Origin of the sequence: Nonomuraea angiospora, from assembly GCF_014873145.1 — a bacterium.
In the GTDB taxonomy this organism is placed as follows: domain Bacteria; phylum Actinomycetota; class Actinomycetes; order Streptosporangiales; family Streptosporangiaceae; genus Nonomuraea; species Nonomuraea angiospora.
The window spans coordinates 9963953-10078496 of record NZ_JADBEK010000001.1; the positions used below are offsets into that span (position 1 = coordinate 9963953).

Below are 114544 nucleotides of genomic sequence, written 5' to 3' on the forward strand. Positions count from 1 at the left end.
ACACGAAGATGACGATCATGAAAACGGGCTGGAAGAGCAGGCCGAAGAGCTGGCCTGGCTGGTTCTTCAGGGGGATCAGGCTGCGCCAGGCCAGCGTGAGGCCCTGGGAGAGCGCGGTGGTCATCGGGGGTCTCCGGTCAGGGTGAGGAAGACGTCGTCGAGGGAGGGCAGGCGCAGGGCGTGCTCGGCGAGCACGATGCCCGCGTCGTCCAGGTCCCTGAGCAGCACGGGCGGCACCTTGAGGTCGTGCACCGGCACGCTGACGACGCCGTCGGCGGCCTTCGCGCCGAGGATGGTCTCGGCCTTCTCCAGGTCGGCGGCGCGCAGCGGCCGCACGTCGAGCCGGTGGCCGCCCGCCAGCGCCTTGAGCTCCGCGGGCGTGCCGGACGCGGCGACCCGCCCCCGGTCGATGACCAGCAGGTCGTCGGCGAGCTGGTCGGCCTCCTCCAGATACTGCGTGGTCAGCAGCACGGTCACGCCGTCGGCGGTCAGCTCCCTGACCACGTCCCACAGCTCGCCGCGGGCATGGGGGTCCAGGCCGGTGGTCGGCTCGTCGAGGAACAGGATCCGCGGGCGGCTGACCAGGCTGACGGCCAGGTCGAGGCGGCGGCGCATGCCGCCCGAGTAGCCGCTCGCCGCGCGCCCGGCCGCCTCCTCCAGGCCGAAGCGGGCCAGCAGCTCGCTGGCCCTGGCCCTGGCCGCCGGCCGTGACAGGCCGAGCAGGCGGCCCACCAGCAGCAGGTTCTGGGTGCCGGTGAGCTTCTCGTCCACCGAGGCGTACTGGCCGGTCAGGCCGATCAGCTCGCGGACCTTCGCGGCCTGGCGGGTGACGTCGTACCCGCCGACCAGGGCGCGGCCGGCGTCGGGGCGGGCCAGGGTGGCCAGGACGCGTACCGCCGTGGTCTTGCCCGCGCCGTTCGGGCCCAGGACGCCGAGCACGGAGCCGGTCCGCGCCGCCAGGTCGACGCCGTCGAGCGCGCTCTTGTCGCCGTACCTCTTGACGAGCCCTTCGGCTTCGATCGCGTACTTCATGTCTCGGAGGATGTCCGGGCCCGCTGGCATCCTCCTGGCATCGACCTGTCAGGGGGATGGTGCATGTCCGTAACTTTGGGCCTTTCCTCCGTCAGGCAACGTCTTCACTCTCGGGTCAGGCGCCGGACACCATCCGATCCCCAGCGCCCGAGGAGGACGAGGTGCGACACCGATTACTCATCCTGCTGGCAGCCCTCAGCCTGATCAGCCTGACCGGCATGACAGGGGCGGGCGCCGCGGCGGAACCCCCTGCGAACAAGCAGTACCGCGTGCAGGGCCCGGCGGACTCGCGGCAGCGCAGCGCCGTCGCGGCCACCGGAGCGGCCATCGAGGAGGTGGCCAAGGACTCGGTCCTGGTCACGGCCACGGAAGCCGAGGTCTCCGCCATCAGGCGGCTCGGCTACCGGGTGGCGGAGGTGCCGCGCCCGACATCCCCGTCCGGCGTCGGGACGCTTGACTTCCCGCCGGCGGACTCCGGCTACCACAACTACGCGGAGATGAACGCGGACATCAACGCCCTGGTCGCGGCCCATCCGAACATCGTCAGCCAGTCGAGCTTCGGCACCTCGTACGAGGGCCGGGCGCTGCCCCTGATCAAGATCAGCGACAACGTGGGCACGGACGAGAACGAGCCCGAGGTGCTCTTCACCGCCCACCAGCACGCCCGCGAGCACCTGACGGTCGAGATGGCGCTGTACATCATGCACCTGCTGGCCGACAACTACGGCACCGACGCCCGGATCACCAACCTGGTCAACACCAGAGAGATCTGGATCATGCCGGACCTCAACCCGGACGGCGGCGAGTACGACATCGCCACCGGCTCCTACCGCTCCTGGCGCAAGAACCGGCAGCCGAACTCCGGCTCGTCGGCCGTCGGCACCGACCTGAACCGCAACTGGGCCTACCAGTGGGGCTGCTGCGGCGGCTCGTCGGGTTCGACGTCGAGTGAGACGTACCGGGGCGCGAGCGCCGAATCGGCCCCCGAGATCAAGGCGGCGGCCAACTGGGTGCGCAGCCGGGTCGTCGGCGGCGTGCAGCAGATCAAGACCAACCTCGACTGGCACACCTACAGCGAGCTGGTCCTGTGGCCCTACGGCTACACCCTCAGCGACACCGCGCCCGGCCTGACCCAGGACGACCGGGACGCGCACGCCACGCTCGGCCAGAACCTGGCCTCCACCAACGGTTACACGCCGGAGCAGGCCAGCGACCTCTACATCACGGACGGGACCATCGACGACTGGATGTGGGGCGCCTACAAGATCTTCAGCTTCACGTTCGAGATGTACCCGACCGGCGCGAACCCCGGCTTCTACCCGCCGGACGAGCAGATCGTCCCGCAGACCACCCGCAACCGGGAGGCCGTGCTCCGCTTCCTCGAATACTCCGACTGCGTCTACCGGATCATCGGCAAGGAGTCCCAGTACTGCGGCACCGGCAACCCGCCGCTGACCGTCTACTCCGACACCTTCGAGACCGCCACGGGCTGGACGGCCAACCCGGCGGGCACCGACACCGCGACCCTGGGCCAGTGGGAGCGCGGCGACCCCGAGGCCACCAGCTCCAGCGGCGCCAAGCAGCTCGGCACCACGGTCAGCGGCACGAACGACCTGGTCACGGGCCGCCTGGCGGGCTCGGCGGCCGGTGACCAGGACATCGACGGCGGCGTCACCTCGATCCAGTCGCCGCCCATCACGCTGCCGTCCACGGGCGCGCTGAACCTGTCGTTCTCGTGGTACCTGGCGCACGGCTCGAACGCCTCCAGCGCCGACTACTTCCGGGTCCGCGTGGTGGGCAACACCACCACGACGGTCCTGAACCAGGCGGGCGCGGCGTCCAACCGCAACGGCGCCTGGGCAACCGCGACGGCCGGCCTGAACGCGTTCGCGGGCCAGACGGTCCGCATCCTCATCGACGCCGCCGACGCCTCGGGCGCCTCCCTGGTGGAGGCCGGCGTGGACGACGTCAGGATCACCCAGCAGCCGTAGACCGCAGCACCGCTCCGCCGTACAAGATCCCCTGTCTTGTACGGCGGAGTCTTGTTTGGGTCTTGTAAGCATCCGGTGTCAAGGCTACGATCGCGCCAAATACTTAGGAAAGTTTCCTATAAGTAATCGGATCCGAGTCAGCACCTCCTTGCCCGTGCCGTACGGCTTGCGCTCTCACCCCCCGGTGCAAGCCGTACGGCACGCCACCCCCGAAGGAAGAACTCGTGAGACCTCGCGCGATCCTCCTGGCACTCTCCACCCTCGCACTGACCCTGTACGCCCTCCCGGCCCAAGCCGCCCCTCTCGCCCCCGGAGCCACCGCGACCTTCGTCAAGGTCTCCGACTGGGGCTCCGGATTCGAGGGCAAGGTCACCGTCACCAACGGCACCACCACGGCCATGAACGGCTGGAACGTCCAGTTCGACGTCCCGGCCGGCTACTCGATCCCCTCCGCGTGGGACGCGGTCATGTCCCGCAGCGGGCAGCACTACACCTTCACCAACCCGAGCTGGGCCTCCCCCCTCGCGCCCGGGGCCAGCGCGAGCTTCGGCTTCAACGGCAGCCCCGGCAACTTCCCCGGCATCACCGGCTGCACGCTGAACGGAGCCTCGTGCGGCGGCTCGACGGCCGGGGCCCCGGGCCGGCCGGGCGCCGCCTCGGCCACCGCGACCGGCAGCGCCATCTCCCTCACCTGGGGGGCGTCCTCGGGCACGGTGACCGGCTACCGCGTCTACGAGGGCGCCGCAGTCAAGGCCACGGTCACGGGCACCTCGGCCACGATCGGCGGGCTCGGCTCCTGCGAGACCCACACCTACACCGTCAAGGCGTACAACTCCGTCGGGGAGTCGGACGCCGGCGACCCGGTCACCGCCACCACCAGCGGCTGCACCGGGGGCGGCGGGACGCTGCCCAAGCACTTCCTCACCGGCTACTGGCACAACTTCGCCAACGCCGCGGCCGAGCTCAAGCTGTCGGCCGTGCCCGGCGAGTACGACCTGATCGCCATCGCGTTCGGCGAGGCCACCGCCACCGCGGGCGAGGTCACGTTCGGGATCGACCCCGGGCTGGCCTCGGCGGTCGGCGGCTACACCGACGCCCAGTTCAAGACCGACGTGCAGGCCCTGCACCAGCGGGGCAAGAAGGTCATCCTGTCCGTGGGCGGTGAGGCCGGGCGCGTGCAGGTGGCGAGCGCCGCCGCCGCGACGAAGTTCGCCGACTCGGTGTACGCGCTGATGCAGTCCTACGGCTTCGACGGCGTGGACATCGACCTGGAGAACGGCCTCAACGCCACCTACATGGCCCAGGCGCTGCGGGCGCTGCGCGCGAAGGCGGGCTCCGGGCTGATCATCACGATGGCCCCGCAGACCATCGACATGCAGTCCACCGGGGCGGAGTACTTCAAGCTCGCCCTGAGCATCAAGGACATCCTCACGGTCGTCCACACGCAGTACTACAACTCCGGGTCCATGCTCGGCTGCGACCAGGCGCAGGCGTACGGGCAGGGCTCGGTGAACTTCATGACCGCCCTCGCCTGCATCCAGCTCGAGAACGGCCTGCGCCCCGACCAGGTGGCGCTGGGCCTGCCGGCCGGGCCGGGCGCGGCGGGCGGCGGCGTCGTCTCTCCCTCCCTCGTCAACCAGGCGCTCGACTGCCTGGCCAAGCGCACCGGCTGCGGGACCTTCGTGCCACCGCGCGCCTACCCGGACATCAGGGGCGCGATGACCTGGTCCATCAACTGGGACGCGAGCAACAACTGGTCCTTCTCCAAGACCGTCAAGCCCCACCTCCAGGGAATGCCATGAAATTTCGCAGCAAACTCATCGCATTACTCGCCGGGATCGCCCTCGCGCTGACCGGCGCCGGATTCACGACCGCCGCGCCCGCCGCGTACGGGGCCGTGCAGCAGCAGTTGGCCGCCGCCTGGGCCCCGTGGACCTCGTACGCCATCGGCGCGGTCGTCACCTACAACGGCGTCGACTACGTGTGCATCCAGGCCCACACCTCGCAGCCCGGCTGGGAGCCGCCCAACGTGCCGGCCCTCTGGAAGGTCGGCTCGGGCGGCGGCAACCCCGGCGCCCCCGGGCAGCCCGGCGCGGTCAACACGTCCGTGACGAACTCCAGCATCTCGCTGAGCTGGGGCGCCTCGTCCGGCACCGTGACCGGCTACCGCGTGTACGAGGGCTCGACGCAGCGGGCCCAGGTCACCGGCACCAGCGCGACCGTCTCCGGGCTCGGCACGTGCACGACGCACACCTACACGGTGAAGGCGTACAACTCGGCGGGAGAGTCGGCCGGCCGTGACGCGACCGCCACCACCAGCGGCTGCACCGGCGGCGGCGGGACGAAGATGCCCGGCGCCCCCTACCTCTACATGGGCTGGGGCGACCCGCCGAACCCCGGCACCGTGATGGACGCGACCGGCGTCAAGTCGTTCACGATGGCGTTCATCCTGTCCAGCGGCGGCTGCACTCCGGCGTGGGACGGCAACCGCCCGCTGACCGGCGGCGCCGACCAGCAGGCCATCAACACGATCAAGTCGAAGGGCGGCAGCGTCCAGATCTCCTTCGGCGGCTGGCAGGGCAACAAGCTCGGTCCCAACTGCTCCACGCCGCAGGCGTTCGCGAACGCGGTGCAGCAGGTCATCAACGCCGTCGGCCCCGCCGTCGTGGACTTCGACATCGAGAACACCGACGAGTTCGAGAACTACACCGTCCAGGACCGCATCCTGAACGGGATCAAGATCATCAAGCAGAACAACCCGAACGTCAAGGCCGTGGTCACCTTCGGCACCTCCAAGACCGGCCCCACCGCGCCCGGCGTTCGGCTCATCAACCAGGCCAAGGCGCTCGGCGTGCCGATCGACAACTACACGATCATGCCGTTCGACTTCGGCGGCTCGAACATGTACCAGGACACCGTCAACGCCTCCGAGGGCCTGAAGAACGCGCTGAAGAGCGCGTTCGGGTGGAGCGACGCCCAGGCGTACGCGCACATGGGCATCTCGGGCATGAACGGCCTGTCCGACCAGCAGGAGACGACCTCCCCGTCCACGTGGACGCAGATCCGCGACTGGGCCAAGTCCCATGGCCTGACCAGGCTCGCCTACTGGGCCGTCAACCGTGACCGCCCCTGCCCGGGCGGCGGCGTGGTCTCCAACTGCAGCGGCATCTCCCAGTCCAACTGGGAGTTCACCCGCATCACCGCCGGATTCTGACCCGCCGAGCGGCCCGCCCCCCGCGCCGGGGCGGGCCGCGCGTGGAGGTATCGCATGAATCTCCGAGGACCGGTCGCGCTCGCCCTGGCTCTCGTCGCGCTGCACGCCACCCCCGCCTACGCCGCGAACATCCTGGCCAACCCCGGATTCGAGTCCGGGCTGAGCGGCTGGACGTGCGGCACCACGTCCGGCGCGCAGGCCGTGTCGTCGCCCGTGCACGGCGGGACCCGCGCGCTCCAGGCCACCCCGCAGGGCAGCGACTACGCCCGCTGCCAGCAGACCGTCACCGTCAAGCCGAACACCGCCTACCAGCTCTCGGCCTGGGTCCAGGGCAACTACGTCTTCCTCGGCGCCACCGGCACCGGCGGCACCGACCCGCAGACGTGGGGCGCGCCGGGCGCGGCGTGGAGCCAGCTCAAGACCTCCTTCACCACCGGCGCCTCGACCACGTCCGTGACGGTGTACGTCAACGGCTGGTACGGCCAGGGCGCCTATCTGGCCGACGACGTGGTGCTCGACGGCCCCGGCGGCACCCCGGACACCCAGGCGCCGACGGTCCCCGGCACCGTGTCCGTCGGCGGCGCCACGAGCTCCAGCCTCACCGTGAGCTGGGGAGCGTCCACGGACAACGTCGGGGTGGCCCGCTACGAGGTCTCCCGCGACGGCGGGGCGCCGGTCGCCGTCACCGGGACGAGCCACCAGGCCACCGGGCTCGCCGCGGCCACCACGTACCGCTTCAAGGTCCGGGCCTGCGACGCCGCGGGCAACTGCTCGGCCTACACCCCCGAGGCGAGCGGCACCACGACGAGCGGCGGCGGGGGCGGCGGGCTGCCCAAACGGGTCATGGTGGGCTACCTGCACGCCTCATTCGCCAACGGATCCGGATATATCCGGATGAGTGAGGTGCCGAACGAGTGGGACATCATCAACCTCGCCTTCGGCGAGCCCACCTCGGTCACCTCGGGCGACATCAGGTTCCGGCAGTGCCCGGCGGCCGAGTGCCCCAACGTCGAGCCCGAGGCCGACTTCGTCGCCGCCATCAGGGCCAAGCAGGCACAGGGCAAGAAGGTGCTGATCTCGATCGGCGGCCAGAACGGCCAGGTCCAGCTCACGACCGCGGCGGCCCGCGACAAGTTCGTGGAGTCGGTGTCCGCGATCATCGACAGGTACGGCCTGGACGGCCTGGACATCGACTTCGAGGGCCACTCGCTCTACCTCAACCCCGGCGACACGAACCTCGCCGGCCCGACCACCCCGGTCGTCGTCAACCTGATCTCGGCGCTGAGGTCGCTCAAGAGCCGGTACGGAGCCAAGTTCGTGCTGACCATGGCGCCGGAGACGTTCTTCGTCCAGCTCGGCCACCAGTTCTACGGCCCGGGGCCGAACGGCGCGGCCGACAGCAGGAGCGCCTCCTACCTGCCCGTCATCCACGCCCTGCGCAACGACCTGACCCTCCTCCACGTGCAGGACTACAACTCGGGCCCGATCATGGGCCTCGACGGCCAGTACCACACGATGGGCGGGCACGACTTCCACGTGGCCATGACGGACATGCTGCTGGCCGGCTTCCCGATCATGGGCAACGCGGGCAACGTGTTCCCGCCGCTGCGCCAGGACCAGGTGGCCATCGGGCTGCCCGCATCACCGAACGCCGGCAACGGGTTCACCACCGTGGCGGAGGTGCAGAAGGCGTTCGACTGCCTCGCCAAAGGCACGAACTGCGGCACCTACCGGCCGCGCGGCGTCTACCCGAACCTGCGCGGCCTCATGACCTGGTCGATCAACTGGGACAGGTACAACGGCTTCGAGTTCTCCCGGAGCCACCGGGCGTACCTGAACGCCCTCACCTGACGAGCTGCGTGGGCTTGAGCGGGATGCCGAGGCCGGGCGGCCGGTAGGTGGGCAGCGCCTCGCCGTACTCGTGCATCCAGGCGTGGTCCACCAGCAGCCGCATCCGCCCGCCGCCGGGCGGGCCGCCCTCCCGCACCGGGGCGGCCCGCCCGGCCAGGCGCGCGACCGCCTCCGCGACCAGCCCGGCGTCGGGCGGCGACAGGTCGCAGTGCTCGTCCGGCCCGATGATCAGGTCCACGTCGGGCGGCAGCGGGTAGATCGGCCGCGGCAGGGCCAGCACGCGCGGCGGCGGCGCCATCGGCCAGCCGTCGGCCACCGCCTCCAGCAGCACCGAGCGCGCGGTCCGGCGCGCGAACAGCCCCTCGGCCAGCGCCCAGCTCAGCGCGCCCACGTCCGCGCGGTCCTCGCCGCAGGCGTGCAGGCACAGGTACGGCACCAGCGGGATCCCGGCCCCGCTCGCCTGCGCCCACCCCGTGCCACATCCGGTCAGCACCAGCAGCGCCAGCATCGCCCGGTAGGCGGTGTCGGCGTGCGGGGTCTCGAGCCGCCCCGGCACGAGCAGGCAGCGCCCGCCGGTCTTCTCCGCCGTCACGCCCAGCTCCCGCGCGATCTTCAACGTCCGCGACGCGGCCACCCCCGTGCACGCCTCCTGCCAGGCAGGCGTGTACGGCTCACCCGGGTCCGCGTACCCGGACGGCCACACGCCGGGCAACCCGGGCCGGCTCACCCCGTAGACGGCCAGCAGCAGGTCGAACACCGTCGTCACCAGCTCGTCGCCGTCCCGCAGCACCGGCACGCCCCGCCGCAGCACGCCCGGCCCGTCGTCGAAACGCGGCAGCAGCACCTCCACCGCCTCGCCGCCGTACACGCTCAGCCGGTCGCTCCCGCGCCCCACCAGCCCGCCCGGCACGTAGGCGTCCTCGCGCGCCCGCAGCCCCACCAGCGACGGCAGGTCCGTGCGCTCCATGGCGTGCTCGGCGAACGGCGTCCGGTCCAGGAAGAACTCCTTGAGCAGCACGTGCCCCATGGCCATCGCGAGCGCCCCGTCCGTGCCGGGGCGCACGACCAGCGTCTCGTCGGACAGCCGCGTCGGATGCGTGCCGATCGCCACCACCTTCTGGCCCTTGTACCGCCCGGCGATCACCCAGGGGGTGTCCGGCGTGCGTACCAGCCGGTTGTTCTCCCCCCACAGCAGCACGTACGCGGCCCGCGCCCAGTCGTCGGCCGCCGGGCCCGCGAACCGCGGCCCCAGCACCTGCTCCGGCGCGCACGGATGCTCGGTCAGCACCGCGCCGCCGAGGGCGGCGATCAGCCCCGCCAGCGGCGAGGTGGACAGCGCCGCCACCCGGTCGGGCCCGTGGCACGCGGCGGTGTGCACCATCGCCGCCGCCGTCAGCTCCGCCGCAGAGGCGTCGTCGAGCGGCACCCGCCGCTCTCCTCTGAACGGCCGATATTGCTGAGAATTCGCTGTGAGTTTCGCCCAGGCGGCAACCGGGTCACGAACCCCGTCCCGCATCTCGAAATAGAGCCTGACCAGTGCCTGGTTGACCTGCGATCCCCCCATGGAAAAAGTTCAACACAGACAGTGACGCTCTATCGCCATACGTATCGGCATGTCGGGGATAAGAATTGGAAGCCCTGGTGGCAACCACTGCCGGTGTTGCGGCAGGCTAGAGGCCGCCATGGATTACGCAGTTCTCACGGGGATAGTCCTCGTCGCCGGTGTCGTACTCGCTCTAGTCGCCCAATGGCGGGATTGGCGTCCACCGCTCGTCGTCGCCATCGTCGTCGGCGTGGCCGTGCGCCTGCTGATCATGTACACGTCGGCCATCGATTCGTGGCAACCCGTCGACTTCATGGAGAGCTTCAAGCCGGCCGGCGAGGCCGTGCTGCGCGGCCAGGACCCGGTGCTGGCCAGCGAGGGCGGCTGGCACTTCCTGCCGACCATCCCCTACGTCTACGGCATCCTGCTGTGGCTCGGCATCCCGTGGGAGTACGCCGGGCGCCTGGTCACCGTGGTCGCCGACATCGCGCTCATCCCGCTGGTGGCCAAGCTGGCCGGCGGCCCCAAGGCGTCGCTGCGGGCGCTCCAGTACGCGCTCAACCCCCTCGCCCTGATGATCGCCGCCATCCATGGCCAGGTCGAGCCGGTCGCGCTCGTGTTCGGCGTGGCGGCGTTCGTGGTCGCCCGCGGCCCCGGCGCCCTGGAGCGTCCCGGCATCACCACGGACGTGGTCGCCCGGGTGCGCGCCGGCGTGGCCGCCTACGGCGTGCGCTCCTCGATCCCGCGCGTGGTCGGCCGGGGCGGCCTGCTGCACCGCGCCCTGCTGCCGGGCCCCGACGACAGGGCCGACCTCAAGCGGGGCGCGCTGGCTGGCGTGCTGATGGGCCTGGCGCTGTGCGCCAAGAGCTGGCCGATCTGGCTGATCCCCGGCATGCTGCTGCTCCTGCCCAACCTGCGCTCCCGGGTCGCCGCGCTGTTCACCACCGGGATCGTGCCGCTGTTCTTCCTGGTCACGCTGCCGGTCTTCGCGGGCACGTCCCTCAACCAGATCCCCGCCGTCATCAACACCATCCGCGACATCCGCCCCATCGTCGGCGAGTGGGGCTGGACCCCCTGGTTCACCGGCGGCGACTGGGCGCTGCGGCCCGAACTGGCCTCGTTCGGCACGAACCTGATCTACCTGTGCGTCGTCGGGGCCGTGCTCTACTGGCGGCGCGCCGACCCGATCGACATGACGACGGCCATCCTGCTCGTCTTCATGGTCGTGACGCCCCGGCTCGGGGCCCAGTACCTGCTGTGGTTCATGCCGTTCCTGGTCGCCAGGCCCACCAGGTTCGCCTGGCCGGCCATCGTGGGCGTGTCGCTCTGGTCCGGATACGGCTACCTCTACATGACGCAGTTCGACGTCAACACCTGGTGGTACCTGCACCAGGACTGGTCGCGGGCCTCGATCGTGCTGCTGCCCATCCTGGCGCTGGCCATGCCCTGGGGCCGCCGCGTCGCCACCACGGCCCCAGGACTGGCTCTCGTCGGCGGCCCGTCTCAGCAGGCCAAGGTCAGGTCACCCGCATAGGCGCCCCCACAGGATGATCCACTGGTCGGGGTGGACGTGGGCCACGACGGTGTCGCGGGCGACGCCCGCCGCCTCCAGCGCGGCGTCCACCCCCTCGTAACGGGTCTTCAGCGAGGCGCGCACCGAGCCGCCGAGGCCGCCGAAGCCCAGCTCGACCAGCTCCTGGTACGAGCGGCGCGCGGCGACGAGCGGTTCGGGCCTGCGCTGGAGGCGCAGGATCGCCGAGTCGACGGACGGGACGGGGCGGAAGCTCTCCCTGCCGATCGTGTCGCCGAGCCGCCAGTGGAACCACGGCCACGACTCCACCGTGACCAGGCTCCAGCGGCCGTAGTCGCCCGACCGCTTGCGGGCGTACTCCCGCTGGGTGAGCAGCGTCGCCGAGGTCAGGGCCGGCGCCCGCAGGCACCAGTCCACGATCTTCGACGTGATCGAGTACGGGATGTTGCCCACGACCGCGAACGGCTCACGCGGCGCCCGCACGGCCGTGAAGTCGCCCCTGACCACGTCGATCCGGGGATCGCTGCGCGTACGGGCGGCCAGCCGCCCGGCGAGCAGCGGATCGATCTCGTAGCCGACGACCCGCGCGCCCGCCTCGGCGAGCGCCAGGGTGAGCACGCCCTCCCCGGCGCCGGGCTCCAGCACGAGCCCTTCGGGAGCGGCGGCCTTCACCATCAGATCGACGGCATGCCGGTCGGCCAGGAAATTCTGCGAGAGCGTGCGCCGCGCCCGGTCTCTGGGCGTGCGGCCGCCACCGCCATTCCTGGCTTTACGCTGAGTATGCGAATAGTTTCCGTGCGCGAAATTCTGCGCCACAGCACTTGCCCTTTCGGGTCCTCGAGATTGACAGGTCTCGAAGGGCCCTGGGCGCGCGTGCGGACGCTACAGCCTCAGGTTGTGCGCGTCCGTCAGCGGGCCAGAGCCCGGCCGTGGCGGATGCGAATGAAAACCGGGCAGGAGAACATGCATGTCATGCCGGTCACAGTAGGCAGCGTTCCGCCGTCCGGGCAACGGAATTAAATCTGCGGCGTCGGGGGCGCTTTGAGCCCGCATTGAAGTGGCTCGGGTAGACCTTTACCCATGGACCGACCGGCCAGGGTGCTCGTCGTGGACGACGAGCCGAACATCCGCGCCCTGCTCTCCCAGACGTTGCGGCTGGTGTCGTTCGAGGTCAGGACCGCTGAGACGGGAGCGGAGGCGGTGACGGCCGCCAGGGAGTTCGATCCCGACATCGTGGTGCTCGACGTGATGCTGGAGGACTTCGACGGGTTCGAGGTCGCCAGGCGGCTCGGCGAGCGCGTCCCCGTGCTGTTCCTGACCGCCCGCGACGGGGTCGAGGACCGCGTCCAGGGCCTCACGCTGGGCGCCGACGACTACGTGGCCAAGCCGTTCAGCCTGGAGGAGGTGGTGCTGCGCATCCGCGCCATCCTGCGCCGCAGCCGCGCGACGCCCCGCAACGACGTGCTGCGCTACGCCGACCTGGAGCTGGACCCCGCGGCCCACCAGGTCTCCCGGGCCGGAGTGCCGGTGGACCTGTCGCCCACCGAGTTCAACCTCCTCGAATACCTCCTCACCAACGCCGGCAGGGTGGTGAGCAAGGCGCAGATCCTCGACAGCGTCTGGCACTACGACTTCGACGGCGACTCCAGCATCGTCGAGTCGTACGTCTACTACCTGCGCAAGAAGATCGACAAATGGGAGCCGCAGCTCATCCACACCGTGCGCGGCGTCGGCTACACGCTGAGGACCCCGCGGTGAGACCCGCCGCCTGGACCCTGCGCACCCGCCTGGTCATGGCCGTGCTCGGGGTCGCCACGCTCGGGCTGGTGCTCTCCACCGTGGCGGGCGTCGCGCTGCTGCGCGGCAACCTGATGGGCCGGGTGGACCAGCAGCTCGAACAGCTCAGCAGGGTCGTCATGGTCAAGGGGGGCGACCTCTTCTCGCGGGCGCGGGCGCTCCAGCCGCTCCCGGTGGACGACCTCGTCTCCGAGGTGCTCACGAAGCGGGTCGCCGCCGTCCAGCAGGTCATGGTGTACGACACCGGCGGCGCGCTGCAGTTCAAGTTCGGCGCCCCGGACGAGCCCGGCCCCGTCATCGACCGGGGCAGGATCGGCGAGAACTACACCGCGCCGGGCACCTCGGGCCCCTCATGGCGGGTCCGCGCCACGAAGGCGTCCAACGGCGACACCGTGGTGTTCGCCCAGTCGCTCCGCGAGGTCGAGCAGACCCAGACCTCCGCCGTCGCCATCTTCGTCGCGGTGGGCGTGTTCGTGCTGCTCCTGCTCGGCGTGGCCGCCGACGCCCTCGTACGCCTCGGCCTGCGCCCGCTGACCAGGATGGAGGCCACGGCCGGCCACATCGCCCGCGGCGACTTCGACCGCCGGGTGCCCGCCCACGACCCGCACACCGAGCCGGGCCGCCTGGCCCGCGCCATGAACGTCATGCTCGACCGCCTCCAGTCCGAGATCGCCGCCAGGACCGACTCCGAGATCCGCATGCGCCGCTTCCTCGCCGACGCCTCCCACGAGCTGCGCACCCCGCTCACCTCCGTGCGCGGCTTCGCCGAGCTGCACCGCAGGGGCGGCGACGCCGGCGAGGCGATGCGCAGGATCGAGGACGAGGCCGCCAGGATGGGCGTGCTGGTCAACGACCTGCTCACGCTGGCCCAGCTCGACGAGGAGCGCCCGATCGAGCGGCGGCCCGTGGACCTGCTGGAGGTGGCCGCCGACACGATCCGCGACGCCCGCGTACGCGTGCCGGACCGGCAGGTCAGGCTCGCCGGGCTGGACGGCCCGCTCGCACCCGTGACGATCACGGGAGACGACGCCCGCCTGCGCCAGGTGGCCGCCAACCTCGTCGGCAACGCCCTCGGCCACACGCCCCCCGACGCGTCCGTCACCGTCAGGGTCGGCAGATCGCACGACCTGGCCGTAATAGAGGTGTCGGACACCGGGCCGGGCGTGCCGACCGAGCACGTGCCGCGCCTGTTCGACCGCCTCTACCGCGTCGGCCAGGGCAGATCCAGGGCCGACGGCGGCGCCGGGCTCGGCCTGGCCATCGTCTCCGCCATCGTCCGCGCCCACGGCGGCCGCGTCGAGGTGGACACCGCGCCCGGCGAGGGGGCGACGTTCCGCGTCCTCCTACCTGGCTCCGAGGCGGCTCCCAGCCCGCTTTGAACCGCGCTCGGCACATTCGGAGGCATGACCAGGACACTAATCGCGCCCCCGCTGCTGATCGCGCTGCTGGCCGCGTTCGCCGCCGGCTGCGGCGGCCAGGAGGGCGGCGCCGGAGTCGCCTCCGTGGCCGTGGCCTCCTCCGCCAAGCCCGCCGCGAGCGCGAGCCCGACGGGCACGGCGGACCCGCAGGAGCAGGGCAGGAAGTTCGCGCAGTGCATGCGCGACCACGGGATCCCCATGGAGGACCCCGACCCGGACGGGGGCGGCGGCCTCCAGGCCATCGGCGAGAACGCCGACAAGAAGAAGGTCACGGACGCCATCAAGGCCTGCCAGGCCTACGCCCCGTTCAAGGACCGCAAGAACCTCGACCCGGAGCAGGTCGACCAGCTCCGCGAGCTGGCCAGGTGCATGCGCGAGAACGGCGTCGACTGGCCCGACCCCAACCCCGACGGCACCTTCACCAGCGACACCCCGCTGAAGCTGGACCGGAACGACCCCACGTTCAAGAAGGCCTTCGAGGCCTGCGGCAAGAAGTTCCCGAGGACGGGGCAGCGGAAGTGACGCAGGTCAAGGAGCCCTCCCCGGCCACCCGCGCCTTACCGCCCCGCCGTCGCCTGCGGGCCCTGGCGTGGACGGGCGGCGCCGCGCTGCTCGCCGCCGCCGTCGCGGCCGCCGCCATCGGCTTCGGCGGGGGATCCACCGGTACGGCCGCCGCCACCCGTACGCCCCCCGCCACCGCCAAGGTGACCCGCACGACCCTCACCGAGACCAGGACCGTGGACGGCACCCTCGGCTACGGCGACCCCCTGACCGTCACCGGCAAATCCCCGGGCACGATCACCTGGCTCCCCGGCGAGGGCGCCACGATCACCCGGGGCCACGGCGTCTACAGCGTGGACGCCGACCGCCGCCCCCTCCTGTACGGGACCATGCCCCTCTACCGCACCCTGAAGGACGGCGTCGAAGGCAAGGACGTGGAGCTGCTCGAACGCAACCTGAGCAAGCTCGGCTACACCGGCTTCGACGCGGACGACGCCTTCACCTGGGCCACCAGGGAGGCGGTCGAGGACTGGCAGGAGGACCTCGGGCTCGACGTCACCGGCGAGGTCCGGCCGGGCGACGTCGTGGTCGCCGGCGGCCCCATCCGGGTCGCCGACCTGAAGAAGGCGCTCGGCGACAGTGCCAACGGCCCCGTGCTGACCGCCACCGGCACCACCCGCCAGGTGCTCGTCAACCTCGACGTGGCCGACGAGCACCTGGTCAGGAAGGGCATGAAGGCCACTGTCGAGCTGCCCGACGGCACCGAGGTGAACGGCCGGATCACCGGCGTGGGCAAGGTCGCCACCGAGACCGGCACCGGCAACGACCCGGCCACCACCGTGGAGGTCACGGTGTCGGTGAGCGGGCTGAAGAAGTCGTACGACGCCGCCCCCGTGAAGGTCACGATCGTCTCCGGCCGGCGCGAGGACGTCCTGGCCGTGCCCGTCGGCGCGCTGTTCGCCCTGGCCGAGGGCGGCTACGGCGTACAGGTCGTCGAGGGCCGGGCGACCCGCTACGCCGCGGTCGAGACCGGCATGTTCGCCGACGGCCGGGTCGAGGTCACCGGCGTCCAGGAGGGCACGACCGTGGCGGTGCCCAAGTGATCGCCGAACTGCGCGACGTGAGCAAGGACTACGGCGACGTGGCCGCGCTGCGCGGCGTCTCCCTCGGCATCGGGCACGGCGAGCTCGTCGGCATCGTCGGCCCCTCCGGCTCGGGCAAGTCGACCATGCTCAACATGATCGGCACCCTCGACCGCCCGTCCGGCGGCCAGGTCCGCATCGCCGGGCACGACGTGGGCTCGCTCACCGACAAGCAGCTCTCCGCGCTGCGCGCGAACGTCATCGGCTTCGTCTTCCAGCAGTTCCACCTGGCCGCCGGGGTCAGCGCGCTGGACAACGTGGCCGACGGCCTCCTGTACGCGGGCCCGTCCCTGCGGGAGCGGCGGCTGCGCGCGTACGACGCCCTCGAACGCGTCGGCCTCGGGCACCGGCTCGGCCACCGCCCGCACGAGCTGTCCGGCGGCGAGCGCCAGCGCGTGGCCATCGCCCGCGCCGTGGCCGGCGAGCCGCGGCTGCTGCTGGCCGACGAGCCCACCGGCAACCTCGACTCCCGCGCGGGAGCGGGCGTGATGGAGCTGCTGCGCGAGCTGAACGCGGGCGGCACCACCGTGGTCGTCATCACCCACGACCGCGACATCGCGTCCTCGCTGCCCCGGCAGGTCGAGATGCTGGACGGCCGGGTCGTGGACGGGGTTCGGACATGACCACTCCTCTGGTGGCGGCCCGGATGCGGCCGCGCGACGTGATCAGGGTGGGCGGGGCGGGCCTGCGGGCCAGGCCGCTGCGGGTGTTCCTGTCGGCGCTCGGCATCGCCATCGGCATCGCGGCCATGCTCGGCGTCGTCGGCATCTCCGCCTCCAGCCAGGAGGACCTCAACCGGCAGCTCGAAGCGCTCGGCACGAACCTGCTCACTGTCTCGCCCGGCCAGACCCTCTTCGGCGAGGCGTCCCACCTGCCCGCCGAGTCGGAGGGCATGATCGGCCAGATCGGCCCGGTCACCGCGGTCACCGCCACCGGCACGACCGCGGCCAAGGTCTACCGCAACGACCACATCCCCGAGGCCCAGACCGGCAGCGTCTCCGTCACCGCCGCCCGGCTCGACCTCGTCGAGGACGTCGGCGCCACCGTTCTCAGCGGCGCCTGGCTGAACGAGGCCACCCACCGCTACCCGGCCACCGTGCTCGGCGCCAAGGCGGCCGACCGGCTCGGCGTCGTCCAGGCCGGTCCCGACCAGCGGGTGTGGCTGGGCGGGCAGTGGTTCACCGTCGTGGGCGTGCTCGCGCCCGCGCCCCTGGCCCCCGAGCTCGACACGGCCGCGCTGGTCGGCTGGCCGGTCGCGGAGGAGCGGCTCGGCTTCGACGGGTACGCGACCACGATCTACACCAGGGCGCGGGAGCAGGACGTCACCGCCGTCCGTGACGTCCTGGCCGCCACCGCGAACCCGGAGAAGCCCAACGAGGTCGAGGTGTCGAGGCCGTCCGACGTGCTGGCCGCCAAACAGGCCACCGATGCCACGCTGAACGCGCTCCTGCTCGGCCTCGGCGGCGTCGCCCTGCTGGTCGGCGGGGTGGGCGTGGCCAACACGATGGTCATCTCGGTGCTGGAGCGGCGCGCCGAGATCGGCCTGCGCCGCTCCCTCGGGGCCACGCGCGGACAGATCCGGGTGCAGTTCCTCGCCGAGTCGCTGCTGCTGTCGGCCATCGGCGGCGTGGGCGGCGTGCTGCTCGGCATCGGCGTCACGGCGGCGTACGCGAGCCTGCAGAGCTGGCCCGCGATCGTGCCGGTCTGGGCCATGCTCGGCGGCGTCCTCGCCACGCTGGTCATCGGCGGCATCGCGGGCTTCTACCCGGCCGTACGGGCCGCGCGGATGTCGCCGACGGAGGCCCTGGCCACTCCGTGAGCGTGTCCGATTTCGACAAGAGAACGGCCCAGGGGAAGGAGTAGCTTCGCCGTCATGGACGTGATCGACCGTGCGGAGAGATACCTGCAGCTCCACGGCCGCCTGATCGACAGGTTGCGGTTCGCGGCGCTGTTCCGCGACGGGCCCCCCGAACGGGTGCTCGACGTGCTGCGCTGCTACCAGAACGCCGACGGCGGCTTCGGCAACGCGCTCGAACCCGACCTGCGCGGCGCCGGCAGCCAGCCGGAGCCGGTCGAGGTGGCGTTCTGGATCCTGGACGAGCTGGACGCGTTCGACTCGCCGATGGTGGCCGCCGCCTGCGACTACCTGGCCGGGGTCGGCACGCCGGACGGCGGCGTGCCGTTCGTGCTGCCGTCCGTGCGCGACACGCCCCGAGCCCCGTGGTGGGAGACCCCCGACGACCCGCCGGGGAACCTCGTCCCCACCGCGTCGATCGCGGGGCTGCTGCACAAGCACGGCAGCACGCATCCCTGGCTCGCCGCCGCGACCGACTTCTGCTGGTCGCGGATCGCCGCCCTCACCGAGACCAGCCCGTACGAGGCCCGTGCCGTCGTGACGTTCCTGGACCTGGTGCCGGATCGCCCTCGTGCGGAGGCGGAGTTCGCGCGGTTGCGTGACGCGCTGCTCGCGACCGTCTCCTTCGACCCCGACGCACCCGGGGACGCGCACTTCCCCCTGGACTTCGCGCCGTCGCCGCTGCGGCTGCCGATGTTCACGGACGAGGTCCTGGAGGCCCACCTCGACGCCCTGCTCCGCGCGCAGTCCGACGACGGGGGCTGGAGCGGCAACTGGCTGATGTGGACGCCGCTGGTGGAGCACGAGTGGGGTGGCTACCTCACCGTGCACCGGCTCAGGACGCTGCGGGCGTACGGGAGGCTGCCGGGGTTCTGTCAGTGAGGCAGAGTACGTTGGAGGCATGTATGCGGAACGGCCTCCGACCGCCGACCTCGCGGGCCGTCTTGCCTGCGTGTGGCACCAGGTCAGCGAGGCCGACGCCACGCAGCTCGTGGTGCCCGACGCCTGCGTCGACCTGATCTGGGGGCCGGAGGGGCTGTTCGTGGCCGGTCCGGACACCGGCCCCATGCCGACCCCCATGACCTCCGGCGACACCTTCGTCGGCATCCGCTTCAGGCCTGGGGCGGTGGGCGCCTTCTTCGGCGTCCCGCTCCAGGAGCTGCGCGACCAGCGCGTCCGGCTGTCCGACCTCCCGCCCTTGAGCGATGAGCGCCTCGGGGTCTTCGACCTCCCGTCCCCGCGCGATGAGCGCGTCGGGGTGGCCGATCTTCGGGCCCTGAGCGATGAGCGCGTCGGGGTGGCCGATCTTCGGGCCCTGAGCGATGAGCGCGTCGGGGTGGCCGATCTTCGGGCCCTGAGCGATGAGCGCCTCGGGGCGCCCGGCTTTCCGCCCTTCCACGATCAGCCCGACTTTTCTTCCCTCCACGATCAGCGCGTCCGGGGGCCCGACCTTCCTTCCCTGCGCGACGCAGGGGCCGGGCCCCGCACGCGACTCGACGCGATGCTCGCGGCGGTCAGGGGTCGCCTGGCCCACGGGGTTCCCGCCGATCCCGCCGGCACCGCCATCGCCGGCGCGCTCAGGACGGGCCGCACGGTCGGCGAGGTGGCGTGGGACCTGGGGTTCAGCGAGCGCCAGCTGCACCGCCGCACCCTGGCCGCGTTCGGCTACGCGCCCAAGATCCTCCAGCGCGTCGTCCGCTTCCAGCGCGCGCTGACCCTGGCCCGCGCGGGCGTCCCGCTGGCGGAGGTGGCGGTCACGGCGGGCTACGCCGACCAGGCGCACCTGTCACACGACGTCAAGCGGCTGAGCGGGGTGTCCATGCGCCACCTGGTCTCACCCACGGGGTAGCTTGCCCGACACCAGCGCCTGCGCCCATCCGGCGGCCGGGTCGCTGTCGATGAACAACGCCCGCGCCAGCAGGCTGAGCGGAATGGCGAGAATGGCGCCCAGCGGGCCCAACACGAAAGTCCACACGATCAGCGAAAGAAATGTCATCGTCGTCGACAGCCCCACGGCGTCCCCCAGGAATTTGGGGAGAATGAACGACTGCGTGACGACATTGGTCACGGTGTACGCGGCGACGACGAGCAACATCTTCTGCACCCCGCCCTCCAGCAGCGCGAGCATGGCGGGCGGCAGCAGGCCGATGATGAAACCGATGTTGGGGATGTAGTTGGCGATGAGCGCGAGCACGCCCCACAGCAGCGGGAGCGGTACGTCCAGCAGCGTCAGGGCGATCACGTCGAGCACCGCGTAAATCATCCCGAAGACGGTCGAGACAATCAGGTAGCGCCGAGTTTTGTGCGCGAACGTGGCCAGCGCGGGGACGAGCCGCGCCCCGTTGCCCGTGCCGGAGGTGAGCATTTTCGCGGTCACCGGCGCGTCCAGACACATCGCCAGCAACAACACGACGATGAGAAACATCGACGACAGAATGGCGATCACACTGCCCAGCAGAGCCTGCGCGAATTCCACGATCTTGCCGGGGTCGAACGCCGTCAGTCCCTTGTTGAGCACGTCGTTGCTGACGCCGTGCGTGATGGCCCAGTGCTGGGCGTCGGAGAGCAGATGCTGGAACTGGGCGGTGTACGAGGGCAGGAGCGAGGCGAGCTGCGTGGCCGAGATGACCAGGATGCCGACCATGCCGAGCAGCACGAGCACGACGATGAGGAACGGCACGGCGACCTGGAGCCAGGTGGGCGCGTGCCAGGCGGCGAGCCTGTGGCGCACGGGGGAGACGGCGATGACGAGCACCAGCGCCAGCACGATGGGGCCGGCGATCGACGCGACCTCACGGATTCCGTAGAGCACGATGACGGCGGCCGCTATGCCCACCAGGATGATGAGCGCCCTTGGCGCCGGTTGGTCTCGCACGGCCGGTACGTACCCCTCGCAGGCGTGCGTACCGTCGATTTGACGGTTCCCGGAGGCGTACATAGAGTTCACCAGTCCCGCGAGGGCGGCGCTTGATCGTCGATCTCACTCGGGGGCAACCTCCCTTCCACTTCGGTGCGAGACGTGCGCGTCTGGTTCTGCGGGCTGGTAAGTTAGAGGGGTTGTCCCGGAAGCGGGGCAGGTCTTAATTCCAGCAAGTCGAGCGAGTCGGGTCAATTTGACAGGGACTTGAACGGCTGAAAGAATAAAGACACAACGAAATGAACGCCTCCGAGCGAAAGACCGGAACGGTTTTGAGCAAGGAAGTACGCGTCCGTTTCTTGAGAACTCAACAGTGTGTTAAAAGCCAGTGCATGAGATACATGCATATCCCCGTCATTATTGACGGAAATTGCTTGGATTCACAATCCAAACGAAAGACATTGTTTGGAGAGTTTGATCCTGGCTCAGGACGAACGCTGGCGGCGTGCTTAACACATGCAAGTCGAGCGGAAAGGCCCTTCGGGGTACTCGAGCGGCGAACGGGTGAGTAACACGTGAGCAACCTGCCCCTGACTCTGGGATAAGCCCGGGAAACTGGGTCTAATACCGGATACGACCGCCCCCGGCATCGGGTGGTGGTGGAAAGTTTTTCGGTTGGGGATGGGCTCGCGGCCTATCAGCTTGTTGGTGGGGTAGTGGCCTACCAAGGCGACGACGGGTAGCCGGCCTGAGAGGGCGACCGGCCACACTGGGACTGAGACACGGCCCAGACTCCTACGGGAGGCAGCAGTGGGGAATATTGCGCAATGGGCGGAAGCCTGACGCAGCGACGCCGCGTGGGGGATGACGGCCTTCGGGTTGTAAACCTCTTTCAGCAGGGACGAAGTTGACGTGTACCTGCAGAAGAAGCGCCGGCTAACTACGTGCCAGCAGCCGCGGTAATACGTAGGGCGCAAGCGTTGTCCGGAATTATTGGGCGTAAAGAGCTCGTAGGTGGCTGGTCGCGTCTGCCGTGAAAGCCCGCAGCTTAACTGCGGGTCTGCGGTGGATACGGGCCGGCTAGAGGTAGGTAGGGGCAAGTGGAATTCCTGGTGTAGCGGTGAAATGCGCAGATATCAGGAGGAACACCGGTGGCGAAGGCGGCTTGCTGGGCCTTACCTGACGCTGAGGAGCGAAAGCGTGGGGAGCGAACAGGATTAGATACCCTGGTAGTCCACGCTGTAAACGTTGGGCGCTAGGTGTGGGGATCTTCCACGATCTCCGTGCCGGAGCTAACGCATTAAGCGCCCCGCCTGGGGAGTACGGCCGCAAGGCTAAAACTCAAAGGAATTGACGGGGGCCCGCACAAGCGGCGGAGCATGTTGCTTAATTCGACGCAACGCGAAGAACCTTACCAAGGTTTGACATCACCCGGAAACGCCTGGAGACAGGCGCCTCTTCGGACTGGGTGACAGGTGGTGCATGGCTGTCGTCAGCTCGTGTCGTGAGATGTTGGGTTAAGTCCCGCAACGAGCGCAACCCTTGCTCCATGTTGCCAGCACGCCCTTCGGGGTGGTGGGGACTCATGGGGGACTGCCGGGGTCAACTCGGAGGAAGGTGGGGATGACGTCAAGTCATCATGCCCCTTATGTCTTGGGCTGCAAACATGCTACAATGGCCGGTACAGAGGGTTGCGATACCGTGAGGTGGAGCGAATCCCTAAAAGCCGGTCTCAGTTCGGATTGGGGTCTGCAACTCGACCCCATGAAGTCGGAGTCGCTAGTAATCGCAGATCAGCAATGCTGCGGTGAATACGTTCCCGGGCCTTGTACACACCGCCCGTCACGTCACGAAAGTCGGCAACACCCGAAGCCCGTGGCCCAACCAGCTTGCTGGGGGGAGCGGTCGAAGGTGGGGCTGGCGATTGGGACGAAGTCGTAACAAGGTAGCCGTACCGGAAGGTGCGGCTGGATCACCTCCTTTCTAAGGAGCATCTTCACCCTTCACCACCGAATGTGTGGTGGGGTGACAGCTCACTAGTGGAGCACTGGCTACTCAACCAGGTCTGGTTGTCTGCGGGTTAGTACCGCCCTCTCTTGGGAGGGAGTGGGAAGGGCCGTGAGGGAGCTGGGACTGGTTGGACACACTGTTGGGTCCTGAGGAAACGGGCATGCGTGTCTGGTTCTTCTGGAGTACAGGGCCGCTGAAGGGTTCGGGGTTTCCCGGGCTTGGATGCGGTTGCTGTTTGTTGTTTGAGATTTGCATAGTGGACGCGAGCATCTTTGTGGCCAAGTTTTTTAGGGCACACGGTGGATGCCTTGGCATCAGGAGCCGATGAAGGACGTGGGAGGCTGCGTTAAGCCTCGGGGAGTCGCCAACCAGACGTTGATCCGGGGATGTCCGAATGGGGAAACCTAGCACCAGTCATGTGGTGTTGCCTCCGCCTGAATGTATAGGGCGGTTGGTGGTAACGCGGGGAAGTGAAACATCTCAGTACCCGTAGGAAGAGAAAACAACAGTGATTCCGTGAGTAGTGGTGAGCGAAAGCGGATGAGGCTAAACCGGGCGTGTGTGATAGCCGGCAGGCGTTGCATGTCCGGGGTCGTGGGACCCTCTTGGTCGATCTGCCGATCGGCCGGACAGTAAGAAATCGATGGGGTAGTTGAAAGCTCTGGGAAGGGCTGCCGTAGACCGTGAGAGCCGGGTAGGCGAAACCTTGTCGACTGTTTGAGGGGATCCCAAGTAGCACGGGGCTCGAGAAATCCTGTGTGAATCTGCCAGGACCACCTGGTAAGCCTAAATACTCCCTGATGACCGATAGTGCACGAGTACCGTGAGGGAAAGGTGAAAAGTGCCCCGGTGAGGGGTCGTGAAATAGTACCTGAAACCGTGTGCCTACAAGCCGTAGGAGCTTACAGAAGCTTGCTTCTGTGTGATGTGACTGCGTGCCTTTTGAAGAATGAGCCTGCGAGTTATGGTGTGTGGCGAGGTTAACCCGTGTGGGGGAGCCGTAGCGAAAGCGAGTCTGAATAGGGCGTTGAGTCGCATGCTGTAGACCCGAAGCGGAGTGATCTACGCATGGGCAGGTTGAAGCTCAGGTAAGACTGGGTGGAGGACCGAACCCACCAGGGTTGAAAACCTGGGGGATGATCTGTGTGTAGGGGTGAAAGGCCAATCAAACTCCGTGATAGCTGGTTCTCCCCGAAATGCATTTAGGTGCAGCGTCGCGTGTTTCTTGCCGGAGGTAGAGCACTGGATGGCTAATGGGCCCGACAAGGTTACTGACGTCAGCCAAACTCCGAATGCCGGTAAGTGAGAGCGTGGCAGTGAGACTGCGGGCGATAAGGTTCGTAGTCGAGAGGGAAACAGCCCAGATCACCGACTAAGGCCCCTAAGCGTGTGCTAAGTGGGAAAGGATGTGGAGTCGCAGAGACAACCAGGAGGTTGGCTTAGAAGCAGCCACCCTTGAAAGAGTGCGTAATAGCTCACTGGTCAAGTGATTCTGCGCCGACAATGTAGCGGGGCTCAAGTACACCGCCGAAGTCGTGGCATTGACACACATGTTGTGTTGATGGGTAGGGGAGCGTCGTGCAGCCGGCGAAGCAGCAGAGTGATCTAGTTGTGGAGGCTGTGCGAGTGAGAATGCAGGCATGAGTAGCGAATCGAGGGTGAGAAACCCTCGCGCCGGATGACCAAGGGTTCCTGGGGCAGGCTAATCCGCCCAGGGTAAGTCGGGACCTAAGGCGAGGCCGACAGGCGTAGTCGATGGACAACGGGTTGATATTCCCGTACCCGCTTTAACGCGCCCATACTGAACCCCTTGATACTAAGAGTCCTTAAGTCAGCTGGTCCTTCGGGACTGGTGTTAGACCGAACGCTCGGCCTGATTGGGTAGTAGGTAAGCGATGGGGTGACGCAGGAAGGTAGTCCAGCCCAGGCGATGGTTGTCCTGGGGTAAGCATGTAGGGCGGAACGTAGGCAAATCCGCGTTCCTTAAGCCTGAGATGTGATGCCGAGCCGATTGTGGTGAAGTGGATGATCCTATGCTGCCGAGAAAAGCCTCTAGCGAGTGTTGTGGCGGCCCGTACCCTAAACCGACTCAGGTGGTCAGGTAGAGAATACTAAGGCGATCGGGTGAACTGTGGTTAAGGAACTCGGCAAATTGCCCCCGTAACTTCGGGAGAAGGGGGACCTCTGCTGGTGATGAGTCTTGCACTCGGAGCTGGTGGGGGTCGCAGTGGCCAGGGGGAAGCGACTGTTTACTAAAAACACAGGTCCGTGCGAAGTCGTAAGACGATGTATACGGACTGACGCCTGCCCGGTGCCGGAACGTTAAGGGGACCGCTTAGTCCAGCTTGCTGGGCGAAGGTGAGAACTTAAGCGCCGGTAAACGGCGGTGGTAACTATAACCATCCTAAGGTAGCGAAATTCCTTGTCGGGTAAGTTCCGACCTGCACGAATGGCGTAACGACTTCCCCGCTGTCTCAACCGCAGACCCGGTGAAATTGCAGTACGAGTAAAGATGCTCGTTTCGCGCAGCAGGACGGAAAGACCCCGGGACCTTCACTACAGCTTGACATTGGTGTTTGGAACGGCTTGTGTAGGATAGGTGGGAGACTGGGAAGCTCGGACGCTAGTTCGGGTGGAGTCATTGGTGAAATACCACTCTGGTCGTTTTGGATGTCTAACTCTGGTCCGTGATCCGGATCGGGGACAGTGTCTGGTGGGTAGTTTAACTGGGGCGGTTGCCTCCCAAAGGGTAACGGAGGCGCCCAAAGGTTCCCTCAGCCTGGTTGGCAATCAGGTGTTGAGTGTAAGTGCACAAGGGAGCTTGACTGTGAGACTGACGGGTCGAGCAGGAGCGAAAGCTGGGACTAGTGATCCGGCATCGGCGTGTGGAAGCGGTGTCGCTCAACGGCTAAAAGGTACCCCGGGGATAACAGGCTGATCTTCCCCAAGAGTCCATATCGACGGGATGGTTTGGCACCTCGATGTCGGCTCGTCGCATCCTGGGGCTGGAGTAGGTCCCAAGGGTTGGGCTGTTCGCCCATTAAAGCGGTACGCGAGCTGGGTTTAGAACGTCGCGAGACAGTTCGGTCCCTATCCGCTGCGCGCGCAGGAGACTTGAAAGGGGCTGTCCCTAGTACGAGAGGACCGGGACGGACGAACCTCTGGTGTGCCAGTTGTACCGCCAGGTGCACGGCTGGTTGGCTACGTTCGGGAGGGATAACCGCTGAAAGCATCTAAGCGGGAAGCTTGCCTTGAGATGAGGTCTCCCACCACGAGAGTGGGTAAGGCTCCCGGTAGACGACCGGGTTGATAGGCCGGAGGTGGAAGCACGGTAACGTGTGGAGCTGACCGGTACTAATAGGCCGAGGACTTGACCACAAAGCTTCTTGCTCGCGTCCACTAGGCAATTCTGAAACAACAAGCGGTTTGTGCTTGATAGTTTCATAGGGTTACGGCGGTTATGGCGGGAAGGAAACACCCGGTTACATTCCGAACCCGGAAGTTAAGCTTCTCTGCGCCGATGGTACTGCACTCGGGAGGGTGTGGGAGAGTAGGTCGCCGCCGGACAATCTTTGAGGGGGTTCGACGCCTTGGGCGTCGGACCCCCTTTTTTTTGTGTTCAATGGGTGCCGAGCGTGGCGGCCGCGACCACCAGGAGCATTGTGCCGGAGACGGCCGAGATCCGGCGGGCGGCCTTCGGGGTCCGGGTCAGGGCGTGGCTCGCCCGTGCCGTCGCCAGGGCGAGCAGGCCGTACAGGACGGCGCAGTTCGCGACGTGGAGCAGGCCGAGGGCGGCGAGCTGGAAACCCAGAGGGATGCCCGTCTCCGTGGAGATGAACTGGGGCATCAGTGACAGGTAGAGCAGCACGCCCTTCGGGTTGAGCAGGGCCGTGAGCATGCTCTGGCGTAACACCCTGCCCGCGGGCTGCGGGGTCGCGCCCGGGATGGGGGTGGCGGGGCTCCTGAGCGACGCCAGCGTCTTGATCGCCAGGAAGACCAGATACGCGGCGCCGGCGTACCGCATCGCGGGCAATGCGGCGGGGACCGCGCGAAGTGCGGCGGCGAGGCCGGCGGCGGCCAGGATCGTGTGCACGGTGTAGCCAGAGCAGATCCCCGCCACCGCCGTGAGGCCGGTGCGGCGGCCCTGGCCGAGCGAGCGAGCCATGACGTAGAGCATGTCGGGGCCCGGCGTGCAGATCAGCAGCAGGTCCATGCCCAGGAAGAGCACCAGCAGCCCGGTGTCCAAGTGAACCACCTCCTTGCGCGACGGTAGTAAAGGAGGGCTGGCATGCGATGGCCTGTTCGTGCTGGTCTGGGTGGGTGAGTGGCAGAATATTGCGCTGTGGACAGGATTGACCGCAGGATCATCCAGGAGCTGCAGCGGGACGGGCGGCTGAGCAACACCGAGCTGGCCGACCGGGTCGGGCTCACGCCGTCGCCGTGCCTGCGCCGGGTGCGGCAGTTGGAGGAGTCCGGCGTCATTCGCGGCTATCGTGCGCTGGTCGACGGGGACGCGGTGGGACGGGGATTCCAGGCGTTCGTCACCGTGGTGATGAGGTATGAGGATCACGACACGGTGGCGGAGTTCGAGCGGATGGTGGCGGGGATGCCGGAGGTGGTGGAGGCGCACCGGCTGTTCGGTGATCCGGACTTTCTGCTGCGGGTGGCTGTGGCGGATCTGGCGGCGTACGAGCGGTTCTACTCCGAGACCCTCTCGGGGCTGCCGGGGGTGGCGCAGGTGACGTCGCACCTCGCGATGAAGGCCGTGAAACCGGACATGGGTCTGCCGCTGGACGCTTGAGGCCCAACGCCCGCGGTGCGCGTCGGCTCCCATATAACGCATGTCGGCTCCCGCACGTTGCGCGTCGGCTCCCGTATGGGCGTATGTCGGTTACCGCGTGGCGTGGATCGGTTCCCGTGCGGAGCGTCGGCGTCCGCATCATGCATGTCGCGTCCGCGCGATGCGGATCGGCGTCCGCATGGCGCATGTGGGCTCCCGCGTGGCGTGTGTTGGCGTCTGCGTGGCGGGTGTCGGCGCGCATCGGTGATGCGTACGTTGCCATGGCTGTCGTGCGGTTGGTGCGCGTCCGTCTGGAGCGACGGCCAGGGCAGCGTCCGTAAGGCGCATGTCGCGTCCGCGCGATGCGGATCGGCGTCCGCATGGCGCATGTGGGCTCCCGCGTGGCGCGTGGCGGGTGTCGGCGTCCGCGGGGCGTGTGTTGATGTCCGTATGGTACATATCGGCGCTCGCGCTGTGCGTGTCGGCGTGCGTCGGTGACGCGTACGTCGGCATCGCCGTTGGGCGGGTGGCGCGGGTCTCGGGCGGCGGTCAGTGCGTCGCGTCCGACTCCGTTTGAGGTGCCAGAGCGCGTTGGCGTTGTGTCTGATTCCCGCTTTAGGCGTCAGAGCGCGTCGGTGTAGGCCTTGGCCAGGCGTTCCATGACGCTCGGGCCGTCCCGTTCCGGCGGTGGGGCGCCGAGGTGGATGGTCCGCAGTTCGGCCATGAACTCGCTCCACAGCTCCGGCCCGCCGGCCGCGAGCAGCTCCGCTCGTACCCGCAGCCGCTTGGTGGTGGGGCGGTGGCGCAGCCCCCACTCGCCGAGCTGCGCGAAGATCGGCACGAGCTGGATCGACGCCTCGGTCAGGCTGTAGGCGGCCCGCCGTCCGGGGCCGGCGTCCTCGCGGGTCAGCAGGCCCGCGTTCACCAGGCGCTTCAGCCGGTCGGCCAGGATGTTGGAGGCGATCCCTTCCTCGGAGCCGGCGAGCAGCTCCCTGAAGTAGCGCCGGCTCCCGAACATCACGTCCCGCAGCACGAGCAGGCTCCAGCTGTCACCGAACGCCTCGACCGCGGCATTGATCGGGCAACCCGAACGCGCCGACTCCGCCAACTCCCACCTCACCTCCGAACCGGTTGCAATCTACCATCGGGTGGCCTAGCGTGAGCCTACCGATTGCAGATCGCAAGCAGATGTGGGAGGCACGAATGAGCGACACCGAGCCGCAGACCGCGGGCGGAAAGGTGCTCTGGCACTTCACGATGTCGCTGGACGGATTCGTGGCAGGGCCGGACCACGAGATGGACTGGATGGTCGGGGCCTCGTTCCGGCCGGGCCTGGTCGATGAGTACGCCGAGACCACGGGCGCCGTGCTGGGCGGTCGAGACGGTTGGGACCGCTACCCGGATCCCAGCGGGATCTACGGTGGCGCCTGGAAGGGGCCGCTCTTCGTGCTCACCCACCACCCCGAGGACGCGACGCCCACCGAAGGCGTCACGTTCTTGAGCTGCGACCCGGCCGAGGCGGTGCGGATCGGTCTGGAGGCGGCCGGGGGCAAGAACCTCGAGGTGTTCTCGCCGACCATCGGCCGTCAGTTGCTCGAACTGGGGCTGATCGACGAGATCGACCTGCACATCGCGCCGGTCCTGCTGGGTGAGGGCATCCGGCTGTACGACAACCCCGGCGGTGAGCCGATCCGCCTCCACCGGCTCGGCGAGGGTGATCCCGCGTCGGTCGTGAACGTGCGTTACCGGCCTGCCACAACGGTGAAGGTTCCGGAGTAGGCGCATTCGTGCCCCGTCGGCGCAGGTAACCCCCGTGTCGGCCGTGAATGTCCACTGACGGCCACAACGGCGAAGGTCCCGGATGGGGTGGGTGGGGCCGTGTCTCGGCGGCGAAGGTGGCCTCGTGCCGGGCGGTCGTGAACATGCGCTGGCGGCCTGCCGCAACGGCGAAGGTGGCCTCGTGTCGGGCGGTCGTGAATGTCGGCTGGCGGCCCGCCGCAACGGTGAAGGTGGCCTCGTGCCGGGCGGTCGTGAACGTGCGCTGGCGGCCTGCCGCAACGGCGATGGTTCACGGGTGGGGCGCAGCCGTGCCCCGCTGGCTGGTGGCACGGCTGCGGTTCTCGCCTGTGGGTGTTACTTGGGCAGGACCAGGAGGGCGTCGCCGACGCCGCGCTCCACGCCGTCCGAGGGGCGGTTGATCAGCTTGTTGCCGACCACCATGGCCGTCGAGCCGCCCCCGTCCAGGTTGATGGCCTGCGTGGCCCCCAGCCACCGCATGAACTGGGCCGCCTCGAGGAAGTTCGCCCCGACCGTCACCCCGGGGTTGCGGCCGTCGATGGTGGCGATGATGAGGCTGCCGTTCCTCGTGGTGCCGAGGAGGGTGCGGGGGTGGCGGCGCAGGATCATGTTGACGGAGTCGTGGCCGTCCTGCTTGGCGGTGATCTTCACCTTGCCGTTCCGCACGAGGCCGACGCTGCCCGCGATCACGTTGAGGTCCGGGGTCAGCGCGAGCGCCTTGCCGGTACGCAGGTCCACGACCTTGGTGTCGACCTTGACCGTCCAGTCCTGGAAGGCGTGCTCGTTGAGCCAGTCGGCGGCCAGGCCGTTGCCGTGCAGCACCCGCGTCCCGGCGGCCACCGCGGCGCCCGACTCGCGCACGCCGACGACCTTGCCGTTGGCGTCGAGGACGGCGTCGGTCCCGCCGGTGGGCGTCTTGGCGCCCCACTCCTCGGTGTAGAGCACCAGCTCGTCCGTCGTGACGGCCCGGTTGACGCCGTTGACCTCGGTCTTCTGGCCGTCCTGGGAGGTGGCGGTGACGGTGGTCTTCAGCTCGGTGATCTTGGCCGTACGGCCCTTGAGTACGACGGCCGAGCGGCCGGGGACGGCCTCGCTGAGCAGCCTGCCCTTGACCACGGACGCGCCGACGGGCTCGCCGCGCAGGGCCTTGTCGGTGTGGATGTTGAAGAAGCCGCCGTTGACGCCGACCACCGCGTTCTGGGCCTTGGCCATCGACGAGACGGTCTCCCGCTTGGCCACGCTGGTGCCGAGCGAGGCCGCGAACGAGCCGCCGAACGCCCCGGCGTCGATCATCACGACCTTGACGTCCCAGGGACCGGTGGTCTTGAGCCCGTCGTCGCCGAGGTAGTCGACCTTGACCTTCAGCCCCGCTTCCTTGAGCTTCTTGGCGGTCTCCTCGGCCTTCTTCTTGTCGTCGAGGGACCAGAGGCCGACCCGGACCATGTACACGGTCTGGGAGGCGGCGTCGGCGACGCTGGGCCGTACCACCTTCTGCACGCTGGGGGTCTCCCCGGCGGCCTCCACCTCGGCGGCCTTGGCCTCGGCGGTCGTCTGCATTCCGTAGTCGCGGCCGCTCGGCATCAACACGGTCACCGTGTAGCCGTCGGTCGCCGAGCCGGCCTTCACGTCGTACAGGTCGATGCCCTGCGCGACGGCGGTCATCGTCTTGGTCGGCACGGGCCTGCTGCCCAGCGGGAACTTGGCCGACGGGAACCGCACCGACGCCTGCTCCGCCGCGGCGGGCAGGGTGGTGAGGGTGAGCGCGGCGGCTATGGCCAGGCCGCCGGCGAGGGTGCGTCGAGACATGAATTCTCCAGAGGGCGGAAAAGGGACCGCACCATACTGGCGAGATCATGGTCGCCGGGGCAGGCGAACACGCCAAACGGTAAAAGAGGTTACGAGATTGACACCGCAAACGGATACACTTCGCCTATGACACGTATCTGCATGTGGTGGCGGCCGACAGACGGCCGCTGATTTCCTCATGCAAGGGCCGTCTTCGAGACGGCCCTCCAAGCGTGCGGTCCTCTCCGAGACGGCGTTAACCCGAAGAGAGAGACCGAAATGAACGACGTCGTACTCACCGGTGACCGTCCGACCGGACCGCTGCACCTGGGCCACTACTTCGGCTCATTGGCCAACCGCGTCACGTTGCAGGACAAGTTCCCGATGTACGTGCTGATCGCCGACTACCAGGTGATCACCGACCGCGATCTGCCGGGCGCGATCCAACGCAACATCACCGAGCTGCTGCTCGACTATCTGGCGGTGGGCATCGACCCGGCCAAGGTGACGATCTTCCAGCACAGCGCCGTCCCCGAGCTGAACCAGCTGCTGCTGCCCTTCCTGAGCCTGGTGTCGGTCTCCGAGCTGCACCGCAACCCCACGGTCAAGGACGAGATCGCGCACAGCTCGCAGCAGGCGGTCAGCGGGCTGATGTTCACCTATCCAGTGCACCAGGCGGCCGACATCCTGTTCTGCAAGGGCACGCTGGTGCCCGTGGGCAAGGACCAGCTCCCGCACGTGGAGGTCACGCGGCTGGTGGCGCGCCGCTTCAACGAGCGGTACGGCGAGGTGTTCCCGGAGCCCGAGGCCATGATGGGCGAACGGCCGCTGCTGCAGGGGCTCGACGGCGGCAAGATGAGCAAGAGCCGCGGCAACGCGATCGCCCTGTCGGCCACCGAGGACGAGACGGCCGCCCTCATCCGCAAGGCCCGCACCGACTCCGAGCGGCTGATCACCTTCGACGAGACGCACCGGCCCGAGGTGGCGAACCTCCTCACCCTGGCCGGCCTCTGCCTCGGCCGCTCGCCGCAGGACGTCGCCGAGGAGATCGGGGACGGGGGAGCGTCCGCGCTCAAGAAGCTGACCACCGAGGCGGTCAACGAGTTCCTGCGGCCGATCAGGCGGCGCCGCGCCGAGCACACCGAGGAGGAGGTGCGGCGGATCCTGGCCGCGGGGAACGCGGCGGCGCGCGAGCGGGCGATCATGACGCTGGACGAGGTACGGGCGGCGATGGGCTTCTAGCGGTGCTCGCGGCGGCGGGCGCACACCGCGGCGGCGGCGGCACATCGCGGCGGCGGGCGCTTTATCCCGGCCGGTGGGTGGGGAGCGAGGCCAGGGCCAGCTCGGTGGGGACGGAGCGGAGGGGGCGGCGGTGCCGGGGCGCGCGGAAGCCCGCCCCCCGGAGCAGCTCCGACACCTCCCGGAAGCCTCGCACCCGGCCGCCGGCCGTGACCAGGTAGTTCAGGTCCAGCAGGCGCAGCAGGGCGCGGCTGGCCCGGCCGGGCATGACGCTGTCGCCGAACTGGTCGCCCACCACGACCGTCCCGCCCGGGTTGAGTGCCGCCGCCACCCGCCCCAGGAGGGTGGCGGCCTGCGCGTCGTCCAGCCCGTGCACGACGTTGAACACCAGCGCGATGTCGTACCCGCCACCCAGGTCGCCGTCCAGGAACGACCCGGCACGCACGCTCAGCCGGGGATGGGCGGCGGTGGCCTTCAGCGCCTGCGGCAGGTCCAGCACGGTGGCCCGGAGCCGGGGGTGCCGCCGCAGCAGCTCCAGGCTGAACCGGCCGTGGCCGCCGCCCACGTCCAGCACCCGCCGGGCGCCGCGCGGCACGGGCACGGCCCTGGCCATCGCCGGGGCCTGACGCCTGGCCAGCGCCGCCGTCCACGCCTGGAACGACCGGGACAGCTCGGGATCGGCCTCCAGCAGCTCGTAGAAGGGCGTGGCGGGCGCCCCGTCGCGCACCGCCTGCTCCAGCCGGGGCCAGATCACACACGCCGTACGTTCCCAGAACTCCAGCCCCGCCACCAGGGACTGCGGCGAGTCCGTCGTGAACCACAGCCGCGAGGCGCGGGTCAGGCGGTAGCGGCCGCCGCGGACCCGCAGGTAGCCGAGCCCGGCCAGGGAGCGTAACAGCAGGTCCGAGGAGCGGGCGTCCAGGCCGAGTCTGGCGGCGAGCTCGGCACCGGTGGACGGGCGCTCGCGCAGGGCGTCGAAGACGCCCGTCCTGGCCGCCGCGACGAGCGCGTGCAGGCCCAGGACGCCGAAGTAGTCGAGCATCGGAGGCAGGATCGACAGCCGGTGAGCCGCGGCCTCCAGGGCGTTGTAGAAGAGGGGCACGAATGCGACGCTAGGCGCCCGGGGCGGTCAGCGGGGTTCGCGGCGGAAGGACTCCAGGGCCAGGAGCGCGACGTGGAGTGACATGCAGGACTCGACGTCGTCGAGGTCGGTGTCGAGGACGCGTTCGAGGCGGCGCAGGCGGTCGTAGAAGGCGGGCCTGGACAGGTGGGCCTTCTGCGCGGCGACCGCTTTGTTGCGCCCCGCGTCGAGGTAGATGCGCAGGATCCGGGTCAGGTCGCCGCCCCGCTGGGCGTCGTGCGCCAGCAGCGGCCCCAGCTCCCGCTCCGCGAACGTCTGCAGCCGGGCGTCGTCGCGCAGCAGGTGCAGCAGCCCCCGCAGGCGCAGGTCGGGCAGCCGGTAGAAGGCGCGCCCGTCCGGCTGGCGGACGGCCACGTCGGCCACCTGCTCGGCCTCCAGGAAGCTGCGCCGTACGTCCCTGATGGACTCCACGACCGAGCCCGCCGCCAGCACGAACGCGAGCCCGCCCGGCCGCCACAGCACGCGCAGCCGCTCGGCGAGCGCGGTCAGCGCGGGCTCGGCCTGGGTGCGGGGCGGGAGGGGCAGCAGGACCCCGACGCGCTCCTGGTCGAGGGCGCCGACGAGGGCGGGCAGGCGGGCGTCGCGGCAGGCGGCGGCGGTGGCCTCGGCCAGCTCGCCGAGCTGGGCCTGGCCGTCGAGCGCCTGGTCGGCCGGCTCGGTGGGCCTGATGACCACGCTGATCAGCTTGCGCCCGGTGAGCGGCACGCCGACGGCCCTGGCGCGGGCGGCGGCCTCGTCGGGGTCGGCGTAGGCGTGGGTCAGGATGCCGGTGATGATCGTGCCGTGGGCCTGGCGTTCGAGGGACTCCTGGTGGCGTTCGAGCAGGCGGCCCAGGGCGAGCGTGGTGGCGGCGCGCTCGGCCAGCACCATGTCGCGCGGCGTCGGCGCCGAGTCGCAGATCAGGATCAGCCGGCCCCAGTCCTGCCCGCGCGCGCCCACCGTGGTGACCACCCATCCGGAGGCGGGGTCGTACGCGGTCCGCTCGGCCGGGGCCACCCCCCTGGACCTGGCCTCCCAGCCGGCCAGCAGCGCGCCCGCGTCGCGGCCGGCGGACTCGCAGGCCAGCACCTGGTGGGCGAGGTTCTCCAGCAGCACGGGCCGGTTGGACAGCCTGGCCACCTGCGCCAGCACCTCGGCGGGCGAGGCGCCCTCGACCGACAGCTCGGTGAAGACCTCGTGGAGCTGCTCGGAGGCGCGCAGCTCCTCCAGCTGGATGTCGATGATCCGCGCGTGCACGGACTCGGTGATCTGCACGAACGGCGTCTCGCGGGCCAGCACGATGAGCGGCAGCCCGTGCTCCTCGGCCCTCTTGACCACGGTGGGCGGCAGCTCCTTGACGAACCTGCGGCCCAGCTCGACGATCAGCCCCGAGGCGCCCACGGAGGCGAGGTCGCCGATGTAGTCGGCGAGCTTCTCCGGGTCTTCCGGCAGCGCCACGCCCGTGGTGAGCACCAGCTCCCCGCCGCGCAGCAGGTGGGCGAGGTCGGCGATCTCGCCGACGTGCACCCACCGGACCCTGGTGTCGAGCCGGTCGGCGCCCGCGACCACGCGCGGGCTGCCCCGGCGTACGGTCTCCAGGGCGAGGACATCGGCGATGGTGGGCAACACGGGGCAGAGCCTAGCCGATCGTTCTGTAAGAACGGCCATGCTCCCATTTACGCTTTGTCACGAGCTGAGGTCCTCCTCCCGGTACTCCTGCCGAGGTTCGCGCACCCGTAGCTCGACCCGGCGGATCTTGCCGGAGATCGTCTTGGGCAGCTCGGCGAACTCCAGCCGCCGCACCCGCTTGTAGGGGGCCAGCTCTCTGCGGCAGTGCTCGAAGATCGAGCGTGCGGTCGCCTCGTCCGGCTCGAACCCGGGCGCGAGCGTCACATAGGCCTTCGGTACGGCCAGGCGTACCGGGTCGGGGGCGGGCACCACGGCGGCCTCGGCCACGGCGGCGTGCTCCAGCAGCACGCTCTCCAGCTCGAACGGCGAGATGCGGTAGTCGGAGGCCTTGAAGACGTCGTCGGTCCTGCCGACGTAGGTGATGTAGCCGTCCTCGTCGCGGGTGGCGACGTCGCCGGTGTGGTAGAAACCGCCCCGCATCGCATCACTCGATCCACCGATATATCCGGACATGAGGCCTATGGGGCGGCGGGCGTCCAGCGGCAGGCAGATCTCACCGTCGTCGCCGGGCCTGCCGCTGACGGGGTCGATCAGCACGACGTCGTAGCCGGGCAGCGGACGCCCCATCGATCCAGGCTTGACCGGCTCGTCCGGCGCGTTCCCGATCTGCGCGGTGGTCTCGGTCTGGCCGTAGCCGTCCCGGATCGTGATGCCCCACGCCTTGGCGACCTGGTCGATGATCTCCGGGTTGAGCGGTTCGCCGGCGGCCACGGCCGTGCGCAGCGGCACCTGCGAGTCATGGTCGCGCTCACTTGGCCCTCGCTGGTCACGCGAGCTACCGCTCTCGGGCCCGAACGTTCGCCGCTTCCACGTCCCGAGGTCCTCCTGGATGAGCATCCGCCACACCGTCGGCGGCGCGCAGAACGTGGTGACCCGCTCGTCCCGCAGCACCTCCAGCAGCGCGGGCGCGGAGAAGCGCCGGTAGTCGTGGATCAGCACGGTGGCGCCCGCGTTCCAGGGGGCGAAGACGTTGCTCCAGGCGTGCTTGGCCCAGCCGGGCGAGGACACGTTGAGGTGCACGTCGCCGGGCCCCAGCCCGATCCAGAACATCGTCGACAGGTGCCCGGCCGGATAGGAGGCGTGCGTGTGCTCGACCAGCTTCGGCTGCGAGGTCGTGCCGGAGGTGAAGTAGAGCAGCAGCGTGTCGTCCGCCCGCGTCGGCGCGTCGGGGACGAAGAGCGGGTCCTCCTCGTACGCCTCGTGGTACGGCAGCCAGTTGTAGGCGTCGCCGACGGCGATCCTCGTGTATTCGCCGGCTCCGAACTTGCCCGCGTCGGCGGCGTCGGCGATCACGTGGGCGACGCCGCCCCTGACGACGCGCTCCGAGATGTCCTTGGCGGTCAGCAGCGTCGTGGCCGGGATGACGACCGCGCCCAGCTTCATCGCGGCCAGCAGCGACTCCCACAGCTCGGCCCGGTTGCCCAGCATGAGCAGGATCCGGTCGCCCCTGCGCACGCCCTGGCGGTGCAGCCAGTTGGCGACCTGGCTGGAGCGGGCGGACAGCTCGGCGAAGGTGTAGCGGGCACTGCTCGCCCCCACGATCTTGAGAGCGACGGCGTCGGGGGTCTCGGCGGCCAGCACCCCGTCGAACCAGTCGAGCGCCCAGTTGAACTCCGCGAGCTCCGGCCAGCGGAAGTCGCGCCGGGCGGTGGCGGCGTCGGCGTGGAGGAGGAAATCGCGGGCGGCACGGAAACCGGTCATGCGACCGCCTTCGTCGGCCGCATGACCGGTGAACCAGCTGTGTTCGACTGGTCGCTCGCTTCGCTCGCTCATGCGGGAATCCTGCTACGCCGCCAGCCGCCGCTCAAGGCCGTCGAGCACCGACATCAGCCCGAAGTCGAAGGCGATCCGGCGGGCGGTCTGCGGATCGTCGTAGGCGCTCATGTCGATACGTTCAAGCATGTCGGGAAAGTCCTTGACCGCCCTGGCGACCATCGCCCGCATCTCGTCGGGGTCGTACTCTTGCTCGCCCATGGTGGAGTTCCAGGCGACCTCGGGGATGGTCATGCCGTAGATGTAGGCGGTGAGCGTGCTGCCGGCGTAGTCGACGTCCATCCCCTCGAACCCGGCCAGCTTGAACATCCGGCGCATCCGGTCGGCGACCTGGATGGCGTTGGGGCCGAGCGCGGGCATGCGGCCGAGGAGGTCGGCCGACCACGGGTGGCGCAGGATCACGGATCTCATGCTGTAGGCCAGGACCGAGGCCGCGTCGCGCCAGCCGACGTCCTCCGGCTCGGGCATGCTCATCTCGCCCCACACCTGGTCGTAGACCAGCTCCAGCAGCTCGTCCTTGTGGGCGACGTACCAGTAGAGGCTGGTGGCGCCCGCGCTCAGCTTGGCGCCCAGCTTGCGCATGCTGAGCCCGCCGAGGCCCTCCGCGTCGAGGATCTCGACCGCGGCGCGAACGATCTCGTCACGGCTGCGCCCCGGGCTCGCGGTCTTGCGCGGCTCGCGAAGCCAGACGGAGGCGAACTGCTTGCCGGTCATCCTCCAAGGATAAAACCACTCGCACGCTGTACGAGAGTTATCGTACGCTGTGCGAGTGGACTCGAACACTGTACGAGACCCCCGCCGCTGGTGGATTCTCGTCGTACTCTGCTTGGCGCTTCTGGTGCTTGTCGTCGACAACACCGTTCTCAACCTCGCCATCCCCTCGCTGAACGAGGAAATGGGCGCGACGCCGTCGGACATCCAATGGATCATCGACGCGTACGTGCTGGCCTACGCCGGTCTGCTGCTCACCTCGGGCAGCCTGTCCGACAAGTACGGCCGCCGCCTGTTCCTGATCGTCGGCCTCGCCTTCTTCGGCGGGGCGTCGCTGCTGGCCGTGCTCGTCACCGAGCCCTGGCAGCTCATCGCCGCCCGCGCGCTGATGGGCATCGGCGGATCGCTGGTCATGCCCTCGACGCTGTCGATCCTGATGACCGTCTTCGACGAGACGGAGCGGCGCAAGGCGATGGCCTCCTGGAGCGCGGTGGCCCTGGTCGGCATGGTGTCGGGCCCCACCCTGGGCGGCCTCATGCTGCAGCACTACTGGTGGGGCTCGGTCTTCCTGGTGAACATCCCCATCGCGGCGATCGCCATCGTGGCCGCCGTCGTGCTCATGCCCGAGAGCCGCAGCAGTGGGCGGAAGATCGACCCGGTGGGCGTGGTGCTGTCGACCGTCGGCCTGACGGCGGCCGTGTACGTCATCATCGAGCGCGAGTGGAACGTGATCGGCATCGCGATCGCGGTCCTCGCCCTCGGCGGCTTCGTGATCTGGGAGCGCAGGCAGGCCGAGCCGATGCTGCCCCTGCACCTGTTCGCCAACCGCGCCTTCAGCGGCGCGTCGTTCTCGATCCTGCTCATGGCCTTCGGCGCGGGCGCCGTGATGCTCATGCTGACCCAGTACCTGCAGTTCGTGCTGGGCTACAAGGAGATGCAGGCCGGTCTGGCCATGCTCCCCTACGGCGTGGCCGCCGCGATCTTCAACGGCGTGGGCGCCGGCCTGGGCAAGAAGCTCAGCAACCGGGTGCTGATCGGGGCCGGCCTGCTGGTGATGGCCTGCGGGTTCGTCGTCATGGCCACGACCACCGGATACCTCCCGCTCCTGACGGGCCTGGTGATCATGGGCATCGGGGGCGGGCTGACCGGGCCGTCCGCGTACTCCTCGCTGATGGGCGCCATCCCCATGGAGCACGCCGGCGTCGGGTCGGCGCTCAATGACACCGTCCAGCAGGTCGGCATGGCGATGAGCATCGCGGTCCTGGGCAGCGTGCTGGCCGGGCAGTACACCTCCCAGATGCCGGCCGACCTGCCCGCCGCCGCCAGGGAGTCGATCGGCGGCGCGCATCTGTCGGGCTTCGCCGAGGCCGGCAACCAGGCGTTCACCTCGGCCATGCACCTGGGCTCGTGGGTCGGGGCCGCGTTCTGCGTGGCCGCCGCGCTGCTCGCGGTGGCCGTGCTGCGGCCGGCCACAGCGGCTCAGGAACCTGTGAAGGTCTAGCGGACACGGGGCTCCCGCATGCTCTCCAGGCTGTCGAGCTTGTGGGTGCGCTCGTCGTGGCCGATCTGCCGGAGCAGGTCGGCCACCGAGCGGTAGCGGCCGTACTCGGCGGCGTACGTGCCGGGGTCGGGCACGAAGTCCAGCTCCGGGTTCTCGGCCACGAACGTCATGTACTCGTGCTCGGCGTGGTCCTCGAACTCCGCGTTCAGCCGGTAGCTCCAATCCGGCCTGACCAGGAACAGCACCCAGGACACGTGGTAGTAGAAGAACGCGATCAGCCAGGGCGCGGCCCGGTGCAGCAGCCAGGTCTGCCGCTGCCCGGTGCGCTGCACCAGGTCCTGCAGGATCAGCAGGTGCCACTGCTCGTTGTCCTGGTCGGCGCGGGCCTCCACGATCCGCTCGAAGATCCGTCTGGCCAGCGCCGAGCGGCCCCGATGATGGTGCACGGCCCAGTAGCCCATCCGCTCCCACGCCTGGTACGGCACGCGGGCGATGATCTCCAGCATGGCGAACTTCGTGTACGAGCCCTCCTTGCCGTACATGAGGTCCACGGGTTTGAACATCATCTTGGCCAGCAGGCTGTACTTCATGCGCGGGGTGTCGAGCGTGTCCTGCTGGGCCCGGCGGAGCTGGTCGCGGTCGAGCTTGGGCGGGCCCGCGGGCGCTTCGGGGCGGTGGTCGACGGTGACGGTCATCTCGATCTCTCCTTCGTTCCGGATGATCCGATGGTGGCCGACCGCCACGGCCCCGGTCGTCGCCCGCCAGTGGTCATTCGCGGTGCCTCCGGCGGCGTAGTGGCCGCGCGCCGCGTACATCGCCAGGCGGACGGGACATCCCCTAGGGGACGTCGAACGCCTCGCCCAGGCGGTCCTGCAGGGCGGCGTGGCGGAACTGGTAGAGGCGGCCCGCCTGGCGCAGCAGGCCGAGGCGGTGCATGTCCGCGAGGAACGCCGCCAACCGCCACGGCAGGAGGCCGGCGAGCGCGAGCTGGACCCTGGCGACGACGAAGGCGGGCCAGGCGACGAGCGTGAGGACGAGGTAACCGCAGACGATCACGGCGATGGGCAGGCCGCCCGTGGCGCCGCCCGCCAGAGCGGAGCCCATCCCGTCCAGGTCCCCGAGGACGAGTCGCTCCGCCAGCCAGCCCTCGGCCGCGCAGCAGGCCAGGAGCGGCCCGGCGCACGCCAGCGTCAGCGTCCGCTGCCACCGCGTGGACGCCAGCGGATGCAGCGGCACCCGCGCGTGCCGTAGCCAGGCGACGGTCGCCGTCCCCAGCAGGGCCGCGACGAGCAGCGGCAGGCCGAAGGCGAGGGCGCGGGCCAGCCCCTCGGCCAGGTCTGGCGGCGGCGCCTCGGCGCCCCACCACCGCCCGAGCAGGCCCGCTGCCCAGATGCCGCAGCCGCCGACGGTCCCGATCCCGGCCCACAGGGCCACGGCGGCCGTGAAGCCGGGCAGGACGAACCTGCGCAGGGTGCCGGCTTCCGGGGCGACGGGCGCGTCGTCGTCGAGCAGGTCCCTGGCGTCCTCCAGCGAGACGTCCCCCAGCTCGGCCCTGAGCATGAGGCCGATCGAGGTGCCCACCAGCAGCCCCAGACCGGCGCCGGCCGCGAGCGCGGATCCCGGCCCGCCGCCCGCGGCCCACCAGCCCGCGCCGCCCGCCACCGCCGCCGTCAGGCCGGAGACCAGCCCCAGACCGGCCGTGATCCGTGGGCGGCCGAGCAGGTCGTGCAGGTCCCACCAGGCGAGATCGCGGGTGCCGCAGGCGCTCAGGTAGCCGGCGAGCAGGGCCAGCCACCGCTGAACCCGGCGCGCCGGCCAGGCCCGCCGGGAGCGGAACGGGCCGCGCGCGGGTTCGGCGGTGGTCACCGCGGGCACCACGTGGTCGAGCAGGTGCAGGCGGGCCGACTCGGCGTCGGCGGCCGCCAGGAGCGGAGCCGGATCGAGGCCGCGATCGATGTAGACGGCGCGGATCAGCCACACCATCAGCGCCGTGTCCAGCGTGCGGTGCAGGACGTCATGCGGGTCGCGCAGGCGGCGCAGCAGCTCCGGCCAGCTCCCGCCGGGCCTGGGCGGCAGGCAGGCCGTGACGTACGCCGTCACTTTCCTGGCGCTGAGCTCCTCCGGCTCGATGACCGCCGCCGCGCTCAGCACGTGGGCGCCGTTCTCCTTCACGGTCTCGCGGAACTCGGAGGTGCGGCAGGTCAGCACGAAGCCGTCCCGGTCGGTCAGCAGGGAGTTGAGCGCGACCACCACCCGGTCGCGCTGCTGGACGGGCAGCTCGTCCAGACCGTCGAGGATGGGCAGCACGTGGCCGCCCTCCACCAGGTCCTTGACGGCCGTGGGGCCGAACTCGTCGGCGTGCAGCTCCGGGTAGTCCTGCGCCAGCCGGCGGGTCAGCCAGGCCCGGAAAGCCTCGGCCTGGCGGTCCCAGCCCGACAGGGTGAGCAGGACGGGCACCGGCTCGGCCGGCTCGCGATCGAGCAGGAGGCGGCGAAGGAGCAGCAGCGCCAGCGTGGTCTTGCCGGTGCCGGCCTCGCCGAGGACGACCAGGCGCGAGCGGCGCAGCTCGCGCAGCACCGCCACCATGGCGCCGACCTGGTCGGTGGCGCCGTCGAAGCGCAGCTGCCCCTTGGCCGTGATGTGCCGGGCGTGGTCCATGAGGTCGCGTCCGCTCAGCCGCCACCGCACCGACAGCGGGTCGGGAGAGAAGAGTCCGCGGATCCTCGCCTCCTCCTCCCACTGCCGCAGCACCCGATCGGCCAGCAGCTGCCGGGCCGCGTCCAGCTGCTCCCGGGTGGACACGGGGAGCGTGGGCGGGCGGCGGGCCCAGCCGACGATCGCCGCCACGGTCGCGGCGGCGCCGATGACCGCCGCCACCCAGCTCGCCGCTTCCAGCCCGTCGGGAGACAGCCAGGCCAGGGCGATGGCCGCGGCGATCGCCGCGATCGCCGCGCCTGCGAGGAGTTTCCGAACCACGCCGACGATCTTGGCCTGTCGCCTGGTCCTTTGGGAAGTCCGGGTAGTTTGCAGGGTGTAAGTGGATTTTTGGCTCCTCCGACAGGTTGTAGTGGGGGCCTGAGAGGAAGAAAAGGGATACTCGGTAACATGTCGGAGCTACTCGCGCGCCACCGGGCAGTCATGCCGAACTGGTTGGCCCTCAACTACAACGACCCCATCGAGATCGTCAGCGGCAAGGGCAACCGTGTCATCGACGCGGACGGCAAGAGCTACCTGGACTTCTTCGCCGGAATCCTGACCAACATGATCGGCTACGACGTGCCCGAGGTGCGCGAGGCCGTCGAGCGCCAGATCGCCACCGGGGTGGTGCACACCAGCACCGTCTACCTGCTGCGCGGCCAGATCGAGCTGGCCGAGAAGATCGCGCGGATCTCCGGCATCCCCGACGCCAAGGTCTTCTTCACCAACTCCGGCACCGAGGCCAACGAGACCGCCCTGCTCCTGGCCACGTACGCGCGCAAGAGCGACCAGGTGCTCGCCATGCGGCAGAGCTACCACGGCCGCAGCTTCGGCACGATCGGCGTCACCTCCAACCGCTCCTGGAAGAACAACTCGCTCTCCCCGCTCAACGTGACCTTCCTGCACGGCGCCGACCGGCATCTCGCGCAGTTCAAGGGCATGTCGGACGCCGAGTACATCCAGGCGTGCGTGGACGACCTGCGCCACGTGCTGGCCACCGCGGTCTCCAACGACGTGGCGGCGCTGATCGCCGAGCCGATCCAGGGCGTGGGCGGGTTCACGATGGCCCCCGACGGGCTGTTCGCCGCGTACAAGGAGGTCCTGGACGAGCAGGGCATCCTGTTCATCTCGGACGAGGTGCAGACCGGCTGGGGCCGTACGGGCAGCTCGTTCTTCGGCATCGGCAACCACGGCGTGACCCCCGACATGATGACCTTCGCCAAGGGGCTGGGCAACGGCTTCGCCGTCGGCGGCGTCGTGGCGCGCGGCGACCTGATGGACGCCCCGCACGCCGTGGGCCTGGCCACGTTCGGCGGCAACCCGATCTCCATGGCCGCCGCCAACGCCACCCTCGACTACGTGCTCGACCACGACCTGCAGGCCAACGCCGCACGCACGGGCGAGATCATCATCAGCGGCCTCAAGGAGGCCGCCAAGCGCCTGCCCGTGGTCAGGAGCGTGCGCGGCAAGGGCCTGATGTTCGCCGTCGAGCTGGAGAGCCCCGCCCAGGCCGCCCGCTTCATGGAGGAGACCAAGAAGGCGGGCCTGCTGGCGGGCAAGGGCGGCCTGTACGGGACCGCCATCCGCATGGCCCCGCCCCTGACCCTCACGGTGGACGAGGCCGTCGAGGGTCTCGGCATCATCGTGACCGCTCTGGAAACCATCAACGCAGAGGCAGCAGCTCAGTGAAGTCCGTCAAGCACTGGATCAACGGAGCGCTCGCGGACGGGGACTCCCGCGCCGCCGAGCTCTTCAACCCCGCGACCGGCGAGGTCAGCGGCCACGTGGCGCTGGCCGCCGCGGCCGACGTGGACGCGGCCGTGGCCGCCGCCGTCGCGGCCTGGCCCGCCTGGCGGGACGCGTCGCTGGTCAAGCGGGCGCAGGTGCTGTTCCGCTTCCGCGAGCTCATGTACGCCCACCGCGACGAGCTGGCCGCGCTGATCTCCGCCGAGCACGGCAAGGTCCACTCCGACGCGCTCGGCGAGGTGGCCCGCGGCCTGGAGGTCGTGGAGTTCGCCTGCGGGATCCCCCACCTGCTCAAGGGCGGCTTCTCCGAGGGCGTCTCGACCAGGGTCGACTCCTACTCGATCCGCCAGCCGCTGGGCGTCGTGGCCGGCATCACGCCGTTCAACTTCCCGGCCATGGTGCCGATGTGGATGTACCCGGTCGCGATCGCGTGCGGGAACGCCTTCGTGCTCAAGCCGTCGGAGAAGGACCCGTCGGCCTCGCTGCTCATGGCGCGGCTCTGGAAGGAGGCCGGGCTGCCCGACGGCGTCTTCAACGTCGTGCAGGGCGACAAGGTCGCCGTGGACCGGCTGCTGGAGCACCCCGACGTGCGCGCCGTGTCGTTCGTCGGCTCCACCCCGATCGCCAGGTACGTCTACGAGACCGGCACCGCGCACGGCAAGCGCGTGCAGGCCCTCGGCGGCGCCAAGAACCACATGCTCGTGCTCCCGGACGCCGACCTCGACCTGGTGGCGGACTCGGCGGTGTCGGCGGGGTTCGGCTCGGCGGGGGAGCGGTGCATGGCGATCTCCGTCGTGCTGGCCGTGGACCCGATCGGCGACGAGCTCGTCGAGAAGATCGTCGAGCGGGTGGACAAGCTGGTGATCGGCCCCGGCGACGACCCGAAGTCCCAGATGGGGCCGCTCGTCACCGAGGCGCACCGCGACAAGGTCGCCTCCTATCTCGACCTCGGCGTCGAGGAGGGCGCGAAGCTGGTCGTGGACGGCCGCGAGTCGGCCGTGCTCGGCGGCGGCAGGGCCGCGCAGACGCCCGGCTTCTGGCTCGGCCCGACCGTGCTGGACCACGTCCGGCCGGGCTCGCAGACGCACACGGACGAGATCTTCGGGCCGGTCCTGTCGATCGTGCGGGTGTCCTCGTACGAGGAGGGCCTGGAGATCATCAACGGCGGCCTGTACGGCAACGGCACCGCGATCTTCACCAACGACGGCGGCGCGGCCCGGCGCTTCCAGAACGAGGTCGAGGTCGGCATGGTCGGCATCAACGTGCCCATCCCGGTGCCGATGGCCTTCTACAGCTTCGGCGGCTGGAAGTCCTCGCTCTTCGGCGACACGCACGTGCACGGCACCGAGGGCGTGCACTTCTACACCCGCGGCAAGGTCGTCACCTCGCGCTGGCTCGACCCCTCGCACGGCGGCGTGAACCTCGGCTTCCCCACGAACAAGTAGGCGTGCCACGCCCGGGGCGGGCGGGACGTGCGTCCCTCCCGCCCCGCTCCCCGGTAAGCTCCAGCACACGGACAAGGGGGGACATCGTGAATCGTCGTCGTGGTTATGCCCTGGCGCTCGCCGCGTCGGCGCTGATCGCCGGCATGGGCGCGGCCCGTCCCACCCCCACGCCTACGCGCACTCCGAGCCCCACCCCCACGCCGAGCGCGACGCAGAGCGACGGCACGCTCCGCATCCTCACCTACCGCGGTTACGCCGAGTACGGCGGCACCAGCCCCAAGGTCAACTGGGTGGGCACGTTCGAGAAGGAGACCGGCTGCCGGATCGCCAAGCTCGACGCCGTGCAGAGCGCGAAGGAGATGGAGGACATGGCCGCGTCCTACGACATCGTCTCCGCCGGGCCCGTGCTCGCCGCCAAGCTGATCGAGGCCAAGCAGGCGCAGCCCATCGACCCGGCCAAGGTGAGCGGCTACGACGACATCGACAAGCGGTTCCGCGACATGTCCACCGTGTCCGGCAAGGTGTACGGGGTGCCCTACCTGTGGGGCTATCACGAGTTCATCTACGACTCGACCAAGGTCAAGGGCGATCTCAAGCAGGCGTTCGCCTCCGACCGGGTGGCGCTCAAGGACAGCCCGCTGACGATCGCCGACGCCGCGCTGGCCGACGGCTCGGCGAAGGATCCGTACGAGCTGACCCAGGGCCAGCTCGACGGCGCGGTGGCGCTGCTCGAGCAGAGCAAGGGGCGCACGTACTGGCGCAGCCCGATCGACCTGGTGCAGGGGTTCGCGACCGGGTCGCTCGACTACGCCCAGGCCACCCCGTACTACCGCCTGCTCCTGCAGAAGGCCGGAAAGCCGGTCAAGGCGCTCCAGACGCCGAAGGCGACCGGGTGGGTGGACTCCTGGATGCTCGGCGCCGGCATCCCCGACACCACCTGCGCCTACCGGTGGCTCAACTGGGTGACCGCGGCCAACGCGCAGCGCGACGCCGCCGCGTGGGTGGGGCTGGCCCCGGCCAACGCCAAGGCGTGCAAGGGGCGGGCCAAGCCGATGTGCGACCTGTACGGGCGGGGCAAGAAACTCGACCGGGTCGCCTTCGCCGTACAGCCTCCGGGGGATTGCCGGGCGGATAGCGGGGAATGCACTGATTACGCCACTTGGGGCAAAAGGTGGACAGCGCTGCTCGCCAAGTGAGCGAGACCGGCGATCGCCGCCTATGACAGTGCCGCGGGCGCGCCCGTTCCCCCTGGGCGCCGCCCGTAAGGGACGCCCCGGGCCTTCCCCCCCGTCCCGGGGCGTCTCGTCAGAGCGTGCCCGCTCAGCGGGACGGGAAGGCCACCACCGTCGACTTGGACGTGGGCAGCAGGGCCTCGGCGCAGTCACCGCAGGCGAGGACCGCCGAGTCGTCGGGCAGGCGCCCCACGCGCACGCGGGGTCGCGGCCATCTCTTGTGACAGACGACGCAGGCGTCGCCCTCGCGCTGGGCCCAGGTCAGGCCTTCAGGGTCGAACGTCAACATACTCCGCGCCGTTCTGGTCGGGCTCCAGCTCATCATGCTTCCCGCAGTCATCGCCCATCCGTATACCGGAACCGTTATAACCCTGACCGTGGCCGTGAGTGTCCTGCTGAGCGTCAAGTCAGGGTGAATTCTCTACCCGAACGATGCCGCTTACACCACAAAATCGGACATCCAGCCTCAAGCCGGATGCCCGATTCATGGGGTTTGTTCTAGAGTTCGGCGATCGCCTTCTCCAGGATGCCGAGGCCCTCCTCAAGCAGGTGCTCGGGGATGACGAGCGGGGGCAGGAAGCGCAGGACGTTTCCGTACGTGCCCGCGGTCAGGACCAGCAGGCCCTCGGCGTGGCAGCGCTTGACGACCTCCTGGACGGCGGTGGGGTTCGGCTCCTTGGTGCCCGGCTCGACCAGCTCGATCGCGATCATCGCGCCCCGGCCGCGGACGTCGCCGATCACGTTGACGCGCTCCTGGAGGGCCTTGAGACGGGGGAGCATGATCTCGCCGATCCGGCGGGCCTTCGCGACGAGGTCCTCCTCCTCGATGGTCTCCAGCACGCCGAGCGCGGCCTCGCAGGCCAGGGGGTTGCCGCCGTACGTGCCGCCGAGGCCGCCGACGTGGACCTTGTCCATGATCTCCGCGCGCCCGGTCACGGCGGCCAGCGGCAGGCCGCCCGCGATGCCCTTGGCCGTGGTGATGATGTCGGGGACGACGCCCTCGTCCTCGCAGGCGAACAGGTCGCCCGTCCTGGCGAAGCCGGTCTGCACCTCGTCGGCCACGAACACGATGCCGTTGGCCTTGCAGAACTCCGCGATGCGCGGCAGGAAGCCCCTGGCCGGCTCGATGAACCCGCCCTCGCCCGCGATCGGCTCGATCACCACGGCGGCCACGTTGCCCGGGCCGATCTGCTTGGTGATCATGTCGATGGCCTGCGCCGCGGCCTCCTCGGCGCAGTTCTCGGGGCCGGAGGGCCAGCGGTACGGGTAGGCCAGCGGCACCCGGTACACCTCCGGCGCGAACGGGCCGAAGCCGTGCTTGTACGGCATGTTCTTGGCCGTCAGCGTCATCGTGAGCAGCGTGCGGCCGTGGTAGCCGTGGTCGAACACGACGACGGCCTGCCTGCCGGTGGCGTGCCTGGCGATCTTGACCGCGTTCTCCACGGCCTCGGCGCCCGAGTTCACCAGGAACGTGCGCTTCTCGTGCTCGCCCGGGGTCAGCTCGTTGAGCTTCTCGCACACCCGGACGTACGACTCGTACGGGGTCACCATGAAACAGGTGTGGGTGAAGTCGGCGACCTGCTTCTGGACGCGTTCGACGACCTTGGGCGCGGCGTTGCCCACGTTGGTCACGGCGATGCCGGAGCCGAAGTCGATCAGCGAGTTCCCGTCGGCGTCCTGCACCACGCCGCCGCCGGCGCGGGTGACGAAGACCGGCAGCGTGGTGCCGATGCCGGGCGGGACGGCGGCCTGCTTGCGGGCCAGCAATTCCTGCGACTTGGGGCCTGGGATCGCGGTCACGACGCGCCGCTCCTGGGGAATGCTCATGGATTCGACGCTACGGCGGGCTCCCACCTGCGCCGATACGTCGATATGTCACACTGAAGGGGGTCGTCTTTGCCGGAATGGACAAATTTCGTATGCCGCCTACGCTCCGGACCGTCGTTCGCCGCATGAGGCTCCGGCCGGTGGCCGGAATCCCCGGCCACGGGGCCCGTGGCGTGCTGGACGCCGCGGTGCGCTGGGTGGCGGTCAGCGAGCTCGCGGACCCGACGCCGTACCTGGAGGGCGGGGAACTCCTCCTCACCACCGGCATGCGGATGGAAGGCGACCAGTCCCAGTATGTCGCCCGCCTCGTGGCCCGCGGCGTCGCCGGGCTGGGCTTCGGGGTCGGCGTCTCGCACGAGGAGGTGCCCCCCGCCCTGGTGACCGCCGCCGAGGAGGCGGGGCTGCCGCTGTTCGAGGTGCCGCGGGAGACCCCGTTCATCGAGATCGGCAAGGGGGTCAGCGAGCTGCTGGCGGCCGAGCAGTACGACGAGATCAGCCGCGCCTTCGCCGCCCAGGGCCGCCTGACGCGGGCTGCGCTGCGGCCGGAGGGCATGCACGCGGTGATCGACCGGCTCGCCAAGGAGGTCGGAGGGTGGGCCGCGCTGCTGGACGAGGCGGGCGAGGTGCGCCACGCCACGCGCGGGGCCGACACGGACGCCGTCGTCTCCGAGCTCTCCCGCCTCCGCCCCGCCCCCCGCCTCCCTGAGCCCCGCCTTCTGGAGCCCGGCCGTCCGGAGCCGGACGCTGTTGAGGAGGGGGGCGTCGGTCACGGCAACGGGCGCGGTGGCGCCCGTAGCGGCGAGCACGGTGGCAGTGGGGTGCGTGGCGGCGGTGGGGCGCTGCCGGCGAGCCTGGCGTTGTCGGGGCCGGGGCAGCACATCGTGGTGCAGCCGCTGGGCGGCGGCGCGCGGCCGCGCGGCTTCTTCGCCGTCGGGGCCGGGCAGCCCTTCTCACCCGTCACCCACACGGTGATCAACGCCGCGGGATCCCTGCTCACCCTGGCGCTGGAGCAGGGCAGGACCCAGCGGGAGGCCGCGCGGCGGGCCCGCTCCGCCGTGCTGGAGCTGCTGCTGTCGGGCGCGCGGGAGCAGGCGGGGGCGGTGCTGGGGCCGCTCGGCGGGCGGCTCCCGGAGGAGCCGCTGGCGGTGCTGGCGGCGGGTGCCGACGCCCTGGAGGCTCTGGAGCCGCTCGCGTTCGCGGCGCTGCTCGCCTCCTCAGGGACCTCCTCGGGGGAGCGGCCGCTGGCCGTCGCCCTCGTGCCCGACACCGTGGCGGAGAAGGTGGCGCTGGAGGCGGACGCGCCGGTGGGCGTGAGCCTGCCGTGCGGTTACGCCCCCGAGGGCCTGAACGGCGCGCTGGACCAGGCGAGGCGCGCCCTGGCGGCGGCACCCGGGAGCGGCCAAGGGCAGGGGAAGGGGCGCGGCCGGGTGGTGACGTTCGGGGAGCTGGCCGGGCAGGGGCTGCTCGGGCTGCTGGACCGGGCCGCCGCCCAGGCGTTCGCCGCCGCGCTGCTGGCCCCGCTCACCGCGTACGGGTCCCGGGCCGACCTGGTCGAGTCGCTACGCGCGTACCTCGACAGCAACGGCCACTGGGACGCGGCGGCGCAGCGGCTCGGCGTGCACCGCCACACCCTGCGCTACCGCATGAAACGCGTCACCGAGCTGCTGGGCCGCGACCTCGACGACCCGGGCGTGCGCGCCGAGCTGTGGCTCGCGCTCGAAGCCACCCGCCGATGAGGCGCTAATCCTGCTTCTCCACCCGGTAGCAGCAGATGGTCGCCGTCGTCACGGCCTCGTAGGTGCGCCCGTCGCGCAGGTGACCGGCGCGTTCCAAGCTGATGGCACCCTGGGCCGCCGACCACAGCGCGTCCGCGATCTTGCGGGGCTGGGTCGGGACCAGGTAGCCGGCGGAGATGCAGTCGGCGATCACCCGGTCGAGGATGTTCAGGGCGGCGCGGGCCAGGGTCCTGGCGCGCTCGCTCGGTTCGAAACCGGGGATCGCCCGCTCGAACATCAGGCTGTAGTAGCCGGGCTCCGACAGGCACGCCTGGCGGTACGCGGGCCCGAGCGCGCTCAGGTGCTCGAACGGGTTGCGCCGCGTCGGCACCGCCTCCAGAAAGCGTCGAAAGCGCTCGAACCCCTCCAGGTACAGCGCCTCCGCCAGCCCCTCCCTGTTGCCGAACATCGTGTAGATGACGGTCGTCGTGCATCCCGCCTCGGCCGCGATCCGGCGCATGGTCAGGCTTTCGGGCCCGTCGCTCTCGAGGAGGTTCACCGCCACGTCGAGGAGGCGGGAGCGGAGCTCGTCGTGGGTGGCGCGCTCACCCAGCAGGTAGGCGCCCTGCAGCCCCAGCGGCGCCGAACTCATGAGGCCTCCTTTGCAGCCAAGGAGCAGCTATGCGTCCTTGTGACCTCACGCTGTTCGGTCACGGGGCCCACGCCTTTCTCAGATCGGGGGCCCGCCGCGCTGGAGACCCGCACCGATGACTTAGCCATGGCGGAGATCGCTCAAACCACTCCGCATGGTAAACATCCCGAATTGGGTCTACTTCTGTTACATCATGGGTATACCAGGGGGCTTGTACTTAACGGTGAGCCCTGGTGGGAGTCTTGTGCACCATGGTGTAAATCCCCCATCTCCAGCTTGGCATAACGTCATGGGTATGGACGTGCGTACCTTCTGGCTGGCCGGCCGCGCCGCGACCGGGGACTCCGAGCTCACTGTGACCAACCCCCATGACGGCCGTGAGGTCGGGCGGTACTCCGTACCGACCGATGCCCAGGTCGAAGAGGCCATCGCGGCCGCGCACGCGGTGGCCCGGGAGGCCGCCGCGCTGCCCGTGCACGTGCGGGCCGAGGCGCTGGCCCACGTGTCGCGCCGGCTCGCCGAGCGGGCCGACGAGATCGCCCACCTGATCACGGCCGAGAACGGCAAGCCGATCTTCTGGGCGCGTGGCGAGGTCAACCGCGCCGTCGCCACGTTCCGCTTCGCCGCCGAGGAGGCCCGCCGCTGGTCCGGCGACGTGCAGCGGCTCGACACCGAGCCCGCCGCGGCCGGGCGGCTGGCGTACGTCTCGCGCGTCCCGTACGGGGCCGTCCTGGCGATCACCCCGTTCAACTTCCCGCTGAACCTGGTCGCCCACAAGGTCGCCCCCGCCATCGCCGTCGGCGCCCCCGTCATCGTCAAGCCCGCCCCCGCCACGCCCCTCTCCTCGCTCGTGCTCGGTGAGATCCTGGCGGAGACGGACCTGCCCGCGGGGATGTTCTCGGTGCTGCCGATCGAGAACGAGCGCGCCTCGGCGCTCGTCCAGGACCCCCGTCTCCCCGTGGTGTCGTTCACGGGCTCCGCGCCCGTCGGGTACGCCATCGCCGACCAGGTCCCGCGCAAGCACGTGACCCTCGAACTGGGCGGCAACGCCGCCGCCGTCGTGCTGTCCGACGCCGACCTCGACTGGGCGGCGCAGCGCATCGCCCTCTTCTCCAACTACCAGGCCGGCCAGAGCTGCATCGCCGTGCAGCGGGTCATCGTCGAGCAGCCCGTGTACGACGCCTTCGTCGAGCGCCTCCTCCCGGCCGTCTCCGGCCTCGTCACCGGCGACCCGGCGGACGAGAAGACCCAGGTGGGCCCCCTGGTCTCGGAGGCCGCCGCGGAGCGCGTGGAGCAGTGGGTCAAGGAGGCCGTCGCCGCGGGCGCCCGCGTCCTGGCCGGCGGCACCCGCGAGGGCGCCACGGTCGCCCCGACCGTGCTCGCCGACGTCCCGCACGACGCCAAGGTGGCGTGCGAGGAGGTCTTCGGCCCCGTCATGATCCTCCAGCCCGCCGCCTCGATCGACGAGGCTTACGGGATGGTCAACGACTCGAAGTACGGCCTGCAGGCCGGCGTCTTCACCCGCTCTCTGGACGCCGCCTTCCGGGCCAACCGGGAACTGGAGGTGGGTGGCGTGATCATCGGCGACGTCCCCTCGTACCGGGCCGACCAGATGCCGTACGGCGGGGTGAAGGACTCGGGGATCGGGCGCGAGGGTCTCCACTCGGCGATGGAGGACCTCACGTACGAGAAGGTCATGGTCCTGACGGGCCTGACGCTCTAGCGCCCTGCCCCCTTCCCGACTTACGAGCCCCGCACCCTCCGGCCGCTGACGCGGGGGCCTGCGGGGCTCACGCTCGCATCCGGCCGCCGGGCGCCACGCGACGCTACCCCGGCACCGGTGCGGCCCGCAGCGGGACGGCGGAGGCCGGCCGGGGTCACAGGTGCTCAGCTCTGCGTCCCTGAGGTGCCGACGCGCGACTCAGCCGGCCACGTGCTCGGGACGCGGGGTTGGGCGGCTCTCCGGGTGCGACGGGGTCAGCTGACGGTGACCTGGGGGCCGGAGTCGTCGTCGAGGTCGACGTCGACGCCCATCTCCTCGGCCAGCCGGAGCGCCTCCTCGATCAGGGTCTCCACGATCTGCGACTCCGGCACCGTCTTGATGACCTCGCCCTTGACGAAGATCTGCCCCTTGCCGTTGCCCGAGGCCACCCCCAGGTCCGCCTCCCGGGCCTCACCGGGGCCGTTGACCACGCAGCCCATCACGGCCACCCGCAGCGGCACCTTCAGGCCCTCCAGCCCGGCCTGCACCTGGTCGGCGAGGGTGTAGACGTCCACCTGGGCCCGGCCGCACGACGGGCAGGAGACGATCTCCAGGCCGCGCTCGCGCAGCCCGAGCGACTCCAGGATCTGGGCGCCGACCTTGACCTCCTCCACCGGAGGCGCGGAGAGGGAGACGCGGATCGTGTCGCCGATGCCCTCCGCCAGGAGCGCGCCGAAGGCGACGGCGGACTTGACGGTGCCCTGGAAGGCGGGGCCGGCCTCGGTGACGCCCAGGTGGAGCGGGTAGTCGCACTTGGCGGCGAGCAGCCGGTACGCGTTGATCATCACGACCGGGTCGTTGTGCTTGACCGAGATCTTGATGTCGCGGAACCCGTGCTCCTCGAACAGCGAGCACTCCCACAGCGCCGACTCCACCAGGGCCTCGGGCGTGGCCTTGCCGTATTTCTGCAGCAGGCGCGGGTCGAGCGACCCGGCGTTGACGCCGATGCGGATCGGCACCCCGTGGTCGGCCGCCGCCCGGGCGATCTCGCCCACCTTGTCGTCGAACTTCTTGATGTTGCCGGGGTTGACCCGCACCGCCGCGCAGCCCGCCTCGATGGCGGCGAAGACGTACTTCGGCTGGAAGTGGATGTCGGCGATGACCGGGATCTGCGACTTCTTGGCGATGATCGGCAGCGCGTCGGCGTCGTCCTGGGACGGCACGGCCACCCGCACGATCTGGCAGCCGGACGCCGTGAGCTCCGCGATCTGCTGCAACGTGGCGTTGACGTCGGCGGTCACCGTGGTCGTCATCGACTGCACCGAGACGGGTGCGTCGCCGCCCACGGGCACGCTGCCGACCATGATCTGGCGAGAGTGTCGGCGTTCGGCCAGCGGCTTGGGACGGACCGTCGGGATGCCGAGAGCTACAGAAGACATTTCAACCCTTACTGTGACGACGGTTTCCAGTCTAGGTAGTCAGCGGGACAGCTCGATCGCACGGGCCCGGGCCCAGGCGTCGGCCGCGAGCACCTCCTCGACCGAGTCGGCCGGGGTGACCTGGTGCTCCTCGACCACCTTGGCCACGGTGTCGACGATCGCCAGGAACGGCAGCTCGCCCCGCATGAACGCGTCGAGGCACGCCTCGTTGGCCGCGTTGTAGACGGCGGGCGCGGTGCCGCCCTCGCCGCCGACGTGCCTGGCCAGCGCGACGGAGGGGAACGCGACGTCGTCGAGGGGCTCGAACGTCCACGTGTGCGCCCTGGTCCAGTCGATGGCCCGCGCGGCGCCCGGGATGCGGCGGGGGTGGCTGAGCGCGAGCGCGATCGGCAGCCGCATGTCGGGCGGGCTGGCCTGGGCCACCGTCGAGCCGTCGACGTATTCCACCATGGAGTGGATGATCGACTGCGGGTGGACCACGACCTCAATGCGGTCGAAACCCAGGTCGAACAGCAGGTGTGCCTCGATGACCTCCAGCCCCTTGTTGACCAGGGTGGCGGAGTTGATCGTGATGACCGGGCCCATCGACCAGGTGGGGTGGGCCAGCGCCATCTCGGGCGTGACGTCGGCCATCTCCTCGCGCTTCATTCCCCGGAACGGGCCGCCGCTCGCGGTGATCACGAGCTGCTTGACGCTGTCGGGGTCGTAGCCGTCGGGGCCCGAGGCCCACAGGCACTGCTGAACCGCCGAGTGCTCGGAGTCGACCGGGAGGATCTGGCCGGGCTTGGCGAGCCGCTTGACCAGCGGGCCGCCGATGATCAGGGACTCCTTGTTGGCCAGCGCGAGGGTCCTGCCCGCCTCGAGCGCGACCAGCGTGGAGGTCAGCCCGAGCGCGCCGGTGATGCCGTTGAGCACCGTGTCGCACTGCCAGGCCGCCACCTCCGCGACCCCTTCGGGGCCGCCGAGCACCGTGGGCCTGGCGCCGCGCGCGGACAGCGCGTCCTTCAGCGCGGGCACGGCCGCCGCGTCGGCCACCGCGACCACCTCGACGCCGAACGCCGCGGCCTGCTCGGCCAGCAGGTCGACCCGGCCGCCGCCCGCCGCCAGCCCGGCGACCTTGAAGCCGCCGGGGTTGGCGGCGGCGACATCGAGGGCCTGGGTGCCGACGGAGCCGGTGGAGCCGAGCACCACGACGGATCGGAGGGTCTCTTGTTGCACCTGTCCATTGTCCCCGCTGCAGGGCGCGCTCAGGCACGCGGCACCGACCATGCCAAAATCCCGGCACTTATGTGACATGAGATAACGCAGTGAATTCATGCCGGAATACGGCTATATCGGTATGCGCAAATCTTGAGAAATCCGGATATTGCTGCGGCTAGCTTCCGTACCCCAGGTCCGGTTTTCGGGAGGTACGTAATGCACCGCGCAGTCGTTCTGCTTTCCATCCTCACCCTCACCACCGGCGGCGCCGTCCTGCTGCCCGCCGGTGGGGCGCTGGCCGGCGTGCACCTGCGGCCCAAACCCACCCAGCACGCGGCCGCGGACACCGCCTCCGAGCAGCGGCAGGTCCTGACGTACTGGACCGAGCGGCGGATGGAGGCGGCCCAGCCGCTGGACGCGCCCGACCCGAAGAACGGGGAGCAGGCGGCGCTGGGAGCGCCTGCCGAGGGCACCCCGTGGACGGCGCCGCCCACCGGGGCGACCCGCGCCGCGGCGGAGCCGCAGGCGGCCCGGTCGTCCGGCGAGCCGTGGACCGGCTCGGGCGCGGTCGTGAAGACCACCGGCCGGGTCTTCTTCACCACGCAGGGACGCAACGCGTCCTGCTCGGGCTCGGCGGTGACCAGCGCGAACAAGAGCGTGGTCCTGACCGCCGGCCACTGCGTCAAGCTGAACGGAACGTTCCACACGAACTGGGTCTTCGTGCCCGGCTACAACAACGGCAACCGCCCGTTCGGCACCTGGGCGGCCACGAAGCTGCTGACCACGCAGCAGTGGAACGCGAGCGAGGACATGAACTTCGACGTCGCCGCCGCCGTCGTCGCGCCGCTGGAGGGCAGGACGCTGGTGGACGCCGTGGGCGGCCAGGGCGTCGCGTTCAACCAGGGCAGAAGGCAGCAGATGTACGCGTTCGGCTACCCGGCGGCGGCGCCGTACGACGGCTCGAAGCTCATCCACTGCAGCGGGCGGACCTTCGACGACTTCCTCGCGAGCGAGGACCACGGCCTGACCTGCAACATGACCGGAGGTTCGAGCGGCGGCCCCTGGATGCTGAATTTCAACGAGGCGACCGGCCTCGGCACCCAGAATTCGGTCAACAGCTTCAAATACAACTTCGCCCCCAACTGGATGTTCGGCCCATATTTCGGGAACGAGGCGCAGAGCGTCTACCAAGCGGCGCAGAGCACCAACGCACTCTGAGGTATTTACCGAAAGTAGTCACAAGAACACATCTCGTGGTGCAGACTCGGGGGGCATGACCTTGAGCACCCCCTTGCTGGCGGCCGCCCCGCTTCTGGCGGGGCTGATCGGGCCCGCCCTCCTCGGTGCGGCCCCTGGCCGGCAGCCGGCCGACCTGCCCGACCACAGGGCGATGCGTCACGAGATAGTCGAGCACGTGGCCGCCCGCACCGACGCCGACCAGCGGCGCGTGCTCGACTACTGGACGCCGGAGCGCATGGCCAAGGCGCTGCCGATCGACCTGCTGGACACCGTGACGGACGGCGCGGGAGTGCTGAGCGGCCTGACGGGGCGCACGGAGGTGGGCACCGCTCCTGACGTGTCGAGCCGGCGCCTGACCCCGCGGGGCGGCGGCGCGACCACGGGCGTGGCGGGTGACGGCCTGGCCGGCTCGCTGTGGGGCCGCACCCCCCGGCACCAGGCGGCGGCCGCCCGGCGGGACCAGGGGGACCAGGGGGCCACGGCCAGGCGGCCGGAGACCAACACGGCCGGCTCGCGCTGGATCACCGGCGGCGCCGTGGCCAGGACCACCGGCCGCGTCTTCCTCACCGTGCGCGGGGCGGACTTCGTCTGCTCGGCCAGCACCGTGCGGAGCGCCAACAGGGACGTCGTGGTCACCGCCGGGCACTGCGTCAAGGACGGCGCGGGCGGGTGGGCCGCCAACTGGACGTTCGTCCCGGCGTACGGGATGGGCGGGGCGCAGCGGTTCGGGCAGTACGCGGCCCGCCGCATGTTCGTGGCCGGGCCCTGGTCCCGTAGCGGCGACGACAACTACGACGTGGGCATGGTCGCGCTGGCCACGTCCGGCGGCAGGCACGTGGCCGACGTGGTGGGCACCCAGGAGATCGCCTTCAACCCCCCGCGCGGGGGTCAGGTGTTCGGTTTCGGCTACCCGGCCGACCCGCCGTACGACGGGCACCACCTGGTCTACTGCGCGGGGCGGCTGCGGGCCGACCCGTACGGGCAGAGCCGCGACCAGGGGCTGGGCTGCGAGATGACGGCGGGATCGAGCGGCGGCCCGTGGCTGACCACGTTCGACCTGGCCACGGGCAAGGGCACGATCACGTCGGTGAGCAGCTTCAAGTACAGCGACGACCAGCGCACCATGTACGGCCCGTACTTCGGCGACGCCACCAAGGCCCTGTTCGACACGGCCGAACACGCCTAGCCCGGCCGTCGACGGCGATCAGCGCAGGGCGCGCGTGAGGCGCTGCATGATGTCCCTCGCCTTCTTCGACGTCTTGGACACCTCGGCCATGACCGCGTCCTGGTCGTCGAGGGAGGCGAGCACCAGATCGCCCAGGAGGACCTTCAGCAGCGGCCTGGGGTCGCTGGGATGCCACTCCCTGATCGCGAGCACGTAGGCCCCGGCCCGCTCCCTGCTGTTGTCCGGCGGCAGCCTCAGCACTTGAAGCAGGTGACGCAACGGCCCTCCAGCGCTCCGCCCCCGATCCTCGTCCACCTCGTCGATGAACGGCGCCAGGGCCATGAGGGTCTTGATCTGATCCGTGTCGTAGCAGAAGAACGCCTCGGCCGTGAGCTGCCGCAGGCCGCGGGCGTCCAGCCGGAGATCCAGGGCACGGGGAAGGTGGACGGCGCCTTGGCGCAGGCGCAGGACCATGTCCCCTTCCATCGGCACCGCGCTGATCGTGTCGAGCAGGCCGGTCCACTCCTCGGGCGCGCACTGTGACCGCCACAGCAGCGCGAATCCGCGCCACTCCCGGACCGGCGCCTCGTGACCCGGCATCAACTCGCTCACCCGCAGATCTTCGTCCCGCACCAGCGCGAGCAGCGTCAGGTTCGCCGTGTAGTAGGCGTGGCGCCGGTGCGGCCCGGCGATCCACGGCCGATACGCGTACGGCGGCTCGTCCCGGGTGTCCAGCCGCCGGAACAGCCGGATGACCAGCGGCTGCCACTCCGGCCTGGCGAGCTCCTTCAGGAACGACAGGACGGGGGCGCGGGTGGACAGCGTCGCCCAGGACAGCAGCGTCCGCAGCAGCCCGTCGTCGACCTCGCGCAGCACCGAGTAGGCCTCCTGGGCGAGGAGCTCGTTCAGGAGAGAGGCCACGAACCGGGCGATGAGGAACTCGCCGAAAGTCGCGTGCAGGAACTCGTAGGTCTGCAGCACCTCGTCGTCGCGGGTGGCCCGGGCCTCGTAGACGAAGAAGAACTTGCCGGGCGCCAGATCGCCCGAGCTGAGCGGGGCGGCGAAACCCGCGCCCGCCTCGGGCCGGTCCAGCTTGAGCGCTTTCAGGTCGCGGTCGAACTCGGCGCTGGTCGCCCATTGGCGGCCGCGGTTGAACATCGAGAACGCCACGCACGCGAGCTGCACCAGCTCCCGCTCCACCAGCCCGCCCACCTCGGCCCGCGGATGGGCCTTCTCCAGCTCGCGCTCGACGAACCTGCGCATCAGCCGCTCGTACAGCTCGGCCTCGCCCAGCTCGGCGGCCGAGTGCAGCGCGTTGCCGTCGGCGTCGTAGAGCGCGAGCATCAGCAGCAGGAGCGGCTGCTCGGCGAGGGCCGCCTGGCGGCGCACCACGTCCTGGGTGAGCGGGCGCAGCCCGTGCCGCTCGAAATATCCGGCGTTGGCGCGGTTCCAGACCTCCAGCCAGTGCGCGATCTGACCCTCGTCGAACGGCTCGAGCTTGGCCACGAAGGTTCCGGGCGGGAAGTCGGCCCGGTTGGCGACGGCCGTACGGGAGGTGACGATCACGGCCACGGCGCGCCCCGCGTCCGACTCGCGCTGCTGGAACCGGGCCACCCTCTCCAGGTAGTCCGTCTGGCGCACCCCGGTGGCCTGCAACAGCTCGTCGAACCCGTCGAGGAACACGACCGGCAGCACCCCGCCGGCGGTCCTGGCCAGGTCGGGCCACTGCAGCCGCTCGCCGCTGAGCCGGTAGACGGCCTGCTCGATCTGCTGCTGGATGTCGGCTCCCGCCGAGACCTCGCGCAGCGGCACCCTGACCGGCAGGAAGGACTCTTCGGAGAGCCGGGCGGCCAGCACCTCGGTGAGCACGGACTTGCCCGCGCCGGGCTGGCCGAGCACGACCAGCGGCCGTTCGGTGGCGCCGGTGCTCGTCAGGAACCCGGCCAGGAATCCCGCGAAATCCTCCCTGACCCTCATGCCCGCCCACCATGACTCCGCGCTCGGATCGGCCTGGCCGCCGATCTCCGTGACCCGGTAACGAGGGGTCTGGTAGACCTGGTCGAGCGTGGGCAGCTCCATGCCCTCCGGCACGTCCCCCGTTTTCGCGACCGGCCGGGTCAGCGCCACCCTGTGCAGCCGGGCGACGGTCTCCAGCCGCTCGGGCAGGGTGGCGCCCGAGGCGACCATGGCGAGCAGCCGCCGTAGCTCGGCGAGCCCGGCCCGCGTCGCCTGGTGCTCGATCTGGCCGGTCCAGAAGGCGAACTCCGGCACGTCCGTGGCGAGGCGCCGGTACCGGTCGGTGTACCGGCGGACGGCGAGGCCGGCCAGCGTGTTGTGCTTGAACGCCGCGGCCACCTGCTCCCACTCGTACTCCTCGAGCCGCTCCCGGACGCCGAGCCCGTCCAGGAAGCCCTCCATGCCGGAGTTGAACGTCCGGTACGTGGCCGCGATCTCCTCCACGTTCTGCTCGAAGGGCCGGTGCGGGGCCGGGCACGGGATCTCCCGGATGGCGAAGACCGCTCGCTGCTCCTCCCTGCTGAAGCGCAGCCTGCCCAGATCGAGGGGCAGCTCCATCGCGTCGAGCGTCTCCAGGTAGGCGGTGACGACGAGGATCGCGTGCGCGGCCTCCAGCCTCTCTGTACGGCTGCGCCACACCTGGTCGGAGCGCCAGTCCCGCCACCGCCCCAGCAGGTCGTTCCCGACCTTGATGAGCTCGTTCTTGGCCTCGATCAGGTCCCAGACCCCGAGGGTGCCGAGCCCCAGCAGGGTGTCCAGGGCCATGACCGCAGGGTCCTGCCCGCCCAGGAGCCGGACCGCGTCGACGTACCGATAACCCCTCGCCATGCCGGGATGGTAGGCCGTCGCCGGGCGAGCGCGCCCCGATATGCCGCGGTTACTTCATGCAATCGCGCGATTACAAGTTGGCAAGCTTTTCCCCATACCCAACGTGATCAGCCGGTCGCTCACGGGAGCATCGCAGGGCCTATGAACAGGGAGGGGGCCGGGTGAAGCGGGTCGTTGGGGCTGTCGCCGGTGTCGCGGTGCTCGTCGGAGGGATAGCCAGCGGGGATGGGACGGCGGTGGCCGCCGGTGCGAGACAGGCGCCGGCGGCCATCGCCTGGGGACCGTGTCCGATAGGGAGTAGCGGAAGGCCGGCGCCGGCCAACCTGGAGTGCGGCACGCTCCGCGTGCCGCTCGACTACCGGGAGCCGTGGGGCCAGACGATCGAGCTGGCCGTCAACCGCGTCCGGGCCAGGGTCTCCAGGAGCGCCGGCTACCTGGGCGCGCTCCTGGTCAACCCGGGCGGGCCGGGGGCGCCGGGGCGGAGTCTGGCCGAGTACGTGGCCTCGTCCCTGCCGTCGGACGTGAGCGAGCGCTACGACATCGTCGGGTTCGATCCGCGCGGCGTCGGGGGCAGCGAGCCGACGCTGCACTGCGTGGATCCGCAGGTGTTCTTCAAGGCCCCGAGGCCGGACGCGGTGCCGAAGGGGCCGGCCGAGGAGCGGGAGCTGATCGACAGGGCGCACGAGTTCGCGGACCGGTGCGGCGCGCGCTGGTCGTGGCTGCTGCCGCACCTCACCACCGAGAACTCCGCCAGGGACATGGACTCGATCCGCGCCGCGCTCGGCGAGCAGAAGATCAGCTACCTCGGCTACTCGTACGGCACCTACCTCGGCGCCGTCTACGCCACGCTGTTCCCGGCCAGGGTCAGGCGGCTGGTCATGGACAGCACGGTCGACCCCACGAGCGTCTGGTACGAGGCCAACCTCCGGCAGGACGGCGCCTTCGAGCACCGCCACCGGCAGTTCCTGGCGTGGACGGCCAAGCACAACGACGTCTACCGGCTGGGCACCTCGCTCAAGCAGACGTCGTTCGCCTACTACGCGATGCGCGACCGGCTGCGGGCCCGCCCGGCCGGCGGCATCGTGGGGCCGAGCGAGCTGGACGACACCTTCACGGTCGCCGGGTACAGCGACCGGGTCTGGCCCGCGTTCGCCGCGGCCTGGTCGGCGTACGTGCGGCAGGGCGACGTGAAGGGCATGGTGGACATCTACAAGAAGCACGGCGAGGACGACAAGGCGGACGAGAACGGCTACGCCTCCTACCTGGGCGTCCAGTGCGCGGACGCCAAGTGGCCGCGCAAGTGGGAGAAGTGGCGCGACGACATGACCCGGCTGCACCGCCGGGCGCCGTTCCTGACCTGGCCGAACGCCTGGTTCAACGCGCCGTGCGCCTTCTGGCCGGTGCGGGGCGGGACGCCGGTCAAGGTGCAGGGCTCGGCGAACCTGCCGCCGGTGCTCCTCATCCAGTCCCGTGACGACGCCGCGACGCCGTTCAAGGGCGCCCTGGAGATGCGCAGGCACTTCGTCCGCACGGGCATGGTGATCGACGGCGGCGGCAACCACGGCGTGTCGCTGACGGGCAACGAGTGCGTGGACGAGCAGCTGGCGGCGTACCTGCGGAACGGCGCGGTGCCGCCGCGGGACGTGGAGTGCGCCGCGCAGCCCGAGCCGCGCCCGTCGACCCACATGACGGCGGACACCGTGAGCCCGCCGGACGGGCTGCTCGGGATCCTCGGCACCCTTGGGCTCTGACTGACGTCAAGAAAGGATTACCGTGGCCGTCACCCACTGAGCCAATCGGTGCCCCTTCGCGTAGTGTGACCTTTGTGATGCTGCGTACATCGGCGTCGCGCGTGCTCGACGACAGCGACCGGGACGAGGTCCTAGCCCTGCTGGACACCGACCCGGTCGCGAACGTCTTCGTCTCCTCCAGAGTGCGGGCCGTCGGACTCAATCCGGCGAGGCTTGGTGGGCAGATGTGGGGGTTCGGCGCGCGAGGCGGCCTTGTGTCACTCTGTTATGCCGGGGCCAACATGGTGCCCGTCAACGCCGGCCCCGAGGCCGTGCACGCCTTCGCCGACCGTGCCCGCAAGCAGGGGCGCCGCTGCTCCTCCATCGTGGGCCCGGTCGACGCCGTCTCGCTCCTGTGGGAGCGGCTCGAGCCGCACTGGGGCCGGGCGCGCGCCATCCGCTGGGCTCAGCCGGTCATGGCCACCTCGCGCAGGCCGCCGGTGCCCGCCGATCCGCTGGTACGCCGGGTGCGGCCGGAGGAGTTCGACATCCTGCTGCCCGCCTGCGTGGCCATGTTCACCGAGGAGGTCGGCGTCTCGCCCAACCTCGGCGACGGCGGCGCGCTCTACCGGACCAGGGTCGCCGAGCTGATCAGGATCGGCCGCTCCTACGCGCGCATCGACGACGGCCGGGTGGTGTTCAAGGCGGAGGTCGGGGCCGTCACGCCGCAGGCCTGCCAGATCCAGGGCGTCTGGGTCGCCCCCGAGCTGCGGGGGAAGGGCCATGCCGTGGCCGGCATGGCCGCCGTCGTGGAGGCCGCGAGGAGCCTGTTCGCCCCCGTGGTCACGCTCTACGTGAACGACTTCAACCTCTCGGCCAGGGCCGTCTACCGCAAGGTGGGTTTCCAGGAGGTCGACACCTTCATGTCCGTCCTCTTCTGATCAGACCCGGACGAGTTTGTCGAACAGCCTGGCCAGCTCGGTTTCGGGGTCGGCGGTGAGGCCCGCGTGCACGGGCCCGGCCTGGACGATCGTGCTGCGCGGCGCGGTCAGCCAGCGGAACCTGCCGCCGAGCGACTCCTCGGCCAGCGGTCCCGGCCGCTCGCCGCAGGCCAGCTCGTACGCGCTGAGCGCACGGCGGACCCCGTCGAGGTCGGCGTTCGGGTCGAGGGCGCGCAGCCGGGCGGCGTCGAGCTCGACCCGCGCGCACAGGTAGCCGCGCGGCTGGCAGTAGAGGAGCACGCCCGCGTTGATCAGCTCGCCGCGCTCCACCTTGGGCACCACGCGGATCACCGCATACTCGTAGACGTCCCTGGTCACCGGCCGCCTCCCCGCCAGAACTTGCCCACTGACCCCGGGCCGCCGCGCGGCACGTTCACCTCGCCGCGCACGAGCCACTCGCGCGGCCCGTGCGCCCGCTCCATCAGATGATCGACGTACGCCGCGCGCACCGCCTCCGGCCCGTCGAACCCCGGCTCGCCGTCCAGCCACTCGTCGGGCACCATCGCGGTCACGCTCTCCAGCAGCTCCCGCGTGATCCGCGCGGCCAGGTGGTCGCCCGCGGCCTCGACGTCACCGGCGAACGGCGCGAGCACGTGGTCGCCCGCGTCGAACCTCCGCTGGGGGTCGGCCGTGCGCCAGTTGTGGTGGAACCAGAGCGCAGCGCCGTGGTCGATCAGCCAGGTCTCGCGGTGCCAGACCAGCAGGTTGGGGTTGCGCCAGCTGCGGTCGATGTTGTGGATGAGGCCGTCGAACCACACCACCCTGGCCGCGAACACCGGGTCCGCCGCCCAGGCCAGCGGCTCGAACCCCAGCGCGCCCGGCAGGAAGTCGACCGCCAGGTTGAGGCCGACGCTGGCCTTGAGCAGGTCCTGCACCTCTTCGTCCGGCTCCCGGATGCCGATCTGCGGGTCGAGGTCGATGAGCTTGAGATCGGGGACCCTGAGCCCCAGCCTGCGGCCCAGCTCGGCCGCGACGATCTCGGCGACGAGCACCCGCCGGCCCTGGCCCGCCTCGCGAAACTTCACCACGTACGTGCCCAGGTCGTCGGCCTCGACGACGCCGGGCAGGGAGCCGCCCTCTCGAAGCGGGGTCACGTAACGGGTGGCTGTGATCCTTTCCAGCACAGGACGAAGGCTACCGCCCATCCCGGCCCCTCTCCGTCCCGGGACGGCGCCCGGCGGGTCCGGCGGGTGACCTCAGAGCTTGGCGATGACCTCCTCGGCGAAGCGCTCCATGGTGGCGATCTTGAGGTCCAGCGTCCCCTCGCCGTACCTGGCCTTCTCCTCGGGGGTGGCCAGCCACCACGGCGCCGCCATGGTGCCGGTGACGCCCTTGGCGGCGAAGCGGCGGTAGGTGTCGGCGTCCGGCATCACCGCGAGCGGCGCGATGATGTCGAGGGGCTCGCTCCGGCCGCTCTCGCCGAGGTGGCCGCGGAGCGTGGCCAGCACCACGTCGAACTGCTCCTCCGTGTAGATCCGGTTCCCGATCCAGCCGTCACCGAGCCGGGCGGCCCGGCGCAGGGCGGCGTCGCTGTCGCCGCCCACGTAGACGGGGATCGGCCGCTCGGGGGTGGGCGAGATCGACAGCTCGGGCAGGCCGTCCAGGGCGACGCTCTCGCCGGCCCAGAGCGAGCGCAGCGTCGGGAGCATCGCGTCCAGCCGCCGTCCCCGCGTGTGGAAGTCCTGCCCGGTGCCGACGAACTCCTCCTTGCACCAGCCCACCCCGACCCCGAACGTCACCCGGTCGTTCGACAGCACCGCCGCCGTGGACACCTGCTTGGCCACGGTGAACAGGTCGCGGGCGGGCGCGATGTAGACGTTCGGGGAGAAGCGCAGGGTCGTGGTCACCGCCGCCATGGCGCCGATCGTCACCCACACGTCCGGCCAGTGCGTACGCGCGTCCCAGCGCGGCCGGCCGGAGCGCGAGTACGGGTACGGCGAGGCGAAGTCGGCGTAGAACAGATGGTCCGACAGCGTGAGCGTGTCGAACCCGCACCGCTCGGCCGCCCGCGCCAGCTCCAGGAACTGGTCGGTGTCGACGAAAGAGGCCCCCAGCCAGAATTTCATTGGAACTCCGGGATGACCTTGGTGGCGAACAGCTCCAGGTTGCGCTTGACGGTGTCCAGCGGCAGCACGCCCTGCTGGCCCTGCATGTAGAGCCCGAACCACTCCAGGTCGGGCATGCGGTCGAGCATCCGCTGGATCCCGCGCTTGACGTCGTCCGGCGTGCCGAACAGCGCCATCTCCACGTCGTTCATCCGCTTGGCGTCGCCCTTCTCGGGGGAGATGGGCTTGTGCTTCTCGTCCTCCTTCTTGCGCAGCACCTCCAGGTAGCCGAACGGGCCGAAGAAGGCGGCGAAGTCCTTGGGGATGCTGCGGCCGAAGGTGTTGATGGCCTCCTCGGTGGTGTCGGCGATGCCGACGATCTTGAGGATGCCGGTGTGCTCGCCCAGCTTGTAGTGGCGGCCCTGCTTGGCCGACTCCTCCTGGTAGAGCTTGGCCTTGGCGGCGTGGTCGTCGGGGTTGGGGGTGAACATCCACGGCAGGATGTCCTCCTGGGCGGCCCTGATGACCGACCGGTCCGAGATCGTGAACGGCTGCCACAGCTCGGGGTGGGGGTTCTGGTACGGCCTGGGGCAGACGGAGACGGCCTGCACCTTGCCGTCCTCCGAGATCTCGCCCGGCGCGCCGAACGTCTGGGTCCACTCCAGCGCGGGCCATCCCTCGATGCCCTCGAACGGGTACGGCACCTGGTAGTCCAGCACGTCCGACTTGTAGCGCAGCGTCTCCTGCGTCCACGCCATCTTCATGATCTTCAGCACCTCGCCGAAGACGTCGAAGTTCCGCGTGTCGGAGGCCGACCCGTCGGAGCGCGCCGCGGCGGCGTGCCAGCGCTGGCCCAGCACGTTCATCCACCGGTTCTGGTAGCCGCGCGCCACGCCCAGCCGCAGGCGTCCCTTGCAGAACTGGTCGAGCAGCGCCACGTCCTCGGCGGCCCTGATCGGGTCCCAGGCGGGCAGCACCAGGCCGAGCGGCGCGAGCAGGATCCGCTCGGTCCTGGCGGCGAGGTCGGTGAGGACCATCAGCGGGTTGACCGAGAACTCCATGCCCTCCGAGTGGAAGTGGTGCTCGGTCATCATGAGCGCGTCGAACCCGAGTTGGTCGGCGTGCACGGCTATCTCCCGCACCTCGTGCAGCAGCTTCTGGTACGACTCCGTGTCGCGCCCGATCGGGCGTTTGGCCTTGGCGTTCTCCTCGGCCGCGTACCCGGAGCCGGGAATCTGCGGATTCAGGAAGATAGAAAACTTCACCGGGGACCTCTTTCCGCGGGATGGTCTTCTGCAAGGTACTCTGGAAATCTTAACCGAGCAATCGCTTGGTTCACGAGGAGGAGGTGCCAATGAGACTCGGGGTCACGATGTTCACCACGGATCTGGCCATGCCGGTCCAGGACCTCGCCAGAGCCGCGGAGGAGCGCGGCTTCGCCTCCCTCTACGTGCCCGAGCACACCCACATCCCGGTCTCGCGCCGCACCCCTCCCGCGGCGGGGCAGGACGTGCTGCCCGAGGAGTACAAGCGCACGCTCGACCCGCTCGTCGCCCTGTCCTTCGCCGCCGCCGCGACGCGCCGGCTGCGCGTCGGCACCGGCATCCTGCTCGCCGCCCAGCGCGACCCCATCGTGACCGCCAAGGCCATCGCCACGCTCGACCACCTCTCGGGGGGACGCGTCGTGGTCGGGGTCGGCTTCGGCTGGAACGTCGAGGAGATCGAGAACCACGGCGTCCCGTACGCGCGCCGCCGCGAGGTGGCCAGGCGGAACCTGCTCGCCATGCGGTCGCTGTGGCGGGACGAGGTGGCCTCGTTCGACGGGTTCGAGCCGTCCTGGTCCTGGCCCAAGCCGGTCCAGGACCCGCCGGTGTACGTGGGCGGCGCGGCGGGGCCGAAACTGTTCGCCCACGTCGCCGAGTACGCCGAGGGCTGGATGCCGATCGGCGGCAAGGGGATCAGGGCGGCGCTGCCGATGCTCCGCGAGGCGTGCGAGAAGGCCGGGCGGCCGATGGCCAAGGTGATGCCGTTCGGGACGCTGCCGACGCGGGAGAAGCTCGACTACTACGCCGGGCTCGGCGTCGAGGAGACGGTGGCCAGCCTGCCCAGCGCGCCCGCGGATACGGTGCTGCCGATCCTCGATGATTATGCGCGACTGATCGATTGCCCGGCATAATCAGGAGATATGCCCGCACTCCGAGCCGATGATCCGCGACAGCTGGGGTCGTACCGCCTGTCGCGCCGGCTCGGCCAGGGCGGGCAGGGCGTCGTCTACCTCGGCCACTCCGAGCAGGGCGCCCAGGTCGCGATCAAGCTGCTGCACGCGAGCCTGTCGGGCGACCCCGACGTGCGGCGCAGGTTCCTGGGAGAGGTCGAGGCGGTCCGCAGGGTGGCCGCGTTCTGCACGGCGCAGCTGATCGACGCCGATCTCGAGGGCGACCGGCCCTACCTGGTCAGCGAGTACGTCGAGGGCCCCTCGCTGCTGGAGCACGTGGTCGCCAAGGGGCCGCGCCTGGGCGGCTCGCTCGACCGCCTGGCCATCGGCACCGCCACCGCGCTCGGGGCCATCCACCGGGCGGGGGTGGTCCACCGGGACTTCAAGCCGGGCAACGTGCTGCTCGGGCTCGACGGGCCGCGGGTGATCGACTTCGGGGTGTCCCGGCTCATGGACACCGCGGCCACCACCAACGCCATGCCCGTCGGCACCCCGGCGTACCTGTCGCCCGAGCGCATCAAGGGCGAGCCCGCCGGGCCGCCCGCCGACCTGTGGGCGTGGGGGCTGACCGTCGTCTACACGGCCACGGGGCGGCACGCGTACACGGCGGACACCTACCAGGAGGTCCTGGCCAGGATCCTGTACGGGAAGGCGGACCTCGGGCCGCTGACCGGGCGGCTGCGCGAGATCGTGGCGGCCTGCCTGGCGCCGGAGCCGGGGGAGCGGCCGGACGCGGAGGAGGTGCTGCGGCGGCTGCTGGGGCAGGCGGCCGGGGGCGGCGACGTGCTGTCCTCGGGCGCCCAGGCCGCCGTCGGCCCGTCCGCTGGTGTTTCGTCCGGCGCTGTCACGTCCGGCACCGGGACCGGGAGGACGCTCGCCGATCGGGAGCTGAGCACCGCCGGGCTCCGGCTGGTCATGGAGAGCGCGCCGCCCGGCGGCGAGCCGGGGCGCATCCACGACCCCGACCCCACGACGAGCTTCCCCGCCGTCAACCGCGACACCGCTCCCGGGCCCCCGCCCCGCAGGCGGGTGAAGGTCTGGCAGGTGGGCGTGGCCGCGGCGGGCGTGGCCATGGCGGTGGCCGGGGTCGTGTTCTGGCTGCGCGGCGCCCAGGAGCCGGGGCTGGCAGGCACGTGGACGGGCTCGGCCGAGCACTTCACCGCCCGGCGGGTCTTCCCCGTCGAGCTGCGCCTGGGCCCCGACGGCGACGGCGGGGCCATGCTGTGGGGCGCGGACCTGCACTGCTCGGGACGGCTCTCGCCGGCCGGGAGCGGGACGGTCTTCACCCTCGACCGGGTCACGGGCGACGAGTGCTATCCGGGGACATTGCGGATGATCCCGACGTCGGCAGCGAACCAGATGGACATCAAGGTGACGCGCGAAGGTAAGGACGAGGTGACCTATTCGGGCACGGTCACCCGGGCATCCTGACCAGCTGTGTCACGGTCAGGCGGCGATTGCCCTGACCACCGTTGACTCCTGGCGGCCCGTTGCCTTCAGTAGAAGGCAGGCGAGGGTGGCGGCGAGGGGAGACGCCCGTGCCGACGGCGCAGCCGCTCAGAACGGGGGACCCGCAGCGACTCGGACAGTACGAGCTGTCCGGGCGGCTGGGTGAAGGTGGTCAGGGTGCGGTCTTCCTCGGATGGAGGAGCGGGGAGACCTACGCGGTCAAGCTGCTGCACGGACCCGTGGGTGACGAGCGGGCGGCGTTCCTGCGGGAGGTCGAGCTGGCCAAGCACGTGGCGAGGTTCTGCACCGCCCAGGTGATCGACGCCGGGTTCGACGAGGGGCGTCCGTACATCGTCAGCGAATATGTCGACGGGCCGTCGCTGCACCGGGAGGTCGCGCTCACCGGGCCGCGGCGGGGCGGGGCGCTGGAGCGGCTGGCGGTCAGCACGGTGACCGCGCTCACGGCCATCCACCGGGCCGGGATCGTGCACCGCGACTTCAAGCCGCAGAACGTGCTGCTCGGCTCCGACGGGCCGCGCGTCATCGACTTCGGCCTGGCCAAGGCGCTGGACGCGGCGGCCACGGTGAGCGGGCGCGGGGTGGGCACGCCCGCCTACATGGCGCCCGAGCAGATCACGGCCTCGGCCGTCACGGGGGCCGCGGACGTGTTCTCGTGGGGCGCGACGATGTGCTTCGCGGCCAACGCCACGGCGCCGTTCGGGCAGGACTCGGTCGCGCCGGTGCTGCACCGCATCCTGACCGCGCCGCCCGAGCTGGGCCGCCTGGACGGGCGGCTGCGGACCCTCGTGGAGGCGTGCCTGGACAAGGACGCGCGCAACCGGCCCACCAGCAGGGACCTGCTGTTCGAGCTGCTGGGGGAGTCGGAGGTGCCGCCGGAGGTGCTGAGCTCGCCGCCGGCCCATATCCTGCGGGTCCCGCCGCTGGTGCCCGGGCAGCGCTCGTCGGAGCGGCCGCCGATGGCCGAGCCGGAGGCCACGGGGAGGGCCGGCGGCTACCTGCTGCCGGACTCCGGCGCCGACTCCGGCGCAGGCGCGTCCACGCCCACGGAAAAGGCCGGCGCGTCCACACCCGCGGAAAAGGCCGGCGCGTCCACGCCCGCGGAAGGGTCGAGTGCGTCCACGCCCACGGAGGGGAACCTGCCCGCGCCCGCGTCGTTACCCGCGGGCTCCGGGGCGGGGAACGCTCCATCGCCGGCGTGGACGTCCAAGGTCGCCTGGCCGAGGGCCGCCATCGCGGTCTGCGCGGCCCTGCTGGTGACGGCCGCCGTGCTGCTCACCGCCCACATCCCCACGGCGAACCCGGCCGACCGGCCCCAGGCGCCGCAGGGGGCAGGCCCGTCGGTCCCCCCGCAGTCGGATCCGGTGAAGTCCCGGCCTCCGGCGGACCGGACGACCGCGCAGAAGGTCCCGCTCAAGACCACGGGGACGATGGAGGCGCGCGGACCCTCGACGCAGCCGCCGGTGGCGCGCCCGGCCACGGTCCCGGTCCCGGTCCTGGCGGGAATGGACAAGGACGCGGCCACCAAGGCGATCAAGCAGGCCGGGCTGGCGCTCGGCACCGTCACCCAGCTCGACTCGCCGAAGCGGATCGGCCAGGTCCTCACCGCCCAGCCCGCCCCGGGCACGCAGGTGGCCAGGGGCAGCAAGGTCTCGCTGGAGGTGTCGGCCGGGGTGCCCGTGCCCGCGGTCACGGGCCTGCAGCGCAAGGCCGCGGAGAGCGCCGTCACCGACGCGGGCCTGGCGGTGGGCGCCGTCACCCGCTCCTGCACCGACCGGCCGGACGGGCAGGTGCTCTCCACGCAGCCCAAGGCGGGCCGGCGCGTCACGGGCGGCACCTCGGTGGCGCTCACGGTCGCGCGCAACGGCGCCACGGTCCCGCCGGTCGTCGGCCAGGCGCTGGAGGACGGGCGGGCGGCGCTGGTCGCGGCCGGGTTCACGGTGCGGACGAAGGGCCAGGTCGTGGACGACGAGTCGCGGGTGGGCACGATCCTCGACCAGAGCCTCCAGTCCGGCGCCTGCGCCAAACCGGGCAGCGCGATCGTCATCAGCTTCGGCCTGGCCGCCCAGTCGGGCCCGGACCCGGGTGAGCCCGGGGAGACGCCCACCACGGGCCCGACCTCGGAGGAATGACGACTCGTGCTCAGTCCTCAGGAACGGTGACGGTCTCGCCGCGCAGCCGCGACCTCTCGGCGGCCCAGGCGATGAGATGGCTGTGCAGGCTCTCGCCCGGCGAGGAGAGGATCGGGGAGCGGTCCCGGGTGGCGACCGCGGTCAGGAACGCGTCGACCAGCGCCTCGTCACCGCCCCCGTGGCCGCCCCGAGCCGTCGCGTCCCCGGTGGGACGGGCCTCGACGATCTCCTCGCGGCCGGTGACGAAGTCGAAGACGGTCAGGCGGTCGCCGTCGCCCTCGATCCAGCCCCGGGTGCCGAAGATCCGGGTCTGCCGGTGGAGGGCGGGGGTGAAGCCGGTCATGGTGAACGACGCGGTCGTGCCGCCCTCGAACTCCATGTTCACGACCTGGTGGTCGACCACGTCGTTGTCGCAGGCGTACACGCACCTGCCGTACGGGCCCGTCCGCAGCGCCGCCAGCACGCCGGCCTCTGAGACATCGTCGGTGAGCACCGTGACCGGCCACTCCGCGCGCCCGGCCAGCGGCAGGTAGATGCGCTTGGCCGAGTACGGGCACCTCGCCTCGACCGCGCAGTCCAGGCAGCGGTCGGCGGCGCCCTCCGGGCGGTTGTCCGGGCGGAAGTGCTTGAGCCCGCCGAACGACGACACGCGCGTGACCTGCCTGCCGGTCAGGTACACCAGCCAGTCGAGGTCGTGGCACGACTTGGCCAGCAGCATGAACGTGGACTCGTCGGAGCGGCGCCAGTTGCCCCGCACGTACGAGTGCGCCTGGTGCCACCACCCGACCGGCTCCAGGTGCTGGATGCCGGCGATCTCGCCGATCCTGCCCTCGTCCAGCAGCGCCTTCAGCGCCCGCGTGTACGGCGTGTAGCGCAGCACGTGGCAGACGGCGAAGACGGCGTCGGACCGTCCGGCGGCCTCGACGATGCGCCGGCAGTCGTCCTCGGAGACCGCCATCGGCTTCTCCAGCAGGATGTCGTAGCCCAGCTCGGCGAAGCGCACCGCGGGCTCGACGTGGTCCCTGTCCTGGGTCGCGATGATCACCGCGTCCGCCTGGCGGGGGAGCGCGGCCAGCTCGCGCCAGTCCGCGTACGGCTCCGCCTCCGGGAACCTGGCGCGGCGGGCCTCCAGCGGATCGGCCACCGCGACCACCCGCGCCCGGCCGCTCCCGGCGGCGTGGCGGGCGTAGGAGGATCCCCGGGAACCCGCGCCGACGACGGCGAGCGTGACCATTGCGCCTCCACATATGTAACCAGTTCACGTATGTCGGCCGATGCTAGGATCCTGGCTGCTGCTCGTCAATGGGGAGCCACAAGGGAGTTACGGGGAAGGGTCTCATAAGTTGACCGAGCTTCGCCCAGGTGACGCGTCCCTGCTGCGCAAGGTGAACACCCAGGTCACGCTCCGGGCGCTGCGCCGCGAGGGCGTGGCCACGCTGACCCGGCTCGGCCGCGTCACCGGGCTGTCCAGGCAGACGGTGGAGGCGGTGCTCGACGAGCTGGGCGAGCGCGGCTACGTCAGGGAGGTGCCGCCCGACGAGGGCGTGATGGGGCGGCCCGCGCGGCGGTTCGGGTTCCGCGCGGACGCCGGCCACGTGGTGGGCGTGGAGGTCGGGGGCGACGCGATCGTGGCCGCGCTGGCCGATCTCGACGGCGAGGTGATCGCCTGGGAGCGGGCCGAGGTCTCCGGCGACGCCGCGGCCCACGAGCGGCTGGAGGCGGCCCGGCGTGCGGCGCTGACGTGCGTGGACGGCGCGGGCGTGGCGCGCAGGCGGGTCTGGGCGGTCGCGGCGGGCACCCCGGGCATCGTGGACCGCACCGGCCGGGTGACCCTGTCGATCACGTTGCCCGGCTGGACGGGCGTGGACCTGGCGGAGCTGGCGGGGCGCTGGTTCGGCTGCGCGGCGCTGGCCGCCAACGACGCCAACCTGGCCGCGCTGGCCGAGCACTGGCGCGGCAGCGCGCGGCACGCCTCCGACGTCGTCTACGTGCTCGTCGGCCACCGGGCGGGCGCGGGCGTCCTCATCGGCGGGCGGCTGCACCCGGGGCGCCATGGGGCCGCCGGCGAGATCGGCACGCTGCGCCAGGTCGGCTGGGAGGACGCGGCCCGCGAGCTGGTCGGGGACGCCTCGGCGGCCGAGGTGTTCGAGGCGGCGCTGGCGGGCGACCGCGACGCGGCGCGGCGGGTCGACCGCTACGCCGAGCGCCTCGCGATCGGCGCCTCGGCGCTCGCGCTGGCCGTCGACCCCGACCTGCTGGTGCTGGGCGGCGGTTACGCGCAGGCCGGCGACGTGCTGCTCGAACCGCTCCGCCGGCACCTGGCCGAGCTGTGCGTGAGCGTGCCGGAGGTGGTGGCCTCCACGTTCGGGGACGAGGGTGTGGCGCTGGGCGCCGTACGCCTCGCGCTCGACCACGTCGAACGGGAGGTGCTGGGTCTCTAGAAAGCCCGGCAGGCCTCCAGCAGCACCTCGCGGACCTGCTCCTCCGGCAGGTCCATGGTCCTGACCGCGCCCCACTGCAGCGCGCCGAGCAGGGCCCAGCTCTTCAGCCTGGTCTCCGGGCCGGGGTCGTCGCCCACGAGCCTGCCGAAGATCTCGTCCCTGAACGTCCTGACCGTCGCGCGCTCCGACTCCGGCGCGCCGGGGTCCTCGGCGGCCAGGTCCTCCATGAACAGGCGGATCACCGAGCGGTAGCGCACGGCGAAGGTCACCAGCGCGTCGACGAACGCCTCCCTGCTCGGGAAGTCGGTCCCGAGCAGCGCCAGCATGTCGTCCCCCGCCGGGGCGAGTAACTCGGAGGCCAGCCGGTCCTTCGGGTGGAAGTGGTAGGCGACGGCGGTCTTGGTCAGGCCCACGGCAGCGGCGATGTCGGCCAGCGAGGTGCCCGCGTAACCGCGCTCGGCGAACAGCTCTCTGGCCGCGGCCAGGATCCGGGTCCGGGTGTCGTCGGGTGTGGTCATCATCTCATTTCCATGCGATGCATCCCCTCCGGATATTTCCTGCTTTATCGTAGTCCTGTACGACCGTACAGGACGGCCGTCGAGAGGGACTTGGGCGATGACGCGGTTTCTTGGGCGGCTGGGCGGCTGGTGCGCGCGGCACGGGCGGTTGGTGCTGGCGTTATGGGTGGTCGTGGCGGCCGCGCTGATGGGCGGGAGCCTCGTGCTCGGCAGCCCGGTCAGCAACGACGTGACGATTCCCGGCACCGACGCGCAGCGGGCGCACGACCTGATGAAGACCGGCTTCGGTCCGGGGTACGACACCGGCGGGTCGGTGCAGCTCGTCCTCTACTCCGCCGGCGGGCCGCTCGTCGACAAGCCGCGCAAGAAGGCCGTCGAGGACGTGCTGGCGCGCCTGCGCACGATGCCGCACGTCGTCGGGGTGGACACCCCGTTCAGGCGCGGCGGCATCTCCGCCAACCTGCAGATCGGGCTCATCGCCATCCGCCTGCAGGGCCACGACGGCACCAAGGTCGCCGAGAACACGCGAGAGCTGTCGAAGGCGGCCGACCCGGCGCGGGCCGCCGGGATCGAGGTGGTGGCGGCCGACAGCTCCACCCCCGCCGACAAGGACATCAAGACCGGGCCCAGCGAGATCATCGGCGTGGTGTGCGCGCTGCTGGTGCTGGTGTTCGCGTTCGGGACGCTGGCGGCCGCGCTGGTGCCGATCTTCACGGCCCTGGTCAGCGTCGCCACGGGGCTCGGCGTGATCGGCCTGCTCGGGCACGTGCTGGACGTGCCCAAGCAGGCGGGCATCATGGCCACGATGATCGGGCTGGGCGTGGGCATCGACTACGCGCTGTTCCTGCTGTCCCGGCACCGGCGGCTGCTGGCCGACGGGGTGCCGGTCGTGGAGTCCGTACGGCGGACCGTGGCGAGTTCGGGCGGGGCCGTGGTGTTCGCGGGCGGCACGGTGATGATCGCGCTGAGCGCGCTCATGCTGGGCGGGTTCCCGCTGCTGGCGACGCTCGGCTGGATCACCGGCATCTCGGTCGTCACCGCCGTGCTGACCTCGGTCACCCTCGTCCCCGCCCTGCTGGGGGTGCTGGGCCACCGGATCAACGCGCTCAAGGTGCCGTTCCTGCGCGGCGGCGGTTCGTCCGGGTCCGGATGGGCCGGCCTGGGGTCGTGGGTGGCGCGCCGGCCGTGGCAGGTGCTGTTCGGCAGCGTGCTGGCGCTGGGCCTGCTGGCCGCCCCGGCCCTGGCCCTGAAGCTCGGGCCGCTCGACGACGGGTACGGCGCCAAGGGCTCGGAGCCCAGGCGGGCCTACGAACTGATGGACGCCGGCTTCGGCCCCGGCATCAACGGCCCGCTGCTCGTGGTCGCCGAACTGCCCGCCAAGGTGGCCGAGGAGAAGGACCCGGTCGTGGACCGGATCGCCCGCGAGGTCGGCGACGTCGAAGGCGTCGCGCACGTGGGCACCCCCAAGGTCAACTCCTCGGGCCGCTCGGTCCTGCTCCAGGTCGTCACCGAGTACAAGCCCAGCGACCCCCGGGCCTCCGACGTGGTCAAGGACATCAGGGCCCTCTCGTCGCCCGGGGTGAGCGTGCACGTCGGCGGCAAGGTGGCGGCCATGACCGACGCGGGCACCCGGATGTCCGAGCGCACCCCGCTGGTCATCGGCGTGGTGGTGCTGCTCAGCGCCCTGCTCCTGCTGCTGGCCTTCCGCGCGCCCGTCGTCGCGGTGAAGGCCGCCGTGATGAACCTGATCTCGCTCGGCGCGGCCTTCGGCGCGCTCGCCCTGGTGTTCTCGATCGGCCTGGGCAGCCGCCTGGTGGGCATGGACGCCCCGGCCAGCTCCTCGTACCTGGAGACGGTCTTCTTCTCGGTGCCGATCGAGAGCTACGTGCCGCTGATGCTGTTCGCGGTGCTGTTCGGGCTGTCGATGGACTACGAGGTGTTCCTGCTGACGGCGGTGCGGCAGGCGTACCTGCGGCACGGGGACAACGCGCGGGCGGTGGCGGAGGGGCTCGGCTCGACGGGCCGGGTGATCACGTCGGCCGCGCTGATCATGGTGGCCGTGTTCGTGGCGTTCATCGCCTACCCGGACCCGATGGTGAAGACGTTCGGGGTGGGGCTGGCGGTGGCCATCGCGGTGGACGCCACGATCATCAGGGGGTTCCTGGTGCCGGCGACGATGGTGCTGCTGGGGCGGCTCAACTGGTGGTGCCCGCGCTGGCTGGACCGCCTGCTGCCGAACCTCTCGGTGGAGGGGCACGAGGAGGAGGAGCGGCCCGCGCCCGAGCGGCTCGAGCCCGTCAAGCTGGGGGTCTAGCCGGGTCTAGTCGGAGTCGGTGAGGTTGCAGGCGGGGACCCAGCCGGCGATGCCGGTGGCCGCGTTGCGGCCGTGGTGCCACAGGATGCTGTCGAAGTAGTCGTCGCACTGGAAGAAGCCGCGCTCCTCCGACCGGTCCGACTCGAAGCCCTGGCCCGGGTAGCCGAAGCCGACGAGGACGGCGTCGCGTCGCGGGTCGCTCCAGATGACCACGCCTTCGGTGGCGAAGTCGTACAGGCCCTTGGCGCCGGCGGGCTCCGGGCCGGTCATGGCCAGCGTGGTCAGAACCGTGGCCATGGCGGCTCGCCGGACGCGCGCCCTGAGGCTTCTCTCCGTCATGGCACTCAGAGTAAGAGTCAGGTGACGGCGCGTGTCAGCATTTCAGAAGGTGATGACCGTGCGCGCCACCGAGCCCTCCCGTACGTGGGCCACGGCGTCGTTGATCCGGTCGAGCGGCAGGCGTTCGGAGATGAGGCCGTCGAGGTCGAGGCGGCCCCGCAGGTACTGCTCGGCCAGCATGGGCAGGTCGCGGTGGGGCGCGGCGTCGCCGCCCTGGGTGCCCATGAGGCGGCGGGAGGCGAACAGCAGGCCGGGGTCCACCTCCACGGCCCGGCCCTGGGGCGGGCTGCCGACCATGACCGTGGTGCCGCCGGACCCGGTCGCGGCGAAGGCCCTGGACAGGACGCCGGGCGCGCCCGTCGCGTCGAAGGCGTAGTCGACGCCGCCCTTCACCAGCTCGTCCACCTGCCGGGGCAGGTCGCCGGCCACGAGCGTGTGGGTGGCGCCGAAGCGCTCGGCCAGCTTGAGCTTCTGCTCGGCCACGTCGGCGGCGATGATCGTGGTGGCGCCCGCGAGCACCGCGCCCTGGATGACGTTGAGGCCGACGCCGCCGCAGCCGACGACGAGGACGCGGGCGCCGGGCGGGACCTCGGCGACGTTCATGACCGCGCCGATGCCGGTGACGACCCCGCAGGCCAGCAGGCACATGGCATCCAGGGGTGCGTTTTTCGCGATTTTTACGCACATGGCCTCGGTGACGACCGCGTACTCGGCGAACGAGCCGATGCCGATGAACCGGCGCGTCTCCTGCCCGTCCAGGGTGATCCTGGGCGCGCCACCCATGATCGTCCGTAGCCTGACCGGGCCCGAGCACAGGTGGAACCGGCCCGCCCCGCAGTGGCGGCACCGCCCGCAGGGACCGTTCATCGAGATGATGACGTGGTCGCCGGGCCGGACGCCGGTGACGCCCGCGCCGACGCTCTCCACCACTCCGGCGCTCTCGTGCCCGAGGATGAACGGCAGCTCGCTGACCACGGGGCTCTTGCCGTCGATGGCCTTGAGGTCGGAGCCGCACACGCCCGACGCCTTGATCTGCACGCGCACCTCGCCCGGGCCCGGGTCGGCGATCTCCACCTCGCGGATCTCCATGGGGGTGTGGAAGCCGGTCAGGACGGCCGCGCGCATCAGCATGCGCCACACGGTAACCCGGCCCCGCGATTGCGAGCAAGCGGTTGCTCGGGAGGCATGCACCGTTGACACCCTTCCTGGGCGAATTTACGCTCGGCGCAAAACCAAGCGAGCGCTAGGCCAAATCGCGGGAGGCCAGGATGGTACGGCGGGTCGCGGCGGCACTTACGATAACTACACTGCTCGCCTCCGGGTGCGCGGCCCAGCAGAAGAGCCCGGCGGGCACTGCCGCGCCAGGCGTGACGGACACGACGGTCAAGGTCGGCGGCGTGCTGACCAAGACCAGCGCCAGCGGCTACTCGACCAAGGACGCCGAGATCGGGGCGAAGGCCAGGTTCGAGCGGGCCAACGCCGAGGGCGGCGTGAACGGACGGAAGATCGACTTCATCGGGGCGGAGGACGACGGCCAGGACGCGGCCAAGGGCGACGCGGCCGCCAAGAAGCTCGTGCAGAAGGACCAGGTCTTCGCCCTCGTCCCCGTGCACGCCCCGAACTTCGGCGGCGCAGCCTTCCTGGAGCAGCAGGGCGTGCCCTGGTTCGGCTGGGCGACGGGCCCGCAGTGGTGCGGCACGAAGACCGGCTTCGGCTACAACGGCTGCCTGGCCCCCAAGCAGGGCGCGGGCTCCCAGACGTGGTGGGGCCGGCAGATGGCCGAGCTCCTCGGCGGCGCCGAGGGCAAGACCGTGTACGTCCAGACCTCCGACTCCAGCGGCAGCAAGTACGGCGGCACCACCATCTCCCAGTCGTTCACCGCCGCCGGATTCAAGCTGGTCGGCGTGAACTCCGGCCTCCCGGCCGCCGCACCACCCCCTGACTGGCTCCCGTACGTCAACAAGATCATGACCTCGAACGGCGGCAAGGCCCCCGACGTCGTCGTCTCCGTGATCGCGGGCACCAAGTTCAACGTCGGCCTGTACTCGGCGCTCAAGCGGGCCGGCTACAAGGGCGCGCTCACCGACGCCACCAGCTACGACGCCGCCATCCTCAAGGACCAGGCCAGCGCGCAGGCCCTGGAGGGCGTGATCGCGGCGCCGATGTTCGAGCCGTTCGAGTCCACCGCCCCCGAGATCGCCCGATTCAAGCAGGACGTCGAGAAGGTCGCGCCGGGCGCCGTGCCCACCCAGCACATGGCGATCGGCTACTGGGCGGCCGACATCTTCCTCGACATGCTCGGCAAGGCCGGCAAGGACCTCACCCGGGAGAAGTTCCTGGCCGTCGGCAACGGCGACTACCTCTACGAGAACGCCGGGTTCGGCAGGATCCAGTACCCCAAGGACCACACCGAGCCGAACGGCTGCGGCGCCCTGGTCAAGCTGGAGAAAGGCGCCTTCCAGGTGGCCAAGAGCATGAAGTGCTTCGACAACGTGCCGCTCAAATGATCCTGGGATACGTGCTCAGCGGCCTGGTCACCGGGGCGATCTTCGCGGTCATGGGATCGGGCCTGACGCTGTCGTACGCGGCCACCGGGGTGTTCAACTTCGCCCACGGCGCCGTCGGATTCCTGTCGGCCCTGCTGTTCTACGAGCTCAACCAGGCGGCCGGGCTGCCCGCGTGGCTGTCGGCCCTGGTGTCGGCGGCGCTGTTCGCGCCCGCGCTCGGATACGTGCTGCACAGGACCATGTTCGGCGGGCTCGCGCAGGCGGGCGAGACCGCGCAGATCGTCGCCACCATCGGGCTGACGATCGCGCTGCCCGCGCTGGGCCTCCTGGTCGTGGACCTGGCCGGGCTGCCGAGCGCGGACGCGACCTCGCTGCCGCGCGGCGTCGGCCCGCACCCGGCGCTCTCCTTCGAGGTGCTCGGGGCCCGGCTGGACAGCGACCAGCTCATCACGTTCGGCTTCTCGGCGGTGGCGGCGGCCGGGCTGTGGGCGTTCATGCGGCATTCCCCGTACGGGCTGCGCATGCGGGCCGCCGTGGACCGGCGCCGCCTGGCCACGCTCCGGGGCATCGACGCGGACGCCACCTCGGCGCTGGCCTGGATGCTCGGCTCGGGACTCGCCGGGCTCGCCGGGGTGCTGGCGGTGTCCGTGCTGGGGCTGGACGCGACGGCGTACACGGTGCTGCTGTTCGCCTCGGCGACGGCGGCGGTGTTCGGGCGGCTGCGCTCGATCCCGTGGACGTTCGCGGCCGGGCTCGCGCTCGGCGTGGTCCAGAACCTGGTCGCCGGATACACCGACTTCCTCGAAGAGGTCACCGGGCTGCGCACGGCCGTGCCGGTGATCCTGCTGTTCGCCGGGCTCGTCCTGCTGAACAGGTCGCGCGAGCGGGTCGCGGGCAGCGCGGCCGAGGACGCGCCCCCACCCGACCACCTGGCGGGGCTGCCGCCGTGGCGGCGCAGGATGCCGTGGGCGCTCGGCCTGGTCGCGCTGGTCGGGTTCACCTTCCTCGCCTCCGAGTACTACGTGGGCGTGGCCGCGCAGGGGCTGGTGCTGGCGCTGATCTTCTGCTCGTTCGTGGTGGTGACCGGCATCGGCGGCATGGTCAACCTGGCCCAGGCCGCCTTCGCCTCGATGGCGGCGCTGACCTGCGGATGGGCGTTCTCGTCCGGGCTGCCGTTCTTCGTGGCGATCGTGCTGGGCGTGCTGGCCTCCGCCGCCGTGGGGATGCTGGTGGCGCTGCCCGCGCTGCGGCTGGGCGGGCGGGTGCTGACGCTGGCCACGCTGGCACTGGCGCTGCTGGCCGACCAGGTGCTGTTCCAGGTGGACGCGTTCAGCAACGGGACCATCGGGTGGCCGGTGCCCGCGCTGGGGCTCGGCTTCGCGGACACCTCGGATCCCCGGGTGCGGGTGGTGGTGCTGCTCGTGCTGATCGGGGCGGTCGCCCTGCTCGTACGCAACCTCGAAAGGTCGGCCTCCGGGCGGGCGATCCTCGCGGTCAGGTCGGCCCCCGCCGCCGCCACGACATCCGGGATCTCGGCGCCGCGTACCAAGATCATGCTCTTCGCGCTGGCGTCGGCGATCGCGGGGCTGGGCGGCGTGCTGTTCGCCGTCTCCAAGGGCTCGATCACCGCCACCGACCTGCCGGCGTTCTCCGGGTTCGTGTGGCTGGCCGTGGTGGTCCTTCAGGGCGTGCGCCGCGTCGGCGGCGCGGTGCTGGGCGGCCTGATCGCGGTGGCCGTGCCCGAACTGCTCGCCACCTGGGGCGTGTCAGCGCACGTCGGGGCCATCCTGTTCGGGGCCGGCGGCGTGATCCTGGCCAAGCATCCCGACGGGGTGCTGACCCAGCTCGCCGAGCTCCGCCACCGGCGCAGGCGCGGCGTTCCGGCGGAGCCGGTCCCGGCCGCGCCGCCGCCGGTCCAGGTGGACGGGCCGCTGTTCAGGCTGGAGGGCGTGGTCGCCGGTTACGCGGACAGCACGGTGCTGCGCGGCGTGGACCTGGCCGTCCGGCCCGGCGAGGTGGTCGCGCTGCTCGGCGCCAACGGGGCGGGCAAGTCCACGACCTGCGCGGTGGCCGCCGGCGACCTGGCCGTCACCAGCGGCCGGATCCTGCTGGACGGCCAGGACGTCACCGCCTGGCCCGCGCACCGCAGGGCCCGCGCGGGCATCCTGCTCGCGCCCGAGGGCCGGGGCGTCTTCCCCGGGCTCACGGTGGAGGAGAATCTGCGGACCTGGCTGCCCGACCCGGGTCCCGTCTACGAGCGCCTGCCGCAGCTCGCCGAGCGCCGTACCGTGCCGGCCGGCGCCCTGTCCGGCGGCGAGCAGCAGCTGCTCACGCTCGCGCCCGCGCTGGTGCGGCCGCCCCGGGTGCTCATCGCCGACGAGCCGTCGCTGGGGCTGGCGCCGATGATGGTGCGGCAGGTGTTCGACGTGTTCGCCGAGCTGCGCTCTCGCGGCGTGGCGCTGCTGCTGGTCGAGGAGAAGGCCACGGAGGCGCTGGCCCTCGCCGACCGGGTGGCGTTCATGCGGCTGGGGCGCGTCACCTGGGCGGGGCCGCGCTCGGAAGTGGACAGCGAGCGGCTGACCGCCGCCTACCTGGGGGTGCGGTGAACATGCTGGCCGTGGAGGGCGTGTCGGTGGCGTTCGGCGGGGTGCGGGCGCTGGACCAGGTGTCGTTCGAGGTCGCGGCGGGTCAGGTGTGCGGCGTCATCGGGCCGAACGGGGCCGGGAAGACGACGCTGTTCGACGTGGTGTCGGGGCTGCGCCGGCCCAGCGAGGGCCGGGTCAGCGTGGCGGGCCGGGACCTGACCGGGGTGTCCCCGGTCAGGCGGGCCAGGGCCGGGGTGCGGCGCACGTTCCAGCGGACCCAGGTCTTCGGCCGGCTCACCGTGGCCGGCAACGTGCTGGCCGCGCTCGACTGGCACGGCGGCGGTGGCGGGCTCGCCGCCGACCTGGTCGGCCGGCCCGCCCGCCGGCGGCTGGAGCGGGAACGCGGCGAGCGCGTGGCCGAGGTGCTGGAGCTGTGCGGGCTCACCCCGCTGCGGGACGCGTACGCCGCCGCGCTCCCCGTCGGGCAGCGCCGGCTGGTCGAGCTGGCCAGGGCCCTGGCCGACCGGCCCCGCCTCCTGCTGCTGGACGAGCCCACCTCGGGCCTGGACGCCGCCCAGACCGCGCGCCTCGGCGAGGTCGTCAAGGCCCTGGACACGACCGTGCTGCTGGTCGAGCACGACATGGGCTTCGTCATGGACACCTGCGACCGGATCATCGTGCTGGACCTCGGCAAGGTGATCGCCGCCGGCGCGCCGGCCGAGATCCGGGAGGACCCGGTCGTCAGGGCCGCCTACCTAGGCTGAGTGGCGCTCGGTGAACGACAGGATGCGGCGCCAGGAGTCCTGGCACGCGTCCGTCCACTCGGCGTACGTGCGGTCGAAGAACGAGTGCGGCGCGCCCTCGTAGACGACCTTCTCGTGCTCCGTGCCCACCCGGTCGAGCGCCGCCTCGAACGCCTCGAACTGCTCGGGCGTGGTCGCCGTGTCCGCGCCCGCGAGCAGCATCAGGAGGGGCGCGCCGGGCCCGGTCGCCGGCTCCTCGATGGCGCGCAGCGCGCCGTAGAAGCCGATGCCGCCCGCCAGCCCGTTCCCCTCGTACGCCTGCCGCCACGAGTGGGCGCCGCCCATGCAGAAGCCGACCGTGAAGACCGGGCCGTCGAGCTGCTCGGTGGCCGCCCTGGCGTCGGCCCTGACGTGCTCGGCCTTGAGCTGCCCGACGTGCTTCATGAAGTCGAAGTCGTCGTCGCGCTCGCCGAGGCCCGCCGTGCGGCCGAAGTAGTCGATCGCGATCGTGCGGAAGCCCGCCTCGGCGAAGCGCACCGCGAGGGCGCGGTAGTACGGGTGCAGCCCGCGCACGTCGGGCAGGATCACCACGCTGCGCCCGTTCGGCTCGGCGGGCTCGGCCCGGTAGGCGAGCAGCCGGTTTCCGTCGGCGGCCGTCAGCTCAATCTGCTCGTGAGAGGCCACCTCGCCCTGGATCGGCGGTGCTGGCGGCCTGCTGTCGGTGGAATGGCACATGGGGTCAGCATGCCCGCCGTGATTCCGGCTATCCAGGTACTCGGAGTGGCAGGCTCGGCGGGGCCTGGGCCAGGCAGACTTGTACCCATGAACCGGGAACTCGGGGCATTTCTCCAGGCCCGCAGGAACGAGGTCACGCCCGAGGACGTGGGTCTGGCGAGCGGGCCGCGCAGGCGGGTGCGCGGGCTGCGCCGCGAGGAGCTGGCCGAGCTGGCGGGCATCAGCGTCGAATACCTCGTACGCCTCGAACAGGGCCGGACCGCCCAGCCGTCCGCGTCCGTGATGGAGTCGCTGGCCAGGGCGCTGGACCTGAGCGAGGCGGAGCGGACGCACCTGTTCGACCTGGCCGCGCCGCGTCCTCGCGGGCCGCGGCCGTCCGGCGGGGTGCGGCGGGAGCTGGTGGAGCTCATCGAGCGGATGACGGACATCCCCGCCATGATCTTCGACCACCGCCTCGACCTGCTCGCCTGGAACCGGCTGGCCGACGCGCTCTTCCCCGGCCTGTGCCGCCCCGGCGCCAACCTGGCCAGGTACAACTTCCTCACCGAGCCCGACCTGTACGCCGAACGCGAGGAGGTGCTCCGGGCCACGGTCGGGCAGCTCCGCCTGGCCACCGGCCGCCATGCCGACGACCCGGCGCTGACCGCCCTGATCGGCGAGCTGTCGGTGCGCAGCCAGCGCTTCCGCACCCTCTGGGCCGGCCGGGTCGTCAAGGAGCGAACCAACGGGGTCAAGCGGTTCACGCATCCGGTGGTGGGCGAGCTGGCCCTGCGTTACGAGACGTTCGACCTGCCGGGCGGGTCGGGGCAGCGGCTGAGCCTGCTCCACCCCGAGCCGGGCGGGGCCGACGAGGAGTCGCTGCGGCTGCTCGCCTCGTGGTCCGCCTAATAGGGTCCGCCTAATAGGGTCCGCCTAATAGGGTCCGCCTAGCAGGGTTCGCCTAGTACGTGGGGGCGGCGCGGAACGCCTCGATGAGATGCGCGCGTACCCTGGCCACCGCGGGCTTGGCCAGCGCGCCCGAGCGGACGGCCAGGTAGCCGGTGTTGATCGGGGCCTCGTCCGGCTCGGCCAGCGTGACGAGCGTGCCCGCCGCCAGGTCGCGGCGGCACAGGTAGGCGGGCAGCACGGAGACGCCCATCCCGGCCCTGACGGCGCTGAGCACGCCGCGCAGGTCGGGGATGACGACCTGCGCCGCCATCGCGGGCCGCCTGCCGAACACGGAGCGCCAGTAGCGGCGCACGATGGGCAGGTCCTCGGCGTAGGCCACCAGCGGCGCCGCCGCCAGCTCCCTCGGCCCCACTCCGGCGAGCGCCAGGGACGGGGCGGCGACCAGCAGGAACTCCTCGTCGTAGAGGGGGTCCGCCTGCACGCCGCGCACCCGGGGCCGGATCGTGGAGATCACCAGGTCCAGGCGCCCGGCCGCGAGGTCCGCCAGGAGGTCGTCGGACAGCCCGAGCGTCGTACGCAGCCGCAGCCCCGAGCGCACCAGCGGGGCGAGCATCGGCATCACCTCCTCGCACAGGAACTCGGCGGGCCCGCCCAGGTGCACGGCCGCGTCCGAGGGCAGCTCCGACTCCACCACCTCGTCCAAGGCGTCCAGCGAGGGGGCCACCCGGCGGGCCAGCTCGTCGGCGGCGGGCGTGGGCGCCACCCCGCGCGGCAGCCGGTCGAACAGCGGCCGGTCCAGCACCGACTCCAGCGTCTTGACCTGCGCCGTCACGGCCGGCTGCGACAGGCCGAGGGTCTGCGCGGCGGCCGTGATGGAGCCGGTCCTGTACACGGAGAGGAACGTCCGCAGCAGGTCGAGCGAGATTGGCGACATATCAGCATTCTGATACCTAAGGCGATATTTCGTTATTTGTTACTTATGGCGGGCCGGGGCGACGATGTGAGACATGAACCAGCGTATTCTCATCGCCCTGACCAGCCATGACGACCTCGGCGGCGTCGAGCCGACCGGATACTACGTCCCGGAGGCGGCCCACCCCTGGGAGATCTTCCGCAAGGCCGGCTACGAGGTGGACGTCGCCAGCGTGCGGGGCGGGCGGCCGCCCCAGGACGGGTTCGACGCAGGCGACCAGACCCAGGTGGCCTTCCTGGCCGCGATCGAGGAGGCGGGCACCGGCCGCCTCGCGGACGTCGACGCCTCCCGTTACGACGCCGTGCTCTACGCCGGAGGCCACGGCACCATGTGGGACTTCCCCGACGACCCGGACGTCATCCGCGTCGGACGCGAGGTGTACGAGCGGGGCGGCGTGGTGGCTGCGGTCTGCCACGGCCCGTCCGCGCTGGTGAACCTGACCCTCTCCGACGGCTCGTACCTGGTGGCGGGCAAGCGGGTGGCGGCCTTCACCAACGAGGAGGAGCGGCTGCGCGGCGTGGCCGACGTGGTGCCTTTCCTGCTGGCGGACAAACTGGTGGAGCGTGGCGCCGAGCACGAGCCGGGCGCCACCTGGCAGGCTCAGGTCGTGGTGGACGGCAGGCTCGCCACCGGCCAGAACCCGGCCAGCGCCGCGCCCCTGGCGGAGCGCGTCCTCGACGTCCTCGCCGAACGGCGGGACTGAGGAGCGCAATCGCCGCCGGATGGCGGTTGTGTGCCACGGCGCGGGCTCTGACCATCGAGGAGTGGCCCCAATGAAGGGATAACAGATGGCATTCCACCCCAACCTCGACCCGGAGATCCGCGCCTTTCTCGAGCGGACACCGTTCCCGGCGTTCGACACGGCGAACCTGACGCCCGAGGAGCTGCCCGAGCATCGTGCGCAGATCAACGCGTTCCTCGCCGCCGCGCCGCCGGCCGACACCGACGTGGTGATCGAGGACCGGCACGTGCCGGGCCCCGACGGCGCTCCCGACGTGCGGGTACGGATCTACCGCCCGGCGGGCGGCGGCGAGGGGCGGCCGGGTCTGTACTGGATCCACGGCGGGGGGATGATCATCGGCACGCCCGAGATCGACGAGGCGATGATGATCGGCTACGTCGAGGAGCTCGGGTGCGTGGCGGTCTCCGTCGACTACCGGCTGGCGCCCGAGAACCCCCATCCCGCGCCGGTCGAGGACTGCTACGCCGGGCTGGTGTGGACCGCCAAGGCGGCGGGCGAGCTGGGCATCGACCCGGCCAGGATCGCGGTCGGCGGCGCCAGCGCGGGCGGCGGGCTCGCCGCCGCCACCGTGCTGCTGGCCCGCGACCGGGGCGGCCCCGACGTGGCGTTCCAGCTGCTCGTCTGCCCGATGCTGGACGACCGCAACATCACCCCGTCCAGCCACGAGTTCACCGAGGCGGTGGTCTGGGACCGCAGCGCGAACCTCTTCGGCTGGACCGCCCTGCTGGGCGACCGGATCGGCACCGACGACGTGCCCCCGTACGCGGCCCCCGCCCGGGCCACGGACCTGGCCGGGCTGCCGCCGGCGTTCATCGACGTCGGCGAGCTGGAGGTGTTCAGGGACGAGGACGTCGACTACGCGCTGCGGCTGTCGCAGGCGGGCGTGTCCACCGAGCTCCACCTCTACCCGGGGGCCTTCCACGGGTTCGACGGGATGGTCCCGGACGCCGAGCTGTCCAAGCGGGCGCGGGCGGCCCGGCTGGCGGCGCTCAAGCGGGCGTACGGGCTCTAAGGGCTCGAGCGGATGTGCCGGATCAGGCGGGCGTGCCGGATCTGAGGTTGGCGCGCAGCCGTACCAGGGCGAGGGCCAGGTGGGCGCGCAGGCGGCCGGCCGCGTCGGCGAGCGAGAAGCCCAGCACGGACTCGGCCCGGGCGATGCGCGCGGCCATCGAGCTGTGGTGCAGGTGCACGGTGGCGGCCGCGCCGCGGACCGAGCCGGCCAGGCACAGCGCCCGCACCGCCGCCAGGGACTCCTCGCCGAGCCGCTCCATCGCCCGGACGTCGGCCAGCTCCGCGACCGCCGGCTCCGGCAGGTCGGCGAACAGCGCCAGGGCCCCCAGCTCCGACCAGCGCATCACGCGATCGTGCGGGCCGGTGAAGCGGAGCGCCGTCCGCGCGCCGGCCCACGACTCGGCCGCCCGCGCGCCCGGCAGCTCCGGCCCGATGCCCACCCGCGACCCCTCGGGAAGGTCGCGGGGCAGGGTGGTCGCCACCAGGACCGCCTCCGTGTCGCCGATCCTGGTGGCGCGCACCTGGTGGCCCATGGCGCGCAGGCCGGCGGCGAGTTCCCGGTCCGGCCCCCGGTCCGGCCCCCGGTCCGGCCCCCGGTCCGGCCCCCGGTCCGGCCCCCGGTCCGGCCCCCGGTCCGGCCCCCGGTCCGGCCCCCGGTCCGGCCCCCGGTCCGGCCCCCGGTCCGGCCCCCGGTCCGGCCCCCGGTCCGGCAGGGCGATCGCCAGGGCCTGGAGCGGGGCGGAGGGGGCGAAGCCGAGCAGGCGCAGGGCGCGGGCGCGTTCGGCCTCGCCGGTCTCGGCCGACAGCACCAGCTCCACCAGCGCGGGGTCCTGTCCCGACCGCGCCAGCGCGGCGGCGCGTTCCAGGGTGACCTCGGCCGCCACCGCGTACCGTTCGAGGACGATCTCGTCGAGCCCGTGCGCCGGCCCCTCGCGCTCCATCCAGACCGCCCCGAGCCCGTCGCTCAGCTCCCTGACCTGGGCCGGGACCTCGGCGGGCGTGTCCACGGCGCCGCGGGGCGAGGTGCGGGTGCGGCGGCCGGTGGCCGCGTCGAGCAGCCCGACCGGGCATTGCGCCAGCCGCGCCGTCGCCGCGAGCAGCGTGGGCACGCTCACGTGGTCGCGAAGCAGCGAGTCGAAGTAGGCGATCACCCGCACCGCGCTCTCCGCGTCGGCGTCGAGCGTGGACAGCTTCAGCAGCAGTCCCTGCATGGCCAACAGACTATGTCCGGAAATCGCTGTTCGGGTTACCAAGCGTGCGCTAGGTTGGTTATGTGGATCTCGACTTCTCCCCGGCCGAACAGGGCTTCCGCGCCGAGGTTCGCGACTGGCTGCGCGCGCACGTGCCGGGACCGCTGCCGTCCATGGACACCCCCGAGGGCTTCGCCGCGCACCGCGCCTGGGAGGCGCTGCTGGCGGACGCGCGACTGTCCGTCGTCTCCTGGCCCGAGGAGTACGGCGGGCGCGGCGCCTCCCTGATCGAGTGGCTGATCTTCGAGGAGGAGTACTGGGCCGCCGGAGCCCCCGCCCGGGTCACCCAGAACGGCATCTTCCTGCTGGGCCCCTCGCTGATGCGCTTCGGCACGCCCGAGCAGCGCAGGCGGTGGCTGCCGAGGATGGCCAGAGGCGACGACGTGTGGGCCCAGGCCTGGTCGGAGCCGGAGGCGGGCAGCGACCTGGCCGCGCTCACCTCCCGCGCCGAGCCCGTGCCCGGCGGCTGGCGGCTGTACGGGCACAAGACCTGGAGCTCGCGGGCCGCCCACGCCACGCACGGGTTCGGCCTGTTCCGCACGTCGGGGACGCGGCACAAGGGCCTGACGTACTTCCTCTTCCCCCTCTCCGACGTCGCCGTGCGGCCGATCGCGCAGCTCGACGGGCTGCCGGGGTTCGCCGAGCTGCACTTCGACGGGGTGTTCACGCCCGGCTCGATGGTGCTCGGCGAGGTCGGCGAGGGCTGGCGGGTCGCGATGGCCACCACGTCCTCCGAACGCGGCCTCACCCTGCGCAGCCCCGGCCGCTTCCTGGCCACGGCCGACCGGCTGGTCGCGCTGGCCCGCTCCTCGGGCGACCCCGTGGCGGCCGACCGGGCCGCCAGGTGCTGGATCGAGGCGGAGGCGTACCGGCTGCACACGTTCGCGACGGCGCGGCGGCTCATGGCGGGGGAGGAGATCGGGTCCGCGGCCAGCATGGGCAAGGTGTTCTGGTCCGAGCTGGACCTGCGCATGCACACGCTGGCCATGGAGCTGCTGGGGGACCGGGCGGGGGAGGCGGGCTGGCTGGACGGGTTCCTGTTCTCGCTGGCCGGGCCCATCTACGCGGGCACGAACGAGATCCAGCGCAACATCATCGCCGAGCGGGTTCTGAGGCTGCCACGATGAACTTCGGATTCACGGACGAGCAGCTCGCGCTGGCCGCCACGGTGCGGGACGTGCTGCGGGCGCACTGCCCGCCGGCGGCGCTGCGGTCGGAGCGGCGGCCGGCCTGGGAGCAGCTGGCCGGGCTCGGGTTCTTCGGCCTGCTCCTGCCGCCCGAGAGCGATGGGCTGGGGCTCGGGCTGGCCGACGTCCTGCCCGCGCTGGAGGAGACCGGGCGGGCGTGCCTGCCGGGGCCGGTGGTCGAGACCGCCGTGGTGGCGCCGTACCTGCTGCCGGACAACCCCAAGCTGGCCTCCGGCGCCCTGTGCGTGACCGTGCTGCCGCCGGGACAGGCGTACGCGCCGGACGCCGACCTGGCCGACCTGCTGCTGGTGGCCCGGGACGGCGGGTGGCGCCTGGTCGCCAGGGAGTCTGCACGCGTGGTGCCGAGGAGCGGGGTGGACCCGTGCCGGCCCGTGTTCGAGGTGGCCTTCGACGACTCCGAGGAGCTGGGCGGCCCCGCCGCGCCGGCGCTGCGGCGGGCCGCGGTGGCGACGGCGGCGCAGCTCATCGGGGTCGCCAGGGAGCTGCTCGCGGTCACCGTCGCCTACGCGCGGGTGCGGACGCAGTTCGGGGCGGCGATCGGGTCGTTCCAGGCGGTCAAGCACCAGCTCGCCGACGCGGCCGTGGCGGTGGAGTTCGCCGCGCCGCTGGTGCACCGGGCGGCCCTGTCGGTGGACCGGGCCGCCGGGACCGCCGACCGGGACGTGAGCGCGGCCAAGGCCGCCGCCGGTGAGGCCGCCGTGCTGGCGGCGCGGGTGGCGCTGCAGGCGCACGGCGCGATCGGCTACACCGAGGAGCTGGACCTGCGGTTCTGGCTCGCGCGGGCCTGGTCGCTGTCGGCCGCGTACGGCACCACGGCGGCGCACCGGGAACGCGTCAGAACCGCCGTCCTGGACGGCGACCTGCGGAGGTGGCCATGAAGTTCGGGGTGCCGCTCGGACTGGTGCATCCGGCCGCGTGGAAGGACGTGGCGGTGGCGGCGGACGAGCTGGGGTTCGAGTCGGTGTGGCTGCCCGAGCACCTCGTCTTCGCCACCGACTTGTCGCTCGCCCACTACCCGGGCACGTCCGACCCGGGGATCAAGCCCGGCACGCCGCTGTTCGACGCGCCCGCGTACCTGTGCTGGCTCGCCGCCCTCACCTCCCGTGTCAGGCTCGGTACGGCGGTGCAGCTCCTCGCCCTGCGCCACCCCTTCGTGTCCGCCCGCGCGTTCGCCACCCTGGACGTGGTCTCGTCGGGACGGGCGATCTGCGGGGTGGGCGCGGGCTGGTACCGGGGCGAGTGGGAGGCGGCCGGCGTCGAGTTCCGCACCCGGGGGGCCCGGCTGGACGAGGCGATCGAGGTGGTCAGGCGGCTCTGGAGCGAGCCGGTGGTCACCCATTCCGGGAGGTTCTACTCCTTTCCCGAGGTCGCGTTCGAGCCCAAGCCGGTGCAGCGGCGGCTGCCGGTGCTCGCGGGCGGGGAGTCGGCCGCCGCGCTGCGCCGGGCCGCGCGATTGTGCGACGGGTGGATCAGCATGCCGCACACCCTCGAGTCCATCAAGCCGCAGCTCGACCGGCTGGGGGCGGGGGTGCCGGTGACCGCGCACGCGTACGCGCTGGCCTCGCCCGACGAGGTGCCCGCCTGGGCGGCGCTGGGCGTGGAGCGGCTGATCGTACGGCCCTGGAGCCGCAGCCGGGACGCGGTGTCCCGGCTGGCCGCCTTCGCCGCCGACTACGGGGTGGGGGACACGGCGCGAGGGGCGCTCGCAGGCGGTGGCGACGCCTTGTGAGGGTCGCTCACGCGCGGTGGCGGCGTGGCGGGAGGGTCGCTCACGCGCGGTGGCGGCGTGGCAGGAGGGTCGTTCTCGCGTGGTGGCGACGTCTCGTGAGGGTCGCTCACGCGCGGTGGCGTCCCCGCCGCCGGGGCTGGCCGGGCGTGCTCCGGCCGGGCTGGGCGGGGGCGTTCCTGCCGGGCTGACTCGGGGCGCTCCTGGCCGGGTGACCGGAGGCGGCCCTGCCGGTGCCGCCCGAGCCGACCAGCTGGCGCTCGTCCTCGCGCCGGTGCGGCTGCGGGGACCCGGCGGAGGCGTGGCGGCGGCCCGCCAGCGGGGCGTCCTGCGCGAACGGCTGCGCGCCACCGATGTGGACGCCCTGGGTGGGCGCCGGACGGCGGTGGCGGCGGCCGCGCAGCGGGAGGTCGGCCGTCCCGGACTCGTCGGCGGGACGCCCGAGGCGGCGGCGACGTCCCTGGTAGGTGGCGCCGATGTCAGGAGTGTCGCTGATGCCGGCAGTGTCCCCGCCCCTGCCGGCGGTCCGGCTGAAGGCGTCGAACGCGCTGGTCGCCTGGGGGATGACGATGCGTTCGAACGGCCCCGTGTCCACGAAGCGCTCCAGCGGCCCGGTGTCCAACAGGATCTCGACCGGCCCGCTCCCGGCGGGCTCGGTCGGCCGGGAGGCGCAGAAGGCGTCGAACGGATCGATGCCGGCGAGGTGACGGTGCAGGTCCGCGTGCTCGTCCAGGAGCCGGTCCACGGCTGCGCGGCGGGGCGCGTCCGTGGCGAGGTCGAAGGGGCGCGTGTCGAGCGGGCGCCTCCGGCGTCCGCCGGCCCGGGCGGCGGGCCGGGCGGCGTCCAAGGCGGTGGCGGGCTGGAGGGCGTCCAAGGCCGTCGCGGGCTGGAGGGCGTCCAAAGCCGCGGGGGCCAGTGCGGCGGTGTCCAGGGCGGCGGTGTCCAGGGATGCGGCGGGCTGGAAGGCTTCCAGGGCCGCCGCGTCCAGGGCTGCTGCGTCCAGGGCTGCTGTGGCCGTGAGGGCGTCCAGGGTCGCGGCCGGCTGGAGTGCGGCCGTTCGACGGCTCGTACGGACCGGCTCGACCTCGACCTCCAGCCGGCGGCGGCGACGCCGGCGGTTGACGGCAGGGCGGGGCGCCGTGGCACCGGCGGTGGCCGGGGCGGTCCGCAGGCGGCGGGTCTTGGCCACGGCGAGCAGCGCCAGGGCCGCCACCAGAGCCGAGCCGACCAGCGCCGGCGAGGAGATGGCCGGCATCGGGCCGGTGGCCGAGGCGCCCGCGTGCGTGGGGAGCGGTTCGGCGGTCGCCGCCGTGGTGTCGGCCGTCGCCGGCTTGGCGTGCTTGGCCTTCTTCGGCTGCTTGGGGCTCTCGGGGGCCACGGTGCCCAAGACGGGACCGGTGACGGAGCCCGTGACGGGGCCGGTGGTGTCCTTGGGGGCGGTGGGCGCGGCCTGAGGCTCCTTCTTCGCGGGGGAGCTGCCGGTCTCGGGGGCCTGGGCGGGCTCCTCGATCTCGCTGCGGGGGATCAGGGAGGTGAGCAGCTCGGTCCCGGAGGGCTGGAGCGCCCCGACGTCGGTGCCCGGACCCGGCTGCAGGGCGGCCTGGTCGTTGGCCTTCTTCTGGGCCTCGCGCTGCTGCCGGGCCGCCTCCTCGTCCAGGCGGGACTTGATGCGCTCCGGGTAGCCGTACCCGACGACCTTGCTCGTGTCACGTTCCTTGCGCTTGGCGACGCCACCGTCGATGTTGCCCTCGATGGTGAAGATCGTGTCGCCCTCGACCCGCGTCACGATGCCGACGTGGTCGATCTTGTCGATGCTGTTCGAGCCGCTCCAGTCGTAGAAGACGAACGCCCCGGGCTTGGGCTTGTGGCCCCACGCCCCCTGCTCCTTGAACCACTCCGCGTGCGACACCGTCCACGCGAACTGCCCGATCCAGTCCTCGTACCCGAGCTTGTGCGCGGCCCATGAGAGGTACATGTCGCACCATGGGGCGGAGCTGTAGTCGGCGTCGAACTCGACGTTCTTGCCGTACCAGTTGCCGAACTTGGTGTACGCCCCTGCTTTCTCGGCATACCCGAGCTGGCTCTCCAGCAACTCGATGTACTTCTGCATCTCTGGCGTCATGGAAGTATGGGGACACCTTCCGGGCAAGCCGGTTTGTCCGCATAGATCCCGGGTAAAGGGACACCCTGTGACTACTGGGACAAAACCGGAGGCTTGTCGTCTTCCGTGATGAGCGAGGCTACCGTGCCGTCCCGGCAGGTCAAGCCAGCACCAAGTGACGTTCAAGCTTTCCTGGACCAAGAACCCGCTGGTCAAAGATATTGCCAGAAATGTCCAAGCTAAGGAGGTTTAATCCAAAAAGATCTATCTTGTTCCAGGTGAGAGGCTTGCCCTGAGTCAGTAGCCCGCGCCCGTGAGCAGCCCGCCGTCCACGGTGAACTCGCTGCCCGTGCAGTAGCTGGCCCGGTCCGAGGCCAGGAAGGCCACCACGTGGGACACCTCCACCGGCTTGGCGAAGCGCTTGATGACCATGGACTTGACGAAGGCGTCGGCGTCGACCTCGTTCATCAGGTCGGGGTCCATCGCCATCGAGGTGTTGATCGCGCCCGGATGCACCGAGTTCACCCGGATCTTGAACCGGGCCAGCTCCCGCGCCGCCGACTTGGTCAGCCCGCGCACCCCGAACTTCGACGCCGAGTACGCCGACAGCCCCTCGGCCCCGACGTAGCCCTCGATCGAGGAGATGTTCACGATGGCGCCCCGCCCGGCCGCCTTCATGGGGTCGATCACCGACTTGATCCCGAGCCAGGTGCCCTTGAGGTTGACGCCGATCACCCGGTCGAAGTCCTCGGGTGACATATCGCTGATGCGCCGAAATTTCAGGATCCCGGCGTTGTTGACCAGCACGTCCAGCCGGCCGTGCAGCTCGGTGGCCGTCGCCACCGCCCGCTCCCAGTCCTCGACGCTCGTCACGTCGTGATGGACGAACCCCGCCCCCGTCTCCTCGGCCAGCGCCTTGCCCTCCTCGTCCAGCACGTCACCGAAGACCACCCGCGCCCCTTCCTCCAGGAACAGCCGCACGTGCGCCGCCCCCATCCCGCGAGCGCCGCCGGTGATCAACGCGACCTTGCCCTCAAGCAACCCCATGACGCCCTCCAGCCGCGACGGCCACCGCCGCCGCCTCCATGGAGCGGTAGACGGGGATTCCCGCCGCCGCCGCGATCCGCCTCACTTCGTCCTCGACGCCCGGGGGCGCGCACTCGCCGTTCCTGGTGACGAGGGTGATCCTGGTGTCCGGCAGCGCGGCCTGCGCCTGCGCCACCGCCCGCGCGTACGCGTACAGGGGCTCCGCCGCGTCCCCGTACGTGAAGAACGCCTGGACGTTCACGTGCAGGACCACGTCGCCGTACGGCCGGGAGCGCAGCAGCGCGGAGACCACCTCGGGCACGAGCCCGGCCCGCCCCAGGGGCCCGACCGGCACTTCGAGCGGGTTGCCGGAGGCCACCACCCCGAGCCCGCGCAGCGCCGCCGGCGCGTCCGGCGGCAGCGGGTCCAGCCGCACCCCCGCCAGGTCGAACGCGTCCGCCGCCAGCACGCTCGCGCCCCCGCTCGGCCCGACCACCAGCACGCCGCCGCGGGCGTGGCGCGAGCCGTGCGCCTGGAAGAAGGCCAGCACCCCGATCAGGTCGTCCTGCCCGGCGACCAGCACCGCTCCCGACTGCTCGGCCACCGCCTCCCACACCCGCCGGTCGCTCACCATGCCGCCCGTGTGGGACGCGGCCGCCTCCTGCCCCTGCCCGCTCCGCCCGCCGACCAGCAGCACCACGGGCAGCTCCGCGGCACGCAGCGCCTCGAACAGCTCGCGCCCGTCACGCGGGTCCTCCAGGTACAGCCCGACGGCCCGCGTCTCCTCGTCCCGGGCGAGCCAGCACAGCAGCTCGGCGGGGGTCACGTCGGCCGAGTTCCCCACGGTGACGACCCGGCTGAACGCCAGCCCGCGCCGCTCCCCGACCTTGATCACCTCGCCCGCGAGCCCGCCGCTCTGCGAGATCAGCGCCACCTGCCCGGCGGGGCCGAGCCCGCCCCCGACGAACGTCTGCCGTCCCCGAGGGCTGTACACGCCCATGCAGTTGGGCCCCAGCAGCCGCGTGCCCGCCGCCCGCGCCGCCTCGACCAGCTCCTCCTCCAGGTCCGGCCGGCCCGTCTCGGCGAACCCGCCGCTCATGACCTGCACGAACGGCACCCCGCCCGCCTCCCGCAGCACCTCGGCGCAGCGTTCGGCGGGCACGGCCACGAGGGCGTAGTCCACGTCCGCCTCGGCGAGGGACGGCACGGCCGGCACCCCCGCCACCTCGGCCGCCGTGGGATGCACGGCCACCAGCGGGACGCCCGCGGCGCGGTAGAAGCCGAGGAACATGTTCCCGAAGTTCGGCCTGGTCGTGGAGGCCCCGACGACGGCCACGGCCCTGGGCTCGAAGAGCGGCAGGAAGTCCGTCGCCGCGCGGGGCGCGCCCGGCGCGGGTCCCGGGGCAGGCAGGTGACGGGCGTCGACCGCGATCACCCCGGAGGGGCCGGCGATCACCGGGTTCAGCTCGAACTCGCCCAGTTCGAGCCGCTCCCACAGTCCGCCCGGGCCGCCGACCGTCATGAGCAGCTTGACCACCGCGTCCACGTCCACCGGCGGGGCGCCGCGGCTCCCGTACAGGATGGAGGACCCGCGCAGCGACGCCAGCATGCGCCGCGCGTCCTCCTCCGAGATCGGGCAGAGCCGCAGCGCCGTGTCGCGCAGCGCCTCGGTCCACACCCCGCCCAGCCCGGTCAGGAGCACCGGCCCGAACCCGGGGTCGCGCACCAGGCCCACGATGAGCTCCACGCCGGCCTCGGCCTGCTCCTCGACGAGGAAGCCCGCGACCTCCAGCCTGGCCCGCATGCCGGCCGCCGCCCCGGCGAGATCCTTCCTGGAGAGCCCCAGCGCGACGGCCCCGACGTCCGACTTGTGCACCAGTCCCGGGCCGAACGCCTTCAGCACCAGCGGCTCGGTCAGCTCCCCGGCCCGGCCGAAGTCCAGATCGTCCACGACCACCCCGCGCGGCACCGGCACCCCCGCCGCGCTGAGCAGCGCCTTGACCTCGTGCTCGTACGCGCTCACCCGAGCAGCTCGCGGATCTTCCCGCGCAGCAGCTTGCCGGGGCCGCCGGAGGCGTCCTGCGAGTGCGGCAGCGCCACGGCCACCACGATGTGGTCGGGCCGTTGATGGGCCGGCAGGGTGTCGGCCAGGGCGAGCGCCAGCTTGGACGCGTCCAGCGTGTGCCCCGCCCGCGGCACGACCGCCAGCAGGACCTCCTGCTCGGAGGCCCCCTCGGGCACGCCCACCGCGCCGGCCTCGGCCACGCCGTCCAGCGCCGAGACCGCCTCCTCGATCACGACCGGCTGCGTCCAGACGCCGCCCTTGAGTATCGCGTCCTCCCGCCTGCCCAGCACGCGCAGCACGCCGTCGGGGGAGAGCGTGCCGAGGTCGCCGCCGACGTACCACTCGCCGCGCAGCACCTCGGCCGTCCGCTCGGGCAGGCCGTCGTAACCGGTCATCCGGTGCGGCCCGGCCAGGTTGATCTCGCCCACCTCGCCGACCACGCGCTCGCCGTTCGGGTCCGTGATCCGCACCGCGTTGCCGGTGCGGGGGCGGCCCGAGGAGCCGAGCGGGGTCGTGCCGTCGTCCACGCGGCCCATGCACGTGTACGGGGCCTCGGTCTGGCCGTAGTAGGAGTACACGCCCGCCTCCGGGAGCCTGGCCTTGATCCGTTCGAGCATGGTCGCGGTCAGCGGCTCGCCGCCCAGCATGATCACCTGGATGGACGACAGGTCCACGTCCTCGTGCTCGGGGGAGGCGAGCAGGGCCGCGTAGAACGAGGGGATCTGCGACAGATGCGTGACCCGTTCGCGGGGGACGACGCGCAGGAAGTTCGCCGGGCCCCAGTCCTGTTCCAGGACCAGCCGCATCCCGGCGTACAGGGCGGGCCCGACGATGGCCGGGAAGCCGATGCCCCAGATGATCGCACCCGTCCCGAACACCGAGTCGGGGCCGCGCGGCACGTCCAGCCAGATCTGCGCCGTGGCCAGCGACGACGCGTGCGTGTGGACGACGGCCTTCGGCAGTCCGGTCGTGCCCGAGGTGTAGTAGAGGGCCAGCGGGTCGTCGTACCAGCCGCTGACCGGCGGCTCCTCGTCGGAGTCGCCTACGAGCTCGCGCACGTCGATCCACGTGGTCACGCCGGGGAGCGAGTTCCTGATCTGCCCGACCACGCCCTCGACCGTCGCGTCGTACACGAACGCCGTGCACCCCGAGGCCGCCACCACGTCACGCAGCGTCTCCACCGGCCAGTACGGGTTCAGCGCCGCCGTCACCGCTCCGATCTTGGCCTGCGCGAGGTAGACCTCGGCCACCCGCAGCGTCTCGTTGAGCAGCGCCGCCACCCGCCGGCCTGGCCCGACCCCCTTCTCCAGCAGGGCGTGGGCGCGGCGGTTGACGTTCCTGTTGAGCTGGTCGTAGGTGAAGCTCTGCTCGTCGCAGTACGTGAGCGCGACCTGGTCGGGCGTGCGCAGCGCTCCGGCGGTCAGGATCGCGTGGCCGTAGTTGCCGTACGGTGATCGCGCCATGGGGGCCTCCAGTCAGAGGGGCTGATAGAGCACGAAGACGTTTCCTGAGGGGTCGCGCAGCACTGCCCGGATCTCATGCGGCCCCTTCTCGGGCTCCCGCACCACCTCGCCGCCGCGTGCCGTCAGCTCCCGCACGGCGTCCGCCACGTCGTCCACCTTGTACGACGGCGCGACCGAGGCCGTGACGTGCTCGGCGGGCCCGGCCAGCGCCACGGTGACCCCGCCGCCGTCGAGCGCCGCGAACCTGTCGCCGTCCCTGAACTTCACCGGCAGCCCGTAGAAGGCGATCGCCTCGTCCAGGTTCGCGACGGGGATGAGCACGTTGCCGAGCTTCACGCGGGCCTCCAATGGGGGAGTTCGTCGATGAACGTCACGCGTACCGGCATGCCGACGCGTACCTCGCCGGGGGCGCATCCCACCACGTGCCCGAACGCCCGCACGCCGGCCGGCAGGTCCACCCAGGCCATCACGTACGGCTCCCGGCCCCGGTAGGCGGGGGCGAACGAGCGGTGCACGACGGTGAAGGTGTGCACGGCGCCCTCGCCCTCGACCGGCTCGAAGACGAGCTCTCCGCCACCGCACCAGGGGCAGGCCGCCTCGGGGAGGTGTATGCGGCGCTCGCAGGACGTACAGCGCTGGACGACCAGCTCGCCGCGCTCGCAGGCGGCCCAGTACGCAGAGGTGTCACCGCTCATCGCTTGCCAAGCTAGCGCACGCTTGGTTACCCCACAAGGCCCCGCCCCGCGACCGGGTCGCCCGCCTTTTCCCTGAGGGACCCCAGCCGAAGAGCGTCGCTAAAGGGGCGGCTCCTCCTCAGGTGTCGACAGGAGCATCATGGGCTCCTCGGAGGCCTGTCCGGTGGGCTCGTCCGGCGATCGGGCGAAGGACTCCTCCGACGGCGCGGGCGTCCCGACGGCCGTCCTGCTGTGCTCCTCGCTGGGCGTCGGCGTCGGCGTGGGCGTGGGCGAGTGGGAAGTCGGCGTGGGCGTGGGCGTGGGACAGGCGGGACCGTCGACGGCGGCCTCGCTCACCTGCGGCCCGTTCCCCGCCGCCGGCTCCGTCATCACCACGATCCCGACATACACCCGCTTCCCGCAGGAAACACTCCCGGGATCGTGCGTGACGGCACTGCTGTAAGCCGTGCTCCCTTGCAAGGTCCGCGTCTCCTGCCGCACCGTCCGGGCCGCCCCGCCGTCCCCCTCCCGCCGCGTGTACGAGATCCGCAACCGCACGGGCCCCGTGCCGTCCGCCGCGACCCTGATCGTCCCCGCCGTGCCGCTCCACCCCACGATCCCGGCGGCCCGCACCGCGGTCGGACGCGGCACCGAGGTCCCGCCCTGCCGCACGGTGGCAGGAGGGCTGGAGGGAGGAGGGGAGACCGTGCGCGCGGGCGTGCTGCGCCGGGGAGCCGCGGACGTCCGGGTCCGGGTGGGCGTGGCCGCGTCCACGGGCTCCGGCTCGCCCTGCGCCGTCTTGGGCGGCGGCATCAGGATCGCGCCCGGCCCGGGAGGCAGCCGCCCGCCCGACATCATGAGCGAGATCGCCACGGCGGCCACCGTCGCCCCCGCCACCCACAGGTGCGGCGGCAGCCGGGGTATCCGGTCACGGATCGTGCTCGTGACTCCGGCGGCCCGCTCGGTCCTGGCCAGCGGGAAGCGCAGGGCCAGCAGCGTGGCCAGCTCGCCCAGGTGCCGCCGCCCGCGCTTCTCCCAGTCCGGGCCGTACCCGGCGACCGCGTCCTCCTCCAGCTCCGCCGCGAACTGCCTGGCCGAGGCGTACCTGGTCGCCGGGTCCTTGGCCATCCCGCGCCTGAGCAGGTCGCGCAGCGAGTCGGGCGCGACCTCCAGCGGCACCGGCTCCACCAGGTGCTTGTCCCGCAGGGCCGGGACGTCCAGCGCCCCGTCCCCGCCCTCCTTGACGGCCCGGTACGGAGGCCGCCCCCTGACCGCCTCGAACAGCACGCACGCCGCCGCGTACACGTCCGCCGGCGGCCCCGCCCTGCCCTGCGTCCACAGCTCGGGCGACATGTACTCGGGGCTGCCCGCGGGCACTCCCGGCTCCTCCGCGTGCACGACCACGCCGAAGTCGGCCAGCTTGCTGGTGCCGTCGGCCTGGACCAGGATGTTCTCCGGTTTGACGTCGCGGTGCGGCACCCCTCGCTCGTGCGCGGCGGCCAGGGCCAGCAGCGTGCTCTTCAGCACGGTGAGGGCCGCCTCCGGGCTGATCCCGCGGTGCTCGGCCAGCAGGGTACGCAGCGACACGCCGTCCACCAGCTCCATGACGACGGCCGCCCTGGTGGGGGTCTCGACGTACTCGTAGAGCCGCACCACGTTGGGGTCGTCGATCTCGACGAGTTCGTGGGTGTCCGACCGGAAGCGGTCCATGAACTCGGCGTCCCTGCGCAGGGTGGCGTTCAGGTACTTGATCGCCACGTAGGCGCCCGTCTGCTGGTAGGTGGCGAGGAACACGCGGCCGGTACGGCCGGCGCCGAGCTGGCGCACTTCACGGTAACCAGGGACCAAGTCGAACCCCCATCAGCAGCCGTCAACGATTCGACGGTCTCACCCGGGGTTCGGGTTGTCACGACTGGAGATATTTCGCCGGGCGTTAATGCGAAATAACCCTGTGTCGCGGGTGATATGCTGAGACGTCCCAAGCAAGCGCTCGGCTAAATCGACGGAGGTCGCCCGTGGAGCGCGTGGCCGTGCTGGTGATGGAGATGCAAAGGGGCGTCGTCGGCGATCTCACGAAATTTCCGGATCTGGTGGCGGCCTGTGGGCGGCACGACGTCGTCGCCAACGCCGCCCGCCTCCTCCACGCGGCCAGGTCGGCCGGCATCCCGGTGATCCACTGCACGGCGGCCTTCCGCCCCGACCGGTCCGGCTCCCACACGGACAACTGCCCGTTCATCGTCGCCCTGCTCAAGGACCCCGGCCACATGCTGGAGGGCACGGCCGCCACCGAGGTCCTCCCGGAGCTGTGGGACGGCGGCGACCTGGAGAGCCGCCGCCACCACGGCTTCTCCCCGTTCACCGGCACCTCGCTCGACATGACGCTGCGCTCCCTGGGCGTCTCCCACGTGGTCGCGCTGGGGGTCTCGCTCAACCTCGGCATCCCCGGGCTCGCGCTGGAGGCGGTCAACCTGGGCTACCGGGTGACCGTGGTCAGGGACGCGGTGGCGGGCATCCCGGAGGAGTACGCGCAGGCCGTACTGAAACACACCATCAGCCTCCTCGCCACCCGCGCCGCCACCGCGGACCTGATCGAAGAGTGGAAGTGATGGACGGGCTGCGCCTGGACGGGCGCGTCGCGGTGGTCACCGGGGGAGCGGGCGCGATCGGCGCGGCCATCGCCACGGACCTGACCGCGCTGGGCGCGCGGGTCGTCGTCGCCGACGTGGACCTGCCGAACGCGGAGAAGGTGGCCGCCGGCCTGCCCGGCGCGCGGCCGCTGGCCGTCGACCTGACCTCGCCGGCGTCCGTCGCGGAGTTCGGCGGCGCCGTGGGCCCCGTGGACATCCTGGTGCACAACGCCGGGGTGTCGATCGTGGAGCCGTTCACCGAGAGCGACCCGGCGAACTGGGACCTCATGTGGCAGGTCAACCTGCGCGGGCCGATGCTGCTCACCAAGCTGCTGCTGCCCGGGATGGCGGTCAGGGGGTGGGGGCGGCTGGTGTTCATCTCCTCGGACGGCGCCAGGGCGGGGTCGGGCGGCGAGGGCGCGTACGCGGCGACCAAGGCGGGGCTGTTCGGGCTGGCCAAGACGCTCGCCCGGGAGGCGGCCAAGGCGCACGTCACCTCCAACGTGGTTTGCCCGGGCCCCACGGACACGCCGATGCTCCGCCGGGTGTCGGCGGCCGAGCCGGGGCTGGTGGACAGGATCGCGCGGGGCATCCCGCTGCGCCGCCTCGGCACGCCCGCCGACGTGGCCGGCCTGGTGGCCTACCTCTGCACGGATCGCGCCGCGTACATCACCGGGCAGACGCTGTCGGTGAGCGGCGGCGTGACCATGCAGTGAGCGGTCATGCGGCGGTCAGAGCGAGTCGTAGACGGCCTGCACCAGGCGCAGGCCGCGCAGGTTGCCGGAGACGGCGTTGGCCATCTTGTTCATGACGTAGCCGATGGCCAGGCCGCGCTCCGGGTCGCCGATGCCGAGGGAGCCGCCCAGCCCGGAGTGGCCGAACGCGGTCTCGGACGGCATCGGGAACGTCATCGACGGCCGCATGTAACCCAGCCCGAACGACGTGTCCAGGAAGAGGACGCGGTCCGGGCCGTCCACGCGGGGGCGTACGGCGTCCCGCAGCGTCTCGGGGCGCAGCAGGTCGCCCGCGATCAGCGACCGGTAGAACCCGGCCAGACCCCTGGCCGTGGTGACGACCCCCGCCGCGGGCCAGCCGGCGCGCAGGATGACGGGGTGGTTCGCGCCGCCCTTGAGGCGGTGCATGCCGGGATTGCCGAGCGCCCGGTTCATGAGGCTGTGCGGATCGAGCGCCGCCTTGGCCATCTCGGCGACCATGAGGCTGCCCGGACCGAGCGCCCCCTCAGCCGGCTCGGCTTCAGCCTGGCCCTCGGTGGCCGCCGCTTGCGGGCGTTCACCTGCTTTGAGACGGGCCGTACGGGCGATCACCGGGTCCGGCGCGCCCACCCACAGCTCCAGCCCCAGCGGCTCCGCGATCTCGGCGGACACCAGCTCGCCGACCGACTTGCCCGTCACGCGCCTGATCACCTCGCCCACCAGGAACCCGTACGACAGCGCGTGATACCCGTGCGCCGACCCCGGCTCCCACAGCGGCGCCTGACCGGCGAGCCGGGCGGCGATGGCCGCCAGGTCCCCGAACTCCTCCACCGGCACCGGCTCCTCCACCACCGGCAGCCCGCTCTGGTGCGTGAGCAGGTGCTCGACCGTGATCGCCCCCTTCCCCCGGGCCGCGAACTCCGGCCACACGTCCGCCACGGCCCCCTGGACGTCCACCAGCCCCCGCTCTGCGAGCTGGAGCAGCACGGTGGCGGTGATCGCCTTGGTGCAGGAGTAGGCGAAGGCGGGCGTGTCGTGCTCCCACGGCCGGCCCGTGTGCCGGTCGGCGACGCCGCCCCACAGGTCCACCACCAGCTCGCCGTCCAGGTGGACGGCGAAGGCGGCGCCCAGCTCCGACCCGTCGGCGAGCTGCCGCTCGAACACCTCACGCACGCGGGAGAACCGCGGATCGCAGTGCATCAGACCTCCGCATGGGGGACATCGGAAAGGGAGCGCTTACTTGGTTCACGAGCCTAACAACTGGGGACGATTCGGCCCAGACGATCAGCGCGGCACCCTCAACCTCCTCACCCCGGCCGTGGTGCTCGACGCCCTGCGCAGCGCCACCACGGGCGAGGTGCTGAGCCTGGCCATGCCGATCAGGGGCGCCACCTCCTCGCCCGCCCCCACGACGGTGCCGCACCTGCCGGGCCGCCCGCTGCCGCAGCACTTCATGTCCGTGGACGGCGGCGACTACGCGGCCGGCGCCCGCGCGATCGGGGAGGGCCTGTACGTGGCCGACGACGCGCTGGTCGTCAGCCACCACGGCACCACGACCCACATGGACGCGCTGTGCCACATGTGGTCGGGCGACGAGCTCTACAACGGCCACCCGGCGGCCCGGGTCCGCTCCTATGGGGCGACCAGGTGCGGCATCGAGCAGGTGGGCGGCGTGGTGGCCAAGGGGGTGCTGTTCGACGTGCCCCGGCGCCTCGGCCTCGACCACCTGCCCGCCGACTTCCGGATCCCGGCCGAGCTGCTGGCCGAGATCGCCACGCCGCGGCCTGGGGACGCCGCGGTGATCCGTACCGGGTGGCCCGCGGTGTGGGGGCGCTCGCGCGAGGAGTACTGGTCAGGCCAGCCCGGACTGTCGGCGGAGGCGGGCCGCTGGCTCGCGGCGCACGACGTGTCCGTGGTGGCCTCGGACAACGCCGCCATCGGCGGGCTCAACGCCCGTGGGCTCGCCGACGAGGGCCTAGCCGATGACCTGCACCTCATCCTGCTGCACCGGCACGGGGTCCACCTGATCGAGATGCTGTGGCTGGAGGAGCTGGGGGAGAGGGGGTGTACGGAGTTCGTGTTCGTGGTGGCGCCGCTCAGGATCGAGGGCGGCACGGGCAGCCCGGTGACCCCGCTGGCCATCCTCTGACCCTGACGTCACGGTCGTCAGCCGGCCGGGTCGCCGTTCATTCGGCAGCCGGCCAGGTCACCGGCAGGCATCGCACCCCGTACACCGAGGCGTCATGCTTCAGCGGCACCTCGGTGGCGGGGACGGCCAGCCGCAGGCCGGGGAAGCGCTCGAACAGCGCCCGGTAGCCGATGCGCAGCTCGTTCCTGGCGAGCTGCTGCCCCAGGCACTGGTGCACGCCGTGGCCGAACGCCAGGTGCCGCCGCGCGTCCGGCCGGTCCAGCCTCAGCGCGTCCGGATCCTCGAACACCGCGCCGTCGCGGTTGATCACGGGCAGGGACAGCGCGACCGTCTCCCCCTTCCTGACCAGCTGGCCCGCCACCTCCACGTCCTCCAGCGCCGCCCTGGACGGCGCTCCCTGGTGCAGGATCGACAGCCAGCGCAGCAGCTCCTCCACGGCGCCTTCCACTGCGTCCTCCTCGAGGGGCAGTCCCTCCTTCAGCAGCGCGAACACGCCCAGGGCCAGCATGTTCGCGGTGGTCTCGTGGCCCGCCACGAGCAGGATCAGCGCGACGTAGGTCAGCTCCTCGTCCGTCAGCTCGCCGGTCAGGCCGCTGATCAGGTCGTCGCCCGGCTCGGCCCGCTTGCGGCGTACCAGCTCGCCCAGATACGCCGTGAGGTCGGCCGTGGCCTGCGCGCCGTCCCTGTCCGGGGTGACGAGGGCGGCGCTGCGGTCCTGGAAGAAGTCGTGGTCGGTGTACGGCACGCCGAGCAGCTCGCAGATGACCAGCGACGGGATCGGCAGGGCGTAGGCCGTCACCAGATCGACCGGCGGCCCGGCCTTCGCCATGGCGTCGAGATGGTCGGCCGCGATCTGCTCGATGCGCGGCTCCAGCAGGCGCATCCTGCGCACCGTGAACTGCCCGGTGAGCAGGCGGCGGTAGCGGGTGTGCTCGGGCGGGTCGGTGGCGGCGAAGAACCCCGGCGGGGCGGGCCGGGCGGGACCGCCGGGGCGCACGACGTGGACGGCGGTGTGCTTGAGCTCCTGCCTGGCGCTGAACCTCGGGTCGCCCAGCACGGTACGGCCCGCCGCCATCGTCGTGGCCAGCCAGCCCTGGTGCCCGTCGGCCATCTCCAGCCGGGCCATCGGCGGTAGATCACGCAGCCCTGCGGGCGGGTCGAAGGGGCACTCCTGGTTGCGTTCGATGGGAAGTCGCATAATTTTGAGAGTAGACTCTCAAATAAGAGTTGTATAGCGAATCGTCGTCTTCTCCTACGATTGGACTCGGGGAGGACGTACGACGGAGAATGCTGTCTCATGAGCGATCGACCGGGCCTGCGTGAGCGGAAGAAGGCCAAGACGAGGGCGCTGATCCAGAAGGAGGCGCTGCGGCTCTTCCGGGAGCAGGGATACGCCGCGACGACGGTCGAGCAGATCGCGGAGGCGGCGGAGGTGGCGCCCAGCACCGTCTTCCGCTACTTCGCCACCAAAGAGGACCTGGTGCTGGTCGACCAGTTCCCGCCCTTCATCGAGGCGCTCCAGTCCGCCCCAGCCCACCTCAAGCCCGTGCCGGCGGTACGGGCCGCGATGCGGGCGGTGATGGCCGGGCAGACGGCGGAGGAGTTCGTGGAGAGCATGGAGCGGGAGAAGCTCATGTTCACGGTGCCGGAGCTGTGGGCGGCCAGCCTGGACAACATCAGCGGCGTGGTCAGAACCATGCACGAGCAACTGGCGGCCCGAGAGGGCCGACCGGCCGACGACCCGGGGCTGCGCAATGTCACGGGGGCGATCGTGGGGGTGCTGATGGCGGTCTGGCTTGACTTGGTAAAGGACCCGACTCTCGACGCCTCGGCCGAACTCGACCAGGCCCTGGCCCACCTGGAAGCCGGCCTCCCCCTATAGCTCCCCGCCTGCCCGGCTACCCCCACCCCCTACGCCCGCCCAAGCCCCCAGCCCCACCGACGCCCGCTCACCTGCGCCTTTCCGCCTGTGCCCGTTCGCCCGCTTCCATGCGATGCCGCCCGCCCGTCCGGCCGCTGGTCGGCTGCGGCAGCCTGGAGTCAGGTGCCCGGGTAGTTGCCGCCGCCGTGTGCCGAGTCCAGGGCGTCGTAGTCGGGGGTGTAGCCGCGCTTCGGTATCGCGTCCACGAACGCCACGTGGCTCGGCTTCTTGTACGACGCCAGCTGCGTCCTGACGTGGTCGACGAGCTCGTCCGCCGTGGCGGTGGTGTCCGGTTTGAGGGCGACGACGGCCTTGACGGCCTGGTGCCAGGTGGGGTCGGGGACGCCGATGACCGCGGCGTCGGCCACGGCCGGGTGGGACTTGAGGGCGCGTTCCACCTCGGCCGGGTAGATGTTCTCGGCGCCTGATTTGATCATGCGAAGCTTGGGGCCGATGAAGGTGATGGTCCCGTCGGGTTCGCGGCGGCCGAGGTCGCCGGTGTGGTGCCAGCCGTACGCGGACTTAGCGGCATTTAAGTCGGGCCGGGCGAAATATCCGGAAAAGAGGGTCTTGCCGCGGGCGCAGATCTCGCCCACCTCGCCGGGCGGCAACTCGGCCCCGTCCGGGGCCAGGATGCGTACCTGGACCAGCGGAGAGGGACGTCCCGCGAACCCCGACCCCCCATCCGCCAGCCCGAGGAACGTGAGCATCCCACCGACCTCGGTCTGCCCGTACCCGCCCATCTTGGACCGGCACCAGGGAGAGTCGTCCACCGTGATCATGCTGTCCCACTCGGCCGAGTGCGAGACGAACCTCAGCGACGACAGGTCGTACTTGCCCCCGGCGTTCGCGGCCGTCACCGCGTCGATCATCGGCCCGAACAGGAACGCCTGCGTCACCCGCTCGGCGTCGATCAGGCGGCAGACCTCTTCGGGGTCGAAGGCGGGCGTGAACACGTTCGTGCCGCCGATCTGGAACGTGGCCAGGCAGAACATCATCGTGCCCACGTGGAAGAGCGGGCCGTTGTTGAGGAACGTGAAGCCGGGCTCCATCTGGCGTACGACGAGGAGCGAGGCGCTGTGGGCGACCAGCGCGGCGCTGCTGAGCAGGGCCGCGCTGGGGCGGCCGTCGAAGGCGGCGGTGTAGAGGGCGAGGACCGGTTCGCCGTCGTCCACCTGCGGGAAGTCCCTCGGGGCCCCGCTCGCCACCAGCTGCTCATAGTCGTCCCCGGCCCGCACCCAGGTGCTCTCGGACACGGCCGTGGTGGCGTCCGAAGGATCCCATACGACGACCTTGGGGGTCAGATCGGACAGTACGAACCGCAGCTCGTCCTCCGACTGCCGCCAGTTGGCCGGGCAGAGGATCGCGCCCAGGCGCGAGCAGGCCAGCAGGAGCTCCAGTACGGCATGGGAGTTCTGGCCGAGCCACACCACCCGTTCCCCGGCCGCCACACCCCGCCCCGCCAGGGCGTCGGCCAGCCGGGTCACCCGGGCGTCGAGCTCGGGGTACGTACGCCGTACCTCCCCGTCCACCACCGCCGTGACCTGGGGACGGCTGCGGGCATGATCGGCGAGGAGGTCTGACAGGGACAGGCTGTGGATCATCTGGGCCTCCCGAGGGCTTACCGGAACGCGGGCATGACTTCGGCGGCGAAGAAGCGCATGATCCGCTTCATCTCCTCCAGCGGCATGGGGCGGGTGCTGCCGAAGTCGCACAGGAGGTTCGAGAAGCCGGAGTTCCGCAGGAGGGAGATCTGCTCGATCACCCGCTCCGGGTCGCCGATCACGTCCAGCTGCTCCCACCGGAAGTCGGTCGACAGCGTGCCGCCCTTGAGGTAGCGGTCCTGGTAGTACTCGAAGCCCTGCGCGGCCCGGCCGGTCTTCGGGTCGATGGGGGCGCTGCGCTCGTTGAAGATCCGCGACCGGTCGAACGACGCCTCGAAGCGCGCCTGGTCCTCGCGCGCCTGTTCCAGGGTGGGGGCCACGTACACGCTGCGCGCCACCACCAGCTCCGCGCCCTCGGGATGGCCCGCCTGCGCGGCCGTCTCCCGCCAGGTCTCCGCCGCCTTGACGACCTTGCGGAACGGCGCCGCCGGGTCGGCGAGGATGGGCAGCCCGCGCTCGGCGTACATGGTGACGGTCTCGGGGGAGACGGCCGCCACGTGCAGCGGCGGGTGCGGCGACTGCAGCGGTCTCGGGACGAGGCCCACCTCGGAGCCGGTCTTGTAGAACTTCCCCTCATGCTGGTACGAGTCCTGCGTCCAGAGCCCGACGATGACCTCCAGCGCCTCGTTGAACCGGTCGCGCGCCTCCGCCAGGTCTATCCCGAACCCCTCGAACTCGAAGCTCTGATACCCCCGCCCGATCCCCAGGTCCAGCCGCCCTCCGGAGAGCACGTCCACCATCGCGGCCTCCTCGGCCACGTGGACCGGGTTGTGGAGGGGCAGCACCACGATGCCCGTGCCGAGCCGGATGCGGGAGGTGCGGGCGGCGGCGTGGGCGAGCATCGTGAACAGGTTGGGGACGACGCCGTAGTCCCGGAAGTGGTGCTCGGCCAGCCGTACCCCGTCGAACCCCAGCTCCTCGGCCAGCTCGACGAGCTCCAGATGGTAGTCATAGACGTCCTTGAAGCTGTGGCCGTCGAAACGGTGGAAGAGGTGGAAGGTCGAGAACTTCATGCGGCGACCCCTCGGCAGGCGACTAAACCAAGCGCTCGCTTGGGAGCGTACCACGCCCACCTGGGTTGCCCTAGGGAGTCCCGGAGCGAAACGCACGGCCTTCCACGAAGGGGGCGCTTCGCGCCAAGGGGCTCCAGACAGCGCCTCCCAGGAGGGGCTCCGCCCCCCTTCGACCCCCCGAAAACCCCGCTCGCTTCGCTCGCCAGCCCCGCCCCTTGCCCGATTACCGGCTTGACCTACTGGAGCCCACCCCAACCCCGCTCGCTTCGCTCGCCAGCCGATCGCCTCTTGCGTGGTTGCCCGATCGGCTCGCTGGAGCCCTACCTCGCCCGCGAGAGGACGGGGCGATGCGCGGATCGATGCGGCAGGTGTTTACGCGAAGCGCCCGAAGGTGTGGAGCGGTGACAGCCGGCATGCCGGCCAGGCTGGAGATCGCGGGGTTTCTCGTTGAGGAGCACGCCGAGGCGGGTGAGACCGCGTTAGTGGGCTGCTACTACACCTCTGTAAGCACGTAGAGCAGGGCGTTCATACCGGTTCCACTGACCAGGTCGCGCTTGTCGATCAGACGGCGGATGTCCGTGAATGGCACCCACTCGATGCGTTCAGCCTCCCATGCCTCGGTCGGCGGGCCGATGTACCGGGCGCTGCCGGCGCGGAAGATGTGGTGCTCGGAGTCGGAGATGCCGCTGGTGGGCTGTGTATAAAGCAACGCAGATGACCACGCGCTCCCCGTAGGGCGGTCTCGCAATACTGGATGACGCGCCGGTACTTCGCCTGCGCCATCGCCTGATTCGCCAGCAACGCGTTTTGCCGCCGGAAGTGTGGCTTCTCTCTTGATCTGCCGAGCGCTCGCGTCGTCGGCCCGCGGTTCGCCATTCGAAATCGGGATGGTCGCCGCTCTTGCTGTCTTAAGCAGACACGCCGACGTCACAGCTGCGTGACGTGGGCGTGCGGGTTCCCATGAAGTCGTGGGCAACCGCCATGCATCAAGCGCTGGCCGGCGGCGGCGCGAGTTCGGCCGCGACCTCTGCGGCGATCTCGATGGCTCGCCTGGCAAGTGGTGAGTGCGTACGTCCCGCCCGCCAGTGCAGGTAGATCTCCCGCGGTGGTGGGGATGGCCGTAGCTCGTGGACGCGGAGGCTGCCGTCGGACGAGATGCCGGCGCCGCGGATGACGAGCCAGGGCAGCATCGCCGATCCCAGGCCGGCTCGCACCATCGACAACAGGGTGTCGTTGACCGCGGTGCGGAAGACGATCTGCGGCCGGGCGCCACTGCGGGCGACCTCCTGCTCCATCGCGGGCTGGTCGCAGGTCAGCGGCCAGGCCACCATGGGTGCGCCGTCGAGCAAATCCAGCGGGACCGGACCGTCGGGGAAGGTGTTGGCATTGGCCACCAGCAGGTACGGATCGTCGAGCAGCTTGAGGTGCTCGACGTCGCCGTCGATGCGGCCGTCGTAGAAAAGCAGGTCAAGGTCGCCGATCTGCGGCTGATCGGGTTCCTCCTCGGACAACCTGATGTCGCAGCCGGGGTGCTCGTCGCGCAGCCGCCGTACAACCGACGGAAGGATCACGTTGGACACGCTCTGGAACGTGCCGATGTCGATCCGGCCATCTCCCGCCTTGAACCGGTCCACGGCGTCGGCCAGTGCCTCCGCCTTCGCCAGCAGTTCGCGACCGTGGTTGAGGACCACGGAGCCGAGTGGGGTGAGCCGTACCGGCTTGGGGCCGCCCGGCCGGTCGAACACCGGACCGCCGAGGGCCCTCTCCAACGCGGCAATCTGTTGGCTCACCGTCGACTGGGTGTAACCGAGACTGGCAGCCGCCCGACCGAACGAGCCCTGCTCGGCGATGGCGGCCATCGCCGCCAGGTGGCGAAGCTCGACGTCGGTCATGAGTCCAGCATGCATTGGCATAAGCGATCGAATCAATCGAAAATCATCGTTTTTCACGATCGAGTCGCGGGGCTTAGCGTGACAGAACCAGCCGCCAGGCAGGTCGCCATGACGTCCGCGCCAGCGGGTGGTGGCGTTCGGCACGACGATACGAAGGAGAACCAACATGGCCGGGACGCTCACTCACGGCGAGCAGCTCCTCAAGATCAACGGCGCCGAGCTGTGTGTCGAGACCTTCGGGGATCGAGCGGATCCGGCGATCCTGCTCGTCGCCGGGTCGGCCGCCTCGATGCTGTGGTGGGACGCCGAGCTGTGCGAACGAATCGCGGCGGCAGACCGGTACGTCATCCGCTACGACCACCGAGATACCGGCCGGTCGACCGGCTATCCGCCAGGCGAGCCGGCGTACTCGTTCACCGACCTGACTCTCGACGTGCTCGGCATCCAGGACGCCTTGGGCATCGAACGCGCCCATGTGGTCTGTCAGTCGATGTTCGGCCGGACCGGACTCATTCTCGGTGTGGACCATCCCGAGCGGGTCGCCTCGCTGACTTTCATGTCGGGCTCGACCGGGGCCGACGACCTGCCGCCGCCGTCGAGCGATCTGACCATGCCGGCCGAGCCGGATACCTCCGACGCGGCCGCGGTCGTCGAGTACGTGGTCGCCGGCGCCAGGGCGTACGCAGGTGGTTCGCCGTACTTCGACGAGACCGCGATCCGAGCGTTGGTCGAACGTGACGTGGCGCGCGCCAGGAGCTACGCGTCGACTCTGGTCAACCACTACGCCATCGAGCTCGATGGGCCTGCCCGGGGCGGATTCGGCGACATTGCGGCGCCGACGCTCGTGGTCCACGGCGACCACGACCCAGTGCTGCCGCTGCCGCACGGCGAGGCACTTCGCGACGCGATCCCCGGTGCGCAGCTGCTGGTCCTGGAGGGAGCCGGACACGACCTGCCCGAGCCGGTGTGGGAGGACTTCGTATCGGCCCTGGTACGGCACACGGAAAGAGACCGCGCATGAACCGGCTGAGGTCGGCACTCTGGTTGCCGCTCTTCGACGACCTCGCCGACCCGCGGGTGGTCGCGCGAGTCGCCGCCGAAGCGGAGGAAGTCGGGTGGGACGGCTGCTTCGTGTGGGATCAGCTGTGCTGGCGCGCGCCGATCCGGCAGGTCGCCGACCCGTGGATCGCGCTGGCGGCGATCGCCACCGCGACCGAGCGGCTGCGGCTCGGCCCGATGGTGTCGGTGCTTCCCCGCCGGCGACCGGCCAAGGTCGCGCGGGAGACTGCGACGCTGGATCGGCTCAGCAACGGCCGCCTCACCCTCGGCGTCGGCCTCGGCAGCGACCGGTTCGTCGGCGAGCTGTCCAAGACCGGCGAGCAACTCGACGACCGGCGGCGCGGGCGGATGCTCGACGAGTCCTTGGCGATCCTGGCCGCCGCCTGGTCCGGTGAACCGGTGCATCATCGCGGTGAGCACTACACCGTCGACGACATCGCGTTCCTGCCGCGGCCGGTTCAGCGGCCTGGCGTGCCGGTGTGGGCAGCCGGATTCCCGGGCAACGTCAAGCCGATCCGCCGGGCTGCCCGACTCGATGGCTTCTTTCCGGCCAACCTGGAGCACCCGGACCAGCTTGCCGGGATCGTCGGCACCCTCACGGAATTGCGCCGTGGAGACATGGCCTCGTACGACATCGCCCTCGGTATGCCGCTCGGCGCCGACCCCGAGCCGTACGCGCAGGCCGGCGCGACATGGTGGCTGCCTGAGTTCGAACCGGGTGTACGGCTCGACACCGTGCGCGGCGTACTCCGCGACGGCCCAGCGGCCTGAGGAGGCGGCCGCATTGTTCGACGCGGAGCTCGTTCGCCAGGCGACGTTGGTGCCGTGGTCGCTGTCGGCGATGACCAGGGGCGGCCTTAAGAGCCTGCCGACAAAGGGTTCGGTCGCTGAGGCGGAGACGAGGGATGCCTTGGTCGAGGCCATCTTCGAGTGATATGCCCGCGATCGGGCCCACGGAGGACCACAAGGCCGCCGCCCCCTGCGGGGCGGTCGGCGATCAGGGGCGCGGGCCGAAGCCTTGGGCCGCGAGCCAAGTGGCGCAGAGGCCGGGCCAAGCGGACGCGCTCGGTTCGCCCTGGGCGAGCCCGAGCCCGTGCTTGCCCTCGGGAAAGACATGGAGCTCGAACGGCGTGCCGGCGCGCGCGAGTGCGGCGGCAAACAGCAGACTGTTGTCGACCGGGACCACATTGTCGTTCGCGGTGTGCCAGAGGAATGTCGGCGGCATCTCGGCCGTCACGTTCAGGTGGGCGGATAGGGCTGTCGCCTGCTCCTCGCTGCCGTCAGTGCCGAGCAGCCGGTAGCGCGACGAGGAGTGCGCCCCGGTGAGGTCGATGACCGGGTAGCCGAGCACCACGGCATCTGGGCGCCCGCCGTCGTTCGAGCCCTCTTTGGAGGTGGCGAGGGTGGCGGCGAGATGGCCGCCGGCGGAGAACCCCATGACGGCGACCCGCGTGGCGCCGCGTTCCCGGACGACGTTCACTGCCTGGCGCAGGTCGTGCAAGGGAGCCGGATGCAGCGGCTCGCGGCTCGGTTCGCCCCCGGCCACCCGGTAGCGCAGCACGTAGGCGTCGACGCCCAGCGTGACCAGCCAGCGGGCCACATCCGTACTCTCGTTCTCGGCCAGTCTGGCGTAACCGCCGCCGGGGCACACCACCACCGCACCCGAGGCCGGGATGTCCGCTCCGTACAGCGTCAGGCTGGGGGTTCCGGTAGCAGGGCCCGGAGGAGCCGCTGACCAGAGCGGAATGTCGATCATGCGACGGACTCTACCCCTTGAGGGCTACGGACCTCCCTGTGCCTGTCCCGTCTGCCGACCGACTTCACGCATCCCGATCTGCGCGACCTCTTAAGCCTTTGTCAGCAGGCTCTTATGCGAAGTGGCGGATTTCGGGAAACGGGACGCCGCTACTCCACGCTCACGGATTCAGCCGCCGTGTTCGTGCGTACGTGCAGGTGCCCCTCGGTTGGGAAGGCAGGGGGTTGGGCGGGGAGCACGGAGTGGAGGCCATATCGACATTTCTCTGCCACGCGGCAGGAAGCATGGTTGTCCACGGCATGAAGCAGATCGAGGCGTGCCAGAGGCATCATGCACTGCGAGCCGAGCGCCCAAGCCGAAACGGCCTCAAGGGCGCGCGGAGCGATTCCTCGACCTCGGGCCTCAGCCGAGACCCAGTAACCCACCTCCGCCGAGGCGTCCGTAGGATCGACGCCTCCCTTGACCACGCTGAATCGGACGCCTGCGGTCCACCCGTCGTTCTGATCATCGATCCATCGACGGGCGTCCGCCTCGCGGACCAGAGAAGTGGTCAACCAGCGGCGCAGGAGTGGATCACGATGAGCCGCCACGAGGGCCACCGCGTCCTCACCTCGCCACGGTCGCAGGCGCAACGCGGGCGCGGACACGGTCGGCTCCACGGACAGGACGACGGTCATGACACTCCTTGATCGATGTCTCCGCCGACTTGCTGCGAGGACGAGGCTCGAACACCCACATCGGCGGCAGGAGGCAATCCTCGTCACGTCAGCTGAGAACTCGCCACTTCGGATGGGAACCACTGGAAGTGCAGACCGGCGGGCGCCCTGACGCGCGGGGAAGGATTTGCCACCCGGGTAGAAGATCCTCCGCCCTGGATGCAAAACGCCATACCCGTGCCGCGAGCTATTTCAGGGTTTCGGCCGCACGGCCGCATGCTCCGAAGGCCGGCAATACCGGAGGCGTCCCGAACCTCAGCCGGCCATGCGGCCCCTGCCTATCGCTCACGCATAGGCTCGGTCGGTGCAGACCTGCGCCTTCGATGTCGGCGCAACCACCGTTCGCGACGACCGATACTTGACCACCTGGGCTGACTGGCTGGACGTCCCAGCCACACGCTGAGGCAACGGGCGGTGGGGCGGTCTTGCAGCGCGTGACCGATCCCGCGCAGCGCTTCGATCTTGGGGCGTACGCGGGCCTCGGCGGCCACCGAGTCGCGCTTGTCGCCCATCGGCACGCCGCGGAACGCGTTGCTCCACGAGGGCCCGGGGCCGCCGGTCGCGTCGATCCGCTGCAGCGCGCTCACGAACCCCGCCAGTTCCTTGGCCGCCTCGACGGGGTCGGCCAGTTCCTCCGTGGTCTCGCCCGGCAGCCACCGGTAGACCGACCAGGGGAACGGGTAGCCGTCGCCGGGCCGGCCCTTCGCGAGCGGCTCGGAGATCGGCAGCGGCAGTGCGGGGCGAGCCGCGGCAGCCATTCATGCTCGCGGTCAACCTGCCCGACCCACCGGGGATAGCGCGGCAATCGTACGGACATGTCCGTGCCGAGCCGGAACGTCGTGTTGTCCACCCCGGACCGCGGCACGGGAGAGAGGGGCAGCTCGGCCCACCGGGGAACTGCGTCGCCAGCAGGCGGCGTGCGAGGGCCTCGTCGATCAGCGGGTTGTCGGGGTCAGGCGTCGACACGGGCGGCTCCTTGTGGGGGAGAGGTGCGATCAGCGGGTTATCGGCTCGCGCGTAGGCACGGGCGGCCCCTTCCGGGGGAGAGGTGCGATCGGCGGGTTGTCGGGGTCAGGCATCGGCACGGACGGCCCC

At 71.1% G+C, this 114544-nt stretch carries 95 protein-coding genes, 3 rRNA genes and 1 pseudogene (2 of these 99 cut by a window edge); 50 read left to right on the plus strand and 49 right to left on the minus strand.

From position 1 onward, the window contains the following. A protein-coding gene (locus tag H4W80_RS46020; protein WP_192790822.1) for an ABC transporter permease crosses the window boundary here: on the minus strand, nt 1-124 show its beginning. The gene continues 638 nt to the left of window position 1, outside the view; 124 of the gene's 762 nt are visible here — the first part of the coding sequence; the start codon lies at nt 122-124; its stop codon lies beyond the left edge, outside the window. Continuing rightward, the gene (locus tag H4W80_RS46025) at nt 121-1032 is read right to left on the minus strand and encodes an ATP-binding cassette domain-containing protein (protein WP_192790823.1); all 912 of its coding nucleotides are present in this window, start codon (nt 1030-1032) and stop codon (nt 121-123) included. The genes H4W80_RS46020 and H4W80_RS46025 overlap by 4 nt, the downstream gene beginning before the upstream one ends. A 161-nt stretch (nt 1033-1193) precedes the next feature. Here H4W80_RS46025 and H4W80_RS46030 point away from each other — a divergent pair, with 161 nt between their 5' ends. The 4 genes from H4W80_RS46030 (at nt 1194) to H4W80_RS46045 (ending at nt 8088) form a co-directional block, all read left to right on the plus strand. Further along, the gene (locus H4W80_RS46030) at nt 1194-3023 is read left to right on the plus strand and encodes a M14 family metallopeptidase (RefSeq protein ID WP_318787364.1); all 1830 of its coding nucleotides are present in this window, start codon (nt 1194-1196) and stop codon (nt 3021-3023) included. A gap of 224 nt (nt 3024-3247) precedes the next feature. After that, nucleotides 3248-4825 carry a chitinase gene (locus H4W80_RS46035; RefSeq protein WP_192790824.1) on the plus strand — a complete coding sequence of 526 codons (1578 nt, stop codon included), beginning with the start codon at nt 3248-3250 and terminating at the stop codon, nt 4823-4825. Continuing rightward, nucleotides 4822-6237, plus strand: coding sequence for a carbohydrate-binding protein (locus H4W80_RS46040; RefSeq protein ID WP_192790825.1), 1416 nt, complete (start codon nt 4822-4824; stop codon nt 6235-6237). The genes H4W80_RS46035 and H4W80_RS46040 overlap by 4 nt, the downstream gene beginning before the upstream one ends. 54 nt (nt 6238-6291) lie before the next feature. Beyond that, on the plus strand, nt 6292-8088 hold the full coding sequence (locus tag H4W80_RS46045) for a chitinase (RefSeq protein WP_192790826.1): 1797 nt from the start codon (nt 6292-6294) through the stop codon (nt 8086-8088). On the opposite strand, the gene H4W80_RS46050 is transcribed toward H4W80_RS46045, so the two are convergent. Continuing rightward, nucleotides 8081-9514 carry a molybdopterin-dependent oxidoreductase gene (locus H4W80_RS46050; RefSeq protein ID WP_192790827.1) on the minus strand — a complete coding sequence of 478 codons (1434 nt, stop codon included), beginning with the start codon at nt 9512-9514 and terminating at the stop codon, nt 8081-8083. The genes H4W80_RS46045 and H4W80_RS46050 overlap by 8 nt on opposite strands. 256 nt (nt 9515-9770) lie before the next feature. On the opposite strand from H4W80_RS46050, the gene H4W80_RS46055 reads away from it, so the two are divergent. Continuing rightward, nucleotides 9771-11165 carry a hypothetical protein gene (locus tag H4W80_RS46055; RefSeq protein WP_192790828.1) on the plus strand — a complete coding sequence of 465 codons (1395 nt, stop codon included), beginning with the start codon at nt 9771-9773 and terminating at the stop codon, nt 11163-11165. Here the strand turns inward: H4W80_RS46055 and erm are convergent. After that, nucleotides 11154-11978 (minus strand): ErmE/ErmH/ErmO/ErmR family 23S rRNA (adenine(2058)-N(6))-methyltransferase, encoded by an 825-nt coding sequence (gene erm, locus H4W80_RS46060; RefSeq protein ID WP_192790829.1) that lies wholly within the window; start codon nt 11976-11978, stop codon nt 11154-11156. The two genes, H4W80_RS46055 and erm, sit on opposite strands and share 12 nt — an antisense overlap. A gap of 264 nt (nt 11979-12242) precedes the next feature. Here erm and H4W80_RS46065 point away from each other — a divergent pair, with 264 nt between their 5' ends. From H4W80_RS46065 to H4W80_RS61810, 8 genes are read left to right on the plus strand one after another with little or no spacing between them, the layout of a single operon-like run. Beyond that, a complete protein-coding gene (locus H4W80_RS46065; RefSeq protein ID WP_192790830.1) occupies nt 12243-12920 on the plus strand; it encodes a response regulator transcription factor in 678 nt (225 codons plus the stop codon). Further along, nucleotides 12917-14338, plus strand: coding sequence for a sensor histidine kinase (locus H4W80_RS46070; protein ID WP_318787365.1), 1422 nt, complete (start codon nt 12917-12919; stop codon nt 14336-14338). The genes H4W80_RS46065 and H4W80_RS46070 overlap by 4 nt, the downstream gene beginning before the upstream one ends. A 24-nt stretch (nt 14339-14362) precedes the next feature. Further along, nucleotides 14363-14899, plus strand: coding sequence for a hypothetical protein (locus H4W80_RS46075; RefSeq protein ID WP_192790831.1), 537 nt, complete (start codon nt 14363-14365; stop codon nt 14897-14899). Continuing rightward, on the plus strand, nt 14896-15981 hold the full coding sequence (locus H4W80_RS46080; RefSeq protein WP_318787366.1) for a peptidoglycan-binding protein: 1086 nt from the start codon (nt 14896-14898) through the stop codon (nt 15979-15981). The genes H4W80_RS46075 and H4W80_RS46080 overlap by 4 nt, the downstream gene beginning before the upstream one ends. Beyond that, complete coding sequence (locus tag H4W80_RS46085; protein WP_192794124.1) at nt 15981-16643, plus strand: ABC transporter ATP-binding protein; 663 nt, start codon at nt 15981-15983, stop codon at nt 16641-16643. The genes H4W80_RS46080 and H4W80_RS46085 overlap by 1 nt, the downstream gene beginning before the upstream one ends. Then, nucleotides 16640-17839 (plus strand): ABC transporter permease, encoded by a 1200-nt coding sequence (locus H4W80_RS46090; RefSeq protein WP_192790832.1) that lies wholly within the window; start codon nt 16640-16642, stop codon nt 17837-17839. Before H4W80_RS46085 ends, H4W80_RS46090 begins: the two co-directional genes overlap by 4 nt. A 54-nt stretch (nt 17840-17893) precedes the next feature. Further along, on the plus strand, nt 17894-18757 hold the full coding sequence (locus tag H4W80_RS46095; protein WP_192790833.1) for a hypothetical protein: 864 nt from the start codon (nt 17894-17896) through the stop codon (nt 18755-18757). A gap of 19 nt (nt 18758-18776) precedes the next feature. Further along, the gene (locus H4W80_RS61810; RefSeq protein ID WP_225964028.1) at nt 18777-19724 is read left to right on the plus strand and encodes a helix-turn-helix transcriptional regulator; all 948 of its coding nucleotides are present in this window, start codon (nt 18777-18779) and stop codon (nt 19722-19724) included. Here the strand turns inward: H4W80_RS61810 and H4W80_RS46105 are convergent. Further along, complete coding sequence (locus tag H4W80_RS46105; RefSeq protein ID WP_192790834.1) at nt 19710-20813, minus strand: AI-2E family transporter; 1104 nt, start codon at nt 20811-20813, stop codon at nt 19710-19712. The two genes, H4W80_RS61810 and H4W80_RS46105, sit on opposite strands and share 15 nt — an antisense overlap. Before the next feature lie 381 nt (nt 20814-21194). Here H4W80_RS46105 and H4W80_RS46110 point away from each other — a divergent pair. The 3 genes from H4W80_RS46110 (at nt 21195) to rrf (ending at nt 26309) form a co-directional block, all read left to right on the plus strand. After that, a 16S ribosomal RNA gene (locus tag H4W80_RS46110) occupies nt 21195-22715 on the plus strand. 303 nt (nt 22716-23018) lie between these two features. After that, a 23S ribosomal RNA gene (locus H4W80_RS46115) occupies nt 23019-26120 on the plus strand. Nucleotides 26121-26192: 72 nt separating this feature from the next. Then, nucleotides 26193-26309, plus strand: a 5S ribosomal RNA gene (rrf, locus tag H4W80_RS46120). Together the 16S, 23S and 5S rRNA genes form the textbook arrangement of a ribosomal RNA operon. Nucleotides 26310-26361: 52 nt before the next feature. Here the strand turns inward: rrf and H4W80_RS46125 are convergent. Next, on the minus strand, nt 26362-26997 hold the full coding sequence (locus H4W80_RS46125) for a LysE family translocator (RefSeq protein WP_192790835.1): 636 nt from the start codon (nt 26995-26997) through the stop codon (nt 26362-26364). 87 nt (nt 26998-27084) lie between these two features. On the opposite strand from H4W80_RS46125, the gene H4W80_RS46130 reads away from it, so the two are divergent. Further along, nucleotides 27085-27543 (plus strand): Lrp/AsnC family transcriptional regulator, encoded by a 459-nt coding sequence (locus H4W80_RS46130; RefSeq protein WP_192790836.1) that lies wholly within the window; start codon nt 27085-27087, stop codon nt 27541-27543. A gap of 601 nt (nt 27544-28144) precedes the next feature. Here the strand turns inward: H4W80_RS46130 and H4W80_RS46135 are convergent. After that, the gene (locus H4W80_RS46135) at nt 28145-28642 is read right to left on the minus strand and encodes a winged helix-turn-helix transcriptional regulator (protein WP_318787367.1); all 498 of its coding nucleotides are present in this window, start codon (nt 28640-28642) and stop codon (nt 28145-28147) included. An 83-nt stretch (nt 28643-28725) separates the two neighbouring features. On the opposite strand from H4W80_RS46135, the gene H4W80_RS46140 reads away from it, so the two are divergent. Continuing rightward, nucleotides 28726-29301 carry a dihydrofolate reductase family protein gene (locus tag H4W80_RS46140; RefSeq protein ID WP_192790837.1) on the plus strand — a complete coding sequence of 192 codons (576 nt, stop codon included), beginning with the start codon at nt 28726-28728 and terminating at the stop codon, nt 29299-29301. 354 nt (nt 29302-29655) lie between these two features. Here H4W80_RS46140 and H4W80_RS46145 read toward each other — a convergent pair whose 3' ends face one another. Beyond that, complete coding sequence (locus H4W80_RS46145) at nt 29656-31125, minus strand: phosphodiester glycosidase family protein (protein WP_192790838.1); 1470 nt, start codon at nt 31123-31125, stop codon at nt 29656-29658. A gap of 258 nt (nt 31126-31383) precedes the next feature. Here H4W80_RS46145 and trpS point away from each other — a divergent pair, with 258 nt between their 5' ends. Further along, nucleotides 31384-32346, plus strand: coding sequence for a tryptophan--tRNA ligase (gene trpS / locus H4W80_RS46150; RefSeq protein ID WP_192790839.1), 963 nt, complete (start codon nt 31384-31386; stop codon nt 32344-32346). 61 nt (nt 32347-32407) lie between these two features. Here the strand turns inward: trpS and H4W80_RS46155 are convergent, their stop codons facing one another. The 4 genes from H4W80_RS46155 to H4W80_RS46170 all read right to left on the minus strand — a co-directional run bounded on the left by H4W80_RS46155 (nt 32408) and on the right by H4W80_RS46170 (nt 37639). Then, the gene (locus H4W80_RS46155; protein ID WP_192790840.1) at nt 32408-33445 is read right to left on the minus strand and encodes a methyltransferase; all 1038 of its coding nucleotides are present in this window, start codon (nt 33443-33445) and stop codon (nt 32408-32410) included. A 27-nt stretch (nt 33446-33472) separates the two neighbouring features. Next, nucleotides 33473-35092: a PucR family transcriptional regulator gene (locus tag H4W80_RS46160; RefSeq protein ID WP_192790841.1), complete on the minus strand. Its 1620-nt coding sequence runs from the start codon at nt 35090-35092 to the stop codon at nt 33473-33475. Between the two features lie 57 nt (nt 35093-35149). Next, on the minus strand, nt 35150-36853 hold the full coding sequence (locus tag H4W80_RS46165; protein ID WP_192790842.1) for an AMP-binding protein: 1704 nt from the start codon (nt 36851-36853) through the stop codon (nt 35150-35152). Nucleotides 36854-36937: 84 nt separating this feature from the next. Beyond that, complete coding sequence (locus H4W80_RS46170) at nt 36938-37639, minus strand: TetR/AcrR family transcriptional regulator (protein WP_192790843.1); 702 nt, start codon at nt 37637-37639, stop codon at nt 36938-36940. Nucleotides 37640-37751: 112 nt separating this feature from the next. Between H4W80_RS46170 and H4W80_RS46175 the strand changes: the two genes are divergently transcribed. After that, nucleotides 37752-39137 carry an MFS transporter gene (locus tag H4W80_RS46175; RefSeq protein WP_225964030.1) on the plus strand — a complete coding sequence of 462 codons (1386 nt, stop codon included), beginning with the start codon at nt 37752-37754 and terminating at the stop codon, nt 39135-39137. Here the strand turns inward: H4W80_RS46175 and H4W80_RS46180 are convergent. Next, complete coding sequence (locus tag H4W80_RS46180; RefSeq protein WP_192790845.1) at nt 39134-39832, minus strand: alternative oxidase; 699 nt, start codon at nt 39830-39832, stop codon at nt 39134-39136. The genes H4W80_RS46175 and H4W80_RS46180 overlap by 4 nt on opposite strands. Nucleotides 39833-39974: 142 nt before the next feature. After that, nucleotides 39975-42113: an NACHT domain-containing protein gene (locus tag H4W80_RS46185; protein WP_192790846.1), complete on the minus strand. Its 2139-nt coding sequence runs from the start codon at nt 42111-42113 to the stop codon at nt 39975-39977. A gap of 129 nt (nt 42114-42242) precedes the next feature. On the opposite strand from H4W80_RS46185, the gene H4W80_RS46190 reads away from it, so the two are divergent. The 3 genes from H4W80_RS46190 to H4W80_RS46200 all read left to right on the plus strand — a co-directional run bounded on the left by H4W80_RS46190 (nt 42243) and on the right by H4W80_RS46200 (nt 46221). Continuing rightward, on the plus strand, nt 42243-43523 hold the full coding sequence (locus tag H4W80_RS46190; protein WP_192790847.1) for an aspartate aminotransferase family protein: 1281 nt from the start codon (nt 42243-42245) through the stop codon (nt 43521-43523). After that, entirely contained in the window at nt 43520-45025 is a 1506-nt protein-coding gene (locus H4W80_RS46195) for a CoA-acylating methylmalonate-semialdehyde dehydrogenase (protein WP_192790848.1), read from the plus strand. Before H4W80_RS46190 ends, H4W80_RS46195 begins: the two co-directional genes overlap by 4 nt. Nucleotides 45026-45111: 86 nt before the next feature. After that, complete coding sequence (locus tag H4W80_RS46200; protein ID WP_192790849.1) at nt 45112-46221, plus strand: extracellular solute-binding protein; 1110 nt, start codon at nt 45112-45114, stop codon at nt 46219-46221. Between the two features lie 124 nt (nt 46222-46345). Here the strand turns inward: H4W80_RS46200 and H4W80_RS46205 are convergent, their stop codons facing one another. Together H4W80_RS46205 and gabT are read right to left on the minus strand one after the other, a co-directional pair. Continuing rightward, entirely contained in the window at nt 46346-46546 is a 201-nt protein-coding gene (locus H4W80_RS46205; RefSeq protein WP_192790850.1) for a hypothetical protein, read from the minus strand. A 209-nt stretch (nt 46547-46755) separates the two neighbouring features. After that, complete coding sequence (gene gabT / locus H4W80_RS46210) at nt 46756-48084, minus strand: 4-aminobutyrate--2-oxoglutarate transaminase (protein ID WP_192790851.1); 1329 nt, start codon at nt 48082-48084, stop codon at nt 46756-46758. A 125-nt stretch (nt 48085-48209) separates the two neighbouring features. Here gabT and H4W80_RS46215 point away from each other — a divergent pair, with 125 nt between their 5' ends. Beyond that, complete coding sequence (locus H4W80_RS46215; RefSeq protein ID WP_378525745.1) at nt 48210-49820, plus strand: PucR family transcriptional regulator; 1611 nt, start codon at nt 48210-48212, stop codon at nt 49818-49820. A 4-nt stretch (nt 49821-49824) separates the two neighbouring features. Here H4W80_RS46215 and H4W80_RS46220 read toward each other — a convergent pair whose 3' ends face one another. Continuing rightward, entirely contained in the window at nt 49825-50451 is a 627-nt protein-coding gene (locus H4W80_RS46220) for a TetR/AcrR family transcriptional regulator (RefSeq protein WP_192790853.1), read from the minus strand. Between the two features lie 295 nt (nt 50452-50746). Between H4W80_RS46220 and H4W80_RS46225 the strand changes: the two genes are divergently transcribed. Continuing rightward, complete coding sequence (locus H4W80_RS46225; RefSeq protein WP_192790854.1) at nt 50747-52174, plus strand: aldehyde dehydrogenase family protein; 1428 nt, start codon at nt 50747-50749, stop codon at nt 52172-52174. 254 nt (nt 52175-52428) lie between these two features. Here H4W80_RS46225 and ispG read toward each other — a convergent pair whose 3' ends face one another. Continuing rightward, nucleotides 52429-53592, minus strand: a complete 1164-nt coding sequence (gene ispG / locus H4W80_RS46230; protein ID WP_192790855.1) for a flavodoxin-dependent (E)-4-hydroxy-3-methylbut-2-enyl-diphosphate synthase — start codon at nt 53590-53592, stop codon at nt 52429-52431. A 39-nt stretch (nt 53593-53631) separates the two neighbouring features. Beyond that, the gene (dxr, locus tag H4W80_RS46235; RefSeq protein WP_318787368.1) at nt 53632-54810 is read right to left on the minus strand and encodes a 1-deoxy-D-xylulose-5-phosphate reductoisomerase; all 1179 of its coding nucleotides are present in this window, start codon (nt 54808-54810) and stop codon (nt 53632-53634) included. A gap of 198 nt (nt 54811-55008) precedes the next feature. On the opposite strand from dxr, the gene H4W80_RS46240 reads away from it, so the two are divergent. After that, nucleotides 55009-56010 (plus strand): trypsin-like serine peptidase, encoded by a 1002-nt coding sequence (locus H4W80_RS46240; RefSeq protein WP_192790857.1) that lies wholly within the window; start codon nt 55009-55011, stop codon nt 56008-56010. A gap of 55 nt (nt 56011-56065) precedes the next feature. Beyond that, nucleotides 56066-57217, plus strand: coding sequence for a trypsin-like serine peptidase (locus H4W80_RS46245; RefSeq protein WP_225964031.1), 1152 nt, complete (start codon nt 56066-56068; stop codon nt 57215-57217). Nucleotides 57218-57235: 18 nt separating this feature from the next. On the opposite strand, the gene H4W80_RS46250 is transcribed toward H4W80_RS46245, so the two are convergent. After that, nucleotides 57236-60040: an NACHT domain-containing protein gene (locus tag H4W80_RS46250; RefSeq protein ID WP_192790858.1), complete on the minus strand. Its 2805-nt coding sequence runs from the start codon at nt 60038-60040 to the stop codon at nt 57236-57238. A gap of 344 nt (nt 60041-60384) precedes the next feature. Between H4W80_RS46250 and H4W80_RS46255 the strand changes: the two genes are divergently transcribed. Together H4W80_RS46255 and H4W80_RS46260 are read left to right on the plus strand one after the other, a co-directional pair. After that, nucleotides 60385-61791, plus strand: a complete 1407-nt coding sequence (locus tag H4W80_RS46255) for an alpha/beta hydrolase (protein ID WP_318787369.1) — start codon at nt 60385-60387, stop codon at nt 61789-61791. A 77-nt stretch (nt 61792-61868) separates the two neighbouring features. After that, a complete protein-coding gene (locus tag H4W80_RS46260; RefSeq protein WP_192794128.1) occupies nt 61869-62711 on the plus strand; it encodes a GNAT family N-acetyltransferase in 843 nt (280 codons plus the stop codon). Here H4W80_RS46260 and H4W80_RS46265 read toward each other — a convergent pair whose 3' ends face one another. The 4 genes from H4W80_RS46265 to H4W80_RS46280 are packed head-to-tail and all read right to left on the minus strand — an operon-like array spanning nt 62712 to nt 66081. Continuing rightward, nucleotides 62712-63089, minus strand: coding sequence for a DUF3037 domain-containing protein (locus H4W80_RS46265; RefSeq protein ID WP_318787370.1), 378 nt, complete (start codon nt 63087-63089; stop codon nt 62712-62714). Next, the gene (locus tag H4W80_RS46270) at nt 63086-63916 is read right to left on the minus strand and encodes a HipA family kinase (RefSeq protein ID WP_465263720.1); all 831 of its coding nucleotides are present in this window, start codon (nt 63914-63916) and stop codon (nt 63086-63088) included. Before H4W80_RS46270 ends, H4W80_RS46265 begins: the two co-directional genes overlap by 4 nt. A 51-nt stretch (nt 63917-63967) precedes the next feature. Then, nucleotides 63968-64837, minus strand: a complete 870-nt coding sequence (locus tag H4W80_RS46275) for a TIGR03619 family F420-dependent LLM class oxidoreductase (protein ID WP_192790861.1) — start codon at nt 64835-64837, stop codon at nt 63968-63970. Then, a complete protein-coding gene (locus H4W80_RS46280) occupies nt 64834-66081 on the minus strand; it encodes an LLM class flavin-dependent oxidoreductase (protein WP_192790862.1) in 1248 nt (415 codons plus the stop codon). Before H4W80_RS46280 ends, H4W80_RS46275 begins: the two co-directional genes overlap by 4 nt. Nucleotides 66082-66170: 89 nt before the next feature. On the opposite strand from H4W80_RS46280, the gene H4W80_RS46285 reads away from it, so the two are divergent. The 3 genes from H4W80_RS46285 (at nt 66171) to H4W80_RS46295 (ending at nt 70630) form a co-directional block, all read left to right on the plus strand. Beyond that, nucleotides 66171-66992 (plus strand): TIGR03619 family F420-dependent LLM class oxidoreductase, encoded by an 822-nt coding sequence (locus H4W80_RS46285; RefSeq protein ID WP_192790863.1) that lies wholly within the window; start codon nt 66171-66173, stop codon nt 66990-66992. Nucleotides 66993-67001: 9 nt separating this feature from the next. Continuing rightward, nucleotides 67002-68462: a serine/threonine-protein kinase gene (locus H4W80_RS46290; protein ID WP_192790864.1), complete on the plus strand. Its 1461-nt coding sequence runs from the start codon at nt 67002-67004 to the stop codon at nt 68460-68462. A gap of 107 nt (nt 68463-68569) precedes the next feature. Continuing rightward, entirely contained in the window at nt 68570-70630 is a 2061-nt protein-coding gene (locus H4W80_RS46295; RefSeq protein ID WP_192790865.1) for a protein kinase domain-containing protein, read from the plus strand. A gap of 10 nt (nt 70631-70640) precedes the next feature. On the opposite strand, the gene H4W80_RS46300 is transcribed toward H4W80_RS46295, so the two are convergent. After that, nucleotides 70641-71864, minus strand: a complete 1224-nt coding sequence (locus H4W80_RS46300) for a Gfo/Idh/MocA family protein (RefSeq protein ID WP_192790866.1) — start codon at nt 71862-71864, stop codon at nt 70641-70643. A 109-nt stretch (nt 71865-71973) separates the two neighbouring features. Here H4W80_RS46300 and H4W80_RS46305 point away from each other — a divergent pair, with 109 nt between their 5' ends. Next, on the plus strand, nt 71974-73071 hold the full coding sequence (locus H4W80_RS46305; RefSeq protein WP_225964033.1) for an ROK family transcriptional regulator: 1098 nt from the start codon (nt 71974-71976) through the stop codon (nt 73069-73071). On the opposite strand, the gene H4W80_RS46310 is transcribed toward H4W80_RS46305, so the two are convergent. Further along, complete coding sequence (locus H4W80_RS46310; RefSeq protein WP_225964034.1) at nt 73068-73592, minus strand: TetR/AcrR family transcriptional regulator; 525 nt, start codon at nt 73590-73592, stop codon at nt 73068-73070. The two genes, H4W80_RS46305 and H4W80_RS46310, sit on opposite strands and share 4 nt — an antisense overlap. Nucleotides 73593-73686: 94 nt before the next feature. On the opposite strand from H4W80_RS46310, the gene H4W80_RS46315 reads away from it, so the two are divergent. After that, nucleotides 73687-75903, plus strand: coding sequence for an MMPL family transporter (locus tag H4W80_RS46315; RefSeq protein WP_192790868.1), 2217 nt, complete (start codon nt 73687-73689; stop codon nt 75901-75903). A gap of 6 nt (nt 75904-75909) precedes the next feature. Here the strand turns inward: H4W80_RS46315 and H4W80_RS46320 are convergent, their stop codons facing one another. Then, entirely contained in the window at nt 75910-76242 is a 333-nt protein-coding gene (locus tag H4W80_RS46320) for a hypothetical protein (protein ID WP_192790869.1), read from the minus strand. 42 nt (nt 76243-76284) lie between these two features. Next, nucleotides 76285-77373, minus strand: a complete 1089-nt coding sequence (locus H4W80_RS46325; protein ID WP_192790870.1) for an alcohol dehydrogenase catalytic domain-containing protein — start codon at nt 77371-77373, stop codon at nt 76285-76287. Between the two features lie 236 nt (nt 77374-77609). Here H4W80_RS46325 and H4W80_RS46330 point away from each other — a divergent pair, with 236 nt between their 5' ends. Genes H4W80_RS46330 through H4W80_RS46340 form a run of 3 tightly spaced genes read left to right on the plus strand, consistent with a single transcriptional unit; the run spans nt 77610 to nt 82098 of the window. Next, nucleotides 77610-78749, plus strand: a complete 1140-nt coding sequence (locus H4W80_RS46330) for an ABC transporter substrate-binding protein (protein WP_192790871.1) — start codon at nt 77610-77612, stop codon at nt 78747-78749. Beyond that, nucleotides 78746-81355, plus strand: coding sequence for an ABC transporter permease subunit (locus tag H4W80_RS46335; protein ID WP_192790872.1), 2610 nt, complete (start codon nt 78746-78748; stop codon nt 81353-81355). The genes H4W80_RS46330 and H4W80_RS46335 overlap by 4 nt, the downstream gene beginning before the upstream one ends. Nucleotides 81356-81357: 2 nt before the next feature. After that, entirely contained in the window at nt 81358-82098 is a 741-nt protein-coding gene (locus H4W80_RS46340) for an ABC transporter ATP-binding protein (protein WP_192790873.1), read from the plus strand. Here H4W80_RS46340 and H4W80_RS46345 read toward each other — a convergent pair. Next, entirely contained in the window at nt 82090-82812 is a 723-nt protein-coding gene (locus H4W80_RS46345; RefSeq protein ID WP_192790874.1) for a dienelactone hydrolase family protein, read from the minus strand. The genes H4W80_RS46340 and H4W80_RS46345 overlap by 9 nt on opposite strands. Nucleotides 82813-82899: 87 nt before the next feature. On the opposite strand from H4W80_RS46345, the gene H4W80_RS46350 reads away from it, so the two are divergent. Further along, nucleotides 82900-83700, plus strand: a complete 801-nt coding sequence (locus H4W80_RS46350) for a helix-turn-helix domain-containing protein (protein ID WP_192790875.1) — start codon at nt 82900-82902, stop codon at nt 83698-83700. A 52-nt stretch (nt 83701-83752) separates the two neighbouring features. On the opposite strand, the gene H4W80_RS64800 is transcribed toward H4W80_RS46350, so the two are convergent. Beyond that, entirely contained in the window at nt 83753-84319 is a 567-nt protein-coding gene (locus H4W80_RS64800; RefSeq protein WP_378525810.1) for a substrate-binding domain-containing protein, read from the minus strand. A gap of 183 nt (nt 84320-84502) precedes the next feature. Beyond that, a pseudogene (locus H4W80_RS64805) lies at nt 84503-84634 on the minus strand (LysR family transcriptional regulator); the annotation flags it as partial. A gap of 73 nt (nt 84635-84707) precedes the next feature. Between H4W80_RS64805 and H4W80_RS46360 the strand changes: the two are divergent. Beyond that, nucleotides 84708-85376: a type 1 glutamine amidotransferase domain-containing protein gene (locus H4W80_RS46360; RefSeq protein ID WP_192790877.1), complete on the plus strand. Its 669-nt coding sequence runs from the start codon at nt 84708-84710 to the stop codon at nt 85374-85376. Between the two features lie 85 nt (nt 85377-85461). Next, nucleotides 85462-86427, plus strand: coding sequence for an alpha/beta hydrolase (locus H4W80_RS46365; protein ID WP_192790878.1), 966 nt, complete (start codon nt 85462-85464; stop codon nt 86425-86427). Between the two features lie 22 nt (nt 86428-86449). On the opposite strand, the gene H4W80_RS46370 is transcribed toward H4W80_RS46365, so the two are convergent. Then, a complete protein-coding gene (locus H4W80_RS46370; RefSeq protein ID WP_192790879.1) occupies nt 86450-87637 on the minus strand; it encodes a helix-turn-helix domain-containing protein in 1188 nt (395 codons plus the stop codon). 62 nt (nt 87638-87699) lie between these two features. Between H4W80_RS46370 and H4W80_RS46375 the strand changes: the two genes are divergently transcribed. From H4W80_RS46375 to H4W80_RS46385, 3 genes are read left to right on the plus strand one after another with little or no spacing between them, the layout of a single operon-like run. Next, nucleotides 87700-88803 carry an acyl-CoA dehydrogenase family protein gene (locus H4W80_RS46375; RefSeq protein WP_192790880.1) on the plus strand — a complete coding sequence of 368 codons (1104 nt, stop codon included), beginning with the start codon at nt 87700-87702 and terminating at the stop codon, nt 88801-88803. Beyond that, the gene (locus tag H4W80_RS46380) at nt 88800-89762 is read left to right on the plus strand and encodes an acyl-CoA dehydrogenase family protein (protein WP_192790881.1); all 963 of its coding nucleotides are present in this window, start codon (nt 88800-88802) and stop codon (nt 89760-89762) included. Before H4W80_RS46375 ends, H4W80_RS46380 begins: the two co-directional genes overlap by 4 nt. Continuing rightward, a complete protein-coding gene (locus H4W80_RS46385) occupies nt 89759-90613 on the plus strand; it encodes a TIGR03619 family F420-dependent LLM class oxidoreductase (RefSeq protein ID WP_192790882.1) in 855 nt (284 codons plus the stop codon). The genes H4W80_RS46380 and H4W80_RS46385 overlap by 4 nt, the downstream gene beginning before the upstream one ends. A gap of 106 nt (nt 90614-90719) precedes the next feature. Here H4W80_RS46385 and H4W80_RS63085 read toward each other — a convergent pair whose 3' ends face one another. The 7 genes from H4W80_RS63085 to H4W80_RS46420 all read right to left on the minus strand — a co-directional run bounded on the left by H4W80_RS63085 (nt 90720) and on the right by H4W80_RS46420 (nt 99787). After that, nucleotides 90720-92732, minus strand: a complete 2013-nt coding sequence (locus tag H4W80_RS63085; RefSeq protein ID WP_192790883.1) for a CHAP domain-containing protein — start codon at nt 92730-92732, stop codon at nt 90720-90722. A 276-nt stretch (nt 92733-93008) separates the two neighbouring features. Beyond that, nucleotides 93009-93758: a glucose 1-dehydrogenase gene (locus H4W80_RS46395; protein WP_192790884.1), complete on the minus strand. Its 750-nt coding sequence runs from the start codon at nt 93756-93758 to the stop codon at nt 93009-93011. Continuing rightward, entirely contained in the window at nt 93745-95760 is a 2016-nt protein-coding gene (locus H4W80_RS46400) for an acetate--CoA ligase family protein (protein WP_192790885.1), read from the minus strand. The genes H4W80_RS46395 and H4W80_RS46400 overlap by 14 nt, the downstream gene beginning before the upstream one ends. Next, a complete protein-coding gene (locus H4W80_RS46405; protein ID WP_192790886.1) occupies nt 95757-97265 on the minus strand; it encodes a class I adenylate-forming enzyme family protein in 1509 nt (502 codons plus the stop codon). The genes H4W80_RS46400 and H4W80_RS46405 overlap by 4 nt, the downstream gene beginning before the upstream one ends. A 12-nt stretch (nt 97266-97277) precedes the next feature. Further along, nucleotides 97278-97601, minus strand: coding sequence for a VOC family protein (locus H4W80_RS46410; protein WP_318787371.1), 324 nt, complete (start codon nt 97599-97601; stop codon nt 97278-97280). Beyond that, nucleotides 97598-97960 (minus strand): Zn-ribbon domain-containing OB-fold protein, encoded by a 363-nt coding sequence (locus tag H4W80_RS46415; protein ID WP_192790888.1) that lies wholly within the window; start codon nt 97958-97960, stop codon nt 97598-97600. The genes H4W80_RS46410 and H4W80_RS46415 overlap by 4 nt, the downstream gene beginning before the upstream one ends. Before the next feature lie 99 nt (nt 97961-98059). Beyond that, nucleotides 98060-99787 carry a serine/threonine-protein kinase gene (locus H4W80_RS46420; RefSeq protein ID WP_192790889.1) on the minus strand — a complete coding sequence of 576 codons (1728 nt, stop codon included), beginning with the start codon at nt 99785-99787 and terminating at the stop codon, nt 98060-98062. A gap of 167 nt (nt 99788-99954) precedes the next feature. Between H4W80_RS46420 and H4W80_RS46425 the strand changes: the two genes are divergently transcribed. Then, nucleotides 99955-100545, plus strand: a complete 591-nt coding sequence (locus H4W80_RS46425; RefSeq protein WP_318787372.1) for a cysteine hydrolase family protein — start codon at nt 99955-99957, stop codon at nt 100543-100545. Beyond that, nucleotides 100545-101282 (plus strand): SDR family NAD(P)-dependent oxidoreductase, encoded by a 738-nt coding sequence (locus H4W80_RS46430; protein WP_192790890.1) that lies wholly within the window; start codon nt 100545-100547, stop codon nt 101280-101282. Before H4W80_RS46425 ends, H4W80_RS46430 begins: the two co-directional genes overlap by 1 nt. 15 nt (nt 101283-101297) lie before the next feature. Here the strand turns inward: H4W80_RS46430 and H4W80_RS46435 are convergent, their stop codons facing one another. Beyond that, on the minus strand, nt 101298-102479 hold the full coding sequence (locus H4W80_RS46435; protein ID WP_192790891.1) for a serine hydrolase domain-containing protein: 1182 nt from the start codon (nt 102477-102479) through the stop codon (nt 101298-101300). A 40-nt stretch (nt 102480-102519) separates the two neighbouring features. Here H4W80_RS46435 and H4W80_RS46440 point away from each other — a divergent pair, with 40 nt between their 5' ends. Beyond that, on the plus strand, nt 102520-103428 hold the full coding sequence (locus H4W80_RS46440) for a cyclase family protein (RefSeq protein WP_192790892.1): 909 nt from the start codon (nt 102520-102522) through the stop codon (nt 103426-103428). A gap of 37 nt (nt 103429-103465) precedes the next feature. Here H4W80_RS46440 and H4W80_RS46445 read toward each other — a convergent pair whose 3' ends face one another. Further along, nucleotides 103466-104626, minus strand: coding sequence for a cytochrome P450 (locus H4W80_RS46445; protein ID WP_192790893.1), 1161 nt, complete (start codon nt 104624-104626; stop codon nt 103466-103468). Nucleotides 104627-104725: 99 nt separating this feature from the next. Here H4W80_RS46445 and H4W80_RS46450 point away from each other — a divergent pair, with 99 nt between their 5' ends. Next, nucleotides 104726-105310 (plus strand): TetR/AcrR family transcriptional regulator, encoded by a 585-nt coding sequence (locus H4W80_RS46450; protein WP_192790894.1) that lies wholly within the window; start codon nt 104726-104728, stop codon nt 105308-105310. Between the two features lie 158 nt (nt 105311-105468). Here H4W80_RS46450 and H4W80_RS46455 read toward each other — a convergent pair whose 3' ends face one another. The 4 genes from H4W80_RS46455 to H4W80_RS46470 form a co-directional block, all read right to left on the minus strand. Continuing rightward, nucleotides 105469-106953 carry an AMP-binding protein gene (locus tag H4W80_RS46455; protein WP_192790895.1) on the minus strand — a complete coding sequence of 495 codons (1485 nt, stop codon included), beginning with the start codon at nt 106951-106953 and terminating at the stop codon, nt 105469-105471. Between the two features lie 17 nt (nt 106954-106970). Then, nucleotides 106971-108026, minus strand: a complete 1056-nt coding sequence (locus H4W80_RS46460; RefSeq protein WP_192790896.1) for an LLM class flavin-dependent oxidoreductase — start codon at nt 108024-108026, stop codon at nt 106971-106973. A 493-nt stretch (nt 108027-108519) separates the two neighbouring features. Further along, nucleotides 108520-108735 carry an NUDIX hydrolase gene (locus H4W80_RS46465; protein WP_192790897.1) on the minus strand — a complete coding sequence of 72 codons (216 nt, stop codon included), beginning with the start codon at nt 108733-108735 and terminating at the stop codon, nt 108520-108522. A 277-nt stretch (nt 108736-109012) separates the two neighbouring features. Further along, complete coding sequence (locus H4W80_RS46470) at nt 109013-110086, minus strand: LysR family transcriptional regulator (protein ID WP_225964037.1); 1074 nt, start codon at nt 110084-110086, stop codon at nt 109013-109015. On the opposite strand from H4W80_RS46470, the gene H4W80_RS46475 reads away from it, so the two are divergent. The 3 genes from H4W80_RS46475 to H4W80_RS46485 are packed head-to-tail and all read left to right on the plus strand — an operon-like array spanning nt 110085 to nt 111911. After that, on the plus strand, nt 110085-110939 hold the full coding sequence (locus tag H4W80_RS46475; protein ID WP_192790898.1) for an alpha/beta fold hydrolase: 855 nt from the start codon (nt 110085-110087) through the stop codon (nt 110937-110939). The two genes, H4W80_RS46470 and H4W80_RS46475, sit on opposite strands and share 2 nt — an antisense overlap. After that, the gene (locus H4W80_RS46480; RefSeq protein ID WP_192790899.1) at nt 110936-111748 is read left to right on the plus strand and encodes an LLM class flavin-dependent oxidoreductase; all 813 of its coding nucleotides are present in this window, start codon (nt 110936-110938) and stop codon (nt 111746-111748) included. Before H4W80_RS46475 ends, H4W80_RS46480 begins: the two co-directional genes overlap by 4 nt. Nucleotides 111749-111761: 13 nt before the next feature. Next, on the plus strand, nt 111762-111911 hold the full coding sequence (locus tag H4W80_RS46485) for a hypothetical protein (RefSeq protein WP_192790900.1): 150 nt from the start codon (nt 111762-111764) through the stop codon (nt 111909-111911). A gap of 63 nt (nt 111912-111974) precedes the next feature. Here the strand turns inward: H4W80_RS46485 and H4W80_RS46490 are convergent, their stop codons facing one another. The 4 genes from H4W80_RS46490 to H4W80_RS46505 all read right to left on the minus strand — a co-directional run. Next, a complete protein-coding gene (locus H4W80_RS46490; protein WP_192790901.1) occupies nt 111975-112733 on the minus strand; it encodes an alpha/beta hydrolase in 759 nt (252 codons plus the stop codon). Between the two features lie 149 nt (nt 112734-112882). Then, on the minus strand, nt 112883-113410 hold the full coding sequence (locus tag H4W80_RS46495; RefSeq protein ID WP_192790902.1) for a GNAT family N-acetyltransferase: 528 nt from the start codon (nt 113408-113410) through the stop codon (nt 112883-112885). Between the two features lie 317 nt (nt 113411-113727). Then, nucleotides 113728-114207, minus strand: coding sequence for a phosphotransferase (locus tag H4W80_RS61825; protein ID WP_225964038.1), 480 nt, complete (start codon nt 114205-114207; stop codon nt 113728-113730). A gap of 313 nt (nt 114208-114520) precedes the next feature. Continuing rightward, on the minus strand, nt 114521-114544 hold the 3' end of the coding sequence (locus H4W80_RS46505; RefSeq protein WP_192790903.1) for an MFS transporter. The gene runs 1149 nt beyond the window's last position; the window shows 24 of its 1173 coding nt (coding positions 1150-1173); its start codon lies beyond the right edge, outside the window; it ends in the stop codon at nt 114521-114523.

Excerpts from the sequence above, each read along its gene's own strand:
- H4W80_RS46025 (WP_192790823.1), bottom strand. The coding sequence starts at position 1,032 with ATGAAGTACGCGATCGAAGCCGAAGGGCTCGTCAAGAGGTACGGCGAC.
- H4W80_RS46040 (WP_192790825.1), top strand. The coding sequence starts at position 4,822 with ATGAAATTTCGCAGCAAACTCATCGCATTACTCGCCGGGATCGCCCTC.
- H4W80_RS46045 (WP_192790826.1), top strand. The coding sequence starts at position 6,292 with ATGAATCTCCGAGGACCGGTCGCGCTCGCCCTGGCTCTCGTCGCGCTG.
- H4W80_RS46055 (WP_192790828.1), top strand. The coding sequence starts at position 9,771 with ATGGATTACGCAGTTCTCACGGGGATAGTCCTCGTCGCCGGTGTCGTA.
- H4W80_RS46065 (WP_192790830.1), top strand. The coding sequence starts at position 12,243 with ATGGACCGACCGGCCAGGGTGCTCGTCGTGGACGACGAGCCGAACATC.
- H4W80_RS46075 (WP_192790831.1), top strand. The coding sequence starts at position 14,363 with ATGACCAGGACACTAATCGCGCCCCCGCTGCTGATCGCGCTGCTGGCC.
- H4W80_RS46090 (WP_192790832.1), top strand. The coding sequence starts at position 16,640 with ATGACCACTCCTCTGGTGGCGGCCCGGATGCGGCCGCGCGACGTGATC.
- H4W80_RS46095 (WP_192790833.1), top strand. The coding sequence starts at position 17,894 with ATGGACGTGATCGACCGTGCGGAGAGATACCTGCAGCTCCACGGCCGC.
- H4W80_RS61810 (WP_225964028.1), top strand. The coding sequence starts at position 18,777 with ATGTATGCGGAACGGCCTCCGACCGCCGACCTCGCGGGCCGTCTTGCC.
- H4W80_RS46105 (WP_192790834.1), bottom strand. The coding sequence starts at position 20,813 with ATGTACGCCTCCGGGAACCGTCAAATCGACGGTACGCACGCCTGCGAG.
- H4W80_RS46140 (WP_192790837.1), top strand. The coding sequence starts at position 28,726 with ATGAGCGACACCGAGCCGCAGACCGCGGGCGGAAAGGTGCTCTGGCAC.
- H4W80_RS46145 (WP_192790838.1), bottom strand. The coding sequence starts at position 31,125 with ATGTCTCGACGCACCCTCGCCGGCGGCCTGGCCATAGCCGCCGCGCTC.
- trpS (WP_192790839.1), top strand. The coding sequence starts at position 31,384 with ATGAACGACGTCGTACTCACCGGTGACCGTCCGACCGGACCGCTGCAC.
- H4W80_RS46165 (WP_192790842.1), bottom strand. The coding sequence starts at position 36,853 with ATGACCGGTTTCCGTGCCGCCCGCGATTTCCTCCTCCACGCCGACGCC.
- H4W80_RS46170 (WP_192790843.1), bottom strand. The coding sequence starts at position 37,639 with ATGACCGGCAAGCAGTTCGCCTCCGTCTGGCTTCGCGAGCCGCGCAAG.
- H4W80_RS46180 (WP_192790845.1), bottom strand. The coding sequence starts at position 39,832 with ATGACCGTCACCGTCGACCACCGCCCCGAAGCGCCCGCGGGCCCGCCC.
- H4W80_RS46190 (WP_192790847.1), top strand. The coding sequence starts at position 42,243 with ATGTCGGAGCTACTCGCGCGCCACCGGGCAGTCATGCCGAACTGGTTG.
- H4W80_RS46205 (WP_192790850.1), bottom strand. The coding sequence starts at position 46,546 with ATGTTGACGTTCGACCCTGAAGGCCTGACCTGGGCCCAGCGCGAGGGC.
- gabT (WP_192790851.1), bottom strand. The coding sequence starts at position 48,084 with ATGAGCATTCCCCAGGAGCGGCGCGTCGTGACCGCGATCCCAGGCCCC.
- H4W80_RS46215 (WP_378525745.1), top strand. The coding sequence starts at position 48,210 with ATGAGGCTCCGGCCGGTGGCCGGAATCCCCGGCCACGGGGCCCGTGGC.
- H4W80_RS46220 (WP_192790853.1), bottom strand. The coding sequence starts at position 50,451 with ATGAGTTCGGCGCCGCTGGGGCTGCAGGGCGCCTACCTGCTGGGTGAG.
- H4W80_RS46225 (WP_192790854.1), top strand. The coding sequence starts at position 50,747 with ATGGACGTGCGTACCTTCTGGCTGGCCGGCCGCGCCGCGACCGGGGAC.
- ispG (WP_192790855.1), bottom strand. The coding sequence starts at position 53,592 with ATGTCTTCTGTAGCTCTCGGCATCCCGACGGTCCGTCCCAAGCCGCTG.
- H4W80_RS46240 (WP_192790857.1), top strand. The coding sequence starts at position 55,009 with ATGCACCGCGCAGTCGTTCTGCTTTCCATCCTCACCCTCACCACCGGC.
- H4W80_RS46245 (WP_225964031.1), top strand. The coding sequence starts at position 56,066 with ATGACCTTGAGCACCCCCTTGCTGGCGGCCGCCCCGCTTCTGGCGGGG.
- H4W80_RS46250 (WP_192790858.1), bottom strand. The coding sequence starts at position 60,040 with ATGGCGAGGGGTTATCGGTACGTCGACGCGGTCCGGCTCCTGGGCGGG.
- H4W80_RS46260 (WP_192794128.1), top strand. The coding sequence starts at position 61,869 with ATGCTGCGTACATCGGCGTCGCGCGTGCTCGACGACAGCGACCGGGAC.
- H4W80_RS46270 (WP_465263720.1), bottom strand. The coding sequence starts at position 63,916 with ATGGGCGGTAGCCTTCGTCCTGTGCTGGAAAGGATCACAGCCACCCGT.
- H4W80_RS46275 (WP_192790861.1), bottom strand. The coding sequence starts at position 64,837 with ATGAAATTCTGGCTGGGGGCCTCTTTCGTCGACACCGACCAGTTCCTG.
- H4W80_RS46285 (WP_192790863.1), top strand. The coding sequence starts at position 66,171 with ATGAGACTCGGGGTCACGATGTTCACCACGGATCTGGCCATGCCGGTC.
- H4W80_RS46290 (WP_192790864.1), top strand. The coding sequence starts at position 67,002 with ATGCCCGCACTCCGAGCCGATGATCCGCGACAGCTGGGGTCGTACCGC.
- H4W80_RS46300 (WP_192790866.1), bottom strand. The coding sequence starts at position 71,864 with ATGGTCACGCTCGCCGTCGTCGGCGCGGGTTCCCGGGGATCCTCCTAC.
- H4W80_RS46310 (WP_225964034.1), bottom strand. The coding sequence starts at position 73,592 with ATGATGACCACACCCGACGACACCCGGACCCGGATCCTGGCCGCGGCC.
- H4W80_RS46315 (WP_192790868.1), top strand. The coding sequence starts at position 73,687 with ATGACGCGGTTTCTTGGGCGGCTGGGCGGCTGGTGCGCGCGGCACGGG.
- H4W80_RS46320 (WP_192790869.1), bottom strand. The coding sequence starts at position 76,242 with ATGACGGAGAGAAGCCTCAGGGCGCGCGTCCGGCGAGCCGCCATGGCC.
- H4W80_RS46325 (WP_192790870.1), bottom strand. The coding sequence starts at position 77,373 with ATGCTGATGCGCGCGGCCGTCCTGACCGGCTTCCACACCCCCATGGAG.
- H4W80_RS46335 (WP_192790872.1), top strand. The coding sequence starts at position 78,746 with ATGATCCTGGGATACGTGCTCAGCGGCCTGGTCACCGGGGCGATCTTC.
- H4W80_RS46340 (WP_192790873.1), top strand. The coding sequence starts at position 81,358 with ATGCTGGCCGTGGAGGGCGTGTCGGTGGCGTTCGGCGGGGTGCGGGCG.
- H4W80_RS46345 (WP_192790874.1), bottom strand. The coding sequence starts at position 82,812 with ATGTGCCATTCCACCGACAGCAGGCCGCCAGCACCGCCGATCCAGGGC.
- H4W80_RS46350 (WP_192790875.1), top strand. The coding sequence starts at position 82,900 with ATGAACCGGGAACTCGGGGCATTTCTCCAGGCCCGCAGGAACGAGGTC.
- H4W80_RS64800 (WP_378525810.1), bottom strand. The coding sequence starts at position 84,319 with ATGCCGATGCTCGCCCCGCTGGTGCGCTCGGGGCTGCGGCTGCGTACG.
- H4W80_RS46360 (WP_192790877.1), top strand. The coding sequence starts at position 84,708 with ATGAACCAGCGTATTCTCATCGCCCTGACCAGCCATGACGACCTCGGC.
- H4W80_RS46365 (WP_192790878.1), top strand. The coding sequence starts at position 85,462 with ATGGCATTCCACCCCAACCTCGACCCGGAGATCCGCGCCTTTCTCGAG.
- H4W80_RS46370 (WP_192790879.1), bottom strand. The coding sequence starts at position 87,637 with ATGCAGGGACTGCTGCTGAAGCTGTCCACGCTCGACGCCGACGCGGAG.
- H4W80_RS46380 (WP_192790881.1), top strand. The coding sequence starts at position 88,800 with ATGAACTTCGGATTCACGGACGAGCAGCTCGCGCTGGCCGCCACGGTG.
- H4W80_RS46385 (WP_192790882.1), top strand. The coding sequence starts at position 89,759 with ATGAAGTTCGGGGTGCCGCTCGGACTGGTGCATCCGGCCGCGTGGAAG.
- H4W80_RS63085 (WP_192790883.1), bottom strand. The coding sequence starts at position 92,732 with ATGACGCCAGAGATGCAGAAGTACATCGAGTTGCTGGAGAGCCAGCTC.
- H4W80_RS46395 (WP_192790884.1), bottom strand. The coding sequence starts at position 93,758 with ATGGGGTTGCTTGAGGGCAAGGTCGCGTTGATCACCGGCGGCGCTCGC.
- H4W80_RS46405 (WP_192790886.1), bottom strand. The coding sequence starts at position 97,265 with ATGGCGCGATCACCGTACGGCAACTACGGCCACGCGATCCTGACCGCC.
- H4W80_RS46415 (WP_192790888.1), bottom strand. The coding sequence starts at position 97,960 with ATGAGCGGTGACACCTCTGCGTACTGGGCCGCCTGCGAGCGCGGCGAG.
- H4W80_RS46430 (WP_192790890.1), top strand. The coding sequence starts at position 100,545 with ATGGACGGGCTGCGCCTGGACGGGCGCGTCGCGGTGGTCACCGGGGGA.
- H4W80_RS46435 (WP_192790891.1), bottom strand. The coding sequence starts at position 102,479 with ATGCACTGCGATCCGCGGTTCTCCCGCGTGCGTGAGGTGTTCGAGCGG.
- H4W80_RS46445 (WP_192790893.1), bottom strand. The coding sequence starts at position 104,626 with ATGCGACTTCCCATCGAACGCAACCAGGAGTGCCCCTTCGACCCGCCC.
- H4W80_RS46450 (WP_192790894.1), top strand. The coding sequence starts at position 104,726 with ATGAGCGATCGACCGGGCCTGCGTGAGCGGAAGAAGGCCAAGACGAGG.
- H4W80_RS46455 (WP_192790895.1), bottom strand. The coding sequence starts at position 106,953 with ATGATCCACAGCCTGTCCCTGTCAGACCTCCTCGCCGATCATGCCCGC.
- H4W80_RS46460 (WP_192790896.1), bottom strand. The coding sequence starts at position 108,026 with ATGAAGTTCTCGACCTTCCACCTCTTCCACCGTTTCGACGGCCACAGC.
- H4W80_RS46475 (WP_192790898.1), top strand. The coding sequence starts at position 110,085 with ATGGCCGGGACGCTCACTCACGGCGAGCAGCTCCTCAAGATCAACGGC.
- H4W80_RS46470 (WP_225964037.1), bottom strand. The coding sequence starts at position 110,086 with ATGTTGGTTCTCCTTCGTATCGTCGTGCCGAACGCCACCACCCGCTGG.
- H4W80_RS46480 (WP_192790899.1), top strand. The coding sequence starts at position 110,936 with ATGAACCGGCTGAGGTCGGCACTCTGGTTGCCGCTCTTCGACGACCTC.
- H4W80_RS46490 (WP_192790901.1), bottom strand. The coding sequence starts at position 112,733 with ATGATCGACATTCCGCTCTGGTCAGCGGCTCCTCCGGGCCCTGCTACC.
- H4W80_RS46495 (WP_192790902.1), bottom strand. The coding sequence starts at position 113,410 with ATGACCGTCGTCCTGTCCGTGGAGCCGACCGTGTCCGCGCCCGCGTTG.
- H4W80_RS61825 (WP_225964038.1), bottom strand. The coding sequence starts at position 114,207 with ATGGCTGCCGCGGCTCGCCCCGCACTGCCGCTGCCGATCTCCGAGCCG.